Origin of the sequence: Paenibacillus sp. FSL P4-0081, from assembly GCF_000758565.1 — a bacterium.
GTDB lineage: Bacteria > Bacillota > Bacilli > Paenibacillales > Paenibacillaceae > Paenibacillus_AQ > Paenibacillus_AQ phytohabitans.
Genome location: NZ_CP009280.1, coordinates 7,206,263 through 7,287,500 on the forward strand (window position 1 = coordinate 7,206,263; position 81,238 = coordinate 7,287,500).

Genomic DNA, 81,238 nt, shown 5'->3' on the forward strand with positions numbered 1-81,238 from the left:
GCAGGGTGCTGACGGTTATTTCCTGCCTTTTATCCACTATGTGGGTGAGTTCCCGGAAAAAGATTATGTGACGGACAATGTGTGCCGGCTGTTCCGCAATGATGAACGCATCCTGTTTCGCGGCAGCATTCATGAGGAGGTGGCCTCCAGTATCTGGAGCCTTCCGGGAGGACATATCGCATACGCAGCTCTGCCGGTGCATCACTATGGATATCTGGATGGTGAGCTGCAGCGCAAGCATAAAACCAGCCGCAATCTGGAGCTGATCCACTCCGCTCTGAATCTTGAACCCCGCAGCATCCATCTGCGGTACGCACTGGGTACGGAGTATTACCAGCAGGGAAACTACAATGCTGCGGCGGAGGTTCTCCTCCCGCTGCTGGATGAAGTCCCGGCTGACTCCGGATATACCGCTGACCTTTACCTCAAGACAGCCTACGCCTTGGAGGCCGGAGGACGTCCGGAAGAGGCGCAAGCTGTCTACGAGGCCGGGAGCATTCTGTATGCAGATTTCACAGATCTGCTGGAGAGCTATGCCGGACTCCTTCTGGAGCAAGGGGAGTTATGGCGGGCTTACGATCTGCTTCAGCGGGCGCTGGAAAGCGGTAATACCGCGCATAAGTACCCCTCCTCCTCCGGCAGCGGCACAAGCCGCACCCGCTTGTTCACCGGGCAGGTCTGCGAGCAGCTGTTTCTATATCAGGAGGCACTGGACCATTACAGGCAGGCTCTCGGCTACACCCCTGACGATTCCGCCGCCTGGGCACAGCTTGTACCGCTGTGCCTGCTGTCCGGACAAGAGGAGCAGCTGACGGCCATCACTCTTCAGCTGCTCCCTGCCTTGCCCCAGAGAGTGCTGAGCAGGCTGGTGCCTGCCGCACTCAATGCCCGCGCCGCCGAATGGCTGGCGGCGCTCAGCGCAGCACCGCATCTGCCGGAAGCCATCCGGCAGGTTGTGCAGGTGCTGCTGGGCACGCTGTTCCGGGACCCGGAACAGCCCTGTACCGCATCCGTCCGGCTGGAACGGATGCTGCTGCTGGATGAGCCGGATGAGCCATGGATATCCGGCTATCTGTGGGCCTTGTCCTGCCGCAGCGGCGGGAGCGCTGCAGCAGGACAGTGGCTGGAGCGCCTGGCCCGGAACAGGCCAGGCATTGCTGCTGTGCACCGCTGGCTCGCGCAGCAGACCGCCGGTGCATCAGCTCATCCGGCAGAGCGGGAGCCGGAGCCGCATATGGAATGTGAGGCCGATGAGCCTGCTGATGCTGCGGGAACTGACAGATGGCGGGAAAGAGGTCCCCGGCATGCTGAATCCGGCAATTCCGCCATCCCGCAGCGCACCGCTGAAGATTACGCAGACAATTCTGCTCCGCCTTCCGGCAGCTCACCACAGCTTGGGCTCAGCACAGATACACCGTTAAGCTTTCCGGATATTTCTTACGCTGCGCAGCTGCTGGTCCAGGCAGGTGCTTGGGTTACACTGCTCCTGTTATTCAAGCCAATGGAAGCTTCACGTTTCCATTGGAGCCGCTTGCCCCAGCCTCTGCTGCACGGGCTGCTGCACGCGCCTGTTCCGGTCAAGAAGCAGTGGTGCACTATGTATACCGGGCAAGCTCATTTTTACAGCTCGCCCGGCGATGCTGCCGAGTGGCTGCTATACGCAGCAATAGCCGATTCCTGCGGGCTGATCCCCCGGCTTGACCCCGCTGACGAACAGGCGCTGCGGCAATCCGGCGGACCTGCGGCAGCCATTGGCCTCAGCTACCACAAGCTGCTGCTCGCAGCCAAGGTTCACCCGCAAGGAATACCTGTCGTTTCCGGCAGCATCCCCTGGCTGCTGCTTGTAAGGTCCGCCCTCCAGGCAGCACCGTGACACGGACCGTAGCTGCCAGGAACCGCTTCTGTATGCACATCTCTCACAACATTGATAGAACTTAAAATTTATAGAAACTGCTAAAAGGCCTCGTAACACTCTATGGGCCTCAGCGACACTCAGCAATACTCAGCATCACTCAGCATCACTCAGCACACTCAGCACACTCAGCACACTCAGCATCACTCAACCCTACTCTATACTGGCTGTCATCAGCTGATTGCATGACGCACGATAGATAGAAATGCAGATAGCCAGCCGCTTCAATCCATTCTGCTTGCACATACAGCAGAATGGAGTCATTTCATCCTTTGAGGACAAGCCCGGTAATATTACTCATTTCCCCATCTCGCCCACTCCTAGCGCAATCAAAGGTATTCGTATCCCCTTATTCCTCACATCGTCCATCTCCAGCACAACCATAGATATTTCTATCTCCCACACTCCACCCGAAACTCCCAGGGTAACATCAAGAAGTTTGTGTAAAAGCATAGAACAAGCTCCCCGGTTTGTTTAGGCGTAGAGTTAGATTAGCAGTTAGATATACGATTAGATATAACAGTTAGATAATCTGAATTTAGACAACAACCCCGCAAGTTACCGTTCAAACACTGCGGGATAGCGGAATACGTAAATATTTATCACTTTTATTCGTTTCCGGCAACATGGAGACTTCTCAGTCAGCACCACTGACCTAAATGTTGTACGTTATGCAACTTCGAGCTATAGATAACTGGGTATTTAGAAGAATTGTTGTAAGAAATACAACAATTCTCCTGCTAAACCGCTTGAAAAAGGAAAAATCCTGCATTTTATACAACATTTTCGGATTTGAGCCGATATCCTGAGGAAAATGTTGTATTATGTGCAGGATTTTATAAAAATTACACTTTCCCGCAGAAAGCGGGCGGATGAACCGGGGAATTCCTGCGGCAACTGCAACAGTCAGGAGGTCCAGATAATCGCAGGGTGTAGAATTAGTTTTATAAGCTGCAACCTTAAGTCCAGCCAATAGAGATTTACAGTTAAGTATTCAGTTAGTTTTTCAGTCAGAATTTCAGTTAGTTGTTCAGTTAGTTATTCAGTTAGTCGTTCAGTTAGATGTTCAGTCAGTCGTTCAGTCAGTTGTTCAGTCAGTCGTTCAGTCAGTCGTTCAGTCAGGCACCCAGTTACTCCCAGGCTCCCGCACCCTATTCCCTCCACTCCACCAGCCGGGGATGCTCATCCAGAATGGAGCGGTACTGTTCGAGGCTTCCCCATTTTCCTTCGGGGTCAAGCTCCATGTAGCGGTCGTATTTGCGGCGCAGCTCTTCGGGTTCCAGTGCCCAGCCGTAGTGCTTCACCCGCAGCTCGGCCAGGAAGCCCGGCAGGACCGCATAGGACAACGCCAGCCGGGGGACATGGTGATCCATCCGCGGGGTGTAATAATAGAAGCCGGGCAGATAGCGGACCAGTGTGCGCGTGTGCTTCGTGTGGATATTCCAGTGCTCATCTTCCCGGTAATGGGTCGTGCCGCCCCAGAAATCAAACAGCCTGAACGCTACCCAGTCGTAAGCGTCCTGATCGATCAAACGCCGCATTTCCTGCTTGGCCCGGTCTTCATAGAATTCATCCGCATCTACGGACAGCAGCCAATCCGGGCCGGTAGATACCGCCAGATCCCAGAGTGTCTTGCGCAGCTCCCATTCACGGCCGAAGATGGAGTGCTCCAGTGTCACCAGCTTGCTAACCTTGGCAAAAGAGTTGCACAGCCGTACCGTACCATCCGTGCTGCCGTCGTCCACTATTACGATATCGTCGACAAATTCGCTCAGCTCTTCCAGCACCTGCTCCAGATAACGGCCGGTTTCATTACGCACCTGCATCATCGCCGTCAGGCGGTTGCCGGATGCCTTGCGCAGCGGTTCATGCATGCTCTTCGCCATCCATTACCCTCCCTCTCAAACCTTGTACGGCTTCTTCCATATCGGCCATTTCCGCAAACAGCTGTCTGGCTCCCTGGTCCGCTCCCGCCGAACGAAGGAAGCTGCGGATAGCGGCATGCCGCCGGCCATACAGCAAATGCAGTGTCCCTTCAATCAGCGGAAGCTGCACTGCATCCTCAAAGGCCGGAGCGGTGCCCCCCGCAAGCCCCGGAATCTCAGGAGCCCCTGCTATTCCTGCTATTCCTGCTATTCCTGCAAATCCGCCCAGCCCAGTATTCTCCGCAGCAGCCGTCCCGTCCGCCTCCATTTCCTCATAGAGCTGCAGCGCCTTCTCCCACTGAAAGGTTCCGATATAATTCAACAGCAGCCGCTGCCGGGCTTCCGGCCCGGATAACCGGCTCAGAATCTCATTTGCCGCCGCTCCATCCTCATTTACCGTGAGAATCTCTGCCCGGAGCAGCTCATGCTCCGCCTCGCCGCCACTCAGCCACTGCCTCATCTGCGCAGCCTTCGCCCTTTCCCCGGCCGTAAACGCCGTGATTTCGTATTGCCGGACGGCAAGCTCCAGATTGCCTTTCTTCGCTTCGATCGCCGAGAAGAAACGGTAATGCGAATGCAGACAATCCGTATAATCATGCAGCAGCATCAGCTCGAAGGATTGGGCCAGATACAGCGAAGCGGCTTCATCTCCCCGCAAATATAAATAAGAAGCGGCTAAATAATGGACTGAAGGCTGGAGGGGTATCTTGGCGCACATGGATATATAGAAGGCGGTGCGGTGCCGGCGCTGGATGTCCAGCCAACCGGACTCCCCATCCGAATCAACAGGCGGCTGCCATAATTCCGTAAGCGCCCTGTTCCAGATCGCTTCGTAATCGGACAGGAAGAACAATTGCTCCTCCCGGCGGAGCAGTCCGTAGGATAAGGGCTGGTCTCCGCTGAGATACACAATTCCCTTCCGGCGCAGATTCTGCTCCAGATATATCCTTTCTGACGTGGTTCCCGCCAGATCGGCCTTCGCCGCGAGCAGCGCACTGTATTTGTCCCAGAGAACACTATCCTCCCCTTCCGGACAAAGTTCCAGCAGGGCTACAGTATAAGCAGGCTGCAGCGCCAGCACATCCGGGAGCCAATAAGGCGAAGAGACAAGCAGCGTATATTCTTTGGCATTCAGACTGTACAATTCGGCCAGTGTCACGGACCTGATCCCGCTGCTCCGCTGCCGGGCAGGCGTCATCCGCCCGGCAAAACAGACCTCCCCACGGTCCGGGAGCAGCTCCAGCATTCTTTTATACTCATAATCCTCCCAGGAAACACGGCTAAGCACGATATAGTTCATAAGTGTCCCTCCCCCTCCCCGCCGGGGGCTGACGGATGAAGCTTATCCCGGCCGCCTGCCGGCTCACCAGCATAGCCCACCGACAGATCCGGATCAGGAATAAGCGCCAGACTGCGGAAGAAGCCCTCCCGCTTCATAATCCTTCCGGGCGTGACTCCGCTTCTGTGTGCGATGCGTTCAAGTGGAAGATGCTGCGTTGTCCCGCCTGCCCCAGGCCGCTGCCCGGGTTCTTCCGCTGCATAATCCGCACTGACAACAATATCCGCCCGGCTATGCTGCAGGACTTCCACCAGCTTCTCGATGTAACGGCTGTCATATGCCGCAGAGGCAGATAAGTAGACAATGACTTCGCTGCCATAGAGAGCCGAGATATTCTCCAGCGCGTGCAGCCAGGGCTTCTCGCCATGCACAGTAATCACAGCGTCACGCTCATGCACCGGAAATTCGGGAAAAGACTGGCTCCAGCTGTCCCGGACCCACACCCAGCGGATATTGCTGTAGCTCTGGCCTTCCTGCAGCGTCTGCTGCCGCTCACGCGAATCCGCTGCCGTCCAGTTTTCTTCGAAATAGACAACAGCGGTCACAAGCGGAGTCTCCGCCGTATGCCGGCCCAGCGGAATTGCCGGCTGCGGCAGACAAGCAGACAGATCACCGGGAATCTGGAGCAGTCCCGCATCAGCAGGACTGCCCTGCAGATTCCATTTCCGGCGGTATGCCCGCGCCCCCGCTGCAGAGGACGCATTGCCTGCGTTAATCACAGCGCCTTCCTCCAGCGGGTGAAGGACATGCACATATACCGGATCACTGAGCGCAAGACTTGCCCCCTGCATCCGGGCCCGCAGACACCAGTCGGCAATGATCAGCCTGCGCTCCGCTAGTGATGAATCGAAGCCTCCTACCCTCAGCAGCAGCTCTCTTGCTATAAGCAGACAGGACCCGCCCAGTACCTCCGCGTACCTCCACTCCCCTTGCCTTTTGTCCAGGATGTGGGCTGCATAAGCTGACAGTTCAGAGTATCCGGCAAAATGCAGCTGTTCCTGCCCCTCGCCCCGTTCACTGGAGGAACGGGGAGCTACCACGCCCACCGCAGGATCATCAATAGGCGGCCACAGCAAATTGCCAAGCCAGCCGGGAGACACCATCACACGGTCCTCCAGCAGAACGGCAAAAGAGGTCTCAGCATAAGCCAAGGCCTCATTCACCCTATAATTCCCGGCGGCAAAGGGGAGAAATACCAGATTCGGCTCCCCCGAGAACTGCTCTGACAACCATTGCAGCGGAAATTCAGCAGTCATCGGGACCGCAATCAGCCGCACGGTAGAACCGGAGTGCCGGAGCAGCAGCCGCAGGCACTCCGCCGACCACTGCGCATGCCGCAGCTCCACCACAAGCGTAACGCCTCCCTGCACCGGCAGCGGAAGCAGCCCCTCCCGTTCCAGATAGCTGTATCTTCCCGCCAGACGTTCCGTGCTGACAGCTTTAACAGTATTCATGGTTTCAATTGTATGGATTGCATCCATCGCTTCATAGGACATCCAGACTCACACTCCAATGGTCATAACTGTGCTGTCTATAATGTATGAGCGGGATGGGGCAGGTATCCCTGTTTATGCCGTATTCGGCAGATAGTATCCGCCAAGCGGATACCCACGTCAAGCTGCGGCGGTCGCTTTTACCACCCGCTGGTCATCACTACCGGCCTGATTCCGCCGGAATCAAATTCCATTCGGTCAATACATAACATACGGTTGCCCGGCTCCGGGTCTCCGATGATTCTCCGGTGATAGACGATCAGCCATTCATCACGGTCAGGAAGATGTAAATATCCGTGATGGCCGGGGCCTTCCGCTAGAGGCTCCTGCCTCTCCAGTATGGTCCCTTTGTTATCGAAGGGCCCCAGCGGATTATCGCTTACGCCATAAGCTACCCGGTAGGTCCCGTTGGTCCACCCGCCCATCGACCACATCAGATAATACAGACCGTCCTTCCTGATCATGCACGGTCCTTCCACATAACCCGGCGGGGTAACAGAACAGATCAATTGTCCGTCCGGGAAAGGGACAAAGCCCGTCATTTGCTCATTCATCCGGGCCACGTTGCAATGTCCCCAGCCCCCGTAATACAGATAGATTGCACCGTCATCATCCTTGAACAGATGAGCGTCAATGGGCTGTGCGCCGTGAATAAACTTGCCGATCAGCGGCCGGTGGAGGTACCCCCTGTAGGGGCCTTCGGGAGCATCCGCAACGGCAATCTCCAGCCCTCCTGCTTCACCGTCCTTCTGGATATCGTTCGAGGCAAAGACAAGATAATACCGGCCGTTATGCTCAATCTGGGTCGGAGCCCATACCGCTCTCCAGATCCAGGGGAAATCATCCATTTCAATTATGCTCTCATGAACCTTCCAATGGATCAGATCCCCGGAGCTGAAGGCATCCAGATTCATCTGCCGCGTATATTCCGTGAATGATCTGGTGGCATAAATATAATGCCTGCCGTGATAGGTCCTGGCTTCGGGGTCTGCATACCAGCCCGGCACAATCGGGTTCGTAATTCCTCGCAAGCGAACGCCCCTCCTTTCTCCGCAACCTGCAAATTAACAGCTGTATAGTCCGTTCTCTTCCTGTTCCCGGATCCAGACCTGCATGAAGCCGGATTCTCTGTTGTCCCAGGCGTAATAGGGAATGAACCGGAGCGGCCTGCCCTCTTCATCCCGGCTCTGCAGCACCGTCACCCCGCCCAGCAGCTCCGGCAGATGTTCCACCCGGAACTGCGCCCCGGCCGGAATGGAGCAGGCATCATAGGACAATCCGGGATGATCCGTCTGCTCCAGACAGTACACCACGGGTCCCCGCTGAACGGCAACCCTACCTCTGTCCGCCTCCACCTCCGGCTTGGCCCGCACAAGATTCACGGGCATATCCAGTTCAAGCACAACCGTATCTCCCGGCGACCAATGCCGGTTAAGCACCAGATACCCTTGATCCGTCAAGGCTCCGGCCCCGCTGATGCTGACGCCGCCAGCCTCCAGCCGGTACCCCCTGCACCATTCCGGCACACGCAGCCGGATGCTGAAGCCGGCACTTGCTGCAGGGTTCACCTCAAGCTCGATCCGGCCATCCCAGGGATACAATGTGCTTTGCTTCAGCCTGACGCCCAGTCCGCTGCCCAGCACAAGCTCTGCCTCGCTGTTCATGTATTGATTGACCACCAGGCCTTCTTCTGCAGACGCATAGACGTATTGGCCCAGGGAAGGCAGGAAGCGGGCCAGATTGGTCGGACAGCAGGAGGTTTCGAACCAGGGCACACGATGATGCCCGCCCTGTGAAGCAAGCGGATTGACATAGAAGTACTTATCCCCGGACAGAGATATTCCGGATAAGGCGCCGTTGTACATTTCACGCTCTACCACATCGGCGTATTTGCCGTCTCCGAACGTCAGGTTCATCCGGTGATTCCAGAACACCATGGCAATGGCGGCGCAGGTCTCGCAATAGGCTGTTTCATTGGGCAGGTCATAATCGAAGGTGAAGCCTTCATTATGCCTGGACGGCCCAATGCCGCCCGTTACATACATGTTGCGCTCCACCGTGTGGGTCCAGACCCGGTGCAGCGCCTCCGCATAAGCGGAATCCCCTGAAGCATGGACAATATCCGCCATTGCCGTGTACATATACATGGCACGGACAGCATGCCCGGTCACCTGCTTAATCTCACGGACAGGAACATCATCCTGGCAATAGGCCGGACCCCATTCCGGATTGTCCCAGATCGCGCCCGTGCCATGGCCATGGCCGCGCTCCTCCAGCAGCCACAGCGCAAGCTTCCAGTAGCGCTCGGCCCTGGTCACGCGGTACAGCTTCACCAGCGCCAGCTCGATCTCCTGATGCCCTTCCACCCAGTGCCGCTTGCCGGGGCCAAACACCTCATCATAATGATCGGCCAGACGGCAGGCCACCTCCAGCAGCCCGCGCTTGCCGGTCGCTTCATAATAGGCAACCGCCGCCTCAATCAAATGGCCGCCGTTATACATCTCGTGCTTCTCCATATCCGTCCATTTGCCCTGCGGATTCTCCAGTGTGAAGTAAGCACTAAGGTATCCATCCGCTTCCTGCGCTGCCGATATCAGCCCGATAATCCGGTCGGCTTCAGCTTCCAGCGCCGCATCCCGCCTGGGCATCAGCGCATAGGCTATGCCTTCAAGCACCTTGTAGACATCCGAGTCATTATAATATTTGCCTTCGTAATGCCCCTCCATCAGGCCCCCGGCCTTGGCGAAGTTATCGATGCGCCCGGTATCCTCACATTTGGACAAGCAGTCCGGCAGAGTGGTCTGCCGGAGCGCGTCCAGGCGCGGCCGCCAGAAATGATCATTAATGGTTATACTCGTAAAAGACACACCCTGCCAGGCATGCAGCTTCGCTTGTTGCTCTGCCATTTCCGTTCCCCGCCTCCTTTATCCTTTTAATCCTGTTAAGGTAATGCCCTCCAGAAAGTAACGCTGCCCGGCCAGAAACACAATGACGCAGGGCAGAACGACGGTGGCCGAGGCCGCCATCAGCAGATCCCACTGCGCGGTGTAGGTACCCTGGAACATTTGCAGACCCAGAGCGAGAGTAAAGAGACTGTCGCTTTTCAGGTAAATCAGCGGGCCCATGAAATCGTTCCATGAGGCCAGAAAGCTGAATAAGGCAACCACGATGATCGCGGAACGGCTTAAAGGAAAGATGAGCCGGGTATAGATCTGCCAGTAATTCGCCCCGTCCACAAAGGCCGCTTCATCAAAGTCTCGCGGAATCGTCAGATAGAATTGCCGGAGCAGGAAGATATTGAAGATTCCGCCGCCGAAATAAGCGGGTACAATCAGCGGATACAGCGTATCGTATAGACCCATCAGCTGCCAGCCGAGAAAGCTCGGGATAATCGTGACCGCCGCCGGCAGCATCATGCTGGTCATCAGGATGGCAAACACCGTATCCCGGCCCTTCCACTGAATCCGTGAGAATCCGAAGGCCCCGATACTGCTGGTAATTACGGTCCCCACAAGCACCGTAACCACGATGATCAGTGTGTTCTTGAAGAAAACATCGAACGGCAGCACCGTAAGCGCCTTATGAAAATTGCTCCACTGAAACGGCTTCGGTATCCATTCGGGAGGCATGGTGAAAATCTGTGACAAATTCATCAGCGAGCTGCGGATCAGCCAGACAAACGGAATGACGAACATGGCAGAGATCAGGATAAGCGCTCCGTAGCTTGCGGTAAGTGAAAGCTTCGATGGCCTCAAGCGCGGTCCCCCCCTTCGTAATACACCCATGACTTCGAGGTTCTGAAGACGATAAAGGTAAAGAACAGAATAATGATGAACAAGATCCAGGCCAGCGCAGACGCATATCCCATCTCGGCATCCCGGAATCCCGTTCTCCACAAATAAAATACATAGAACAGACTCCGGTTGTTCGGTCCCCCCTGCGTCAGAATATAAGCTTCGTTGAAGACCTGAAAGGAGCCGATTATGGTCATGATTGTATTGAAAAAAATCGTGGGGGTGACCATCGGAACTGTCACGTGGCTCAGCTTGCGGAACCAGCCGCCTCCATCTACCTCAATCGCTTCGTAATACTGCCGGGGAATGCCGGAAAGTCCGGCGAGAAAAATAATTACCGTGCTGCCGATACCCCATAGCGTGGTAAGAACCACTGACGGGATGACACTGCTCTCCCCGTACAGCCAGTCACTGGTCGGCAGATGCAGCCGGCTGAGCAGCGAATTGATGAGGCCCAGATCGGGATTGAGCAGCCACATCCAGATCATGGCCGAGGCCACCGCCGGAACAATGCTCGGAAGATAGAGAATCGTACGGAAGATGGCTCTTCCCTTTACATTGAGATTGAGCAGAAGCGCGATGCCGAAGGAAATAAGAATAACTGCAGGCACACGCAGCACGACGAAATAAAAGGTGATTCCCAGCGATTTATAGAACAGCTCATCCTCACCTGAGAACAGCCGCACGAAATTATCCAGACCGACAAAAGACGTCTGATCCTTGAACACATTATAGTTGGTCAGGCTGAGCACCAGGCTTGCGATCATGGGACCCAGCGTAAAAATGGCAAATCCAAGTATGGCGGGGGCGGTGAACAGCAGCCCATAGAACATTCCCTTTCGCATACCGGCCTCCAGTCTCGAATTTCGCAAGTAGAAACGGCTTTGCCGTCCTTTAGACGGACGGTACCGTTTCAGCGTGAAATAGAAGGATAATTTAAAGCGTAAGCATATAAATTCTTATATTTGCAAAAAGAACGGCGAACGAGGCATCGGACGCCGCTCCTTACTGCTAGTTTCGCAGTTGATTACTCCTTGATATCGCGGCGTCCCTTAACTTGGGCCTGGGCCTTTATGGCAATCGAGTCCATCGCTTCCTGGGCGGTTTGCTGGCCGAGCCACACCTTATCCAGGGCGGGATTAACCAGATCCATAATATTGTTGAAATTCTTCACATAGCCGGTCGGCGTCTGGTGCCCTTTGGTCAAGATTACATCGACGATGGCTTCTTTATAGCCGGAGGGTCTGGCATCCAGATTCTCTGTCCATTTGGCGAGCAGCGCCGGATCGGTGTACCAGTCCTTGGGAGAAGGCATCCATGTTCCGGCTGTAAGCATATCAATGGAAGCTTCAGGATCGAGCAGCGCCTTCAGCAGCTCCCAGGTCTCCTGTGGATGCTTGGTGGATTTGAAGATGGAGAACATGCCGCAGACCACGGTGGTTACCGGCTCCTTCATTACAGGCATGACCCCGACGTTAAAGTTGAACTTCGACTGGGCGAGGCCTGCGCTTGCCCATTGCCCGTCCACCGTCATCGCTACCTTCTTGGTCTGGAGAGCTACATTCGTTGCCGGAATATTCTTCGACTGTACAGGCGAGGGTGATACATGGTGCACATTCATCAGATCGGCTATTTTCTGGAGGGCTTCAACAGCCTCCGGCTGGTTAAGCGCGAAGGTCTTGCCATCCGCCGAGATGAAATCCCCGCCGTTGGAATAGATAAAGTTGCTGTATACCCCCCACCAGGTGGAGAGATTTGCGCCATATTGCTTAATTTTTTTGGGATCGAAGTCTGGGTCGGCTGCTGTTTTGCCATTGGTGTCCACAGTCAGCTTCTTGGCAACCTCGACGAATTCATCCCAGGTCCAGGCATCCGTCACATTCGACGGGGGAGGCTCTATTCCGGCTTCCTTGAAGATATCCTCATTGTAGAACAGTCCGAAGGATTCCGGCCCTGGTCCGATTCCAATTACATTGCCCGGCTCCAGTGAATAGGTAATATTGGGAACCAGCGTATCCGGACTGATGTCGGCATCCGTATCGAGAAATTCCTGGAGATTATAGAATTTGCCCTGCTCCGCCATCGGAAAGGCAATCGTACCCGATTCCATCATGGCAATATCCGGAACATCATTTCCGGCGACCATGGTCGTCAGCTTGGTATCATAATCAGCGGCAATATGCTGAAGCTCAACCTTGACATTTGTATGCTTGGCCTCGAAATTCTGGATGGCTTTTTTGTAAGGAGCCACTTCTTCCGGTGATCCCCATACAGTCATCCGCAGCGTAATGTTCTCCTTCGATCCGGTATTTCCGGAAGGCGCGGAAGTCTCAGGGCTTGCTGTACCCGACTTCGAGCACGCAGACAGCACAGCAGCTAGCATCAGAATCAGAGCCAATGTAATGAAGACCGGTTTTCTTGGTAGCAACATATTCCGAGCCCCTCTCGATTTCTAAGTTCAACGGGTTCATAGCTGCAGTCTATGATGCCTTTATTATAAATTACAGGATAGCGCTTACATAACCCTAATCTCTTTGGATTGGTGGACTGTGATTGGGTTTACAGCGGGAGTGTAATGGCCACCTTTGTTCCTTTTCCCGGAGAAGAGAAGATGGTGATTCCGTACTCGCCGCCATAGGTCATCTGAATGCGGTCAATGGTATTCTTAATGCCCACGGAAGATGCTTTCTGGTGCAGAATCGCATTTACAGTCGCCTGGCTCATGCCACGGCCGTTGTCAGCCACCTCGTAATGCCGGGTTCTGCCGTTAATCCAGCCGCGGATTCCGATAATGCCGCCCGATTCGGTCTGATCGAAGCCATGCAGAATCGCATTTTCCACAAAAGGCTGGAACAGCAGCCGTGGCACCTCGTATTCGAAGAGCCGCGGGTCCATATCATACTCTACAGTGAACTTGTCCTCGAACCGGATCGACATAATATAGAAATAGTTATTCATCCAGTTCATTTCTTCGGACAAAGGAACGGCGCCCCATGTCTTCCTCGAAGTATAATGCAGCATATTGGACAGGCAGACAAGCATCTTGCTGAGCTCCTGCTGATCATTCTCAATCGCCGTCCAGTTCATCACATTCAGGGTATTGTACAGGAAATGCGGATGCATCTGCATGTTCAGCGCCTGAATCTCGGCTTCCTTTTCCTTCAGCTTGGTCTCGTAATTCTCTGTCACGAGCAGATGGATCCGGTCATTCATCCGGTTAAAGCGCTGCGTCAGAATGCCGAACTCATCGTTGCTCACCACATCCACGCGGGTCTGGAAATCGCCTTCGCCCACCGATCGCATCGCGCTTAACAGCCGCTTGATCGGTTTGGTGATTTTGCCGGCTATGAAAAAAGCGAGGATAAGCGCCACAATCCCCATCACAACGGCCATGACAGTAATGGAAGCGCGGATCACCGGCACAAGGCTGCTCACCAGTCCTGCTTCCGGAATCCACACGACAGACATCCAGCCGGTAACCTCCGAGCGGTCAAAGCAGACGATCACCGCTTTACCGTCCAGCGTCATTCTCCGCGCCCCGCTTTTCTCCTGCTGCAGCTCGTCCAGCCACGCCTCCTTATAGGTCTGCGCAACAGCCCCCGGCTCACTGCTGGCGACCACCTTATCATGCGGATCGAGCACCATATAGCGCGAGCTTCCCGGTATACTGTCCTCATACAAGGATTTAAGCACCTCGGATTTGAAGCTAATGGCAAGTACAGGGCGTTCCACCCCGGCATCCATTTTCTCCAGCTTCGTATTGCTTAGATAGGTGAAATCAAGCACGCGTGTGGCCGAGAACAAATAACGGAACTCCAGATTCCCGTCCTGCAGATAAGGCTGGTTGAACATAGATACGAAATCATAGGTAGGAATCCACACCAGCTTCCCCCCTGCCTGCCGGGCCAGATCGTATATATCCGATTGAACCGGGTCTCCTTGCGGCAGCGTTTGCCCGAAGGTAAAGTATGAGGTCCATAGCTGGTAGGCATAGATATCCTGGTTCTGGGAAAAGGTTTTGCCGAGCACTGCCGTCACCTGCCGGTCCGCCGCAAAAAGCTCCACTTGGTTCGCGGGGTCCAGCTGGCTGAAAATGCGGAACAGATCCTTATCGAGAAATAAGGACATGCTGTTCTGGTCCACGATCCGCAGCTTCGTGTCCATGACTTCGTTATTTTTTTTGACAATCTCATACACATTCTTCTGCGCCTGCTCCGTGATAATCTTCAAGCTGGTCCGATAGAACAATGCCCCGAGTACGAGCAGGGGAACCGCGATCAGCAGGATGTAGCTTGCCAGCAACCGGTAACGGAAGGTAATCTTCATGCCTCCCGTTTCCTTTGCGAAAGTGCGTGCTTATAAGCTTTTGGCGACATGCCATGATATTTCTTGAATACACGGCAAAAATATTTCGTATCCTGAAATCCGCATTCCAGGGAAATTTCGTATACTCTGAACTGCTCCGCTGCAAGCAGCTCTTTGGCCCGCTTCATACGGACCGCCGTCACATGCTCGGAGAAGGTTTTGCCCGTCCTGTTCTTGATCAGCGTACTGAAATAGGAGGGGTTAAAGTGGAAATGCTCGGCTGCCCGTTCCAGGGTAAGGTTCTCTTTCGTATGCCCCTGTATCCAGCCCAGGCATTCCGCGATGACCACCTCACTCTTATCCTGTCTGGATAAGGCCAGGGCTAGATGCGCTTCCCGGAGCGCATGGTTAAGTTTGGTCATTAATTCCTGATATGAACGGCATGAACGGATAAGCATCGTGGCCGTATCGGTCAGCATCTGCCCCGTCTTTTTGTCCAGAATATCCTGATGGTCACTCCGGATCTGCAGCAGCATCAGCGAGGCCTGCTCCTTCAGCAGCATGGGACTGGCCTGTCCGGCGTCCGCCAGCTGATAGACGGTCTCAGCGCAGACCTCCTGAACAAGGGCGGCATCGTCCATTTTCAAAGCATCATACAGCCTGCCCCAGTCAGGAGCTCCAGCTCCGGGGGTTGAAATAAGCTCATCCGCAAAAAGCAATCCCTGCCGGAAATCGTAGAAATTGTAGCTGTTGGCCGTCCTGGCTGCAAGATACGACCGCGGCGCTTCGGCAAGCAGGGAATGGCATTGCGGCCCAATCCCGTGGACAAGCTGTCCCGCATGCACCCACTCAGCCGCCAAAGACTGGGCGATGTAGCGGGCCTCCTCCCGCTTGCCTTGGGTAAGCGCTTCCAGCGTAATCAAGGTCACGGCCGCCTGAACGCCGTCCTCCATCATCCCGCTCAAGGGAAAGGTTATGGCCTCTCCCCACCGACTCCAGGCCTGCTCCAGAGAGCGGACGAAGGAGCCGCTGTCCTGCTGTTCCCCGCTGTTCCGGCGGTGCTGCAGCTCCGAATACACAGCTACACCGCTCTCCCGCATCCATTCATAACGGTTCAGCTCCTCCAGCTCCTCCGGGGCCGCACTGCCGTTCAGCCAGGACAGTATCAACCGGCTCAGGTAGGCGGAAGAAGCCAGCTTCAGGCGGTGCTGCAGCTCTTCCTCTTCGCGGTACTGCTGCTGTTCCGCTGTCAGCTGAAGGTCGATCCGGCTTAAGACCTCCGCAATTTTCCCAATCTCCACCGGCTTCAGCAGGTAATCAAAAGCGCCGTGACGAACCGCCTTCTGCGCATACTCGAACAGATTGTAAGCGGATACCATTACAACCCTGGTTTTAATGCCTTCTACCTTAAGCCGTTCCAGAAATTCAAGTCCATCCATGCCAGGCATGCGGATATCCGTCAATATGGCTTCCGGGCCGTGGGCTTTCACCAGTTCCATGGCCGACAAGCCATCCTTCGCCGCCACCACCTGGTCCTCCGGCCGCAGCCGCCCAATCAGATTGACCATCCCTCTGAGATGTCTGGGCTCATCATCCACGATCAATATTCTCACTATGCTCAGCCCCCCGAATTGGTTTGAATTACATATCAGCCGCATCTTTGCCCTTATTATAAAATCCGTTCCGGCTTATTCATAGTGCATTAATATTGGATTGGTGGACTATTATTGGGAGCGTGCGCGGAGTCCGGGAGAGAAGCTGTTTCTATGCCGCGTTAAGAGAGCCTAACGTTCCTGTCACGTAAACAGCAATCTGGTACGATGTTTTCACGTTTCTATGCCGAGTTAAGAGAGGCTAACGTTCCTGTCCGAGCAAATACAGAAGAGCCGCCCATTCTTAGGCGGCTCTTCTTGGGTTGCGGATTATAGTCTTTTTCATTATCGCTTCAACGGCCCGAAGGCCCGCATTATCGCTGTTCCTGAACCCTCGGAGGTACAGCAGTTGGATTTCTGCAGTTAATCATTCCGGTTTGCTTGCCTTACAAAAATTAATTGGATTTATGACACTTAATCCTGTCTATATCCCCGCCGTCAGCGAATCCGGCTGAAATTAAGTGCCGTTTTTCCAACTAAGTCACCGGAATCAGAGATTCTGCCAACAGCAGATGGATTTTTTCCACTTATATGTTCTACCAATCTATATCCCATTACTCTCCGCCGCCCGCATTGGCCCCGGCATTCCCGGCGTTTGTGCTAGGCGCAGAGTTGCCGCTCCCGGCCGGTGTGTTATTCTCTCCGCTGTTCGTATTCCCGGCTCCCCCGCTTCCCTCAACAGCTGTACCGTCCGCACCGGTGCCGCTCTTCTCTGTGTTCAGCGAAGGCGCCGGAATCGCGATTCCAGGTGCGCTGCTGCCGTTCTCGCCGACAGGCTGGCCCTGATTGTCGTAATAGTACATCGGGACATCGCCGACAACCATCAGGTAGGAGACAGGAATTTCTGTGTCCACGATCTGCGGCTCCATATCAAACGGAATGACAACCGCTACCTCGGTAACAATATGAATAAAGACTTCAACGAGAATCATGTTGATGCCGGCATTTTGCTGCCGCGTGTTCAGTTCCACCTTTACCGCGCCCTGCGGTTCGATTTTGATCGGAATATCCGGCCCAAATGAGGCAATCAGCGGACTGCCCAGCGCCTGGCCCAGCGGAATATGCTCCGTCTGGTTATGCAGCTCCTGCAGCGTGGACTGGATGACTTCGGCCGCCTGTGAAGTAATCCGCATATGCTCCTTATAGTTGAGCATGAACCCGGATATTTTGCCGTTCTTATCCGTCTTCCAGTCAATCAGCGCTTCCGCGTTCCCGCCGTCCGCAACCTGGGAAGTAATCGCCTTGTTAATGGATTCCGTAGCGATTTGCTTCACCCGGATCTGCGCCAGATGGAGGATCGGCGGCTTCAAATGCTGCTCCACATAACGCAGCCCCTGAAGCACAGCCAGAATCAGCAGCAGACTCAGGATGATCCAGAATCTGCCCCGGCGGCGCGGCTTCCGGCCTTTCCCGGCCACGGCCTCCTGCTTCTTCCCCTCCCGGCCGCGGAACAGGCTGAATCCCCCGCTCCGGCTGGCTTTGCGCCAGACACGGTAGCCCGGAGCGCCTGCTCCCGCACCGGGCGAAGCCGTCTCATAACCCGCTTCTTTCCTGTCCGGCCGGATTCCCGACCTAGAAGGCTTCGCCACGAATACACCGCCCCGGCTTGATGCCCCCGCCCCGGACCTTGAAGGTTTCGCCGCGAATCTTGCTCCCGAACCCGGCGGCCGGAAGACTGCCTTCGACGGTTTGGCCTTGAACGCCGGGCTGCGCCCGGCCGGTCTCGGCAGCCCGCTCCAGCTGAACCTCGGCAGACGCAGACGCCCGAAGATTGATACGCCTGCCCGCCGGTTCCCCCATTTTCTGATTCTGCCCATGCCTTGCAGTCCCTCCCGACATTCCTGCGGTCAAGCCGCCCATGTACTATAGGCTATTCGGGACGAACGCAAAATAACCCCACAATGTGGGAAAGCAGTGAAGACACTTATCCTTTTTAACCGAAAATGAGCAGTTCCCGGTGTAACACCGAAGAACTGCTCTACGCTTCTACTTCCTTTTATCCTTTATATAGATTGAACTGGAATTTGAGTTGGAGGAGGGAGTGACAGAGGGGAATTTTGGAACTGTAGGAGCGGAAGCGTCCGCCTTTGTCTACGGATTTCTACCGCTAAAGGCGGTACAAATCAAGAAATCTGTAGACAACAGCGGCCGGAAGTCCAAAATATTCACCGCAGTTACGAATACTTCTTTACTTAAAATCTTAAGTTTAATCTATATTGCCTCCTACCCCATCCGCTTACGCTTATCCTCCTGCAGATGCCCCCAGTGACGGCGGACAAAAATAGCGATCAGAATTACCATAAACACCGCATACCACGTAAGGAATCCGTTCCACTCCTCCCGGGGGACAATCAGCGAGGAGCTGATCGTTCCAAACAGCCAGATGTAAGACAGATTCCCAAGCACCGTCCCCCAGATAAAAGCAGCAGGTTTAATCGGAGAAACGGCCGACATCAGATTGATAATATTGCTCGGCACAATCGGAATCGTACGCAGCAGCACCAGGGTCCAGATGCCGTAGCGGTCCAGATACATCTGCCATTTGTCATAGCGCTTCAGCTTATATCCCCATTTCCGGTCAAACCACTCCGAAAGATAGCGCCGGAACAGGAAGTAGACGAGCACCGCACCAATATTACAGGCCAGCCAGCTGACAATCATCCCGCCAATAACATTAAATACAGAGACGTGAAGCACAATCAGGATCGCTAGTGGGAAAAATCCGAATAAACTTTGCAGTACCGCCAGCGGAACGGTAGCGAATAGAATGGAAGGGCCGCTCAATCCAAGACTCTGCAGCAGCCAGTCGATCCAGGCATTAATGGTCTCGGTCACGGAGTTCTCCCCTTTCCTGACTCCTTGCAGCAGCTGTCTCCTGATTTCATACTGAACATAAGGGAATCGCTCATTAACGTTTGTTTCGTGAATCTCAAGTGGAAACGGCGTTGCCGTCCTTTAATAAGGACGGTACCGTTTCAGCGAGAAAGATAAGGAACATTTATTACGCGAAGCATATACATTCTTATCTTTTCAAGAAAAACACCCCTCTCGGGGTGTTTGTTGAATGAGTTTGCTTATGATATGTACATCTAAAGAACAGTCGTTAGCGTACAAGTTACAGAATTGTAGCCTATGTTCTTTCAATCATAGCACACATCGATCTTCTCTGCCAAATAGCTGATTCGCTGAACAATCTCTACAAATTCACTCCGGTAATCCACTCATTCACCTTGGCTTCATTGTTATCGACCCAATCTTTGGCCGCTTCCTCCGGCGATTGTCCGCCTTGAATCTTGACCATAACCTGAGCCATATCGTCTGCGGTCCATTTGAATTGGCTTAGGAACAGATACACATCGGGCATATCATCCTGCAGGCCTTTTCGTACCATAGTATGGATCTGCTCAGCACCGCCGTATACATTCTTGGGATCATCAAGATATTTCAGGTCCATATTCGCGAACATCCAGTGCGGGGTCCAGCCGGTAACTACGATCGGTTCATTGTTGTCAAAAGCTTTCTGCAGCTCCTGTGCCATCGCCGCCGAAGAGCTCTCTAGCAGCGTATAATCGCTTAATCCGTACGCTTCAATTGCGGCTTCAGTAGCCGTCATAATTCCGGCACCCGGTTCGATTCCGATAATCATGTTATCCAGCGAAGCCGCAACTTCCGCATTCTTCAGGTCCTCGATGGAATTAATATCCATATAAGCGGGAACGGCAAGTCCAGTCTTCGTTCCATCCAGATTCACACCGGCATCTACGATATCATTGCCGTATTTCTCCAGATAGGAAGCATGGGTACCCGGCAGCCAGGCGGCTACCATCGCATCCGCACTTCCGTCAGCAATCCCTGCCCACATTGGACCGGCATCGACCTGGAGCATTTCTACCGTAACGCCAAGCTTCGATTCCAGTACTTCCTTAACCACGTTCGTGCTGGCAATTTCCGAATCCCAGGCTACATAAGCCAGCTTCACCGAAGAATTATCCTTGGACGAGCATCCGGAAATAACAACAACCATCATCAATAGCATAATCAAGCCAAGCTGGCTCAGTTTCATCGATTTAAATTTACTCATATGAATTAAACACTCCTCTATCCTTGTTGTTTGGGCTTGAACAGCTTCTGGGTCAGACGGTCCAGCAATATCGCAATAATAACAATGGCAATCCCCGCTTCGAAGCCTGCCCCCGTCTTGGCCTGTGATACCGCACGGTACACATAGGCTCCGACACCCTGGGCGCCGATCATGGACGAGATTACGACCATCGACAGTGACAGCATAATGGTCTGGTTAATGCCGGCCATAATAGTCGGCAGGGCAATCGGCAGCTGCAGCTTGAACAGCTTCTGTCCTGCTGTGGATCCGAAGGCATCCGCAGCCTCCACCAGCTCCGGCGATACCTGCCGGATACCCAGGTTCGTTAGACGGATGGTTGGCGGGATAGCAAATATAATAGAAGCAATCACCCCTGGCACTACACCCAGAGAGAAGAACGATACCGCAGGCAGCAGATATACGAACGCCGGCATCGTCTGCATAAAGTCAAGTATAGGCGTAGCAATGTTCTGGAAGGTCTTGCTCTGTGCACAAAGCACACCCAGCGGAACCCCGATAATTACAGCCAGCAAGGAAGCCGTCAGCACAAGGGCCAGCGATTGCATTGAGGGGTCCCATAATCCGAGATTATCAATCAGCAGCAGCCCGATCACTGCGAACAATGCCATCCGCCATTTGCCGATCCAATAAGCCAAAGCGGCGATAAGTATGGTCAGCACAATCGCGGGCAGGAATGTTAGCGCCGCATCAATGCCGCTTACCATTCCGCCGATCACAGCATGAATGAGATCGAAGAAGGGGCCGAAATAAGTCGTCAGCCAGTCTTCGAGCCATTCTACGCCCTTTCCGAGCGGTATTTTGGGTAAATTCATGAACCAAGTCCTCCTTCCGGAACCGCATTACCGGCAAGTGCGGACAGCACGGCTCCCTTGATGACAATGCCCTTCAGCTTGTCACCCTCGTCTACTACGGCAACCGGCAGATGCGTCTCCGACATCATCTCGAACAGGTCATTCAGCAGGGTATCCGGCCTTACACGGGGAATCTCCCGCTGCATGACTTCCAGAATGCTCCGGTTCTCTTTCAGTGCCTGTGCCGCATTCTCCGCTGTAATTACACCTTGGAGCTTCATTTCATTATCCGCCACGTACAAGCTGGATACGCCGCTGTCCCGCATAAGCTGCAGGGCTACCCGGGGTCCGCGTTCCGGACGGATCATCTCCGGCTGGCGCATGACATGAGCGGCGGTCAGCACCTTGGACAAGTCGACGTCCTCAACGAATCGTTCTACATATTTATTTGCAGGCTGAATGAGGATTTCTTCCGGCGAACCGATCTGGACAATGACCCCGTCCTTCATCAGTGCAATCCGGTCACCAATCCGCAGCGCCTCATCGAGATCATGCGTGATGAATACAATGGTCTTCTTCACCCGGGCCTGCAGCTCCAGCAGCTCCTGCTGCATATCCTTGCGGATCAGCGGATCAAGCGCACTGAAGGCCTCATCCATCAGCAGGATATCCGGATCATTGGCCAGCCCTCTGGCCAGACCGACACGCTGCTGCATGCCGCCGCTCAGCTGATCCGGCCGGTGATGCTCCCAGCCTTTAAGGCCGACCAGCTCAAGTGCCTCCATGGCAAGACGGGTTCGCTTGCTTTTCTCCACACCTTGCACTTCCAGTCCGTATTCAGCATTGGCCAGCACACTGCGGTGCGGGAATAACGCGAACTTTTGAAAGACCATGCCGATATTCTTGCGCCGGAACTCTCTTAGCTGCTCCGGATTCATCTGGACAACATCCTTGCCCTTGAACAATACCTGGCCCCCAGTGGGCTCAATCAGCCGGTTCAATAACCGGACGAGCGTGGACTTACCGCTGCCCGACAATCCCATAATGACAAATATTTCTCCTTCTTCAATGCTGAATTCGGCTTTATTCACGCCAACCGTCAGCTTGGCTTCCCGGGCAATCTTCTCTTTGGACCAGCCTTGTTCTAATAATGGAAGTGCCCGTACCGCATCATGACCGAATACTTTGGTAAGCTGTTTCACCTCTATAATTGCCATGGTGACCTCCTTCTCTCCCCTTAATATTTCAGGTTAGTTCTCCTGACCTAGTGTAACGGACTTGTGAAAAGAGACGCAAAGCGCATATTCGCTTAAAATTTAGTGTACAGTTTTAACTTTACGAACTTTACGTATAGAATACTCTGTTTAACGCCATATTCCGTTCCAGATGAATTCTTTACTTATAGCAGCGGATTTGATTACAATACATTGGAGAGGTTTGTTGCCTGTCAGCCTATTCCTCAGGAGGGACATCATGAACGATTTAGAGGGGCTTCTGCCCGAACAAATAGAGAGAATCAGCAAAGTCCGTGAGCGGGTCATCGATTCCATCGGTAAAAATATGGATTTGTACGGAATTACCTTGTCCATTGGGCATTTATACGGTTACATGTATTTCAATCAGGGTCCGGTTACACTGGACGAACTGAGCAGCACTATGGGTATGAGCAAGACATCGATGAGTACCGGTGTGCGCACGCTGCTGGATCTGAAGATGATCGATAAAGTCTGGGGAAAAGGCACCCGCAAGGATCTGTTCGAGGTGGTCCCGGACTGGCATCAGAACTTCAGCGACTACTTCTCCATTAAATGGAGAAAAGCAGTCGAGGGTAATATGACTGCACTTAACAAATCATTGTCCGAGATCCAGCAGATGAAGCAAGAATATTCGGACGAGCCGGACATCGGACGTCTGCTTTTGACCGATGAGGCCAAAATTGAGGAAGCGATCAAATATTACCGCTGGCTGCTGAAGCTGATCGAAGCGCTGGAGACCGGCAAGATTTTTGAATTGATCCCTAAAGAATAATATCAGCCATATACGTTAATCCTATCCGCACAAATGCAAACGGCCGCGATCCTTAAATTCAAGGATCGCGGCCGTTTATCGTTCTCTGTTATTTTACTGTTACAGTTTCTCAACCAGACTGACATCATCGATATAAATATGGTTGCCGGCCTGGATGGCCGTGTTGGTCTGTGCGCTGTTTCCGTCAATGAGCCCCATAAGGAATACCAGATGTGCACCCGCATCGGTGCTGTCATTCATAGTGAAGGTGAAGCTGTACGCCTCCATCTCACCGGTCAGAGCAATGGCTGTCACCGGTAAATACTTATTGTAATCCGGGCCGAAATGTTCAACGGCCACTTCAATCAGCCGGTTCACATCCGAGCGGGCCTTGAAGGTCAGGGTGTAGGTCTTGCCTTGCACAAGCTTCAGGTCTCTGTAATCGACTTGTGCAGCGAAGTTGGCTATTCCGGTAAAATTCAGTAAGACCGCCAGTTCGCCGTTCTGGACTGCGGCTGAGCCGGGTCCGTCGAAGTATTGCGTCCAGCCCTTAATGCCCTGATCCGCATTGAAGGTTCCGTTATCCAGTGTGCCGCTGGCAGGTTCGATGACAGGACCGCCTGTAACCTCTTTGACTACAATATCGTCGAAGGAGATCGTGTGCTCCGTACTGTTTGCCGTCCCATCTTCACCTAAGGTTTTGCCGATCAGATAGTTAAGCTTCAGCGGGATGTCATTCGTAACACTGAACTGCGCGCTGTAAGTCGCCCAGGTTGCCGTGACATCAAACTTCGCTTGAGCTGACTGGGCCGAGGTTCCGCTGTACTCCACAATAATCTGCCGCGCAACCGTAGATTTGGCCTTGAAGCTCAGCTCGTAGGTTTTGCCTGCTTCCAGCTTGATATGCTCCTGATAGAACTGTGTACTCCAGGTATCGCCGCCGGCAGCGGCAATCTCTATCTCTGCCACACCCTCGTTCACCTTAAAGTTTGAGACTCCGCCTCCCCCGGACCATGTCGACCAACCCGAGTCACCGCTTGTGAATGAACCGTTGACCACCAGATTGTTGTCATTGGCCAGAATGGCCTGAACGACACTTGAGCCTACATAACCGTCAGCTTCCACGGTAATCTTATAGCTGCCCTCTGCCGGGAATGCTGCGGCACCGATGATAATCGCGCCGGGCTTCAGACTGTAAAGTTCATCCGCGAGCGTGACACCGTCCACCTTCACGGCATTAATTTTGCCGGACCAGTCTCCCTTCTCTATGAAGGTAAGCTCGATCGGCTGCGACACCCGGTTACCGGTGCTGTCTGCGAGCAGCTCCTGCGGCTTGGCCGGCGCGTCCTTGATCTCGAACTTCACATTATCGATGATGATGTCATGGCTCTGCGGAACGCTCACATCGCCCACCTTGCCAAGCAGGAATTTCAGCGAAAGCGTATCATTCGTTGTCTGCCGGAATTCGAATCTGTAATGCCCCGTTGCCGGTGATACATCCACTGTCTTATCCAGCGAAGGGATGTATTTCGCATTCTCCGCCTTCACGCTGATCTGGCGTGCGACACTGGAACTGGCATCGAATTCGACCACATAATCCGAGCCTGCGGCTGCCTTCAGGCCATTCTGGAACAGCATGACCGAATACGGCTGATTACCGGTATTCGTAATGCTGAATTTCACCGCTCCGTCCACTGCCGCCGCTGCACTCTGCCCGCCGTCTTCCGTAACCAGCCGCTCCCAGCTGTTCAGGCCGAAGCTGAAGTCCCCGTTCAGCAATGGGTAATAGGTCAGCGCCGGGTCATAATAGAAGCTGGTGCGCAGCAGAACGAAATTATCCACATACACGGTTCCGGCAGTCCCGCCAAACCGCAGGACGAATTGACCCAGATGATCCGTTGCTCCTGCAAGGTTCGTGAACACCGCCTCTACCTGCTGTTTGTCTGCTGTAAGCTGCACGGGCTGTGAAGCGTATACCTGCCCGTTATTGCCCTGCAGTTCAATTACTGCTGTCCGTGGGGAGGCGCTTTCGGCTTCAAAAGTCAGCTTATAATCGTGCCCCTGCACCAGGAAGATTCCCTTCTGCAGCAATGCAACGTCAGCGCTGCCGCCATCCCCGCCTGAAATTTCAAGCTTGAGGACGCCCGGGTCTAACACAACCGGAAGCACCGCTGCACCACCTGCAGCCGTGGTATGCCAATAGCTCAGCCGGTCCGGCTCGCCCAGATCAAAGCTGCCATTGTAGAGATGGTTGCCGCTTCCGAGCGGCGGTTTGGCACTGTCATGATCGAAGGGGATACTCTCAATCTCTTCGAGCCTGGCATTACCGAGCCATACCGGTGATGCATTGGTGCCCATATTGAACTCGATCCGCGCTGCGTTGTCCGAGCTCTCCTTCATTTGGAACATCGTCTCGAAATGCTGAATCTCCGTTGTCAGATCAGCTTTGAACGCCGGTGAATACGACGGGAATCCCAGCGGCGCCCCGCCTGTCAGGCGGACGCTAATATCACGCGCCGTATCCGTCTTGGCATCGAAGCTCAGCTTGTAGTATCTTCCCTTCGCAACTGAGACGATGGCCTGCGGCTGAATCGAATAAGAATTTCCGCCGGCGCTGCTGATGTTCACCTTGAGGAAATTCTGCCCGCCTATCGGCTCAACCGATAGAGCTGCATCCGCTCCTTCATCCTTGTACAATACCCAGTGCGCTGTATTCGGAATGCCCATTCCGGCATCGCCTTCCACTTGTTCGGTGAAGCCGCTGTTATAAATGAAGTTGCCGCCCTCAAGCGGCAGCTTAGCTCCCTCCAGATAAGGCTCCTTCTCAAACTCAACCGGTACCGGTTCCCGGTACTCGCGTCCGGTCAGCTCATATATTCTGACATAGTCAATCTCCATGGAACTCGGAAATACTGTATCCTCTGTAGGGTCACCGTCAAAGTTACCGCCTACCGCCAGGTTCATCAGAAGGTGGAATCTCTGGTTAAACGGTGCCGGATACGCATTCATTGCCGGCTGGCCGCTGCTCTTGCTGTACCAGTCATTCTTGGTGGAGAATAAGACTTCATCCACATACCAGCGGATTTCCCCCGGCTCCCACTCGATGGAGTAGGTGTGGTAATCTTCAATCGTGGAATTGCCCGGCAGCACATATTCCTTGCCGGAATAGACATTATCCGGCCACTGGGAACCATAGTGAATGGTTCCGGCAACCACATTCGGCCGGCTGCCCCAGCCTTCCATAATATCCAGCTCTCCGGAGGCAGCCCAATTGCCGTAGGTGTAATCTTCCGGCAGCATCCAGATCGCCGGCCAGAGCCCCTTGCCGGTCGGTGCTTTCGCCCGGATCTCGAATTTACCGTACAGTTTGCTGTACAATCCCTTTGTTTTGATCCGTGAGGAGGTATACGGTTTACCGCCTACTGTTTCTTTACGCGCGGTGATGACCAGCTTGCCGTCCTCTTCCTTCACGTTCTTCACGTCGTTCGTGTAATACTCCAGCTCATTGTTTCCCCAGCCCGGATTGCCGACTATGGTTCCGTCTCCAAGGTCATAAGTCCATTTAGCCGGATCAATAGAACCGTCGTTGAATTCATCATTCCACACTAGAGTCCACGGATCGCTGGTCGGTACCGGAGTTGGTGTGACTTCCGGCAACGGGGTCGATGTAGGCAGCGGACTCGGCGTAATTACCGGTGTTGCCGTCGGTTCGGGCGTCGGCGCTGGTGTTGCCTCCGGCGTCTGCTCTGGTGTAGCTTTCGGCGTCGGCTCCGGTGTAGCTTTCGGCGTCGGCTCCGGTGTAGCTTTCGGCGTCGGCTCCGGTGTAGCTTTCGGCGTCGGCTCCGGTGTAGCTTTCGGCGTCGGCTCCGGCGTAGATTCCGGTGTTGCCTCCGGCGTAGCTTTCGGCGTCGGCTCCGGTGTAGCTTCCGGCGTCTGGGTCACAGCCGGTGTAGCCGTAGCGGCAGTCTCTCCGCCGCTTGCGGCAGCAGGAGGCTGGCTGGCCAGCGGTGCAGCCGGATTCAGATTCGTGCTGCTGCCCTGCTTGAGGGCAAAGCCGCCTACAGTAACATCATCCGCCTGATTCAGCACGGTGCCGAAGCTGCCGCTGCCCTGGATCGTCAAGCCTTTAGCCCCGGCTTTAATGAGCAGCTCGGCCACCTGCGCTTTGTCCATCAGCACAATCGTGCCGGAGGCTCCCCACACCAGCTTAGCGAGCTTGCCGGAGATGTTCAGTGCAATGCGGCTTCCTGCCGGATCTGCGGTGGAAACCACTCCATAGTTTCCTTTAAGGGTGACCGTTTTCTCCCCCGCCGGCAATACAACATTGGTGAATCCTTCTCCGGTGAGATTGCCTTCTTCAAGGATGGCACCTGAGTTCAGCTGTATGGTTCCCGCTGTTGTGGTCCCGCTGGCAACAATGCGGACTGTGCCTCGGGGCTTAGCAACCTGAATAGTGCCGAGACTGCTGTCCGCAAGGGTCACGCTGTGTTCACCGCCGCCGCGGATATAGGTTGTGCCTTTAACCTGCACACCTTCAATACGGATATCCCCTTCTCCGATACCTTCGGTAAGATAGAGATTGCCTTCAATTATGCTATCCTTGAGCGTAGCTCCTTCATGGTTCAGCACCACATTCCCCTGCACCGTCCCCAGCTTCACTTCCCCGCCGGAGGACTGAAGCTCCTGCACCAGCGTATCGGCCATCTTGGCCAGCTCGGCGCGGGTAATGTTTCCGTCCGGCTTGAACAAGCCTCCCGGATAGCCCTGAATATAGCCGGCTGCAGTCAATGCATCCGCTGCTGAAATGACCTCGCTGGCTGCCCCGGCCAGATCGCTATACACCGGCCCTGCATGATTGACAGTCTCCAGCCGGAGAATCCTCTGCAGCGCCACAACCGCTTCCCCGCGCTTCAGCTTAGCTGCAGGCTGGATATGGTTATCTGCTCCTGCACTTAGATAACCTGCCGCTACCGCCTTGGCGATATCGTTCCTGTACCAGGCTCCCGCAGGTATATCCGCCGGGAGTGAGGCTGCTGCTTCCTTGTAGCCAAATATGCGGTTGATGATGGCCGCGAATTCTGCCCTCGTCACCTGATAATCCGGCCTGAAGCTGCCGTCCCCGTAACCGGAGATCACACCGCTGCGGCTCCAGCGCTGTATGGCATCCGCCGCCCAATTGTCCGTGCTCACATCAGTAAACGCTTTCATTTCAGCGGCAGTCAAATTTCTGTTCTGCACCGCAGCTGTTGCATTCCCCGCAGCTGCCAGCTTACTCTTCGCAGGCAAGGCGCCTGCCGCTCCGCCGCCCAGTGGTGACAATAGTCCGGTAATGATCACAGCGGCCGCTAACACCGCAGATACATTTCTTTTCATTTCCTTTATGCCTCCTCTAGTTTCCAGTCTCACCCGTCACAATTGCATAGCCGGGTATTTCTCAGCTGCAATAATCGAAATCGGTTTCGATAATATCCATACTTATCCCTTGAGTGCAATAAACCTTTGACTTGTTTCGGCAAGTTGAATAGACTCTAGAAAGAACTATTTCTTAGCAGCAGCCGAGTGTCCGATGAACGGCCCTATAGCCTGAGAAACCCTGGCATACCCGTCTTTTGGCCCTGTTACAACTATTAAGCGGGGGTGACTTTAGCATGCAGATGAATATCAAAAAAATTGCCGAAATGGCCGGGGTCTCTGTATCCACTGTTTCGAAAATAATGAATAATTACAGCGATGTTTCCGAAAAAACGAAGCAAAGAGTGCTGGAGATTATCGAACAAACCGGATACACCCCCTCAAGCTCCGCCAAAACACTGGCTACCAAGAAGTCAAATCTGATCGGGGTTATTTTTGCCGGTGAGCTGAATGTGGAGTTTACCCATCCTTTTTTTGTAGAGGTACTGAATTCCTTCAAGAAGCAGATGGGCGTGCTGGGTTACGACCTGATCTTCTTTTCCAATGAGAAATTCATCAGCAGCGGCGATTATTTCTCGCGTTGCCTGCATTTCCATGTGGATGGCTGCGTCATTATCTCCGGACAACAGATGGAGCCTGCCATACAGGATCTGGATAGAAGCAATATTCCCTGCATCGGCGTTGACCTAGAGCTGACCGGCAAGAAATCCGGCTATGTGATGTCGGATAATTACCAGATTGCCTCCAAAGTGGTGGAGCATTTCTATCTGCTCGGCCACAGGGAGCTTGGCTTCATCGGCAGTACGGCCGATTCGGATATCTCCAACCGGCGCGAAGCGGGCTATGTCAAAGCCATTGCTGGTTTCGGTCTGACGATGAATCCCAAATGGTTCGTGCATGGTGACGATTTCTTCGAGCCCAGCGGCTACGCCGCCATGAAGCAGCTGATCCAGACCGGCAGTCTGCCGCAAGCCATTTTCGCCGCCTCCGATCTGCTCGCCCTGGGAGCGGTCCGCGCCTTGAAGGAGCATGGCCTCCGTGTGCCGGAGGATGTCGCCATCATCGGCTGTGATGATATCGAGGCCTGCCAGTATACCAGCCCGACACTGACTACAATCCGCCAGAACAAGGAACGGCTCGGTGTACTCGCGGCCCATATGCTGTTCGATCTCATTAACAATCAGTCGGAAGGCGGCTCCTTCGTGGTTGAGCCGGCGCTGATCATCCGTGAATCCTGCGGAAGCGGGTTGAACCGCTGAGCTGCGCCTTCTTCCGGGTGCAGCATACTACCTCCCCTCTGTTTCATCATTCCGTGCTTACCTGAACCATACTGAAACCGCTTTCGATACTATAATCTCTCATTTGATGGGATGGTTCAAGGTACCGTTTTTCTGGTTATGGGGACCATTTTTCGGCTTGGTCCCCATTATTTGTGTTTAAAAGCGAACGCGCAGGCTAATGGAAATGATTTGTAGAAAAAAAACAATACATGAAACTGGCAAAAGCTCAATCCGGACAATTCTACCGGCAGTTGAATAAAGCGCATGTGACCATTCAACCATCGCTTGATAGGATTGCGTTTGCCAAAATGCTATGCTGTTTTCGACAGTGCGCACTGTACATTTTGTTTCATTGGAGGTATACAATGCTCGACTTGCGTAAAATTGGAGCTTATATTTCGAAGCTTCGCAAAGACCAGGATTTGACCCAATTGGAACTTGCCGATCAACTGAATGTAAGTCATCAGGCGGTATCGAAATGGGAACGAGGCGAATCGCTTCCGGATATCGGAACGCTTCCGAAGTTTGCGAGGTTATTCGGCAAAACGGTAGACGACATTCTAAATGCAGGAGACAACGCAGAAAATCGGGAGCATCAGCACCTAGGAACGATCGTTGAGGAGATCGCAGAGAACAGGCCGGACCAAGTTGCAGAGATGGTCAATACCGGTGAGGTGGAGATGGAAGAGCTTGTAGAGTTAGCACCGTTTGTAAAAGCAAGCGCTCTGCATAAGGTTACAGAACGAGTAGACAGCAGCATCCTTAACTTAGACGTGATCATGCGGCTGGCTCCGTTCCTTGGAACAGGTATATTGGATGAACTGGTTCATCAGGCAGATGAGGGCAGCGTGAGCTGGAATTCCGTTCAAGGGCTGGCACCCTTTATTAGCAGAGAAACGTTAAGCCGCTTGGTAGACCGGGTTGCAGATGGCACCATCGATGCGGACCGGATCATGAGCCTCGCACCTTTTTTGGACAGGGAAAATCTCGAGAAGTTGATTAATGGAGTCGAAGCTGAACAGCTTAGCCCAGACCTGCTGGCAAGCCTTGCTCCTTTTGTCGATCAAGGGACATTGAGCAGAATGGTGACAATCTTATTGAATAAAGTAAAGTAGACACGTATAGCGGGGACCGGAGAATGGTGAAGGCGAATCCATCAGCTAACAACATATTTAGCACAGCATTGGGGCTATTTCCCCTCGGCCTGCCCCAGGGATTTCGGAATTAAGCTAACGGGAAACCTTATCTCAATAAAACAGCGGCAGTCCAGGACTTTGTCTTCTCGTCCACGGCTGCCGCTGTCTTACATAGTTGTGGCTAGTCTAATACATATCTCACGATATCTGACGATTTAATGATTCGGAAACCGCCTTGATAAAATGTCCGATGTGGATCTTCTTATGAGTGTTTTCTGCTGACATTAAAGAGGTGTTGGAGCACCCACCTGCGGGTCCAGTGACAGGCTGACCAATTGGCCCGCGTGGGTGAGGCCTGCACCGAATCCGTACAGCAGGATCCGCTGGCCATTCTGCACCTTTCCTTCACGGATGCCAAGATCGAGGGCAAGCGGAATACTGGCCGCCGAGGTGTTGCCGAAATATTCAAGGCTGTACAGCGCTTGTTCGAACGGGTACTTCAGCCGTTCACAGACCGGTTCAATCATCCGCAGATTAGCGCTGTGCGGGATGAACCAGTCCACTTCCGCAAGGCTGACTCCTGCGTTCTGCAGCACCTGCTGCACCCCCTGCGGAACTGTCCGGACCGCCCACTTGAAGACCTCACGCCCGTTCTGTACCAGCTTGCCTGTAGCGGCAAGCTCCACTCCGTTCACCTTGTCCGCCAGCCCAGTCCGGTAGACATGCTGCGCTCCGCTCCCGTCGCTGCCGAGATTGAACCCTAAGAAGTGATCTTTATCCCCGCCGCTCTCCACAAGTACAGCCCCTGCACCATCACCGAACAGAATACTGGTACTGCGGTCAGTGTAATCCGTGATCTTGGAGAGCGCGTCAGCGCCGATGACCAGCACTTTATGATGCAATCCCGAGGACACCAGCGCATGAGCCGTATGCAGAGCATAAACAAACCCCGCGCATGCGGCACTCATATCTATCGCTCCCGAAGTAAGCGGAATACCGAGACGGTTCTGCACAATGGCTGCCACGGAAGGAAAAGAGAAATCGGGCGTACTGGTAGCAACGAGAACCATATCGACATCCTGTACGCTTTTACCGTAACGCTTCATCAGATCCTGCACGGCAGCTGCACATAAATCACTGGTATATTCATCCTCGCGGCTGATTCGGCGCTCCCGTATACCCGTCCGCTGAACAATCCACTCGTCATTGGTATCGACCATTTGCTCCAGATCATGATTCGTAAGTCTCCGGGACGGTACATAAGAGCCGATCGCTGTAATTCTTGCACCCTTCATCAATATCACCTCATCGTTAGTTATAGTATCTGATATTAGTACTTGGTACTAATAATAACTTAAACTGAATTATTTTGCAAAAAAATTACAGGAGAGAATGATTTCCAGCTTGCCTTGTGTGATCTATGTATCTTACCGTTGTAAAGATTCAGTGCTACAATCTTTACAGTGTAAAGATAACGGAAAGGAAGGCTGCAGGAAAGTGACGGATAAACCCTACCACCACGGCAATTTACGGAGCCAGCTTATAGAAGCAGGCATTAAGCTCATTAACACAGACGGCATCAACAGCTTTTCCCTGCGCAAGGTCGCAGCCGAATGCAAAGTCAGCCACACCGCCCCCTACAGCCATTTTAAAAATATAGATGAGCTGGTATCCGCCATGGGTGAGCATGTCACAGAGCAATTTATGGAGTCCCTGCGTGCATCCGTTCAAGGACAGGAGGACCGCCAGGAAGCGATGTTCCAGCTGGGGCAGGCTTACATTGATTTTTTCATGGAGCATCCGCAATATTTCCAGTTTTTATTCTACCACTCAGGCTTAGTCATTGATTTAGACAACTATAATTCCGACAGTTATCCGCCATTCGTTCTATTCCGGACCACTGCCTATCAATTGTTCACAAGCATCGGACTGCCGGAAGCAGAGTTCTCCCGTCAGTTGATTTCACACTGGGCGATGGTGCACGGTATTGCTTCACTGCTTACCAATAACGGGGTGCGTTATTCGGGGAACTGGCGTGATTTGTTAGCGCTTGAATCTGTAGTTAAGGAGACATGAACCATGAGAACGATTGTGCACGATCTGCAGGAGCAGGAATTTGCAGGATGGGCAGAGGGCGGGCAAGGAGAGCTGACTGTTATCTCGGACAATGGTACCATCCGCCAGTGTATGGGCTGCTTCGGCTGCTGGACCCGGACGCCCGGCGCATGCGTGATACGGGATGGCTATAACCATCTGGGTGAGCTGTTCTCCAAAAGCGATGAACTGATTATCATCAGCAAATGTATGTACGGCAGCTACAGTCCCTTTGTCCTGAATGTGCTGAACCGGAGTATTTCCTACGTCCTCCCCTATTTTGTCACCAAGAATGGAGAAACCCATCACCGCAACCGGTATGATCACCAGTTCAATCTATCGGTTCATTTCTATGGGGATGACATCACCGAGGCTGAAAAAGACACAGCCCGAACGCTGGTCGCCGCGAACAGCCTGAATTTGTACTCTGCAGGAAACCATGTGTACTTCCATGACAGCCTGCACAGCATTAAGGAGGCGATCCAATGAACATCGCCATGATCAACGGCAGCCCCAAGCCCGTTAACAGTAACTCAGGTATATTGTTGAAGATGCTCGAGCCGCTTATCCGCACGGGGAATGAACTAACCTACTATAATCCGAACAAAAGACCGCTCACCCCTGCGCAATACAGCGAATTGTGCCGTATGGATGTACTGGTGATTGCCTTCCCGCTCTATGTAGATGCCATCCCTTCACACTTGTTCAGGCTGCTGGCAACCCTCGAGGAATACCTTAAATCCGAGCATGAGCAAGAAAAGGATATCTATGTCTATGCTATGATCAACAATGGTTTCTATGAGGGCAGTCAGAATCACATTGCTCTGGATATCCTTAAACACTGGTGCACACGGGCCGGAGTTCATTTCGGGCAGGCGCTGGGTCAAGGTGCCGGTGAAATGCTGGGCTCCCTGGAGAAGGTCCCTCCCGGCAAGGGTCCGCTTAAGAACCTGGGAAAAGCAATGCACAGCATGGCCGCTAATATCCAATCCAGAAGCGCAGATGAATCTATGCTGTTCAGCCCCAACTTCCCGCGCTTCGCCTGGAAATTCGCCGCAACCCACTCCTTCTGGAATGCCACCGCCAAGAAGAACGGCCTGAAGAGAAAAGATATACTCAGAAGGCTGTAAAATATACTGAACGTACGCCAGTACAAGTATTGATCGTAATGGTTGGTACGCCGGGCCTTGCGCCATATGTTCCGGTCGCCGCCCGGCAGCAAAAGTTGCTTTGCTATATAAGCTGAACTTAAGAATGACAGTTAGCCGATTAACGCCCCTGTGCCGAGCAGGGAATTCGCAATAGAGCGGCGCAATAGAGCAGGTTAGATTCTTATGTTCACTCTATAACTCTAGCTGACGTCAGCATGCGGAGGCCGATGTAAATGAGGGTACTTTGACGTTAATCCGAATGCGACTGCGAATGCGACTGCGAACGCGGACACGGTTGCAGATACATCTGCCTATAAAAGTACAAATGTTGTACGTATTACAACTCGGATACATAAATACCGGGATATTTATAAGGATTGTTGTAGGAAATACAACAATCCTTATGCTAAACCACATGGAGTAGGGGAAATGTTGCCTTTTGTACAACAATTCCGGATTTAACCCGCTATCACGAGAGAATTGTTGTATTTCGTGCAAGATTTCAGCTAACTATATTGAACTTAAAAACTGACTGGGGATTACGCTGCACACTCCGGGTTACCGCCCGACAGCAAATGCGGATGTTAGCCTGTGTTGCAGACAGTTACGCCGCAAAGCTCCTCTAGAGTTAAGGAGTGAGTGCGGATGCACATTTCGGAATAGTTGTATTTCGTGCAGTTAAAAGACGGCGAAAGACCGGAAAAGCAGGAATAACTGTATTCTGTACAATTAAAATAGAGAAAAGTGTCTCTTTATAGCATAGGGGAGTTATATAAGTGTATAGAGTGCAATTAAACCTCCCCTCGCGCAATAATTGATCATTTTAGTTGTACAAAATACAGTTATATCGAACGATGGCCAGCCGATGGATGAATCCCTTAAGTGCAATTGGGCGAAAGCTTCCAGTGCAGCGGATGGTACAGCAGCGCTACAGTGATCAAACATACAACAAGAGCCCGGTCCCCTAACAGGACCAGACTCTTGTGTATATAGTTTATTCACTAAGGTCAGAGGGTATCAACCGCTCTTCCCCCCCATATTCCGCCCAATTGATGCCCGACTTCATTTCCCCGCCAGTTCCACCGTAACCTGCTCCACCAGCTTCTCCGGCTTCGCCGTGTTCCTTGACCGACAGTTCAGAAACTCCACATCTTCCCCGTTCTCAACATAAAAGGCCGGTCCTTCGTGGTTCTCAATACTGACCTGCTGAAATTGCACATCGCGGACATTGCCCAGGTAGAATCCCCGGCGCTGCATGTTCTCGATGCCTGTCATCATATCAGGATGGCCGGGCACTGCATCCTTCGCCATCGAAATATCAATATTAGTGAAAGTAATTTCCGATACATACTGCTCGGCAAGCCCGTACAGGAATCCCGCCGCAGCGTGAACATTGCGGGCAGTAATATTGGCATAATGAATCCGCCGGAACTGCGGGGTCTCCTCCGTTACCGGATATGGGTTCTTGTCCCAAACATACTTCTCCTTGCCCCGCGGCCCGCAGAAATAATACAGGTTAAGCGTGAAGGGACAGATCACATCCTCCATCACAATGTTGCTGACACGGATATCTTCAATGATCCCGCCGCGCCCTCTCCGCGATTTCATGCGGATGCCCCGGTCCGTCTGCTTGAACACACAATTGCTGATCGTCACGTTGCGGATATCGCCGCTCATCTCACTGCCCAGCACCACCGCTCCATGCCCGTGGACCATCACGCAGTTCGTAATCGTGATATTCTCGCAGGGAATCCGCTCCTTGGTGTCCTCGGTGCCTGCCTTAATGGCAATGCAGTCATCGCCCACATCGATATGGCAGTTGCTGATGCGGACATCACGGCAGGACTCAGGATTAATGCCATCCGTGTTCGGCGAATCTGCCGGATTCAGGATCGACAGATTATCGATCATCACATTGCTGCAGCCGATCGGATTCACGGTCCAGCTGGGAGAATTAATCAGCGTCAGATCCCGGAGGGTCACCCGGCTGCAATTATCCAGGCCGATCAATCTCGGGCGGGGATACTCCAGCTCTCCCGGGTGATTCCGGTGCTTCTCCCACCAGGGTGCACCGTTTCCATTAATCGTCCCGCTGCCTGTGATCGAGACGTTCACCAGTTCCGCCCCATAAATGCAGGCCGCGTGCACCTCCTGCTTCACTCCTTCCCACCGTGATACCACGACCGGGTAATCCGCCGGATCGGTACTGAAGGACAATACCGCTCCGGGACTTAGATGGAGCTCTATGTTGCTGCGCAAACGCACGGCACCTGTCAGGAAGGTGCCCGCCGGAACATACACCGTACCTCCGCCAGCCTGATGCGCCGCTTCAATCGCGTCCGCAATCGCTGCCGTTGCCGGAACCCCGCTATCCCGGAGCGCTCCGTAATCCGCAATATTAAACACTGCGCGCCTCCTTTCTACTAATCCACTGCTGGTCCAGGCAGCCTCAAGCTTTGCTGCGCTTTCCGCCGGATACAGCCACTTCAAACTCCACTACGATTCTGCCGAACCGCCAGCCTCAGGCTCTGCTACACTTTGGCCGGGTACAACGCCTGCATCTCCACACAGGCCATCACCAGCGCCCCTACTCCGTGCAGGTCATTGCTGACCTTCGGGCGGGTTACATAGTTGCGGTAATCTCCCGCCGAGGTCCCGATGCAGATATCCGGCAGAATCAGCCGGTCCTGCTCATCCCATTCCAGCACCTGAATTAAGCCCTCGTAGCCTTTCCGTGCCGCCGCTGCCGCTGCAGCTTCAGCCTCCGCCGGTAGAATGCCCAGCTTCACCGCTTTGGCAATCGTGTAGACGAACAGGCAGGAGCCGGAGGTCTCCAGCCAGTTATCCGGCTCATTTCCCTTATCGACCACCTGATACCAGAGACCGCTCTGCGGGTCCTGATAGCGGATCAGCGCCTGCACGAAGCCGCTCAGCTCGGCGGCCAGCTCGGCCCGCCCCGGATCCTTCTCCGGCAGCTCATCCATGAACTGCGAGAGCGCCAGCCCGTACCAGCCGAGCGACCGGCTCCAGAACTCCGGCGAGCAGCCGGTTTGCGGATTCGCCCATGGCATACGGCGGCTCTCATCCCAGGCATGGTAGAGCAGGCCGGTAGCCTCGTCTTTCATATATTTGCGCATCAGCCGCTCCTGGTGCAGCACCGCTGCGCGCAAGTCTTCTTCCCCGTAAGCATTCGCGTACTTCAGGGAGAAGACCCCGGCCATATACAGCCCGTCGAGCCACATTTGATTCGCATATTTGTCCTTATGCCAATAGCCGCCTTCGGAGGTTCTGTTCAGCGTCCGCAGCAGATTCCTGAGCTTAGCCGCAGCCTCCCGGTACTTCAGCTTGCCGGTCCGTTCATGCAGCGTGAAGAGCAACAGCCCCGCTTGTACGGCATCCAGCTCATCCCGGGCAAAATAGAAATTGCCGTATTCATCTACCAGATCATCCACATACTGCTGGATGTATTCGATATAGCGGTCCTCTTGGACAGCCTCCCACAGCAGCTCCATCCCGCATAGAAACACGCCTTGGTGATAATGCCAGCGGTGCGCAGGCGGAAGCTCCCCCGCTTGATACGTATCCATCAAAGAATCACAGGCTTTTTGCGCCCATTCTAAAGGTGTTTGCGGCAGACTGCCTATCATTGTTATACCCCTTTCATATTTCAGAATACCCGGCCTGCCCTCAGCATCAGCCCTTCATCGAGCCCAGCATCGCGCCTTTGGCGAAATGCTTCTGCAGGAATGGATACACCATCAGAATCGGCAGCGTTGCTACCACAATTACAGCCATTTTGATCGTCTGATCCGGCGGCGGCACCGTGCCATCGAGCGTTGCACTGTGATCCATCCCGCTGGCCAGCACGACAATCTGTCTCAGCAGGACCTGAATCGGCCACTTGGCGCTGTTATCCAGATACAGAATGGCGCTCATATAAGTGTTCCAGTACGTCACCGCATAGAACAGGGAGATCGTGGCAATCGCCGGCAGCGATAAAGGCAATACGATCTTGAACAGAATGCCGAAGTCGTTGCAGCCGTCGATTTTGGCCGATTCCTCCAGTCCTTCAGGAATGTTCTGAAAGAAGTTCTTCAGGATAATCATATTGAAGGCACTGATCGCCGACGGGAGAATTAATGCTGAATACGAGTCAATCAGGCCCAGCTCTTTGACCACCAGGAACGTTGGAATCATTCCGCCGTGGAACAGCATCGTGAATACTACCAGGAAGTTAAATACCCGGCGTCCGTCCAGATCCCTGCGGGAGAGACCGTAAGCCATCAGCGACGTAATGAACATACTGAACAAAGTCCCTATAAGTGTTACCCCGATCGACACACCCAGGGCTCTGAAGATTGTATTCGTTGAGAAAATAAATTTGTAGGCCTCCAGACTCCACACTTTCGGAATCAGTACAAATTTGTTGGCCGCCAGCTCTGCGCTGGTTGTGAAGGACCCTGCTACTACATGGACAAAGGGAAGCACCGTTACCAGCGCGATGATGGCAAGCAGTGTAAAGTTGACAGCGGAGAATATTCTACCGCTAATCGTACGGTCTTCTACCATTTCAATTCCTCCTGCGGCATTTTAATATACGCCTTCTTCTCCTATTTTCTTGGATACCTTGTTGACGGTCACCACCATGATCAGACCCACGATCGACTTGAAGAAGCCGATGGCTGTACTATAGCTGAACTGCCCTTGCCGCAGCCCGGCGGTGTAGACATACGTATCGATAATTTCCGCAACTTCCCGGTTCATGGAATTGAGCAGCAGGTAGACATGTTCGAATCCAAGATCGAGTACGGAACCGATTTTCAGAATAAACAGGGTAATGATGACTCCGCGGATCGCCGGCAGTGTAATATGCCAGACTTGTCTGAGCCTTCCGGCTCCGTCCATACGCGAAGCTTCATAGAGCCCGGGATCGATCGCAGCGATGGAAGCCAGATAAATAATCGTACCCCAGCCCGCTTCCCGCCAGATGACCTGAATGATGTACATGGGTCTGAACCAGCCGGGACTCAGCAGGAAATTGATTTTGGAGAATCCGAAGTAGGCCAGCAGTTCGTTGATAATCCCCCCGTCCATCGTCACCATGACGAAGGAAATCGAGACGACGATAACCCAGGACATGAAGTGGGGCAGGTAGACCAGGGTCTGGAAGAATCTTTTGAAAAAAGTGCCTCTGAGTTCATTGAGCATCAGGGCGAGGATAATCGGAATCGGAAAATAAATCAGAATATTCATCCCGAACAGGATCAGGGTATTCCCCAGAATATTCAGGAAATCAGGTTCGGTAAACAGGCGGCTGAAATGCTTCATTCCAACCCACTCGCTCCCTGTAATCCCTTGGTAAGGCTTGTAATCCTGGAAGGAGATAATCAGTCCGTACATCGGCAAATATTTAAATACAATGAAATACAGCACTCCGGGGATCAGCATCACATAGAGTAATTTGTTTCTCCACAGCCGTTTTTTAAGCTCGCTGCTGCTCTTATAGCTCTTAGGCTTCGGTTCGGGAACTACACGGGGCTGGGCGGTAACTTCCTGCATGATTCTCTTCCTTTCTCTGTAAATTCTTCTATATTTGAAAAAAAGGCTGCCGAAGCGCTAACCCGGGGCAGCCTTCTTTCATGTGGTCAGCCCGCAGTCAAAGCTGCTGCGTTCTGCTTATTTTTTGTACACGGCATTGTATTCTTCGATGATTTGGGCCCCGCCCCGGCTCTTCCAGTTCTCGACTTCTTTCTCGAAACCGGCTTTATCGAGCTGGCCGTACATGTATTTATAAGTGGCATCTGTAATGATCTGCTGCAGTTCAACACCCTTGGAAGTGTAGGTTGACGAATCGAGCGCTGCCGTAGGATCGGCAACCCCTACCTTCACATTCTCCAGCACCAGCTCTTCTGCATGAATCCGGCCCGGCAGTACGTTAAGACTCTGGTACATGCCGTTCGTTTCGTATTCGCCGATTACGCTGTCTTTGAAGCCTTTGACTTCACGTTCAATCAGCTCTTTATTATCTGTTGCTTTGGCTTTGCCGTCTTCCACGGTATAGTGTGTACCTTCAATCCCCCAGTACATCAGGTTGGCCACTTCAGGAGTCATCATGTAATCAAAGAACTTCAGAATCTTCTTCAGCTCTGCTTCATCCTTAACCGCTGATTTCGGGAACAGCACTACGTTGTTATAGCCGGGAATCATCCACTGGGCGAACTTGCCGTCAGGTCCGGCCACCATACTGTGTGTGTCCAGCACGGCATCCGGCACGTTCTTGATCAGGTCCTTGTTCAGGGAATCGATATCCTGCATGGAACCGCCGATATACAGTCCTGCTTTGCCGCTGGTGAACGTATTTACCGCATCCGTTTTACTGGTTGCTGCAAAGTCCTGATTCATGTATCCGCCGTCACGCAGGTTTTTGAAGAAATCCATTGTGTCGAAGTACTGCGGGAAGGTAAATTCCGGAGCCAGCTGGCCGTCCTTTTCCGCCCAGTTGTTCGGTGTGCCGAACCAGGAAGAGACGGTTTTGAACGCCCCGTACACCAGCTCATTCCGGTCAACCACCCCGATCGTATCCTTTTTCCCGTTGCCGTCAGGGTCCTGCTCCGTGAAGGCTTTAGCCATTGCGAACAGTTCCTCGGTATTGGCTGGTGCTGCGAGTCCCAGCTTATCCGCCCAGTCCTTACGGTAGATAATCCCTTGGCGGGCCAGCGGACGGCCGATATACAGGGTATACAGCTTGCCGTCTACCTTGGTGTTATTGAGGATTTCCGGCTTCAGCTTGTTCAGGTTGGGGAATTCGCTGAGGAGCGGCCCGATCTCCCAGAACTGTCCGTCCTTGATCGCTTCCTTCATCTGCAGGAAGGTCGTCTGATTCTTCAGATACGTAACCTGCGGCAGTGAGCCCGTGGCGAAGGAGGAGTTCAGCTTCTCTTCATAGGTATCTGCCGGGAAAAACTGATAGGTCAGCTTCGTATTCGTCAATTTCTCCACTTCCGTCTTGATCGTGTCCGGTGGAGTATCTGTCGTGTTCAGCGGGAGCATGATTTTGATCTCTGTCGGCTTTTCCGGTTCTGCTGCCGGCTCTGTAGCCGCTGCCGTGTTGGTTCCGGTGCTTGCACCTGGATCTTTGGTTGCCGCCGCCTCATTATTGTTGTTGCCGCCGCATGCGGACAGCATGCTGAGTGTCAGCAGCGAGCTGAGGAGCAGGGTGAAGGATTTTTTTGTCATTCCTTTTTGACCTCCGTTTAACTTGTATTGGTTACAAGCCTCACATTACAGTCCACGGAGGATTACGAATACAATCATTTACTCATAAAGGCGCGCTGGGGCTGGGGGTGTGGGTTAATGATTATCGTGTGATTGAGGGGGATATACATTGGAAGGAGTGCAGTGGGCGCGGTGAAGCTGATGGGGCTGGGAGTATCACAGGGGCGGCAGGGGTGGGGAACGGCGGCGGGCGGGACTGCGTGAGCTTTGGACTTCCGGCCGCTGTTAGGTTTGGATTTCTTGATTCGGACCGCTGCTTGCGGTAGAAATCCAAACCTAAAGGCGGACGCTATCGCTCCTACAGTTCCAAAACTCCCTCCGTCCCTTTCTGCCGCTCCACGGGTGGGCCCCTTCAATGTATATCCCTGAAAGGGGGCAAAGGGAATGCCCCGCCGCTTCGCTCGCGGCGGAGCTGGGATTTGAGTGCTGAGGGTAGAACCTATGGAGCTGGGAATAGATCGGCAGGGGTGGGGAACGGCGGCGGGCGGGACTGCGTGAGCTTTGGACTTCCGGCCGCTGTTAGGTTTGGATTTCTTGATTCAGACCGCTGCTTACGGTAGAAATCCAAACCTAAAGGCGGACGCTATCGCTCCTACAGTTCCAAACCTCCCTCCGTCCCTTTCTGCCGCTCCACGGGTGGGCCCTTTCAATGTATATCCTTGAAAGGGGGCAAAGGGAATGCCCCGCCGCTTCGCTCGCGGCGGAGCTGGGATTTGAGTGCTGAGGGTAGAACCTATGGAGCTGGGAATAGATCGGCAGGGCTGGGGAGCGGCGGGGCTTGATTAAGAACTGGAAATAGTGTGATAAGGTCGGGGAGGAAGGAGCGCCGGAGTTATGATTAGAGCGGCAGAGGGGAACAGGAGGGGAGCAGGAGGGGAGCAAATCCAATATTACTCAAAAATCCTGCACCAAATACAACATTTCCCTCAATAAATTGGCCGAATTTCAAAATTGTTGTACAGAATGCAGCATTTCTCCTCCAACTGGCGGCACAGCGGGGAAATTCTTGTATTTCGTACAACAATCCTTCGGATTACCCGGATATCTGTGAACCAAAGTTGTAATTTGTACAACAATTTTGCGGTTACACAGTGAACTTGACTGTAATTCGCGCGCTTACCACCCTTTTCACCCTCTTCAAGTAACGAATCTACGTCACACTCAATCAGCAACCCGAGAATTTCTTCGACTGGGGCAGTTGTACAGCGGCACAATGGGGCGATGAGAATGCCGTCTGCCGTTTGCTTGTTGGATTAGATTCTTCACGCGTTGTATAGTACAGAGTCGTAAACCATACGAGGATACGGTTAAATGGTATTTAATTTCATTTTCTTGGGGACGGGTATATGAAATATTATGTTGTAGATGCATTTGCGGAGAAACTATTCGAAGGTAAGGCTGCCGGGCATCACGCGATATCATCTATGAACAGAAATATACTCGGCGAAGGTGCCGATTCTGCTTTTTCCGGGCTGGCCGTAGATTTCATCACCTACCCTGAATTTCTTCACCCTATCCCCACCTGGATAACCACACCCGAGAAATCATTGCCCAAAATAAGCGGCATCTCATATTTCAATAACATCCGCACTTTACCATCCCGGATTTTGAAGTCGATCGGATTTATACTTGCCGCATGGATTTCCGCGAGCACCTCATGCTCACCCGCTTCAGACACTGGACGTTCGGCTAACACCAGCGGGGTTTGTCCGTATTTTTCGATAACCATTGCTTTCATGATGGAACCTCCGCTTTTGTCTAATAAAACCGTTCAATGAACTCATCGAGATGGTTTACCACATTTTTCAGCGTACCGAGGTTGATTCTGACATCCATAAAATAGTAATTCTTAGCCCCTTCCTCTCTAACCATATGATACCAGCCTCTCTTAGAATTCTAAGTTGATGGGACACCGCCGGACGCGACAGATGAGTCAGTTCCGTAATCTCGCCTACACGCAGGCCGTTCTTACAGGTAGTCTCCATAAGTGCTGTAATAATCGACTGGCGTGTAGCATTCCCGATGGCCGGCAATATTTTCTGGCACATTTTGAAAATCTTCCTTGATTAACCGGACAGCTTGCTGCTTATCCATGTCACTCCCCCTCTCATCCCGCTCACCCGTTCAATAGAGTGAACCATTTGCTGATGAGTATGTCATACATGGATAAGCCCTGCAATATTGGGAAAGAAAATCAAGATCACGTGAAAATTTTTAGATAAAAACCAGCCAATTCAGCGGATTCCCTATGCAAATAGCGGCAGCCCAAGGATGTAATAAGGTCCTGGACTACCGCTATTTCGCGAATGCCTGTCGCTACAGATGCTTTTATATTCCTAACTCTTTAATTCTGGAAATGCGGATATTTCATCAAATCGTTCAAGAGGAAACCAGAAGCGTCCTTGAGTGCATCAACAGGGGATTGGAGGTTATCGTTCAAGACGGTTTTCCAAGCCTTGTACAATTCTGTCCGGGTAGCATCATAGGCAAAGAATCCTGAGAACTGGGATTTCTCCGCATCCGGGAGTTGTCCATAAATGAGTATGACACTATTAATCATATCCGGGTTCTTTCCGGCCACCGGGATTAAAGAAGCCGCAATATTGGTCCGCGTCTTGCTATCCGTCTCCTTGAAATTAGCGTTGATCAGAATCGAGAGCGCTTCTGAGTTCCCTTCAAACGTGCTAATCAGATAAGCGAGGCTGTATCTCAGATCCGCATCTGCTGAAGACATCAGCAAATTACCGAAAGCTTTCAGCGCTTTATCCGTCTTGAAGGATTTGAGTATCTCCAATGCTGCTGTCTGCGAAGCTTTGTCTGAATCGGCTTTGGAGAACAAGGCCGCAATGTCTTTGATATTGCCCTCAAGGTTATGGGCGGCGAAATCCTGCACCATACTTGCTGACCACGTTGGAGCTGCCTTTATAACCAGTGACTGTAAGCCCGCTAACAATTGCTGGCGGTCGATATTCATCAGCTTATCGCGTTGAGCGGCTTCATCCGCTGTCAGCTTGGCATAATCCTTCTTATATAAGGTCTGCAAGCCCTTGCGGATGTCGGTATCCAGCAGCACCATATCTTTGTAAACAACGGGTTTAGCCGATACATTAGCCGTACTGCCACTCTTGGCCGCTGCTGCTACTTGAATAACAATGCTTGCTTTGCCGCTGTACCCTTTCTGGGAGACCGTAGCAGTAACCGTCGCCTTGCCGGGTGCGATTCCAGTTACCACACCGGCAGCAGTGACCGATGCAATCTTTGCATTGCTGCTGGTAAAGAGATAGGCCACTTTGGCTGATGATTTCAGCTTTGTGGTCAGATCAGTTTTTGCCCCTGTGATCAACGAAATCGAGACTTCCGTGAATTTAGGATTTGCCGGTTTGACTGGCGCGGCATGTGCTGTACCTGCTACCAGATTAATAAGGACAATTAAGATTAATGGTAGAGCAAACAAGCGATGTTTCGACATTATAACTACTCCCTTGGTCAATTATGGTAAATTAGTTATAAGTATACCACGCATGACCCCTTTACCCTCTATGACAAAGTATATATACAGTTAAGCCCCGCCGCAGGCTTCTGTGTGGGGCTGGAATGGGCATGAAGAAGGACTTTGGAACTGTTGCCCCTTCAGCAGCTACGGTCTTTTTGTTCACCCCTTTATCATCCCGCACTGCTACCGGATTGCTTGAGGATCTTGGTCAATGCGCCGAGAATCTTATACTTTTCATCATTTATTCCCTGATACTTCTTAACCGATTTAGAGAGAAATTCCAAGCCGCTGTCATATTCCCCTTTAACCAGAAAATAATTGGCCAATTCCAGCAACAGATTCGCCTGCCGGTCCAACACTAATTTCCGGGAGTATCTCCCCTGGACCAGATCATTAACACTCTCTTCGATTTCCTGCTTAAACTGCTGCAAGGTATCGTCAACATTAAGGTTATATTTATTGGCAGCCTTCAGAATATATAATAATCCGGTTAGTCTTTCCTCCCGTTGCGAGTCGATATAGGCAGCATATTGCCCAATTACCGTAGAGTCCCCGCTCAGCAGCCTGGTTAAACAAACATTAGCTTTGGACCACTCCATAAACAGGTTCTTCCAATGCTCTACCTCATCTCCCTGCTCCTTTACCCAACCTAGATCTGCATATGCATGGGTGTAGGCCAAGGCCTGCTCATAATCACCAAGCTCATCACACACATTAGCACGAAGCAGGTTACTGTACGCTATATAGAAAAACAAGGGTCTACCGGGATGTTTGATGCGCTCGGAGGTTCTCCGTTGGGGGCGTTCCTTCATATCATATTGAATTCTGGCCTTATGGCCCATTTTGGCGGCAAATTCATCGACCTTGTCCCAGCGCTGCAAGGAACGGTATGTATTGGCAAGCTCTTTGAGTGCATCCAGCTGGTCCACTTCATCCAACCGCTCAACGAAGGGCTCGAACCGGTTAGCTATCCGCAGGTTCTTGTCTTGATCATCACTGATTGAAATCATAAATAACCTATACTGGCATAGCGCCAGCCGTTCGGAATGCTGGAAGCGTTCGCCTTCGGCAACAATCTCATAGATTGCGGCGGCTGCCTCCATTTTCCCGGCAGTGAACAGTTCCTCCGCCGTATCAAACAACAGGGGAGCGTACATCAGGTTGTCCATAATATGGCGGGCGATTCTCTGAATGCTGTCCAGCTTGTCCAGATCTGCACAGCGGAGCAGCAGCGGGCCAATTCTGCGCCAGTCTGAAGAACCTTCGATAATATAATTATCGATATACAAGTCATAGAAGAAGCCTTCCTCCCGCCCCATCGCCCGGGTGATCCGGTCAAGCTGCTGCATCGCAATGGGCCGGTGCCCATGAACGATATTACTGAGTGTCCCGGAATGAAGCTGGGAATGCCTGGCGAATTGGGTTATCGTCAAAGCTTCTCTTTTCAAGTAATCTTCCAGTTCTGATAATATCGTGTTCATTGCCCTCAATTCATAACCACCTTTCTAACCATATTTGTGATAACTGATAATACCTTATTCGTTATACAAAATATACCAGTTAGAATTAGGGTGGACAAGCTTAAATATGTACTTTTACCAATTATTCCTCACTAGCCCGCGCCTTCGCCTCCGCCTCCGTATATTCCTGGATGATCATACTGCCGCCGCTGGTCTGCCATTTCTCAACCTCTCCGGCGAATCCGTCCGCATCGATATTGCCCAGAATATAATTGTAGGTAGCATCTACGATAATGGCCGACAGCTCGGCGTTCTTCTCATCATAGGTAGCGGAGGTTAAACGTACTGCCGGGTCATCGACCAGAAACTGCTCATTATCCTGGCTCAGCTGGTCGGCAAGGGCCGTCAGCTGCTCCTTCTGCGCGACCTCCATAATGTTCTTGTTACCGATATCGGCAATCATCAGGGAATAGAGCGGATTCACCTCGAATACGCGCAGCTGGGAGGTTTCCTCTGGAAGGATCACCTTCCCCTCCCCATCGAGCTGATAATGCCGGCCCTCGAAGCCGTACACCATCAGGTTGGCTACATCCTTATCCATCGTACGGTCAAAGAACCCGAGCACCTGCTTCAGTTCCTGCTCTGTGGCAATGGCTTTTTTGGAGAAAAGATACAGGCCGTTGTACTTGGGAATCGACCATACCTTGTACCCGTCCGGCCCCTTAATCCGGTTAATCAGGGTAAGCTCCGCCTGGGGATTAATTGCCTTGGCCTCAATCGAGAGCCGCTGCACGTCTGTCATGCTCCCGATGAATATCCCTGCCGTCCCGCGGATGAACTTATCCCGCTGTACATCCTTGCTCGTCAGGGCGAAATCCTGGTTGATAATCCCCTCGTTATATAATTTGCGCATGAAATTCATTGTGTCCATGTATTCAGAGGTGGCGAATTCCGGAATAAACCGGTTGTTCTCAATCTTCCAGTTATTCGGCGTGCCGAAATAGGAGCTTAACGTCTTAAATACCCCGTACACCAGGTCATTGCGGTCTACCAGTCCGAGGGTATCGGCTTTGCCGTTCCCGTCCGGATCATTATAGGTGAACTGTTTCATCACCTCGTACAGCTCATCCAGCGTCCCCGGCGGACTCAGGTGCAGATGCTCCAGCCAGTCCTTACGGATTATAATCCCCTGCCTGGAAGCAGGTCTTTCCGTATAGAGGCCATAAATCCCCCCGTCCACCGTGGTCTGCTTAAGGATAGAAGCATCCAGCTGGCGCAGATTCGGGAACTCCTCCAAGTACGGTCCAATCTCCCAAAAAGCGTCGGAACGGATCATGTTCTTGACCAGATTATAATCGGTGAATTTCACAAATGTAACTTTGCCGAGGGCACCGGTGGTCAGCGCCGTATTCATTTTGTCCGTGTACACGCCCTCCGGCACCCAGGTAATATTCAGCTGCGTCCCGGTCAGTCTCTCAATCTCGGCGATAAGATCCTTGGACGGGGTCTGCGGGAAATGCAGCGGCGCAAGAATCGAGATGGACGGCTTCTCTCCGGCAGTATCTGAAAGGGAAGATTGCCCCTCACTGCAAGCACTTAATAAACCGAACGAGAGTAGTAGAATAGAGCAGCATATAAGAGTCACCTGCCTGCCTGCCAATCCTTTGAACATATCATAACCTCCTATAATCGAAATATTTATATACAATAAGGCCCTATTTATTGAATAATTTAGCATGTGTAGTGATTATTAGAGAAAATGATTATTGCGGCACCAGATGATTATTGTTATTATCCTTCGTGATGCATACACTTAAAGCAGTGATTACGACTACTCATACAAAGGTGCTGAATCTAGTGAAATCCTTAAGCTTTCTAAGTAAATTAACGATGTTCGCGTTTGCAATCAGCATCCTGCCGGTGCTGTTCATTGGTTCTTTCTCTTATTTCACATCCTCCAAGGAAATTCAAAAAAATGTTAACGAAAGCAAAATGGAACTTATTTTACAAATTACCTCAAATGTAGAACATAAGCTTACCACTGTCAACCAGACCTTGAACCAGGTAGTGAACTCTTCTGTGCTGAAAAAAGCGCTCAATAATCCGCTAAATGTAACCGATTTCATTTTATATAATGACATAAGAAACGAAATCCGCAACATGCAATCTTTCGATACGAAGCTGGAGGATGTCATTCTATTAAATCAGCGGCAGAACTGGATGATCAAGAATTCCGGGCTCTACCGCCTGAATGAATACCAGAATTACGAGCAGCTCACGAACCTGATGAATATTCAAGGCACATCGTCCTGGGTGCTGAATCCCTCCTCCCTGTTCTACAGCGAAGAGAGTATTAACGTTACCGGGTGCAATTACAGCATCAGCCTGATTAAGAAGCTCCCGACCACCAAGCTCCAGAAATACGGGCTCGCTATGGCCAATATTCCCGCCTGCAGTCTCCAGGACTTCATCAACTCCGATGTGCAGCCGCTGGACAGCATTATTATGCTGGACGAATCCGGACGGATTCTGCTCCATCCTGACCGTACCCTGATCGGCCAGCCCGCCGAAGCAGGGGGATTCACGGGCTTCCAGCGGATTGCCGCAGCAGCCGAGCCCTCAGGGCAATTCAAGACCGAAATCAACAAAGAAGATTATTCCATAACCTATATGCGCTCCCAGCTCAACGGCTGGATCTACCTGTCGGTAACTTCCATTGAGAGTCTGACCCGCGAATCCGGCAAAATCGGCACCTATACGGTATTTGTCTGTACGTTCATGCTGCTGCTGTCAGTGCTGCTGGCGTGGCTGGGCTCCCGGCGTATGTACACTCCGATCGAACGGCTGCTTAATCAGATGGGGCAACGCCGCCCAAGCCTGCGGGCCAGGCATACGGATGAATTCCAGCTCATCGGCGAGCAGGTGCATTCCCTGTTCCAATCCAAATCCCAGCTGGAGAAAGAGGTCAGCCAGCACATCGGGCAGGTGCGGACCTTCTTCCTGATTCAGGCCTTTCAGGGCAATCTGAGGAAACGTGAGCTGCTGGAGGAACTGGAGCAATACGGGTACCGCAAGCAGGTGGAGGAATGGAAGACGATGGCTGTCATTACGCTGAGCATCGACTTCTCCGAGGAGAACAGCTATGAGAAAAAGGATCTCAATCTGCTGTTATTTGCGGCGCATAATATGATTGAGGAATTGGTATCGGCGGATAACAGGCTGACCCCTGTGATGATGGGGCATGCCCTGGCGACCGTAATTGGCAGCAGTGACGGCAATACGGAATCTTTTCACCGTACGCTCTATGCCTTGACGGAGAAGCTGCAGCAGGAGATTAATAATTACCTGAAGCTGCAGGTCAGCATCGGGCTTAGTCTGCCGTTCCACTCTTTTGATAAAATGTCCATTGCCTACAGGGAAGGCCTGGAAGCCTTGAAGCACCGGATCACGCTCGGCAAAGGCATCATCATCCAGTACGAGAACATTAACTCCGGCAAGCATTATCTCAATCTGAACTACCCTACCCATACCGAAAATGACCTGATGGATGCCATCAAGCTGGCTGACAGCGACAAAGCGAAGGAACTGCTGCATAAGCTTTTCAAGTGTATTTTTGCGCTGGGGCTCTCACCGCAGGAATACCAGATTCCGCTGACACGGCTGCTGAACAATACGCTCATTATGATGCAGGAATCGGGGATTACGCTGAATCAGATCTATCATGCCAATGGTTCATTGTTCGAAGAGCTGACCGATCTGCATATTGTTGCGGAGATTGAAGACTGGTTCTGGACCATCGTCATCCAGCCGGTCATCGTCATCTTCCACAGCAGGCAGAATGCCCAGTATCATAACATCTCCGAGAAGCTGATCGACATCGTCCAGCATGAGTATGACAAGGATCTGACGCTGGAGGAATGTGCTTCCCGGCTGCATTATAACGCCAACTATATCAGCAGTGTGTTCCGTAAGGAGACCCAGTATTACTTCAGTGACTACCTTACAATGTATCGCTTCAAAATGGCCAAGAAATGGCTGGAGGAAACCGATATGCCGGTGAAGGATATCGCCTCACGCCTCAGATACAACAACTCGCAGAACTTCATCCGCTCGTTCCGCAAGCAGGAAGGGATGACCCCCGGCCAGTACCGCGACAACTTCAGCTCGAAGCCTAAGGCTGTGCCCGATGATTATTAAGCGCAGGGTCCTCAGGCGCGGATTTGAGCTTGCGTGATTTTCTTGACCGGATAAAGAACGTTATAAGTACGGCCAGAATCAGCAGGAGGCCGCCGCCAGCGATGGCAATATTCCTGATATCCGGCACGTATACAGCCAGACGCAGCGGCTCGGAATCCGCAAGTGAAATATGCCAGGTTAAGGTATTGCCGTCTTGTTCCGCCGCATTATTAGGCCCGTACAGATCATAAGGAATCGTTAATTTGAAATCAACGGAGAAGGTCCCCATTAGCAGCCGCACAAGGGATTTAGGTACGCTTAAGCTGCCGATGCCATCAATAATTTCATCTGAATAAGCGTTCAGCTTAGGCTGGGCCACTACATCGTAACGGGTATACAGCCATCTGTCTGTCTGCCCGACCTCTGCCTCCACAATATCAAGACTACTGCCGCTGGACTGCAGCTCCTCGATCGAAGCATAGGATTTCCGAAACTGATATTCTGTGGATTTGCCCTTTGCCGTTTTGTTCAGCTCAATCCCTGCGGCCGCAAGCCGCGTGGTCAGGAGCTCCTCTATTTTACCGCTGACCAGCTTCTCCGCCCGGGAATCCAGCAGCAGGCTGAAGGCCAGATCGAGAGAACCGTTCTTCTTCACCGTCATATGGGCCGTTCCCTGCGCGCAGCCCGTGAGCAGCAGCACAAGCATCATCATCATTAGCACTGTCTTAACTTTGAATCCGTTCAAGCCTCGTACTTTCAACAACTGTCCCTCCATCCGCTGCCTGTTGCTATTGCTTAACCGAACCTGCCCGAGGCGAATCTCCTATCATCCGGAAGGTCACAGTTTAGCTTACCATATGCTCCTGTTGGGAGAAAAGCAAGATTAGCCTCAAGCTTATAAAACCCCCAGCCACCGGTTATCCGTGGCTGGGGGCTTTTTGCGTGCATCACGCAGTTATTTTTTCAAATGATAAGGCACAGTAGTAATAATTACATTTCTGCGGTACAGCAGATGCGCGCGGATCAGCAGGCTGGATTGGTTATGCAGGATGTTATGCCAGCCTTTCTTCGGAATGAATTGCGGAACGATTACAGTAACCTGATAATTCGATTCGCTTGCTTTGCGCTGGACGGTATCGATGAACTTCGTCAGCGGATGAATGATGCTGCGGTATGGCGAATACAGCGTCACCAGCCGCACCTCGGGATGGAATTTCTTCCACTTCTCTTCGAATATGGCGTCATCCTCCCGCTCAAACGGAATGTGGACCGCAATAATCTGTTCGGCACCCAGCGACTTGGCATACCGCAGGGAGTTCTCCACTACATGCGTAATTCCGGCCACCGGCAGAATAATGATATTCCCTTCGATCGCCAGCGGCGGTTCGCCGCAGGTGGTGATCCGCAGCTGATCCGCCACCGATTCATAATGCTTGTGGATGCGGTAGAAGAACAGGATAATCAGCGGCAGGAAGACCAGCACCGGCCAGATTTGCGGGAATTTGGTCAGGAAGAACATAATGGTTACGATGAAGCTGATGAGCGCTCCGATCGTATTGATGATCAGCTTGGGCAGCCAGCCCTCCGGCTTATGCCGGATCCATTTGACCATCATCCCGGTCTGCGAGAGCGTGAACGGAATAAATACCCCTACCGCATACAGCGGAATCAGATGCTCAGTCCGTCCCTCGAAGGCAATGATCAGAATGATCGACAGGATACCGAGGCTGAGAATCCCGTTAGAATAACCCAGCCGGTCGCCGCGGACCGTGAACATCCGGGGAATGAATTTATCCTTGGCCAGATTCACCGCCAGCAGCGGAAACGCGGAATATCCGGTATTGGCGGCCAGAACCAGAATCAGTGCCGTGGTCCCCTGAACGAAGAAATACATGAAGTTCCGGCCGAAGACCTGCTCGGCAATATCGGAAACCACCGTGACCTCTTCACGCGGGGCAATCCCGTAATAATAAGCCAGGAAGACAATCCCTGAGAATAACAGCGCCAGCAATATCCCCATCGCAGCAAGTGTCTTGGCTGCATTGTTTGGTGCCGGAGCCCTGAAGTTCGGTATGGCGTTCGATATGGCCTCTACCCCTGTCAGCGCCGAGCTCCCGGAAGAGAATGCCCGGAGCAGCAGGAACAAGCTCACTCCAGCCACCGGTGTACCCAGTGAGGTATGCAGCTCGGCAGCCACATTGCCGGTCACAATGTTGAACAAGCCAAGACCGATCATGATAAACATGGCAAGGACGAACAGATAGACCGGATAGGCCAGGAAGGACGCCGATTCGGTGACCCCCCGCAAATTCAGTGTCGTAATCAGAAGGACGAAGATGATGGCAATAATCACATTATAAGGATGAAGACTAGGGAAAGCTGAAGTGATGGCATCTGTTCCGGCCGATACACTTACCGCCACGGTCAATATATAGTCCACGAGCAGTGAGCCTCCGGCCACGAGACCCGGATACTTGCCCAGGTTCTCTTTGGATACCACATAGGCGCCGCCACCTTGGGGATAAGCAAAAATAATCTGCCTGTAGGAAAGTATCAGCGCCAGCAGCAGCACGAGTACCCCTACAGCGATAGGAATGGAATACCAGAAGGCTGCTGCACTAATCGTAATCAGCACCAGCAGAATCTGCTCTGGACCGTAAGCAACCGAAGACAAGGCATCCGAGGATAGAATGGCAAGAGCTTTGGTTTTGTTTAATTTCTGTTCGCCCAGTTGATCCGACTTCAGCGGCCGTCCAATCAGGAATCTTTTTACCGAAGACATCATCTCAGCTCACCGACTTTTTTTTAAAGTTATATTACCCTTGGCGCTCAATTATAATCTGGCCTATAACTGGATGGAGACATTTGCTGCGCCGCCTGGTTAATACCTTAATCCTTTTATAACATTCTGTATAGGTGCAGATACCATAGACATTTCCGGTTTTTAAGAATACAATCTGCATATTTTCTCTATTAACTGCACATACTTCCGAAACCACGCTTACCCCTGCTGCCAAAACCACGGCAAAAAGACGAAGCAGGCATTCCGCTTCGTCCATTGTTGCTCCTATCCGCTTTTATTTTCAGCAATCAGCCGTTTACAGCTTTAAAAGCGGCTTCATATTCGGAGATGATGGCATCGCCGCCGGATTTACGCCATTTTTCAACCTCCTGCTTAAATCCGCCGAGATCAATTTTTTCAAGAATGAACTTATACGTTGCATCTGTAATGATCTTCTGCAGCTCAGATCCCTCCGAGGAGAAGGTAGGGGATTCAAGGGAATACATCGGATTAAGCACTGCATACTTTTCGTTCTCAAGAATCAGACGGGCCGCTTCTGTCCGGAGCGGATCGGCATCATGAATAGTATAACCGGGCTCCTTAGGACGCGAGGAAGAGAACGGCTGCACTTCCTGCTGCCACAGCTCTGTATTCGTTATAGTCACTGCTTTGTCTGCATCAATCGTGTAATGCACACCTTCGATTCCGTAAGTCATCAGCGCAAATACTTCCTCCGACATGATATCATTAACAAATTGCAGGATTTGCTTGAGCTCCGCTTCATCCTTGACTTCCGATTTAGGGAAGGAGAGCAGGCCGCCGACGCCGTTGCTTGAGCTCCAGATGGCCCGGTCAGCCTCATTGCCGGTGGAGGTAATATTGTTCACCATCACAAGCTCCATTTGATCCTGAATGCCTTTGGCCAGATTAAGCAGGTTCTTGCTGTCAAAGAGCGCTCCTACATAAATACCCGCCTTCCCCTGGGCGAAGCCCTGCTGCTGGTCCGTCTTGGCCGTTACTGCAAAATCCTGATTGATGTAACCGCCCTTGTACAGCTCCTTCATGTATTCCATCGCCTTAACATAGCCCTCAGACTCGAACTCCGGCGTAACTTTACCGCTATCATCCACATCCCAGCTGCTCGGAGTCCCGAAATAGGAGCCCAGCGTTTTGAATGCACCGAATACCAGATCGCTCCGGTCAATGAAGCCCGTTGTATCTTTCGAACCATTCCCATCCGGGTCTTCTTCTGTGAACGCTTTCGCTACTTGCATTAATTCATCTGTTGTTTGGGGTACCTGGAGTCCGAGCTTATCCAGCCAGTCCTTGCGGAGAATAACGCCGTTTCTGGCAATATCCTTCACCATCGGGATACCGTACAGCTTACCTTCTATTGAAGCTGAGGTTCGCATATCCTGCGAGATCGCTGCGAGATTAGGGAATTCATCCAGGTAAGGACCGACATCCCAGAATACACCGGCCTTCAAGGCATTGCGCACCGAGGAATTCTCCAAAAGCGTAAGTGTGACGATATCCGCAAGTGAATCGGAAGCAAGCGCCGTATTGATCCGTTCCTCTTTGGAGGCGTCCGGGACCCAGGAGAAATCAAGCTCGGTATTCGTTATCTCCTCGATTTTATTGAGCACGGTATCGGTCGGCGGCGTGGTGGAATGGAGAATGTTCATCCAGCTGATTTTTGTCTTTGCTGCGGGTGCCGCCTTCCCGGCTTCATTCCCGGCTGTATTTGCAGCCTGCCCCGAATTTGCCGGCTCCTTGTTGCCGCATGCACTCAGTACCAGAGCCCCGCTAACAGCAAGCACTGCTAATTTGCTAACTTTTTTGTTCATACCTTTTCCCCTTTTCGGATTGTTGGACTAGCCTGTATCTTCCTCTCCCCCGCTAACGGGGAGCAAGAATTCATCGTTTGCATTACAGTGAGGTACACCTAATCAGTAAACTCCGTCTTCGCCCATCTTTTTGGCCAGCTTGTTCGACAGCATGACGAGAATCAGACCAACAACCCCTTTGAACAGGCCAACGGTTGTACTGAAGCTGAGTTGACCGTTCTTCAGACCGGCGGTGTAAATATAGGTATCAAAGATTTCCCCCACTTCACGGTTCAGAGAGTTGATCAGCAGATACATATGCTCAAAGCCAAGATCCAGCGTATGCCCGATTTTGAGGATTAGCAGGGTGATGATTACCGGACGGATCGCCGGCAGCGTGACATGCCACGTTTTGCGCAGCCTTCCCGCCCCGTCCATTTCTGCTGCTTCGTATAACTGGGTGTCTACTACCGTAATCGCCGCCAGATAGATGATGGTCGACCAGCCCAGCTCTTTCCAGATAATCTGTCCGATATAGATGACGCGCAGCCACTCCGGGGAAGTAAGGAAGCTGATCTTCTGGCCGCCGAGTGCGGCAATAGCCTCGTTAAGCACCCCGCCGTCCACATTCATGAATACATAGGAGATGGATACGATAATTACCCATGACAGGAAATGCGGAATATAAATGATCGTCTGCACCACATTCTTGAACATCTTGCTGCGGACCTCATTCAGCATCAGCGAGAGTATAATCGGCAGGGGGAAAAAGATCACCAAATTCAGCGCAAACAGGATCAGTGTATTCCTGAGCAGCATAAGGAAGGTTGGCTCCGTGAACAGGCGGACAAAATGCTTAAATCCGACCCACGGGCTTCCTCCAATGCCAAGGTACGGCTGATAATCCTGAAAGGAGATCACCAGTCCGCCCATCGGCAGGTACTTAAAGATTACAAAATACACAAACCCCGGCAGGATCATCAGATATAACAGCTTGTTTCTTTTTAGACTCAGCAGACTGTGTCCGCTCCGCTTCTTCCTTGCCATTGACGGGTTTGATTCCATCACGGCGATATTTGCTTCCTTCACCAGCTCGGCCTCCTTGAACGCGTTTCTTTACGCCTCAAGCTTAAGATTGTTAGCGGATTACGTATATAATCATTACCTACTCTGACCGGTTAAACCGCGCCGCTGCAAGCTTTGCCGGAGCATCACCCCTTGCAGGGATACCCATCATGGATAAAGATTATAGCCTGCTGCTCCCCCTATTCTGACCTCCGGCAAAGCCGTAGCTAATGATTATATACGGAATGAATCCGCCTTGTTACAGTGTCATTGAAACGATTACAAGGAGGATAACCGCATGGCGCAATCTACATCATCATTCAAAAAAGAAACGGTGGGCGGCCGACTGTTCACCATCGTCAATACCACCCTGCTGGCACTCATTGCCCTGATCTGCCTTTTTCCCTTTATTAACGTTTTTGCCAGCTCCTTTGCTTCGACCCAGGAGGTTGTGGAGAAGAAGTTCGTCTTGTTCCCTGCCACCTTTTCATTGGATGCTTACCGTTTCATCCTGTCTACCCCTACTATTTTTAGAGGCCTCGGCGTGTCTATCGGGGTCACGGCCGCCGGAACGGTATTCAGTATGATTCTTACCACACTGATGGCTTATGGCTTATCCCGCAAATATCTGGCAGGCAGAGATTTCATTAACTTCGTAGTGGTCTTCTCCATGCTGTTCAGCGGAGGAATGATTCCAACCTTTCTGGTGGTCAAAATGTTCGGGCTGATCGACACCTACGGGTCCATGATTATCCCGTCAGCGGTCAACGCCTTCAATCTGATCATTATGCGCAACTTCTTCCAGGCGCTGCCGGAAGGACTGGAGGAATCGGCCAAGATCGACGGCTCCAATGATTTTGGTGTACTCTTTAAAATCATGCTGCCGCTGGCGCTGCCTTCCATTGCTACCCTGTCCTTATTCTACGGCGTGGCCTATTGGAACACGTATATGACTGCTGTCCTGTACATCAATGATTCGGTCAAGTGGCCGATTCAGGTGCTGCTGCGCCAGATTGTTATCGTGTCCAGCGGGATGCAGGGGGACAACGCCTCAGTGGATATTGTGCCGCCGGCCCAGACGATTAAAATGGCCGTGATTGTAGTCGCTACTGTGCCTATGCTGGCAGCCTACCCGTTTGTGCAAAAGCACTTCACCAAAGGTGCCATGCTGGGAGCGGTCAAAGGCTGACCAGCCCGGGCTCAAGTTATGGCCAGAGTATATAGAGGCTTACCTTGCCGGATAAACGAAACAGCCAGCCCTCTTCACCGGGGGCTGGCTGTTTGCTGTCCGTAGGCCTTGTTATTTCTCCTGCTTCATCGCCCGGTAAGCACCCGGGGTGACATGCTCCTTCTTGCGGAAGGAGCGGATGAAGTTCTGCGGATTATGATACTGGAGACGTTCGCCGATCTCTTTGACCGTCATATCGCTTTCTGCCAGCCATTTTTTGGCCGTCTCCAGCCGGTAGCCCATCAGATATTCGCTGAAGGTCATCCCGAACTCCTTCTTGAAGATACTGCTCAAGTAGTTCGGGCTGTAATGCAGGCGCTCGCCGATCAGCTCAAGTGACAGCTCCTGATCATATTCCGTCCGTACGATACCCGCAATCTGGTCAGACAGGCCGCGGAACTGGCGGGTGGTCTTCTCCTTCATGCAGGTTACCATCGGGTGAATAACCTCTTTCACCAGGATGCGTTCAATCTCTTCCGGATTGCGGATATCCAGCAGCCGGTGGTACAGGGCGTAATTATCCTGGGTCAGCAGCACCTCTACACCGATCAGCTGTTCCAGCTGAATCAGGTTGTTCACGAAGCGGATCAGGGTAACCTCGAAGTTGAGCGGGTTCTTGCTGTGCTTCATCATCTCCCCGAGCAGCGGATAGAGTGAACGGGATACACGTTCTTCATCACCAAGGCGGATCGCATCGAATAGCTGCGATTCCAGCTCCGAAGGGTAATGCAGCAGCACCGGGCCTGAAATCACCTGCGAGATATCCTCATAAAAGATAATCGATTCCTTCCCCAGATTCAGCCGGTGATGCAGCGCCTGCTTGCTCATCTCGCAGGCTTCCCTGCTGCCGGTCAGGTCGGTGTAGAACCGGCTGATGCCGACGCTGACCGAGAGCTTGAGCAGGTCCCTCACGGTCTTGATGATCCGCTTGGCATCCTCCAGGACCTGCTTGCGGTTCTCCTGCTCGCTTGCACCCTCAAAGACCAGGATCGTTGCCTGCGTCTTGTCATTGAGCAGAATCGGAATCATTCTCCGCGAAGCCGGAACCAGCTCTTCCACCAGCTTGTTCACGGCAACAAGCAGCAGATTCTTATCGTTGGCCTGACGTTCCCCGTAATTATCGAGCTGGATCAGCATCGTGGCGAAATGCGTATGCTCCGTAAGCGAATACCCGAAGCGGGCCATATTATGCTCCAGCTCTTCCGCCGACATGCTGCCCCGGAACAGGTTCAGGATACACTGGGTTTCCAGCTGCGGCATCTCCTGCTCCAGCAGCCCCTCCAGACTCTCTTTCTCCGACAGGATCGTATCAATCGACGTAATAATCCAGTCAATCTCATCCTTGGGCGCGGGCTGGCCCTCCCCGGCGAGCTTCCGCTGGATCTTCTGGATACGCCTGGTGAAATGAAGTGCCGTACTATAAGCTACAGCCACAATCAGCAGCGTAATCATCAGGATCATCATAATCAGGCCGAACCTTGTAGCCTTCAGCGCATCCGAGATCTCCTTCTGTTCCAGCAGCGTCACATAGATCCAATTGTTATAGGAAGACTTCGCATAGATGGCTTTAATCTTCTGATGATTAGCCCTCTCCAGCGGCACAATGCCCGCCGGTCCGCCGGTACCTGCAAGCTTCGTAACCCGGCTGAGCTGTTCTTCGGTCAACAGATTCTCTCCCGATGCCGGGTCCGGTTCATAGAGTATATCCCCTTGCCGGTTCAGCAGAAATACAGGCGTGTTGTCTTCCGTCTGCAGAGTACGCCGGAGCGACTGAAGTGAGATATCGGATAAAGCAATCGCCTGCTTCGTCTGGGAGAAGACCGGCAGCGTGTTCACAAAACGGATGCCCTTATCAGTCTTGATCCAGAAGAGCGACTGCTTTTGATTATCGATATAACTCTCGTACAGGCTCTTCCGGTCTTCGCCGTTTAAATAGGTAAGCCGCCCATTGGAGATCTGCCAATTCTGCTCCAGGCTGATCAGTGAATACTCCACACCGTCCATCCCCAGGGAGGCAATATAATTCAACTGTGTGTTGACATTGCGGTATGCCTGAAAGTCTGATTCAGTAATCGGATTCCGGATGACTTCGCTGAAGGAATTCGTAGTGCTGTACGTATTGAAGGCATATTCAATGGTTTCAATTTTTTGCTCAAGCGTATTCTTAATCTGGTTAATCAGGCTCTTCTTGCCGTCTGCGACCCGCTCGATAACAGAATGGTTGGTTGTCATATAAATATAACTGCCGAAGCTGATGACCAGGCCGATGCCAAGCACCAGAATAGGAATGAAAATCTTATAAAACATCCTGCCCTTTTTCATAGATAGGCTCCTTCAAATATGTAATCATTTTCAATTATAGCGCTTTCATGTCTTGAATTCCAAGAAATTTTAACGTGTGCATTTTCTCTGCTGCAACTAGCCGAATGTACACCTCCCAGGACCGGATTCATTCGCAGGCAACACAAACAGGCCCGCCGGAAGCCTCCGGGAACCTTGGATTAACGCCATTCTAACCGTGACAAACCGTGACAAACCATGAATCTGCCTGGACGCCCTGTAGTACCCGTAGTAGCAGTAATCTTAGAGCCAATCCTCTGTAAGCAGCTTCCGCAATACCTCCATCTGATCCTTGCCGATCCGGGCCGCTATCTCAGACTCAATATCCTGCTTGATCTCCAGCATACTCCTGCACACCTCAGCCCCCCGCGGAGTAAGCACGATATGCTTGTCCCGGCTGTTCCCCTCTACAATGGCCGTGTCCACATACCCTCCAGCCAGCAGATTGTTGATCGTTTTCTGCGTCCCCTGGCGGGAAATGCTGATCAGCCTGCTAATCTCCGAAATGGACAGCATGACATGCAGCTCAAGCATTGCAAGAATATGTGTTTCGGTCTTATTGAGCTTCTCCCCGCTCGCCATATTCACCCTGTCCCGCAGAACCTTGTGCTTCTCGCTGATTAAATCGACCAGGTTCAAACCAAGGATATACTCTTTCATCATTAAGGCCTCCAATCTATACATGCAATTTAGCGTAAAATCTAATTTTATGAGCTGAGCTTAAGTTGCTAACTAAAATCCTGCACAAAATACAACATTCTCCTCACAATATCGGGATTATTCGAAAATTGTTGTATAAAAGGCAGCATTCCTCCCTTATTCAAGCGCCTAGACGGAGTAATTCTTGTATTTCATACAACAATCCTTACGAATCCGTCAGGAGCCATAGGTCCAAGTTGCACTACGTACAACATTTTGGGCCTGTCTTCACAGGTGAACTTAAGTCCGCTCGCTTAGCCAGCCGCAGAACCATCCGGGTACCCCTTGCTGCCAATCCGTCTGTCCGCTTGTCCACACACAACCGCCTGCCCCCTCCGCTTGTCCACACACCCGCCTGCCCACCCGTCCGCTTGTCCACTCACCTGTCTCTCCACCCACCCGCCCGTAATATCCAATGCTTGTTCCGCCCTCCATTAACCAGCTGCTTGTGTTAGATCTAGTCTTAAGGTGCATTGGATCTAGATCGATAATTGTCAACTAGGTTGACAATAACTCCGCCCCCTGCTACTATAAGTGAGGTTTGAAAAACTTATATTTAAGGGAGTTTGAGAAATGGGCAGCAATAAAAAGGAAGCTTTAATTTTCACCAGCCTCATGTGCTTTTTCATGGTCGTTTTCATGTCTTTTTATAATGTAATCATCTCTAACGGATTCAATAACAGGCTGTTCGCCGATGTGGCGATTGGTCTGCTGCCGGCACTTGCCGTTGCCTTGTTCTGCGATATTGTTGTGGTCAGTAAAATCGCCAAAGGCCTGGCCTTCAAAATCGTAAAGCCTTCCGCCCCGATGATCAAGAAAGTACTGACGATCTCATGCTTCATGGTCTGCGGAATGGTTATCCTCATGTCTCTATATGGCACACTAGCACACTTCGGATTCGGGGACAACTTCTTCCGTCATTACTTCTCTATCCTGGGACTCAACTTCATCTGTGCCTTGCCGCTGCAGCTGATTGTTGTCGGTCCGCTGACCCGTTTCCTGTTCACCCGGATGTTTCCGGCTCCGGCTGCAGCGCATAGTGCCTGACGTTTGCTTGATTTAACCAGTCTGCGGGTAATAATGGATATCTTTCACAACTGGATTAAATCAGCCAATAGAAAGGATGTTGTGCCATGCTCAGCCGAAAGGATGGTATCTCTCTTCTCCTACTAGTCGTGGCTCTTGTACTGATTAACTGGTTTGGCCGTTCACTCGATGCCCGGTTCTGGACGTATTTCACTCTGTTCGCCAATTGTATTCTCGTTCAGGGCGTATTCATTACACTCACGAATGTGTTCAAGGCGAGACTGAACCGCAAAGCCTCCAAAGGACTCATTCTGTTGTCCCTCCTCACAGGTCTGATTTCATTTGTAGTTATTTTCTCTTCTGCTATGGATCTGGTGAACCAGATCTTCCTTGTCATCATCCAGATGCTGATCACTTATGCGGAGGCCCTATTGCTCCGGCGGGAATTCAGGGCAGATGAAGGCCGGAAAATCTAAACATGTCTGCCGCTCTCCGGTGGCGCAAATAAAGGTGTTCTACAAGCTATTTCCCAGCTTGTAGAACACCTTTATCAGGTTAATCCTATATATTATTTATCGGATGAATGACTGGTTGCCACGGAGCTGTACACTGCCGCCGGCAGAATAGAAGGCCAGGCCCGAGCAGGTTCCTCCTGGGGAAGACCAGGCTGGTGATTGCGGAGAGGCCGTCATTGGCGAACACCTCGACCGAACACGCATCCAGCAGGATACGCAGGTTCTTCAAGCTGCCAATTCCCCCCGGTGCTCTGTAGATCCGGGAATATTTCCGAGAAGCCGGTCTCGCCGGAATCTCTGCGGAGGGTTAGAGTGCCTTCGGCAGCAGAGTAGATGAGTTCTGTATGCCACTCCCGCAGATTCGGGGAGGAGTAGAACGTAATCGTCTGATCCGTCGCCAGCACCATAATCCATTTCCCGTGAGCTTCGGACCAGAATACCTTCGGATCACGGAATTCCGCCTTGGAAGGATGGGTCAGCACCGGGTTGCCTGCATACTTGATCCAGGTCCGGCCATTGTCATGGCTGTAGGCCAGGCTCTGTCTCTGCTCGGCAGGCGACGTTTCCGTCGGCTCCAGATAACTGGTGTAGACTGCGACGATACCCGGGTTCTCCGGGAACAGTCCGCTCGTATTGTTCCAGTCTACGGCTGCACTGCCGGAGGACGCGTAGCCGTGCTCGTCCGGATACAGCGCAATGTCCAGCTCCTCCCAGGATATCAGGTCTTTGCTAACTGCATGTCCCCAGTGCATCGGCCCCCAGATAGAGGAATGCGGATGATACCTGAGCAGAACAAAGATGCCCCTTAGGCACCCGAGATACGGGCAGCTATGGGGCATCTTTTTTGCTTTGACACTAAGAACCCAATCATTACCTGCTCTTTTCATCACAGACACCTTAGCCTAGTCGTAATATGATAAGCAAAATATCATACGACTGAAGGAGCAGCTTGTGCATGAACACGAAACACGAATTCGATAATCTCATGGCATTTGCCAAGGATTTAATCAATGAGAATCTCGGCTTTTATTATGATATAAATTACGGCTACTTCCAGCCGGAGACCCACCCGATTGTAGACTTCATACGGCTCATCGGCAGGCGGATTCAGAGCCAGCTGATGCTGATGCCCGCACTCTACGGTGAGATCGACCAGATGGAGCGGATTTTCTCGGACAACCTGTTCTTTGATGAGTGGGCAGAGGTTACCCTGGACGGAAAGAGCTTCCACTTCCTGATGAGACAGATTGACAACAGCAGCAGGATCATTCACCTGGCGCGCGATCTGGTCTTCCCCTCCCCCTGGATTCCCCGGAAACTGCGCGACAGTCTGATCCGCATAGGGGAAGGTACTCTGAACGGCAGCTGGAGACAGGATATCGGCCATGAAGTCACACTGTGGCTTCCAATGGGTATCTCCTTCGTGGAAGGCTCGGGACACCATTCGGTGACTGCGGGGATCATCAAGGGCGAAGGAGAACTCTACCCTACCTCGGTGTATGACATCAGCCCCATCTATGATCATGTATATACCGACGGCAAGTATTATTACAGAACGCATGATCATTCCGTAATCTCCGAGGTTCATTTCGCAGAGTGTGCCGCTATCTTTGAAATCGGCCGGATTATGGCGGCGCAGAAGATTATTTTCTGAGGCCTGCGCGGCACGTTACAAGGGCTGTGCTAAGCGCCATGGATTGGCTGCTTGGCACAGCCCTTTGTTTTTGTACGGGACGCCCCGCTTCCGGCGGCTGGAATGGGCTGGATAGTTGAAGGCGGGAGAGGCGGGTATGCTGGCGGAAGGAAGCGTGGTGGTGCAGCGGAGGTTTAAGCGGTAAGGGTAGGGCAAACCGAAGTTTGCGGACCCCAATGCAGTTTCAGACTTCACCCAAGTGCAGCTTACCGCAACAGGTACCCTCCATCCGGAAAGAGAGTACTTCCAGTAGTGAAGGAATTCGTCATAAGGTACAGCACCGTATGGGCAATCTCTTCGTCGTAGCCGGTACGCCGCACAAGCGACATCGTCTCATATTCTTTGAAAGGATCACCACGCGGCGTCTCCTCCTGTCCTTCCCGTCAGATAGTCCCTGGCGATACGACATTCACGCGGACAGGCGCAAGCTCGACTGCCAGTGCTTTGCCCAGACTCTCAATCGCGCCGTTGCAAGCGGCATAGGAGGCTCCCCCGTCAAGCGGACGCTGGCTGAATGCGCCGGACATAAGCACGATGGAGCCGGTCTCCGCCAGATAGGGCACCGCGTATTTGGCTGCAAAATACTGCGGCCAGAACTTGCCGTCAAAGCAGCTGATTGCCACATCCCGCTCAGCCGTGAGCGGCCCCCGGACATACGCCGCTCCGGGTGTGAACAGATGGTAGAAGGGTCCGACTGCCGCAAAGAATAGCTCCAGCTGGCGCTCGTCCCGGTTGTCCAGCTCATAGATTTCAACCGCGCCGCCGTTATGCTGTCTGATATGATCCGCCGCCTGCTCCAGCTTTTCCCTGGAGCGCCCTGCGATAACAACCTGCGCCCCCAGCGCTGCAGCAGCCTCCGCCGTTGCAAGCCCGATCCCCGTACTGCCTCCGATAATTACCACTTTCTTATGCTCCAAATTCCAATAGTCCATGTCTGCCTTCTCCTCCACTGCTGCCGGGTGTTCTTCGACATTCCCGGTTTATATTTTGTACATTATGGAATGAAAGAGAAGATACGTTGAATCTGCAGGAGCCCAGGCTGAGAGGCGTCATAGCAACACTTAATGCCATCGACGGTAAATGGAAGCCGTTAATTTTGTTCATTTTATAAAGACGGGACCCGACGCTTTGGTGAGCTGCGGCGGCTGATCCCCGATGTATCGCAGGGCACTCTTACGAAACAGCTGCGGGAATTAGAGCAGGCTAAGCTGGTGGAACGGAGAATATTCCCCGAGGTACCTCCAAAGGTCGAATACAGCCTTACCACGCACGGTAAAACGCTAAGTACCATTCTCGATAATATGTGCGGCTGGGGACGCGAGCATCTGAAGGTTCTGGATGGCGGCGGGGAACGGCTGTAACCCCTGCCGCCGCTCCACTTTTATGCTGCTGCATCTCATTCCCGCTTGTCCCCCCAATCCCTTTGTTCACAGGATTGTCCTTCTCCGGGAAGGAGGGCAAAGCCGCTTCTCCTTACGTCGTAGCCCTCTTCACCAGCTGAAACTCCAGCTGCTGCTGCTCCGCTTCCGTTCCCTTGAGCCTGCCGAGAATCAGCAGGAAGGCATTCTGCGCCTGCGCGGCAATCGGATTATAGATCGAGGTAATCCCCAGTGTATGAGCCAGCTCGGTATTATCGAATCCGACAACCGCCAGCTCTTCCGGCACCTTCACCCGCATCCTCCGGGCCTCGTTCAGCACACCAGCCGCCACCAGATCATTGGCGCACAGAATGACATTCGGGCGTTCGCCCGGATTCAGCAGCAGCTCGCGGACCAGCTGTTCCCCCTGGCGGATAGAATAGATGCCGGTAGGCGACCAGTCCGGCTGAACAGGCAGGTTGTATTTGCGGACAATGTCTTGATACGCCTGCATCCGCCCGGAGGTATTCATGCTGGTCGGCCTGCCAAAGGCATTGGCGATCCGCGTGTATCCCCGGGCGATCACATGCTCCAGCCCCAGCATATATCCCTCATACTGGTTCATGGCGACACTCTGAATTTCCGGACGCTCCATCCGCTGCCAGGACACAATCGGCCCGTATTTGCCATAGGAGCTGAGGAGCTCCAGATCGTTGACACAGGTGCTGATGACCAGCGCATCGACTCTTTTCCGCCGCATATCCTCGAAGGCCTGCAGCTCTTTGACCGGATCACCTCCGGAAGTATAAATGATCGTCTGGTAGCCGTACTGGCTGGCGGTCTCAACGAAGCTGTTCAGAAACGGCAGCATCACTTCGTTGATCCCTTCCGTAACCATACCGATCTGCTCCGTCTGCCCTTTGGACAAGGAAATAGCATTGCCGTTCGGCACGTAATCCAGCTCTTCCATGATCTTCATGATGGTATCCCGCGTCCCCTGGCTCACATGGGGGGAATGATTCAGCACCCGCGAGACGGTGGCTTTGGAGAATCCCGACAGCTTGGCAATTTGATCAAGATTCGACATGAGGCTTCTCCTTATATAAATTGTTATCTCCCAAAAAAACACTTGACATGTAACGCGTTTCAACATTTAGCATTCCATTATAGGACATATTATTAGCTTACCATATCTGAATCCATAACTATAAAAAGGCGGGATATTGCATGAGTATTAAGTTTCCTGAAGGCTTCCTGTGGGGCGGCGCTGTAGCTGCCAACCAGCTTGAAGGCGCATATAACGAGGACGGCAAAGGCTGGTCGACCCAGGACGTCGCTCCGCAAGGGATCAAAGGTCCGATTACTGAAGTTCCGACTGAAGATAATATGAAGCTGGTCGGAATCGACTTTTACCACCGGTACAAAGAGGATGTGAAGCTTTTTGCCGAAATGGGCTTCAAAGTCTTCCGTACCTCTATTGCCTGGTCGCGGATTTTCCCGAACGGTGATGAGCTGGAGCCTAATGAGCAAGGCCTGCAGTTCTATGATGATCTGTTCGACGAGCTGCATAAGTACGGCATCGAGCCGCTTGTTACCCTCTCCCACTACGAAACACCGCTGCATTTGTCCAAGCAGTATAACGGCTGGGTTAACCGCGATTTAGTCGGCTTCTACGAACGGTATGCCAGAACGGTATTTACCCGCTACAAGAACAAAGTGAAATATTGGCTGACCTTCAACGAGATCAACTCCATTCTGCATGAACCGTTCATGAGCGGTGGTATTTACACGCCGAAGGAGCAGCTCAGCAAGCAGGACCTGTACCAGGCAATTCATCACGAGCTGGTAGCAAGTGCACTCGCCGTGAAGATTGGTCATGAGATCAACCCGCAGTCCCAGATCGGCTGTATGATCCTTAGTATGCCGACTTATCCGCTCACTCCGAACCCGGATGATGTAATCGCAGCGATGAAGTCGGAGCATATGAATTATTTCTTCGGGGATGTTCATGCGAGAGGCGTATATCCGGGCTATATGAAGCGTTACTTCAGAGAGAAAGGCATTGAAATCCATATGGAGCCTGGCGATGCCGAGATTCTGAAGCACACGGTAGACTTCATCTCCTTCAGCTACTATGTGAGCATCTGTGAGACGGGAGACGAGAATAAGCGCAACCAGACCGAAGGCAACCTGTTCAGCGGTGCAGCCAATCCTTACCTGAAGGCTTCCGAATGGGGCTGGCAGATTGACCCGCAGGGCCTGCGTTATGTGCTGAACATGTTCCATGACCGTTACCAGAAGCCGTTGTTTATCGTCGAAAATGGTCTCGGCGCCAAGGACGAGCTGATCACCGGCGAAGACGGCATACCGACCGTCAATGACGACTACCGGATTGGGTACCTGAATGACCACCTGGTGCAGGTGGGCGAAGCAATCGAGGACGGCGTAGATGTCATGGGCTACACCTCATGGGGCTGTATTGACCTGGTCAGCGCTTCAACCGCACAGCTCAGCAAACGTTACGGCTTCATTTATGTAGACCGCCACGATGACAATACCGGCACACTTGAGCGCTACCGCAAGAAATCCTTCCACTGGTATAAGGACGTTATTGCGTCCAATGGAGAGAGCTTGCAGCGCTAAGCTCTTCTTTCCCACAAAAGGCAGCCATTCCGGCTGTCTTTTTGGTTGGAATAGGCTAACCTTATGGTAATTTCCATACGATTAGTCTATTTTCATTGTAAGCATAATCACCTCCGGTTCATCGTTATCTGTTTCTATCAAGAACACCGAAGATGTGTTATCATCACGCATTTTAGCTGCGGGAAGCCAGCCGCGCTCTTTATGCCCTGAAGTTAGTGAATAGGAATGAGATTCCGTTATTTGAGCAAATTCGGCGAAATCACAGGTCAATCGGACTCAGAATCCCTTATATGCCCCGTCACGCCCTCTTTCGGATTCAAATGAACAAGATAACGGAATCTCAGTCCGCTTCACTCTTTGGATAAACATTCGCCTAACACCACTCACCTTACTACAGTATATTCTCGCAGTAGAGGCGTCTGTTTCCAACACATATCCCCCTAATAAGTGGAAATTAGACACTTAATTATATAACTTTAACCGGTAAAATCGGATTAGTTGGACAAACGACACTTATTTTTCCTAAACTCGGCTCCTCATAGCTACTACCAGATGATTAAGTGCCTTTTTTCCAACTATCTCTCTGAACTCGCCCGTTTCAAGATTATTAAATGACATTTTTCCACTTAATCCCTGGTGAAGGCACTGAGCGAGCAAAGATCATGCAGGAAAATTTCCAATTGGAAACGGCTACGCCGTTCTTTAGCAGTCGGGGCGTTTCAGCGAGAAATAGAAGGATAAGCTATCATGCACAGCATATACATTGGTTCGAGTTCAACTATGTGCTGTCCGGGCAGCTGGGCACGCGTTTTGACGGAGACGAGATCACTGTGCGTGAAGGCGAATTCTTCCTGATCCCTCCCGGCAGGGTGCACTCCCATACCTACACCCGGGGGAACCCGCATGAAGAACTCTTGCTTCCGCTGGCGGCTCCGCCGCGCTGATTCCGGACGCGCAGAAGAGGATACCCGTTCACTGTATTCGCGCCTGAAGTCGCTTCAGAAATGGAAGCCGTGGGCTTATCGTGATACTGAAGGGTTCAGTGTGATGCTAACCCACTTCCTTAAGGAAGCGGTAGCCGCAGAACCGTCAGAGCTGGGATTGCAGCTGCTGCTAATCCGGCTGCTTGAGCGTCTTTGCCTGCTGCGGCAGACAATGGAGGGACATAGCGTAACCACGGCAATTGCCTCGGAACCACTGGTGCGTAAGGTGGAGGTTTACCTGGAGGATTTCCAGGGAGACCGGCTGAACGTGGGAGAACTAGCGGCATCGCTGCACATGAGCTATGGCCACTTATCCCGCGAGTACAAGAAGCTGACAGGGCATACGCTGGTCGGACGGATGAACAAGATCCGGCTGGAAAAAGCCCGGGAGCTGCTCCTCCTCCCCGGCTCGAATATTTCGGAAGTAGCGGAACAGGCAGGCTTTGCCGACCTGAGCTACTTCAGTAAAGCTTTCAAATAAGGCTACGGCCAGGCACCGCAAAGCTACCGAAAGGCACATTCGCTCAGCTCAAGGTAGATACAGATGTGCACTTGAAATCTGCCCCTGCCGAAGACAGCCAGACCATGCATGGCATCCCATCCGCTGCACCGTTTAGGCCAGCAACAACGGCAGCACCTCTTGCCGCTCTAGTTTAGGACGAGCAGCCGCGAACGCGTCCCGCTGTCCCTTCCTGCCCTTTCCTTCCCTCTCCCCTCCGGAGCTAAACTGAGCTGTTAATTTGAACTATATATCCTAGTGAAGAAGGAGTAGTGGAGGGGAAATTTGGAACTGTAGGAGCGATAGCGTCCGCCTTTGTTTCCCGATTTCAACTGCAAACAGCAGTCTAAATCAAGAAATCGGGAAACAACAGCGGCCGGAAGTCCAAATGTTCACCGCAGGTACGTCAGATTCTTCACCCTAAGAACTTTAGTTCAATCTATAAGCTCTGTTACAGCTCCTTTACCATTTTGCAACTAATTGCCAGAAAGGTTGGGATATACTAGGCACAGATGAATCATAAGGAGAGTAACTGGATGAACAAATTCATACCCGGCCTGAGCGGCCTTCTATTCTTAAGTATAATCACCTCCGGCTGCGGCACCCTGAAGGCGCCAAGCGATCTGCTTCAGGCTCCGGCACAGGGCAATGCCGATGGCACCTTAACCGGGATCGTGAAATTATATCTTCCCGCCAATTCGCATTTAACAGTGCCCGTCCATTCCGAATCCGGCAGCGCCATTCAATTGCAGGATCTCGACAAGGACGGGCAGGATGAGCTGCTGGCCTTCTATAAGACAGACCAGACCGATTATGAAATCAATACCCTCCTGCTCTCGCAAAAGGACGGGAAGTGGAGTAAACTCGCCACTCTGACCGGGGTAGGCAGTGAGCTGGATTACGTGGCGTTCACCGATGTTACCGCAGATGGAGCGGAGGATCTGCTGCTTGGATATAGCGGCGGGGAAGGACTAAGTAAAGAGTTATCTGTCCACAGTCTGAACAGCGGCAAATTATCCGAGATTCTCAAGCAGCCCTATGATCAGGTAGTGGTTGGGGATCTGACCGGGGAAGGGCAAACCGATATTGCTGTACTCCAGGGAACCTATATCACAGATACACAACCCGAGACGCACCTTCAGCTGCTCCGGCTCCAGGGCGGTACACTGCAGACCCTGTCTGATCAGAAGCTTGACGGGAACGTAATTGGGGCCCAGTTCGCCAAGGCATCCCCTACCCGCAGTGCCTTATTCATCGATGCCGCAGTGGGTGCACACTCCTCCTACACTTCGCTGCTGACTTGGGAAAATAGTAAATTTACTGATATACTGGCATCAGATGATTATCAGCGTACTGCGCTTGCCGGGAGCAAGGATCTTGTACTCACGCCGCTGGCACCGGCGCCTGACGGAATGCTCGGCAGCAATAACATGGCCATCAAGGATTACCCTCTGGCCAGCACAGATATTAACGGTGACGGGATTGTCGAGATCGGCTTTCTCGTACCGCCTGCGGGTACCGAGAGTTACGCCCCGCTGGCCACTCCGTTCATCACCAAGTATTATCAATGGGATGGCGGAACCGGCCTGAAGTTCGTGGAAGAACAGTTTGACCGCTGGGGCTTCAACTTCCATATTCCTAAGGGCTGGGCTGGCCGTACGATTCTGGAGACACCGGGAGAGTCACCGGCGCCATGGGAGAATATCCGCTTCAGCTACAAGAATGCGGAATCTGCCCGGCAGGCCCCGCTGCTTGAGCTTCGCCTGCTGGCCAAGAAGGACTGGGCTGCAGCAGAGACTAAGCTGAAGTCAGAGAATAGAGAATATAAGCTGCTGTATGAGCTGCAGAATACCAATGATGATACGGCGCCAACGGTGTTCGTTGCGGTCATGCCCGCTGCCGGTGCAGCAGCCAAGCTGCAGGGTGCTTCCCTTCAGGAGTATAATCAGCTGAAGCTGACCCTCGAGGAAGTAGTGCAGCTGGCCGGCACGCCGCAGAAGCCCCGGCAATAATAAGGAGGCTGTTCATGAAAGTGCTGATACTGGAAGATGAGAAGCCGATCCGGGATCTTCTGTGTGTGAATCTTAAGCGTGCAGGCTTCGAAGTCGCTGAGGCTTCTACCGGTGAAGAGGCTCTGAGAAGCGCAGGGGAACGGAAGGATTTTGACATCGCCATTCTGGACCTGATGCTTCCAGGCATGAGCGGCTTCGAGGTATGCACCCGCCTCCGGGGACAGTTCCCCCGGCTCGGAATCATTATGCTCACAGCCAAAAGCCAGGAAGTAGACAAGGTCATGGGCCTCGAAGCCGGCGCAGACGATTACGTGGTCAAGCCGTTCAGTCCGGTTGAGCTGGTCGCGCGGGTGCGCTCCCTGTACCGCCGGATGTATCCCGGAGAAGCTCTGCCGCAGGAGAACAACCTGGAGCTTCCGCCTTTTACCCTTCTGCTGGATGAACGGAAATTACTGAAGGACGGGCAGGATATCCCGCTGACCCCGACCGAATTCATGATCGTCAAGCTGCTGATGGAGCAGCCGAACAAGGCGATGAACCGGGACGATATTCTGACAGCCGTGTGGGGGCAGTATTTCATGGGAGACCTTAAGATTGTAGATGTGAATATCAGCCGAATCCGCCAAAAAATCGGGCAGGAGTCCTCCGGGCCGCAGTTCCTCGAAACGGTGTGGGGATTCGGCTATATATGGAGGGGCTAACTTTGCTAAAGGGAATCAGGTCCAGGCTTATCGTCTATATTACCCTTATGCTGCTCCTGATCGTCCTGCTGCTGGAGGGAGTTTTTATTGCTGCCGTCCACTACTACTATCTGGGCAGCGCGATGGAAACTTTGAATTCCCGGGCCGCTACTTCAGCGACTTTTTTCAACAAGTATCTGGAGGGTTATACCCTGAGTGAACGGGCACGTTATATTCTGGAGAATCTCTCTCCTGAAGAGAGCAGTAAGGTGGAAGTGCTGAGTCCGGCCGGGAACGTCATTATTAATTCCTTCGGCTTCTCAAGTCAGGAGAAGGTGAATACCCCTGATGTGAGAGCAGCGCTGACCAGCGGCAAAGGAAGCTTCCAGAGTCTTAAGCCGTTACAGGGTGAGCGGATTATAGCCGTCTCGATTGCACTTAAGGAATCCGGAAGTACGATTGGCGTGCTGCGTTACTCTGTTTCTGCGGAGCCTTTATATGCCGTTATTATGAGAATTGTGCTGAATGCAGCCGTAGTCGGCGTGCTTGTAATTGGATTCGGGTTCGTGATGAGTCTGCTGATCGCCAAAAGAATCGTGGGTCCGATCCAGCAGCTGACCGGGGTTGCGAAGGAAATGGCCACCGGCAATTTCACCGTACGGGCGGCCAAACCATATGATGATGAGGTCGGTACGCTCGCGGTTACACTGAATTATATGTCCGAGGAAATTCTCAAAAGCGAGAAGATCAAATATGATTTCATCTCCTCTGTCACTCATGAGCTGCGCACTCCGCTTACTTCGATCAAAGGCTGGGGCGAAACGCTGCTGGTAGGTGATTTATCGGATAAACAAGAGACCCTGCAAGGTCTTGAGGTCATGACCGGGGAGACCGACAGGCTCATCGGACTGGTCGAGGATCTGCTGGACTTCTCCAAATTCCAGGCTGGTGAGATCAAGATCGTACGCCAGCCTTATGATCTCAGGGGACTGCTTGAGGATCTGCTGCTGCAGTTCAGATACCGGGGGCAGACGAAAGAGATCCGCCTCTATGCCGAGCTTCCTGATCAGCCCCTGCCGGTAGACGGTGATTTCAACCGCCTGAAGCAGGTTTTTGTCAATTTGCTGGACAACGCCTTCAAATTCACTCCTGCCCAGGGAGCCATCCGCCTTACAGCAGTGTTACACGGGGAGCTCATCATCACCACCGTAGCCGACAACGGCGAAGGCATCGAGGCCGCAGACCTGGCACAGCTCGGCACCAAATTCTTCAAAGGACGGTCCCGCCAGTCCGGAAGCGGCCTGGGCCTGGCCATCTGCAAGGAGATCATAGAGCTGCATGACGGGCGGCTGCGGATCGAAAGTGAATTCACCAAGGGTACCTCCGTGATTGTGGAGCTGCCGCTTTACCGGCTGGAGCAGCATCTTCCTCCGCCGGTGTATCTGTGAGCTTGGACCTCCCCGTGCGCAGGAATGCTGGCCGGATATTCGGCCTTCATTTTCCTGCCACGGCTATCTCAATAACCGGCTGTGTCTCCATCGAGACATTCCCTGCCACAGCTCTGGAGATCATACAGGACTCCTCTGCCATATGTGCCAGCCGCTCTGCCTTCTTCAGCTGGGCCGCTGTCGCATCTGCCTGGAGCACCACCCGTGGCTTGTGCACGATCCGTTCGTACGTAAATACATTATTCGTGACATCTACCGTCGCCTCTGACTCCAGTGTCAGTTCCTGTGGTACAATATCTGAACGCTCGAGCATCGCTGCCAGTGTAATCAAATAACAGGTCGAGGCTGCCCCCAGCAGCATCTCATCAGGATTCGTTCCGGTTCCCGGACCGCCCATCTCCTGCGGAATCGAGATTACCGTGCGGAGTCCGCCTGCTTCGATATGCCCCTCACTGTTTCGTCCGCCGTTCCATACTGCCTTCAGGTGAAAAGGATGCTTCATCTCCCTCAATCCTCTCTTGTTCATTTCGGATACTTATACATTCTTCTCAAGCACTCCCGCCCCGCCGTAGCAGGCCCTGTACAGCTTTGGTCTAAATGCGTCCAATCCGCCGGTTCTCCAGCCGTTGGTCTGCCTGTTTGTATACATGGTAGATCATCTCGGTCAGATTCACGATTCCAAGAGACCTTTCTTCCAGCACAGCGTAGGTGTTGGACCCCATATCACAATTCATACGGGCACCGTCAAAATATATCCGTTCCACCGGCGTATGCCCATGAATCACCGGCCTGCTGTTCGTTAATGCAAGCAGCTCTTCCCGCGGCTGCCGGTAGAACTCATATTCCGTCATCCACAGAATATCCCGGCTCTGCTGCTCCAGAGGCTCCACTGTACAAAGTCCGGCATGTGTATACACATATTCTTCATCTGCATAATACAGGGGCAAGGAGTAAGCCCATTCCATATGCGCCTGCCGCTCCTTCTGATCGGAAAAAGCACGGGCAAAGCTCTCAAGCGTGTCATGCCCGCCATGGCTCAGCCAGAGCTTGTCACCGTTTTTGATGTAATCGCCCATCATTTCTTCATGATTGCCGATGAGCGCGTGAACCTGGCCGGGATGCCGGTCCGTGAGTTCTTTAATATATTTTACTACACCTGCTGAATCTTTCCCCCGGTTAATCATATCCCCGCCAAAGACCAGCTGATCCCGTTTCAAGTCAGCCCCGGCATGCCTGAGCAGGAGCTCTAACCCCTCTTTGTCGCCATGGATATCTGTCATGAAGAATTTGCGCATGATGTCCCTACTTTCTGCTGAATCCAGTCTACCTCATTAACAGATATAATGCATGGGTCAGAGCTATTCCCCAACACAATAAGTAAGGAGATTAATATTTATATAGCTTAATGATTAATTAGATGAGCGGAGCACGGCAGACTCCCGCATTAATCCCCAAGCTGTTATAGTGCTGTTTGATGTTAATAATCGCATGCCCGCTTATGACCCGTGATACCAGATCCTCGACCGGCTTAGCGTCAACCTTTTTATGCTGAAGCAGCTGTTCGACGGTATGTTTAATTTCCTGCGGATATATATTACCAGCCACACTTGAGAGACCCTTACATCCGCCTGTGACGAAATTGTCCACCAGCTTGACATCTCCTGCAGCAAACATGATGAAATAATCCGGGTAAGTTAGCGGCAGATGACGCTGCAAATCACCTGTTTCTTTATAGCCAACGATGTTGGGGTACCGGTTAATTAACGAATGAAGCGAGTCTGGAGTCAAATCGAACCCGGTCCGGCCGGGATTATTGTACAGGGCCACCTGCTTGGTCGTCTGGCTAAGCAGCTCTTCCACATAAGCAACTGCCTGCTCCTGCGTGGGCCGGATATACGGAGGGAAACCGATCAGAATTACATCGATTACGGAGGTCTCCAGCGCCTTCACCAGACGTACCGCATCCCGTGTTCTTATAGCGGAAGCCCCGAAGACAAGCTCAATATCCTGAAAGCGCTGCTGGTCAAAATATTCAATGATCTGCAGTCTCTCCTCTATGCTCATGGAATGCTGCTCACCGGTACTTCCTGAGACAAGCAGTGATTCTATACCGTTCCGCTTCTGATACTCTACAATGGCCTTAAATCCGTCAACATTTAAGCTTTCATCCTCCCGGAAAGGAGTCGGTATAGCGACATTTAAATTTTTCATCGTATATTCCTTTCTATGGCGAGCCAGGGCAGCTAGGATCTGGACAGGAATTTGTCTTCCATTGCATCGAGGAGCGTGAACATCAGTTCATTGGATGCTTTTACTTTCTCAAGCTGATTCACCATCTCAGACTGCGTTTGAACATACTCCTCCCGCTTCAGCTGCTCGGCACAGTTACCGATGATTTTCCGGATGCTGGGGTCATTAACCTCCAGATGAAACTGCAGGCCGGCTACATAATCCTCATATTCAAAACACTGATGGGTACAGCCCAAGCTGAACGCCAGCCTCTTGGCTCCGGCGGGTAAGCTGAAGGTATCTCCATGCCAGTAAAACGGTACAAACTGCTCCGGGAACGCTTTGAAGAAGGTAGACGTTTTGGCCTCCCCGGTCAATCTCACAGGGAACCAGCCGATCTCGTTCCACTTGTTTTTATAGACTTCACCGCCGATTTGTTCGGCAATCAGCTGGGCTCCCAGACAGATTCCAAGCGTCAGCTTGCGCGAGCGGATGGCTGCGTCAATAAAGGATTTCTCCCCCTTCAGCCAGGGGATCATTTCCTCATCATAGACTCCCATCGGTCCGCCCATGATTACGAGCATATCAAACTCATCAATAGATGGCAGAGCCTGTGCTTCATACATTAAGGTTGTTGTAAGCACATGCCCTCTATTCCCGGCCCAGACTGCAATTTCCTCCGGCGCTTCAAAAGGGACATGCTGCAGGCAATGAATTCTCATCTCTCCACCTCATTCAATAAATTTTCAATGACCTACACTCACACCATCTTCCTCTAATGTAAGTATGTTCTGCGTTGCCTGGAGGAGTCCTCCCTTAATAATAAACAATCCTATGTTTTTTCCTGCTCCAAAGCACAAAAAAATTCCTGATGAATCAAGGGCTGCTTGATCATCAGGACTGTCTTTCCTGTAGCAAAAGGATGGCTTTCTTTTATTTTTCTTTTACGGCAGGTTCATAGATCAGACAGCGCAGCATCTTACTCGGATAGCGGAACTCCGCATTATATTTGCTGCCGTCTTCCAATAACACATCCACTGCTACCATCCCGCGTTTGTTGTTCACCTCAGTATCGGTCAGATAAGCTTTGACTATCTTTCTTTTCTCTCCCTGCTTGTCCTTCACGACCTGAGTAGCTTTATTGATCCAGCTGTTATCCTTGAGGATGGCAGCTGCGGCAGCTGCGTCGATAGGCGTTCTTTTCAACGCCCCATTAATGGCTGTCGTATCCACTGCAATCCCGGTCTCCGGATCGATCTGCACATCATATTCCCAGAATTCCTGGCCTTGTCCGCGCAAGGTAGATGACTTGTACGGAGCGAAGTGAACCCTCCAGGTTGAACGAAAGCCATATTCCTGTTCAGGTAGAGCAACATAGGTGTTTAGCTTGGACACATCAGCATCATACAGCCTGCGCACACTTTCAGCCGCCAGCGACTCTACTTCAGACTTGCTATACTTCTGCGGAAGGGGAGGCGCAGTCACATATCGTTTGGATAATACATAATTCAAGCGGGAGTACCAGTCGATCAGTTGCAGATGCTCTTCATCGGTCCAAGTCTTCTCTGGATAGTGGTACGTATTGGTATTCATATCCAGATACAAAGCACCCTGACCCGGCGCTAGGGGCATTGGCTTCTGGGGCCGTATGCCATCATATACATACTGATCTTGCAGAACCAGATGGCGTTTCATTTCCGAATCGGTCATTTCCCGGCCTGAAACATTGGGATCACCCGGCTTCTCTATATAATCATAGATCTGCTGGATTTGCACCTCTGTCATCTGCTTAAGCAGATCATCATTCACGGTAGATACCGGCGCCGGTGCTTCCACCTTCAGTACAGGAACCGTACTTCCTGTCAGATTAAGCTGGCTATTGCCCTGCGTTGCCGTACTGTTCTTAGCGACGACTGCAGAGTTCACCAGGCTGGGGACGAGAAACGCACTGGCTGCGAATACACCTCCAGAGACTAAGATTACAGCCATCGTAGCCGACCATTTCTTTGTGTTCAATTGTATTACCTCCATCGGATTAAGATACTAACTCTGTCTATACCTTAATCCCGGGATGTTATAGAGTAGAGGGGCAGTTGTTATGGAGTTGTAAAAAGATGCGGATGCTGGTCCCTTGTCCAAGGACAGAATGCAGCTCAACCCTGGCCTCATGCGCCTCGGCAATCTGCCGGCACAAGGACAGGCCGAGGCCAGCATTGCCGTAGGCCCGCGAACGTGCCGGGTCTGCGCGGTAGAACGGCTCGAACGCACGCTTACTCTGCTCTTCCGTCATGCCGGCTCCGCTGTCTTGCACTTCCAGCACCCCTTCCCCGTTCTGCTCAAAGGCCAGCAGGCGGATGATGCTGCCTGGCTGGGAGGCAGGAATGGCATTCTCAATCAGATTTACCAGAAAGGATGCCAGAAGATCCGCATCTCCCCACACGGCGGGAATAGAGCTGTCCATCTGCAGCAGTAATCCGTGCTCTGCTGTCTTCTGCAGCTCGGTCTGCGCTACCTCCTGGAACAGGGCTGCCACATCCACCTCTGCCTGCACCAGTGGCTGATGCCGCAGAACGGACAAATCAAGCAGCTTGAAGGCCAGATTCTTGAGCCGGACAGTCTCAGTTAAAATATAGTGACCGGCCTTGACCTGATCTTCCTGGCCAATATTCGCCGAGGTGAGAAGTTCAGCAAATCCCTGCATACTGGTCAGCGGCGTCCGCAGTTCATGGGCAAGATTATCAACCATCCGCTGTTTATCCTCAGCCATGCCTGCAAGGTCCGTCATCCGCTGCTCCACCACAGCAGCCATCCGGTTAAAGTTGAAGGCCAGCTCCCCGAATTCATCCCTGCTGTTCAGCTCCACACGGTTAGAATAGTTACCTTCGGCAATCGTTTTGGTCGTCTCGGACAGCAGCTTGAGAGGCCTCGTCAGGTGCCGGATCAGAAGGTAGAGCAGCAGCACCAGCAATGGACCGACGATCCAGTTAATCATCACGAAAAAGCGGTTAAGCTCCTGCTGCTGGGCATACAGCCCGCTGATGTCGCGCTTGTAAGTCAGCTCCAGATGCTGATAAGGAGCAGGGAGCGGCATAGCCAGCGTCATCACATGATCATCCTGCACAGCGCTCTTCCCTGCCTGATTGGGGTAGATAAGCTGTCCGTCCTCCCGCAACTCCAGTCCTATTCCCTGTTTGCGGTAGTGTCCCCCATACGACTTAGCCACACTGACCATCAGTGCAGGGGTGAGGGTTAGGCCACGTGTCCGGATCGAATCCAGATTCTCGTATATATTGTTGGTGATGAGCAGCTGTTCACTGGCCGCACGCCTGGTTTCGCTATCCATATTCAGCTGCCAGCTTTTTTTCATCACCATTATCACACTTACATCAAGAGCGGCTATGAAGAGAACCAGGACGGCGAGCAGAATCTTATGCCAGAACCGCATGGCTAGACCTGAACTTCCAGGCGGTAGCCCAGCTTGAATACAGTTTTGATCCGTTCTTCCCAGCCGAGCTTTTTGCGCAGCTGGCGGATATGAACATCCACGGTGCGGGTGTCTCCGGCAAAGTCATAACCCCAGGCCAGCTCCAGCAGCTTTTCTCTCGAAAGGGCGATATTCCGGTTACGTATCAGTACTTCGAGCAGCTCAAATTCTCTGGTGGTCAAATCAACCGGCTGCTGATCTACCCGGACCTGCCGTTCCGGAAACCTGACTTCCACCGCATCGCAAATAAAAGCAGGGGCAGCCTGTTCATTCCTGCGCAGCACAACGTTAATCCGGGCCAGCAGCTCCAGAATTTCAAACGGTTTGATTATATAATCCTCCGCACCCAGCTCGAAGCCTCTGATGCGGTCGGAGAGTGCATTTTTGGCCGTAATCAGAATGACCGGAATCCGCAAAGGAGCGATCTGCTGCATCACTTCAAACCCGTCGAGACCGGGAAGCATCACATCGAGCAGGATAAGATCCGTCCGCTCCTGTTCCAGCATTCCGGCAACCTCTGAGCCGATATACACTTTGGAATACGTGTGTCCAACCAGCTTAAGATTCATGGTTATCAAATCGCTGATCGGCTGTTCATCTTCAACTACTAATATATGAGCCATTTACTAAATATCCTCCTGATTCCTGTAATAGCAAAATGTTCCGTTAACTATTTAACCTTTATCATATCAGATTTCAGAGTGTACATGACATTTCACAGTGTACTTATGGATTCTATGGTTATACAAGTGGCGCCAAACGCAACAAAAAAGCCATTGTCGATTACTCAACAATGGCTTCATGTGCTTGGCAACGTCCTACTCTCCCAGGACCCTTCGGTCCAAGTACCATCGGCGCTGGAGGGCTTAACGGTCGTGTTCGGGATGGGTACGCGTGGAACCCCTCCGCTATCGCCACCAAACATGCGTCTGTGAAACAGACGCTGCCGCTTGAAATTCGGTTCATCACGGATGTGTGAATGAATTTCGTTGCGTTCAGGAATTGATTCCTGAAAACTGAATCCGAAACGAATCTGCGTTGTTCGAAATTTGGATAAGCCCTCGACCGATTAGTATTGGTCAGCTCCATGCATTGCTGCACTTCCACCTCCAACCTATCTACCTCGTCGTCTTCAAGGGGTCTTACTAATTGGGAAATCTCATCTTGAGGGGGGCTTCACGCTTAGATGCTTTCAGCGCTTATCCCGTCCGTACGTAGCTACTCAGCCATGCTCCTGGCGGAACAACTGATGCACCAGCGGTACGTCCATCCCGGTCCTCTCGTACTAAGGACAGCTCCTCTCAAATTTCCTGCGCCCACGACAGATAGGGACCGAACTGTCTCACGACGTTCTGAACCCAGCTCGCGTACCGCTTTAATGGGCGAACAGCCCAACCCTTGGGACCTACTTCAGCCCCAGGATGCGATGAGCCGACATCGAGGTGCCAAACCTCCCCGTCGATGTGGACTCTTGGGGGAGATAAGCCTGTTATCCCCAGGGTAGCTTTTATCCGTTGAGCGATGGCCCTTCCATGCGGTACCACCGGATCACTAAGTCCGACTTTCGTCCCTGCTCGACTTGTAGGTCTCGCAGTCAAGCTCCCTTATGCCTTTGCACTCTGCGAATGATTTCCAACCATTCTGAGGGAACCTTTGAACGCCTCCGTTACTCTTTAGGAGGCGACCGCCCCAGTCAAACTGCCCGCCTGACACGGTCCCCGTACCCGCTTAGGGCACTAGGTTAGAACCTAGATACGATCAGGGTGGTATCCCAACGGCGCCTCCGCAGAAGCTTGCGCTCCTGCCTCAACGGCTCCCACCTATCCTGTACAGATCGTACCCAAATTCAATATCAAGCTGCAGTAAAGCTCCATGGGGTCTTTCCGTCTTGTCGCGGGTAACCTGCATCT

62 protein-coding genes, 2 rRNA genes and 4 pseudogenes (2 of these 68 cut by a window edge) are annotated in these 81,238 nt (G+C 52.3%); 19 read left to right on the top strand and 49 right to left on the bottom strand.

Going from position 1 to position 81,238, the window contains the following annotated elements; translation table 11 throughout:
- Positions 1 to 1,873, top strand: the 3' portion of a protein-coding gene (locus P40081_RS36825) for a tetratricopeptide repeat-containing glycosyltransferase family 2 protein (protein ID WP_052422095.1). Its footprint begins 308 nt before the window's first position; only the last 1,873 of its 2,181 coding nucleotides appear in the window; its start codon lies beyond the left edge, outside the window; it ends in the stop codon at positions 1,871 to 1,873.
- A gap of 336 nt (positions 1,874 to 2,209) precedes the next feature.
- Here P40081_RS36825 and P40081_RS39150 read toward each other — a convergent pair whose 3' ends face one another.
- The 16 genes from P40081_RS39150 to P40081_RS30655 form a co-directional block, all read right to left on the bottom strand.
- Entirely contained in the window at positions 2,210 to 2,365 is a 156-nt protein-coding gene (locus P40081_RS39150; RefSeq protein ID WP_197074300.1) for a hypothetical protein, read from the bottom strand.
- 698 nt (positions 2,366 to 3,063) lie between these two features.
- A complete protein-coding gene (locus P40081_RS30585; RefSeq protein WP_231575222.1) occupies positions 3,064 to 3,798 on the bottom strand; it encodes a glycosyltransferase in 735 nt (244 codons plus the stop codon).
- Positions 3,779 to 5,137 carry a hypothetical protein gene (locus P40081_RS30590; protein ID WP_042139855.1) on the bottom strand — a complete coding sequence of 453 codons (1,359 nt, stop codon included), beginning with the start codon at positions 5,135 to 5,137 and terminating at the stop codon, positions 3,779 to 3,781. Before P40081_RS30590 ends, P40081_RS30585 begins: the two co-directional genes overlap by 20 nt.
- Complete coding sequence (locus P40081_RS30595; protein WP_042139856.1) at positions 5,134 to 6,672, bottom strand: glycosyltransferase family protein; 1,539 nt, start codon at positions 6,670 to 6,672, stop codon at positions 5,134 to 5,136. The genes P40081_RS30590 and P40081_RS30595 overlap by 4 nt, the downstream gene beginning before the upstream one ends.
- Before the next feature lie 137 nt (positions 6,673 to 6,809).
- Positions 6,810 to 7,700 (bottom strand): glycoside hydrolase family 43 protein, encoded by an 891-nt coding sequence (locus tag P40081_RS30600; RefSeq protein ID WP_231575223.1) that lies wholly within the window; start codon positions 7,698 to 7,700, stop codon positions 6,810 to 6,812.
- A 33-nt stretch (positions 7,701 to 7,733) separates the two neighbouring features.
- Positions 7,734 to 9,575 (bottom strand): glycoside hydrolase family 127 protein, encoded by a 1,842-nt coding sequence (locus P40081_RS30605; protein ID WP_042139857.1) that lies wholly within the window; start codon positions 9,573 to 9,575, stop codon positions 7,734 to 7,736.
- An 18-nt stretch (positions 9,576 to 9,593) separates the two neighbouring features.
- The gene (locus P40081_RS30610; protein ID WP_052770361.1) at positions 9,594 to 10,364 is read right to left on the bottom strand and encodes a carbohydrate ABC transporter permease; all 771 of its coding nucleotides are present in this window, start codon (positions 10,362 to 10,364) and stop codon (positions 9,594 to 9,596) included.
- Between the two features lie 56 nt (positions 10,365 to 10,420).
- Positions 10,421 to 11,308, bottom strand: coding sequence for a carbohydrate ABC transporter permease (locus tag P40081_RS30615; RefSeq protein ID WP_042139858.1), 888 nt, complete (start codon positions 11,306 to 11,308; stop codon positions 10,421 to 10,423).
- A 182-nt stretch (positions 11,309 to 11,490) separates the two neighbouring features.
- Entirely contained in the window at positions 11,491 to 12,894 is a 1,404-nt protein-coding gene (locus P40081_RS30620; protein WP_052422096.1) for an ABC transporter substrate-binding protein, read from the bottom strand.
- 128 nt (positions 12,895 to 13,022) lie between these two features.
- Positions 13,023 to 14,789, bottom strand: coding sequence for a sensor histidine kinase (locus P40081_RS30625; protein ID WP_042139859.1), 1,767 nt, complete (start codon positions 14,787 to 14,789; stop codon positions 13,023 to 13,025).
- Positions 14,786 to 16,381 carry a response regulator transcription factor gene (locus tag P40081_RS30630; protein WP_042139860.1) on the bottom strand — a complete coding sequence of 532 codons (1,596 nt, stop codon included), beginning with the start codon at positions 16,379 to 16,381 and terminating at the stop codon, positions 14,786 to 14,788. The genes P40081_RS30625 and P40081_RS30630 overlap by 4 nt, the downstream gene beginning before the upstream one ends.
- Before the next feature lie 593 nt (positions 16,382 to 16,974).
- Positions 16,975 to 18,237, bottom strand: coding sequence for a sporulation protein YunB (gene yunB / locus P40081_RS30635; RefSeq protein ID WP_081970255.1), 1,263 nt, complete (start codon positions 18,235 to 18,237; stop codon positions 16,975 to 16,977).
- A gap of 406 nt (positions 18,238 to 18,643) precedes the next feature.
- The gene (locus tag P40081_RS30640; RefSeq protein WP_042139861.1) at positions 18,644 to 19,255 is read right to left on the bottom strand and encodes a TVP38/TMEM64 family protein; all 612 of its coding nucleotides are present in this window, start codon (positions 19,253 to 19,255) and stop codon (positions 18,644 to 18,646) included.
- A 361-nt stretch (positions 19,256 to 19,616) separates the two neighbouring features.
- Positions 19,617 to 20,501: a glycine betaine ABC transporter substrate-binding protein gene (locus tag P40081_RS30645; RefSeq protein ID WP_231575224.1), complete on the bottom strand. Its 885-nt coding sequence runs from the start codon at positions 20,499 to 20,501 to the stop codon at positions 19,617 to 19,619.
- A 17-nt stretch (positions 20,502 to 20,518) separates the two neighbouring features.
- A complete protein-coding gene (locus P40081_RS30650) occupies positions 20,519 to 21,355 on the bottom strand; it encodes an ABC transporter permease (RefSeq protein WP_039305343.1) in 837 nt (278 codons plus the stop codon).
- Positions 21,352 to 22,551, bottom strand: a complete 1,200-nt coding sequence (locus tag P40081_RS30655; protein WP_042139862.1) for a quaternary amine ABC transporter ATP-binding protein — start codon at positions 22,549 to 22,551, stop codon at positions 21,352 to 21,354. The genes P40081_RS30650 and P40081_RS30655 overlap by 4 nt, the downstream gene beginning before the upstream one ends.
- Before the next feature lie 256 nt (positions 22,552 to 22,807).
- On the opposite strand from P40081_RS30655, the gene P40081_RS30660 reads away from it, so the two are divergent.
- Entirely contained in the window at positions 22,808 to 23,362 is a 555-nt protein-coding gene (locus P40081_RS30660) for a GbsR/MarR family transcriptional regulator (RefSeq protein WP_042139863.1), read from the top strand.
- A 99-nt stretch (positions 23,363 to 23,461) separates the two neighbouring features.
- Here the strand turns inward: P40081_RS30660 and P40081_RS38835 are convergent, their stop codons facing one another.
- Positions 23,462 to 28,714 (bottom strand): carbohydrate binding domain-containing protein, encoded by a 5,253-nt coding sequence (locus P40081_RS38835; protein ID WP_052422097.1) that lies wholly within the window; start codon positions 28,712 to 28,714, stop codon positions 23,462 to 23,464.
- A gap of 281 nt (positions 28,715 to 28,995) precedes the next feature.
- Here P40081_RS38835 and P40081_RS30670 point away from each other — a divergent pair, with 281 nt between their 5' ends.
- Positions 28,996 to 30,012: a LacI family DNA-binding transcriptional regulator gene (locus P40081_RS30670; protein WP_039305455.1), complete on the top strand. Its 1,017-nt coding sequence runs from the start codon at positions 28,996 to 28,998 to the stop codon at positions 30,010 to 30,012.
- 386 nt (positions 30,013 to 30,398) lie between these two features.
- Positions 30,399 to 31,148: a helix-turn-helix domain-containing protein gene (locus P40081_RS37120; protein ID WP_063779810.1), complete on the top strand. Its 750-nt coding sequence runs from the start codon at positions 30,399 to 30,401 to the stop codon at positions 31,146 to 31,148.
- Between the two features lie 305 nt (positions 31,149 to 31,453).
- On the opposite strand, the gene P40081_RS30680 is transcribed toward P40081_RS37120, so the two are convergent.
- A complete protein-coding gene (locus tag P40081_RS30680) occupies positions 31,454 to 32,464 on the bottom strand; it encodes a ketoacyl-ACP synthase III (RefSeq protein ID WP_042139864.1) in 1,011 nt (336 codons plus the stop codon).
- 202 nt (positions 32,465 to 32,666) lie between these two features.
- On the opposite strand from P40081_RS30680, the gene P40081_RS30685 reads away from it, so the two are divergent.
- The 3 genes from P40081_RS30685 to P40081_RS30695 are packed head-to-tail and all read left to right on the top strand — an operon-like array spanning position 32,667 to position 34,393.
- On the top strand, positions 32,667 to 33,245 hold the full coding sequence (locus tag P40081_RS30685) for a TetR/AcrR family transcriptional regulator (RefSeq protein ID WP_042139865.1): 579 nt from the start codon (positions 32,667 to 32,669) through the stop codon (positions 33,243 to 33,245).
- 3 nt (positions 33,246 to 33,248) lie between these two features.
- On the top strand, positions 33,249 to 33,752 hold the full coding sequence (locus P40081_RS30690) for a flavoprotein (protein ID WP_042139866.1): 504 nt from the start codon (positions 33,249 to 33,251) through the stop codon (positions 33,750 to 33,752).
- The gene (locus P40081_RS30695; protein ID WP_042139868.1) at positions 33,749 to 34,393 is read left to right on the top strand and encodes an NADPH-dependent FMN reductase family protein; all 645 of its coding nucleotides are present in this window, start codon (positions 33,749 to 33,751) and stop codon (positions 34,391 to 34,393) included. The genes P40081_RS30690 and P40081_RS30695 overlap by 4 nt, the downstream gene beginning before the upstream one ends.
- A gap of 1,083 nt (positions 34,394 to 35,476) precedes the next feature.
- On the opposite strand, the gene P40081_RS30700 is transcribed toward P40081_RS30695, so the two are convergent.
- From P40081_RS30700 to P40081_RS30745, 10 genes and pseudogenes are all read right to left on the bottom strand, one after another.
- Positions 35,477 to 36,820, bottom strand: a complete 1,344-nt coding sequence (locus P40081_RS30700) for a glycoside hydrolase family 28 protein (protein WP_042139869.1) — start codon at positions 36,818 to 36,820, stop codon at positions 35,477 to 35,479.
- 125 nt (positions 36,821 to 36,945) lie between these two features.
- On the bottom strand, positions 36,946 to 38,061 hold the full coding sequence (locus P40081_RS30705; protein WP_042139870.1) for a glycoside hydrolase family 88/105 protein: 1,116 nt from the start codon (positions 38,059 to 38,061) through the stop codon (positions 36,946 to 36,948).
- A gap of 46 nt (positions 38,062 to 38,107) precedes the next feature.
- Positions 38,108 to 38,983 carry a carbohydrate ABC transporter permease gene (locus P40081_RS30710; RefSeq protein WP_039305372.1) on the bottom strand — a complete coding sequence of 292 codons (876 nt, stop codon included), beginning with the start codon at positions 38,981 to 38,983 and terminating at the stop codon, positions 38,108 to 38,110.
- A gap of 21 nt (positions 38,984 to 39,004) precedes the next feature.
- On the bottom strand, positions 39,005 to 39,973 hold the full coding sequence (locus P40081_RS30715) for an ABC transporter permease (protein ID WP_042139871.1): 969 nt from the start codon (positions 39,971 to 39,973) through the stop codon (positions 39,005 to 39,007).
- 117 nt (positions 39,974 to 40,090) lie between these two features.
- Positions 40,091 to 41,650, bottom strand: coding sequence for an extracellular solute-binding protein (locus tag P40081_RS30720; protein ID WP_042139872.1), 1,560 nt, complete (start codon positions 41,648 to 41,650; stop codon positions 40,091 to 40,093).
- 1,463 nt (positions 41,651 to 43,113) lie between these two features.
- A pseudogene (locus P40081_RS30725) lies at positions 43,114 to 43,427 on the bottom strand (alcohol dehydrogenase catalytic domain-containing protein); the annotation flags it as partial.
- A 20-nt stretch (positions 43,428 to 43,447) separates the two neighbouring features.
- Positions 43,448 to 43,783: pseudogene (locus P40081_RS30730) on the bottom strand (ArsR/SmtB family transcription factor).
- 250 nt (positions 43,784 to 44,033) lie between these two features.
- Complete coding sequence (locus tag P40081_RS30735; RefSeq protein ID WP_042139874.1) at positions 44,034 to 45,158, bottom strand: Ig-like domain-containing protein; 1,125 nt, start codon at positions 45,156 to 45,158, stop codon at positions 44,034 to 44,036.
- Between the two features lie 194 nt (positions 45,159 to 45,352).
- Positions 45,353 to 46,672: a helix-turn-helix domain-containing protein gene (locus P40081_RS30740; protein WP_042139875.1), complete on the bottom strand. Its 1,320-nt coding sequence runs from the start codon at positions 46,670 to 46,672 to the stop codon at positions 45,353 to 45,355.
- 112 nt (positions 46,673 to 46,784) lie between these two features.
- Positions 46,785 to 48,314, bottom strand: a complete 1,530-nt coding sequence (locus tag P40081_RS30745) for an extracellular solute-binding protein (RefSeq protein ID WP_042139877.1) — start codon at positions 48,312 to 48,314, stop codon at positions 46,785 to 46,787.
- A gap of 185 nt (positions 48,315 to 48,499) precedes the next feature.
- Here P40081_RS30745 and P40081_RS30750 point away from each other — a divergent pair, with 185 nt between their 5' ends.
- On the top strand, positions 48,500 to 50,839 hold the full coding sequence (locus tag P40081_RS30750) for a helix-turn-helix domain-containing protein (protein ID WP_042139878.1): 2,340 nt from the start codon (positions 48,500 to 48,502) through the stop codon (positions 50,837 to 50,839).
- On the opposite strand, the gene P40081_RS30755 is transcribed toward P40081_RS30750, so the two are convergent.
- From P40081_RS30755 to P40081_RS30770, 5 genes are all read right to left on the bottom strand, one after another.
- Complete coding sequence (locus P40081_RS30755; RefSeq protein ID WP_197074301.1) at positions 50,814 to 51,581, bottom strand: hypothetical protein; 768 nt, start codon at positions 51,579 to 51,581, stop codon at positions 50,814 to 50,816. The two genes, P40081_RS30750 and P40081_RS30755, sit on opposite strands and share 26 nt — an antisense overlap.
- Positions 51,582 to 51,773: 192 nt before the next feature.
- A complete protein-coding gene (locus tag P40081_RS30760; RefSeq protein ID WP_042139880.1) occupies positions 51,774 to 53,603 on the bottom strand; it encodes an APC family permease in 1,830 nt (609 codons plus the stop codon).
- Positions 53,604 to 53,634: 31 nt separating this feature from the next.
- Complete coding sequence (locus tag P40081_RS38840) at positions 53,635 to 53,877, bottom strand: hypothetical protein (protein ID WP_144026232.1); 243 nt, start codon at positions 53,875 to 53,877, stop codon at positions 53,635 to 53,637.
- Positions 53,878 to 53,908: 31 nt separating this feature from the next.
- Entirely contained in the window at positions 53,909 to 55,447 is a 1,539-nt protein-coding gene (locus P40081_RS30765) for an extracellular solute-binding protein (protein ID WP_042139881.1), read from the bottom strand.
- A 102-nt stretch (positions 55,448 to 55,549) separates the two neighbouring features.
- On the bottom strand, positions 55,550 to 56,473 hold the full coding sequence (locus tag P40081_RS30770; RefSeq protein ID WP_371916330.1) for an ABC transporter permease: 924 nt from the start codon (positions 56,471 to 56,473) through the stop codon (positions 55,550 to 55,552).
- Between the two features lie 316 nt (positions 56,474 to 56,789).
- Between P40081_RS30770 and P40081_RS30775 the strand changes: the two genes are divergently transcribed.
- Entirely contained in the window at positions 56,790 to 57,680 is an 891-nt protein-coding gene (locus P40081_RS30775; protein ID WP_042139882.1) for a carbohydrate ABC transporter permease, read from the top strand.
- A 111-nt stretch (positions 57,681 to 57,791) separates the two neighbouring features.
- Here P40081_RS30775 and P40081_RS30780 read toward each other — a convergent pair whose 3' ends face one another.
- The 3 genes from P40081_RS30780 to P40081_RS38845 all read right to left on the bottom strand — a co-directional run bounded on the left by P40081_RS30780 (position 57,792) and on the right by P40081_RS38845 (position 61,193).
- Entirely contained in the window at positions 57,792 to 60,041 is a 2,250-nt protein-coding gene (locus P40081_RS30780; RefSeq protein WP_042139883.1) for a helix-turn-helix domain-containing protein, read from the bottom strand.
- A gap of 261 nt (positions 60,042 to 60,302) precedes the next feature.
- Complete coding sequence (locus tag P40081_RS30785) at positions 60,303 to 60,722, bottom strand: MarR family winged helix-turn-helix transcriptional regulator (protein WP_231575225.1); 420 nt, start codon at positions 60,720 to 60,722, stop codon at positions 60,303 to 60,305.
- A 276-nt stretch (positions 60,723 to 60,998) separates the two neighbouring features.
- The gene (locus P40081_RS38845) at positions 60,999 to 61,193 is read right to left on the bottom strand and encodes a hypothetical protein (RefSeq protein ID WP_156118737.1); all 195 of its coding nucleotides are present in this window, start codon (positions 61,191 to 61,193) and stop codon (positions 60,999 to 61,001) included.
- A gap of 138 nt (positions 61,194 to 61,331) precedes the next feature.
- Between P40081_RS38845 and P40081_RS30790 the strand changes: the two genes are divergently transcribed.
- Complete coding sequence (locus P40081_RS30790) at positions 61,332 to 61,805, top strand: DUF2798 domain-containing protein (protein ID WP_042139887.1); 474 nt, start codon at positions 61,332 to 61,334, stop codon at positions 61,803 to 61,805.
- Between the two features lie 86 nt (positions 61,806 to 61,891).
- Positions 61,892 to 62,260 carry a hypothetical protein gene (locus P40081_RS30795; RefSeq protein ID WP_144026233.1) on the top strand — a complete coding sequence of 123 codons (369 nt, stop codon included), beginning with the start codon at positions 61,892 to 61,894 and terminating at the stop codon, positions 62,258 to 62,260.
- A gap of 85 nt (positions 62,261 to 62,345) precedes the next feature.
- Here P40081_RS30795 and P40081_RS40200 read toward each other — a convergent pair whose 3' ends face one another.
- Positions 62,346 to 62,486 carry a hypothetical protein gene (locus P40081_RS40200; protein ID WP_442950238.1) on the bottom strand — a complete coding sequence of 47 codons (141 nt, stop codon included), beginning with the start codon at positions 62,484 to 62,486 and terminating at the stop codon, positions 62,346 to 62,348.
- The gene (locus P40081_RS39940; protein WP_081970261.1) at positions 62,473 to 63,186 is read right to left on the bottom strand and encodes a glycoside hydrolase family 32 protein; all 714 of its coding nucleotides are present in this window, start codon (positions 63,184 to 63,186) and stop codon (positions 62,473 to 62,475) included. Before P40081_RS39940 ends, P40081_RS40200 begins: the two co-directional genes overlap by 14 nt.
- Before the next feature lie 68 nt (positions 63,187 to 63,254).
- Between P40081_RS39940 and P40081_RS30805 the strand changes: the two genes are divergently transcribed.
- Positions 63,255 to 63,953: a DUF6710 family protein gene (locus P40081_RS30805; RefSeq protein WP_042139889.1), complete on the top strand. Its 699-nt coding sequence runs from the start codon at positions 63,255 to 63,257 to the stop codon at positions 63,951 to 63,953.
- Positions 63,954 to 64,198: 245 nt separating this feature from the next.
- On the opposite strand, the pseudogene P40081_RS30810 reads toward P40081_RS30805, so the two are convergent.
- Positions 64,199 to 64,954: pseudogene (locus tag P40081_RS30810) on the bottom strand (SDR family oxidoreductase); the annotation flags it as partial.
- A gap of 56 nt (positions 64,955 to 65,010) precedes the next feature.
- Here P40081_RS30810 and P40081_RS37990 point away from each other — a divergent pair.
- Positions 65,011 to 65,353, top strand: a pseudogene (locus tag P40081_RS37990) (winged helix-turn-helix transcriptional regulator).
- 112 nt (positions 65,354 to 65,465) lie between these two features.
- Here P40081_RS37990 and P40081_RS30815 read toward each other — a convergent pair.
- Positions 65,466 to 66,437, bottom strand: coding sequence for a LacI family DNA-binding transcriptional regulator (locus P40081_RS30815; RefSeq protein WP_042139890.1), 972 nt, complete (start codon positions 66,435 to 66,437; stop codon positions 65,466 to 65,468).
- A 140-nt stretch (positions 66,438 to 66,577) separates the two neighbouring features.
- Here P40081_RS30815 and P40081_RS30820 point away from each other — a divergent pair, with 140 nt between their 5' ends.
- The 6 genes from P40081_RS30820 (at position 66,578) to P40081_RS30850 (ending at position 73,615) form a co-directional block, all read left to right on the top strand.
- Positions 66,578 to 67,993, top strand: coding sequence for a glycoside hydrolase family 1 protein (locus tag P40081_RS30820; protein WP_042139891.1), 1,416 nt, complete (start codon positions 66,578 to 66,580; stop codon positions 67,991 to 67,993).
- 680 nt (positions 67,994 to 68,673) lie between these two features.
- Entirely contained in the window at positions 68,674 to 68,937 is a 264-nt protein-coding gene (locus P40081_RS37995) for a cupin domain-containing protein (RefSeq protein WP_197074303.1), read from the top strand.
- Positions 68,897 to 69,457: a helix-turn-helix transcriptional regulator gene (locus P40081_RS36835; protein WP_052422100.1), complete on the top strand. Its 561-nt coding sequence runs from the start codon at positions 68,897 to 68,899 to the stop codon at positions 69,455 to 69,457. The genes P40081_RS37995 and P40081_RS36835 overlap by 41 nt, the downstream gene beginning before the upstream one ends.
- Before the next feature lie 554 nt (positions 69,458 to 70,011).
- Positions 70,012 to 71,487 (top strand): FG-GAP repeat domain-containing protein, encoded by a 1,476-nt coding sequence (locus P40081_RS30840; protein ID WP_042139895.1) that lies wholly within the window; start codon positions 70,012 to 70,014, stop codon positions 71,485 to 71,487.
- Positions 71,488 to 71,501: 14 nt separating this feature from the next.
- Complete coding sequence (locus P40081_RS30845) at positions 71,502 to 72,188, top strand: response regulator transcription factor (protein WP_042139896.1); 687 nt, start codon at positions 71,502 to 71,504, stop codon at positions 72,186 to 72,188.
- A gap of 2 nt (positions 72,189 to 72,190) precedes the next feature.
- Positions 72,191 to 73,615: a sensor histidine kinase gene (locus tag P40081_RS30850; protein ID WP_231575226.1), complete on the top strand. Its 1,425-nt coding sequence runs from the start codon at positions 72,191 to 72,193 to the stop codon at positions 73,613 to 73,615.
- 46 nt (positions 73,616 to 73,661) lie between these two features.
- Here the strand turns inward: P40081_RS30850 and P40081_RS30855 are convergent, their stop codons facing one another.
- From P40081_RS30855 to P40081_RS30895, 9 genes are all read right to left on the bottom strand, one after another.
- Positions 73,662 to 74,117 (bottom strand): OsmC family protein, encoded by a 456-nt coding sequence (locus tag P40081_RS30855; protein ID WP_042139898.1) that lies wholly within the window; start codon positions 74,115 to 74,117, stop codon positions 73,662 to 73,664.
- Positions 74,118 to 74,208: 91 nt separating this feature from the next.
- Positions 74,209 to 74,910 (bottom strand): metallophosphoesterase family protein, encoded by a 702-nt coding sequence (locus P40081_RS30860; RefSeq protein ID WP_042139899.1) that lies wholly within the window; start codon positions 74,908 to 74,910, stop codon positions 74,209 to 74,211.
- 118 nt (positions 74,911 to 75,028) lie between these two features.
- Positions 75,029 to 75,826: a dihydrodipicolinate synthase family protein gene (locus P40081_RS30865; RefSeq protein ID WP_042139900.1), complete on the bottom strand. Its 798-nt coding sequence runs from the start codon at positions 75,824 to 75,826 to the stop codon at positions 75,029 to 75,031.
- A gap of 32 nt (positions 75,827 to 75,858) precedes the next feature.
- A complete protein-coding gene (locus tag P40081_RS30870) occupies positions 75,859 to 76,566 on the bottom strand; it encodes a type 1 glutamine amidotransferase (protein WP_042139901.1) in 708 nt (235 codons plus the stop codon).
- A gap of 211 nt (positions 76,567 to 76,777) precedes the next feature.
- Positions 76,778 to 77,860 carry a hypothetical protein gene (locus P40081_RS30875; protein ID WP_052422101.1) on the bottom strand — a complete coding sequence of 361 codons (1,083 nt, stop codon included), beginning with the start codon at positions 77,858 to 77,860 and terminating at the stop codon, positions 76,778 to 76,780.
- Between the two features lie 58 nt (positions 77,861 to 77,918).
- Positions 77,919 to 79,289, bottom strand: coding sequence for a sensor histidine kinase (locus P40081_RS30880; RefSeq protein ID WP_042139904.1), 1,371 nt, complete (start codon positions 79,287 to 79,289; stop codon positions 77,919 to 77,921).
- Positions 79,290 to 79,291: 2 nt separating this feature from the next.
- Complete coding sequence (locus P40081_RS30885) at positions 79,292 to 79,951, bottom strand: response regulator transcription factor (RefSeq protein ID WP_042139905.1); 660 nt, start codon at positions 79,949 to 79,951, stop codon at positions 79,292 to 79,294.
- A 182-nt stretch (positions 79,952 to 80,133) separates the two neighbouring features.
- Positions 80,134 to 80,250, bottom strand: a 5S ribosomal RNA gene (gene rrf / locus P40081_RS30890).
- Between the two features lie 127 nt (positions 80,251 to 80,377).
- Positions 80,378 to 81,238: ribosomal RNA gene (locus tag P40081_RS30895) — 23S ribosomal RNA — on the bottom strand; it runs 2,068 nt beyond the window's last position.

Bases quoted from the DNA above. Each gene is read 5' to 3' on its own strand.
- P40081_RS38835 (WP_052422097.1), bottom strand. From the start codon at position 28,714: ATGAAAAGAAATGTATCTGCGGTGTTAGCGGCCGCTGTGATCATTACC.
- P40081_RS30650 (WP_039305343.1), bottom strand. From the start codon at position 21,355: ATGAATTTACCCAAAATACCGCTCGGAAAGGGCGTAGAATGGCTCGAA.
- P40081_RS30785 (WP_231575225.1), bottom strand. From the start codon at position 60,722: ATGATGAAAGAGTATATCCTTGGTTTGAACCTGGTCGATTTAATCAGC.
- P40081_RS39940 (WP_081970261.1), bottom strand. From the start codon at position 63,186: ATGAAAAGAGCAGGTAATGATTGGGTTCTTAGTGTCAAAGCAAAAAAG.
- P40081_RS30625 (WP_042139859.1), bottom strand. From the start codon at position 14,789: ATGAAGATTACCTTCCGTTACCGGTTGCTGGCAAGCTACATCCTGCTG.
- P40081_RS37120 (WP_063779810.1), top strand. From the start codon at position 30,399: ATGCTCGACTTGCGTAAAATTGGAGCTTATATTTCGAAGCTTCGCAAA.
- P40081_RS39150 (WP_197074300.1), bottom strand. From the start codon at position 2,365: ATGCTTTTACACAAACTTCTTGATGTTACCCTGGGAGTTTCGGGTGGA.
- P40081_RS30620 (WP_052422096.1), bottom strand. From the start codon at position 12,894: ATGTTGCTACCAAGAAAACCGGTCTTCATTACATTGGCTCTGATTCTG.
- P40081_RS30870 (WP_042139901.1), bottom strand. From the start codon at position 76,566: ATGAGAATTCATTGCCTGCAGCATGTCCCTTTTGAAGCGCCGGAGGAA.
- P40081_RS30670 (WP_039305455.1), top strand. From the start codon at position 28,996: ATGAATATCAAAAAAATTGCCGAAATGGCCGGGGTCTCTGTATCCACT.
- P40081_RS30815 (WP_042139890.1), bottom strand. From the start codon at position 66,437: ATGTCGAATCTTGATCAAATTGCCAAGCTGTCGGGATTCTCCAAAGCC.
- P40081_RS30655 (WP_042139862.1), bottom strand. From the start codon at position 22,551: ATGGCAATTATAGAGGTGAAACAGCTTACCAAAGTATTCGGTCATGAT.
- P40081_RS30790 (WP_042139887.1), top strand. From the start codon at position 61,332: ATGGGCAGCAATAAAAAGGAAGCTTTAATTTTCACCAGCCTCATGTGC.
- P40081_RS30780 (WP_042139883.1), bottom strand. From the start codon at position 60,041: ATGAAAAAGGGCAGGATGTTTTATAAGATTTTCATTCCTATTCTGGTG.
- P40081_RS30715 (WP_042139871.1), bottom strand. From the start codon at position 39,973: ATGCAGGAAGTTACCGCCCAGCCCCGTGTAGTTCCCGAACCGAAGCCT.
- P40081_RS30590 (WP_042139855.1), bottom strand. From the start codon at position 5,137: ATGAACTATATCGTGCTTAGCCGTGTTTCCTGGGAGGATTATGAGTAT.
- P40081_RS30610 (WP_052770361.1), bottom strand. From the start codon at position 10,364: ATGTTCGTCATTCCGTTTGTCTGGCTGATCCGCAGCTCGCTGATGAAT.
- P40081_RS30690 (WP_042139866.1), top strand. From the start codon at position 33,249: ATGAGAACGATTGTGCACGATCTGCAGGAGCAGGAATTTGCAGGATGG.
- P40081_RS30840 (WP_042139895.1), top strand. From the start codon at position 70,012: ATGAACAAATTCATACCCGGCCTGAGCGGCCTTCTATTCTTAAGTATA.
- P40081_RS30660 (WP_042139863.1), top strand. From the start codon at position 22,808: ATGAACGATTTAGAGGGGCTTCTGCCCGAACAAATAGAGAGAATCAGC.
- P40081_RS30705 (WP_042139870.1), bottom strand. From the start codon at position 38,061: ATGATAGGCAGTCTGCCGCAAACACCTTTAGAATGGGCGCAAAAAGCC.
- P40081_RS38845 (WP_156118737.1), bottom strand. From the start codon at position 61,193: ATGGAGGGCGGAACAAGCATTGGATATTACGGGCGGGTGGGTGGAGAG.
- P40081_RS30680 (WP_042139864.1), bottom strand. From the start codon at position 32,464: ATGAAGGGTGCAAGAATTACAGCGATCGGCTCTTATGTACCGTCCCGG.
- P40081_RS30775 (WP_042139882.1), top strand. From the start codon at position 56,790: ATGGCGCAATCTACATCATCATTCAAAAAAGAAACGGTGGGCGGCCGA.
- P40081_RS30720 (WP_042139872.1), bottom strand. From the start codon at position 41,650: ATGACAAAAAAATCCTTCACCCTGCTCCTCAGCTCGCTGCTGACACTC.
- P40081_RS38840 (WP_144026232.1), bottom strand. From the start codon at position 53,877: ATGGACGAAGCGGAATGCCTGCTTCGTCTTTTTGCCGTGGTTTTGGCA.
- P40081_RS30645 (WP_231575224.1), bottom strand. From the start codon at position 20,501: ATGAGTAAATTTAAATCGATGAAACTGAGCCAGCTTGGCTTGATTATG.
- P40081_RS30885 (WP_042139905.1), bottom strand. From the start codon at position 79,951: ATGGCTCATATATTAGTAGTTGAAGATGAACAGCCGATCAGCGATTTG.
- P40081_RS30855 (WP_042139898.1), bottom strand. From the start codon at position 74,117: ATGAAGCATCCTTTTCACCTGAAGGCAGTATGGAACGGCGGACGAAAC.
- P40081_RS30760 (WP_042139880.1), bottom strand. From the start codon at position 53,603: ATGATGTCTTCGGTAAAAAGATTCCTGATTGGACGGCCGCTGAAGTCG.
- P40081_RS30765 (WP_042139881.1), bottom strand. From the start codon at position 55,447: ATGAACAAAAAAGTTAGCAAATTAGCAGTGCTTGCTGTTAGCGGGGCT.
- P40081_RS30770 (WP_371916330.1), bottom strand. From the start codon at position 56,473: ATGGCAAGGAAGAAGCGGAGCGGACACAGTCTGCTGAGTCTAAAAAGA.
- P40081_RS36835 (WP_052422100.1), top strand. From the start codon at position 68,897: ATGAAGAACTCTTGCTTCCGCTGGCGGCTCCGCCGCGCTGATTCCGGA.
- P40081_RS30615 (WP_042139858.1), bottom strand. From the start codon at position 11,308: ATGCGAAAGGGAATGTTCTATGGGCTGCTGTTCACCGCCCCCGCCATA.
- P40081_RS30805 (WP_042139889.1), top strand. From the start codon at position 63,255: ATGAACACGAAACACGAATTCGATAATCTCATGGCATTTGCCAAGGAT.
- P40081_RS30605 (WP_042139857.1), bottom strand. From the start codon at position 9,575: ATGGCAGAGCAACAAGCGAAGCTGCATGCCTGGCAGGGTGTGTCTTTT.
- P40081_RS30745 (WP_042139877.1), bottom strand. From the start codon at position 48,314: ATGTTCAAAGGATTGGCAGGCAGGCAGGTGACTCTTATATGCTGCTCT.
- P40081_RS30820 (WP_042139891.1), top strand. From the start codon at position 66,578: ATGAGTATTAAGTTTCCTGAAGGCTTCCTGTGGGGCGGCGCTGTAGCT.
- P40081_RS30845 (WP_042139896.1), top strand. From the start codon at position 71,502: ATGAAAGTGCTGATACTGGAAGATGAGAAGCCGATCCGGGATCTTCTG.
- P40081_RS30695 (WP_042139868.1), top strand. From the start codon at position 33,749: ATGAACATCGCCATGATCAACGGCAGCCCCAAGCCCGTTAACAGTAAC.
- P40081_RS30795 (WP_144026233.1), top strand. From the start codon at position 61,892: ATGCTCAGCCGAAAGGATGGTATCTCTCTTCTCCTACTAGTCGTGGCT.
- P40081_RS30880 (WP_042139904.1), bottom strand. From the start codon at position 79,289: ATGCGGTTCTGGCATAAGATTCTGCTCGCCGTCCTGGTTCTCTTCATA.
- P40081_RS30585 (WP_231575222.1), bottom strand. From the start codon at position 3,798: ATGGCGAAGAGCATGCATGAACCGCTGCGCAAGGCATCCGGCAACCGC.
- P40081_RS30860 (WP_042139899.1), bottom strand. From the start codon at position 74,910: ATGCGCAAATTCTTCATGACAGATATCCATGGCGACAAAGAGGGGTTA.
- P40081_RS30865 (WP_042139900.1), bottom strand. From the start codon at position 75,826: ATGAAAAATTTAAATGTCGCTATACCGACTCCTTTCCGGGAGGATGAA.
- yunB (WP_081970255.1), bottom strand. From the start codon at position 18,237: ATGGGCAGAATCAGAAAATGGGGGAACCGGCGGGCAGGCGTATCAATC.
- P40081_RS30735 (WP_042139874.1), bottom strand. From the start codon at position 45,158: ATGTCGAAACATCGCTTGTTTGCTCTACCATTAATCTTAATTGTCCTT.
- P40081_RS30710 (WP_039305372.1), bottom strand. From the start codon at position 38,983: ATGGTAGAAGACCGTACGATTAGCGGTAGAATATTCTCCGCTGTCAAC.
- P40081_RS30595 (WP_042139856.1), bottom strand. From the start codon at position 6,672: ATGTCCTATGAAGCGATGGATGCAATCCATACAATTGAAACCATGAAT.